Annotated in this window: 97 protein-coding genes, 5 tRNA genes and 1 pseudogene (1 of these 103 running past the window's edge); 42 read left to right on the top strand and 61 right to left on the bottom strand. The window is 39.8% G+C overall.

Annotated features, from left to right (window positions below; translation table 11 throughout):
* Nucleotides 1–1,301 carry the 3' portion of an electron transfer flavoprotein-ubiquinone oxidoreductase gene (locus J580_RS17845; protein ID WP_032005116.1) on the top strand. The gene continues 412 nt to the left of window position 1, outside the view, so only the last 1,301 of its 1,713 coding nucleotides appear in the window; its start codon lies off the left edge, out of view; its stop codon occupies nt 1,299–1,301.
* A gap of 43 nt (nt 1,302–1,344) precedes the next feature.
* Here J580_RS17845 and J580_RS23705 read toward each other — a convergent pair whose 3' ends face one another.
* Both J580_RS23705 and tusA read right to left on the bottom strand, forming a co-directional pair.
* Nucleotides 1,345–1,725, bottom strand: coding sequence for a hypothetical protein (locus J580_RS23705; protein ID WP_032005115.1), 381 nt, complete (start codon nt 1,723–1,725; stop codon nt 1,345–1,347).
* A gap of 132 nt (nt 1,726–1,857) precedes the next feature.
* The gene (tusA, locus tag J580_RS17835) at nt 1,858–2,115 is read right to left on the bottom strand and encodes a sulfurtransferase TusA (protein ID WP_002053527.1); all 258 of its coding nucleotides are present in this window, start codon (nt 2,113–2,115) and stop codon (nt 1,858–1,860) included.
* 184 nt (nt 2,116–2,299) lie between these two features.
* On the opposite strand from tusA, the gene J580_RS17830 reads away from it, so the two are divergent.
* Nucleotides 2,300–3,139 (top strand): HlyC/CorC family transporter, encoded by an 840-nt coding sequence (locus J580_RS17830; RefSeq protein ID WP_002114976.1) that lies wholly within the window; start codon nt 2,300–2,302, stop codon nt 3,137–3,139.
* Nucleotides 3,136–4,695: an apolipoprotein N-acyltransferase gene (gene lnt, locus J580_RS17825; protein WP_014208253.1), complete on the top strand. Its 1,560-nt coding sequence runs from the start codon at nt 3,136–3,138 to the stop codon at nt 4,693–4,695. Before J580_RS17830 ends, lnt begins: the two co-directional genes overlap by 4 nt.
* Before the next feature lies 1 nt (nt 4,696).
* Here the strand turns inward: lnt and J580_RS17820 are convergent, their stop codons facing one another.
* The 4 genes from J580_RS17820 to gspF all read right to left on the bottom strand — a co-directional run bounded on the left by J580_RS17820 (nt 4,697) and on the right by gspF (nt 7,537).
* Entirely contained in the window at nt 4,697–5,035 is a 339-nt protein-coding gene (locus J580_RS17820; protein WP_005079284.1) for a tRNA-binding protein, read from the bottom strand.
* A gap of 145 nt (nt 5,036–5,180) precedes the next feature.
* Nucleotides 5,181–5,525: a hypothetical protein gene (locus tag J580_RS17815; RefSeq protein ID WP_005804170.1), complete on the bottom strand. Its 345-nt coding sequence runs from the start codon at nt 5,523–5,525 to the stop codon at nt 5,181–5,183.
* A 267-nt stretch (nt 5,526–5,792) separates the two neighbouring features.
* On the bottom strand, nt 5,793–6,308 hold the full coding sequence (gspG, locus tag J580_RS17810) for a type II secretion system major pseudopilin GspG (RefSeq protein WP_032005114.1): 516 nt from the start codon (nt 6,306–6,308) through the stop codon (nt 5,793–5,795).
* A gap of 23 nt (nt 6,309–6,331) precedes the next feature.
* On the bottom strand, nt 6,332–7,537 hold the full coding sequence (gspF, locus tag J580_RS17805; RefSeq protein ID WP_005065941.1) for a type II secretion system inner membrane protein GspF: 1,206 nt from the start codon (nt 7,535–7,537) through the stop codon (nt 6,332–6,334).
* A 148-nt stretch (nt 7,538–7,685) separates the two neighbouring features.
* Between gspF and J580_RS17800 the strand changes: the two genes are divergently transcribed.
* From J580_RS17800 to J580_RS17775, 6 genes are all read left to right on the top strand, one after another.
* Entirely contained in the window at nt 7,686–9,914 is a 2,229-nt protein-coding gene (locus J580_RS17800) for a primosomal protein N' (protein ID WP_032005113.1), read from the top strand.
* A gap of 76 nt (nt 9,915–9,990) precedes the next feature.
* Nucleotides 9,991–11,835 carry a monovalent cation:proton antiporter-2 (CPA2) family protein gene (locus J580_RS17795; protein ID WP_032005112.1) on the top strand — a complete coding sequence of 615 codons (1,845 nt, stop codon included), beginning with the start codon at nt 9,991–9,993 and terminating at the stop codon, nt 11,833–11,835.
* 163 nt (nt 11,836–11,998) lie between these two features.
* Nucleotides 11,999–12,874 (top strand): Hsp33 family molecular chaperone HslO, encoded by an 876-nt coding sequence (locus J580_RS17790; RefSeq protein WP_017481969.1) that lies wholly within the window; start codon nt 11,999–12,001, stop codon nt 12,872–12,874.
* Between the two features lie 138 nt (nt 12,875–13,012).
* Complete coding sequence (locus J580_RS17785; RefSeq protein ID WP_002115157.1) at nt 13,013–13,624, top strand: LysE family translocator; 612 nt, start codon at nt 13,013–13,015, stop codon at nt 13,622–13,624.
* 146 nt (nt 13,625–13,770) lie between these two features.
* Complete coding sequence (locus J580_RS17780) at nt 13,771–14,727, top strand: DnaJ C-terminal domain-containing protein (RefSeq protein ID WP_032005111.1); 957 nt, start codon at nt 13,771–13,773, stop codon at nt 14,725–14,727.
* A gap of 11 nt (nt 14,728–14,738) precedes the next feature.
* Nucleotides 14,739–15,068, top strand: a complete 330-nt coding sequence (locus J580_RS17775; protein ID WP_002114963.1) for a chaperone modulator CbpM — start codon at nt 14,739–14,741, stop codon at nt 15,066–15,068.
* A 228-nt stretch (nt 15,069–15,296) separates the two neighbouring features.
* Here J580_RS17775 and J580_RS17770 read toward each other — a convergent pair whose 3' ends face one another.
* The 3 genes from J580_RS17770 to rpsO all read right to left on the bottom strand — a co-directional run bounded on the left by J580_RS17770 (nt 15,297) and on the right by rpsO (nt 19,209).
* A complete protein-coding gene (locus tag J580_RS17770) occupies nt 15,297–16,508 on the bottom strand; it encodes a magnesium transporter CorA family protein (protein WP_032005110.1) in 1,212 nt (403 codons plus the stop codon).
* 86 nt (nt 16,509–16,594) lie between these two features.
* On the bottom strand, nt 16,595–18,682 hold the full coding sequence (gene pnp / locus J580_RS17765; protein ID WP_171071986.1) for a polyribonucleotide nucleotidyltransferase: 2,088 nt from the start codon (nt 18,680–18,682) through the stop codon (nt 16,595–16,597).
* A gap of 257 nt (nt 18,683–18,939) precedes the next feature.
* Nucleotides 18,940–19,209: a 30S ribosomal protein S15 gene (gene rpsO, locus J580_RS17760; RefSeq protein ID WP_002114951.1), complete on the bottom strand. Its 270-nt coding sequence runs from the start codon at nt 19,207–19,209 to the stop codon at nt 18,940–18,942.
* A 210-nt stretch (nt 19,210–19,419) separates the two neighbouring features.
* On the opposite strand from rpsO, the gene J580_RS17755 reads away from it, so the two are divergent.
* Entirely contained in the window at nt 19,420–20,718 is a 1,299-nt protein-coding gene (locus tag J580_RS17755; protein ID WP_032005108.1) for an EstA family serine hydrolase, read from the top strand.
* 701 nt (nt 20,719–21,419) lie between these two features.
* Here J580_RS17755 and recD read toward each other — a convergent pair.
* The 3 genes from recD to J580_RS17740 all read right to left on the bottom strand — a co-directional run bounded on the left by recD (nt 21,420) and on the right by J580_RS17740 (nt 30,626).
* Nucleotides 21,420–23,171 carry an exodeoxyribonuclease V subunit alpha gene (gene recD, locus J580_RS17750; protein ID WP_032005107.1) on the bottom strand — a complete coding sequence of 584 codons (1,752 nt, stop codon included), beginning with the start codon at nt 23,169–23,171 and terminating at the stop codon, nt 21,420–21,422.
* A gap of 108 nt (nt 23,172–23,279) precedes the next feature.
* Nucleotides 23,280–26,987, bottom strand: coding sequence for a UvrD-helicase domain-containing protein (locus J580_RS17745; RefSeq protein ID WP_032005106.1), 3,708 nt, complete (start codon nt 26,985–26,987; stop codon nt 23,280–23,282).
* A gap of 3 nt (nt 26,988–26,990) precedes the next feature.
* On the bottom strand, nt 26,991–30,626 hold the full coding sequence (locus J580_RS17740) for an exodeoxyribonuclease V subunit gamma (RefSeq protein ID WP_032005105.1): 3,636 nt from the start codon (nt 30,624–30,626) through the stop codon (nt 26,991–26,993).
* A 168-nt stretch (nt 30,627–30,794) separates the two neighbouring features.
* Between J580_RS17740 and J580_RS17735 the strand changes: the two genes are divergently transcribed.
* Entirely contained in the window at nt 30,795–31,301 is a 507-nt protein-coding gene (locus J580_RS17735; protein ID WP_032005104.1) for a hypothetical protein, read from the top strand.
* A gap of 22 nt (nt 31,302–31,323) precedes the next feature.
* On the opposite strand, the gene J580_RS17730 is transcribed toward J580_RS17735, so the two are convergent.
* The gene (locus J580_RS17730) at nt 31,324–32,742 is read right to left on the bottom strand and encodes a phosphate--AMP phosphotransferase (protein WP_032005103.1); all 1,419 of its coding nucleotides are present in this window, start codon (nt 32,740–32,742) and stop codon (nt 31,324–31,326) included.
* 209 nt (nt 32,743–32,951) lie between these two features.
* On the opposite strand from J580_RS17730, the gene J580_RS17725 reads away from it, so the two are divergent.
* From J580_RS17725 to J580_RS17660, 15 genes are all read left to right on the top strand, one after another.
* Nucleotides 32,952–33,659: an FFLEELY motif protein gene (locus J580_RS17725; RefSeq protein ID WP_017398741.1), complete on the top strand. Its 708-nt coding sequence runs from the start codon at nt 32,952–32,954 to the stop codon at nt 33,657–33,659.
* 147 nt (nt 33,660–33,806) lie between these two features.
* Entirely contained in the window at nt 33,807–34,754 is a 948-nt protein-coding gene (ubiE, locus tag J580_RS17720; RefSeq protein ID WP_002114829.1) for a bifunctional demethylmenaquinone methyltransferase/2-methoxy-6-polyprenyl-1,4-benzoquinol methylase UbiE, read from the top strand.
* 11 nt (nt 34,755–34,765) lie between these two features.
* The gene (locus J580_RS17715) at nt 34,766–35,434 is read left to right on the top strand and encodes a ubiquinone biosynthesis accessory factor UbiJ (RefSeq protein WP_032005102.1); all 669 of its coding nucleotides are present in this window, start codon (nt 34,766–34,768) and stop codon (nt 35,432–35,434) included.
* Nucleotides 35,435–35,446: 12 nt separating this feature from the next.
* On the top strand, nt 35,447–37,066 hold the full coding sequence (locus J580_RS17710) for an ABC1 kinase family protein (RefSeq protein WP_032005101.1): 1,620 nt from the start codon (nt 35,447–35,449) through the stop codon (nt 37,064–37,066).
* A gap of 126 nt (nt 37,067–37,192) precedes the next feature.
* A complete protein-coding gene (locus J580_RS17705; protein WP_032005100.1) occupies nt 37,193–38,506 on the top strand; it encodes an FAD-dependent oxidoreductase in 1,314 nt (437 codons plus the stop codon).
* A 26-nt stretch (nt 38,507–38,532) separates the two neighbouring features.
* Nucleotides 38,533–38,919 carry a VOC family protein gene (locus J580_RS17700; protein WP_014208236.1) on the top strand — a complete coding sequence of 129 codons (387 nt, stop codon included), beginning with the start codon at nt 38,533–38,535 and terminating at the stop codon, nt 38,917–38,919.
* A 174-nt stretch (nt 38,920–39,093) separates the two neighbouring features.
* Nucleotides 39,094–39,867 carry a bifunctional phosphoribosyl-AMP cyclohydrolase/phosphoribosyl-ATP diphosphatase HisIE gene (hisIE, locus tag J580_RS17695; protein ID WP_014208235.1) on the top strand — a complete coding sequence of 258 codons (774 nt, stop codon included), beginning with the start codon at nt 39,094–39,096 and terminating at the stop codon, nt 39,865–39,867.
* Between the two features lie 9 nt (nt 39,868–39,876).
* Nucleotides 39,877–41,379 (top strand): UvrD-helicase domain-containing protein, encoded by a 1,503-nt coding sequence (locus J580_RS17690; RefSeq protein WP_002114901.1) that lies wholly within the window; start codon nt 39,877–39,879, stop codon nt 41,377–41,379.
* 23 nt (nt 41,380–41,402) lie between these two features.
* The gene (locus J580_RS17685) at nt 41,403–42,788 is read left to right on the top strand and encodes an AAA family ATPase (protein ID WP_032005099.1); all 1,386 of its coding nucleotides are present in this window, start codon (nt 41,403–41,405) and stop codon (nt 42,786–42,788) included.
* A gap of 294 nt (nt 42,789–43,082) precedes the next feature.
* Nucleotides 43,083–45,932, top strand: coding sequence for a monovalent cation/H+ antiporter subunit A (locus J580_RS17680; RefSeq protein ID WP_032005098.1), 2,850 nt, complete (start codon nt 43,083–43,085; stop codon nt 45,930–45,932).
* Nucleotides 45,929–46,297, top strand: a complete 369-nt coding sequence (locus tag J580_RS17675; RefSeq protein WP_002115033.1) for a Na+/H+ antiporter subunit C — start codon at nt 45,929–45,931, stop codon at nt 46,295–46,297. The genes J580_RS17680 and J580_RS17675 overlap by 4 nt, the downstream gene beginning before the upstream one ends.
* Nucleotides 46,297–48,108 carry a monovalent cation/H+ antiporter subunit D gene (locus tag J580_RS17670; RefSeq protein WP_032005097.1) on the top strand — a complete coding sequence of 604 codons (1,812 nt, stop codon included), beginning with the start codon at nt 46,297–46,299 and terminating at the stop codon, nt 48,106–48,108. Before J580_RS17675 ends, J580_RS17670 begins: the two co-directional genes overlap by 1 nt.
* 2 nt (nt 48,109–48,110) lie before the next feature.
* Nucleotides 48,111–48,638: a Na+/H+ antiporter subunit E gene (locus tag J580_RS17665; RefSeq protein ID WP_005079335.1), complete on the top strand. Its 528-nt coding sequence runs from the start codon at nt 48,111–48,113 to the stop codon at nt 48,636–48,638.
* Complete coding sequence (locus J580_RS0104405; protein WP_005065886.1) at nt 48,635–48,910, top strand: monovalent cation/H+ antiporter subunit F; 276 nt, start codon at nt 48,635–48,637, stop codon at nt 48,908–48,910. The genes J580_RS17665 and J580_RS0104405 overlap by 4 nt, the downstream gene beginning before the upstream one ends.
* Before the next feature lie 12 nt (nt 48,911–48,922).
* Nucleotides 48,923–49,327: a Na+/H+ antiporter subunit G gene (locus J580_RS17660; protein WP_005065884.1), complete on the top strand. Its 405-nt coding sequence runs from the start codon at nt 48,923–48,925 to the stop codon at nt 49,325–49,327.
* A 56-nt stretch (nt 49,328–49,383) separates the two neighbouring features.
* On the opposite strand, the gene J580_RS17655 is transcribed toward J580_RS17660, so the two are convergent.
* The 10 genes from J580_RS17655 to tpiA form a co-directional block, all read right to left on the bottom strand.
* Complete coding sequence (locus J580_RS17655; protein WP_002114836.1) at nt 49,384–49,785, bottom strand: ribosome-binding factor A; 402 nt, start codon at nt 49,783–49,785, stop codon at nt 49,384–49,386.
* Entirely contained in the window at nt 49,785–52,484 is a 2,700-nt protein-coding gene (gene infB, locus J580_RS17650; RefSeq protein WP_002114697.1) for a translation initiation factor IF-2, read from the bottom strand. The genes J580_RS17655 and infB overlap by 1 nt, the downstream gene beginning before the upstream one ends.
* A gap of 10 nt (nt 52,485–52,494) precedes the next feature.
* Nucleotides 52,495–53,979, bottom strand: a complete 1,485-nt coding sequence (gene nusA, locus J580_RS17645; RefSeq protein ID WP_002115134.1) for a transcription termination factor NusA — start codon at nt 53,977–53,979, stop codon at nt 52,495–52,497.
* A 37-nt stretch (nt 53,980–54,016) separates the two neighbouring features.
* Nucleotides 54,017–54,541 carry a ribosome maturation factor RimP gene (gene rimP / locus J580_RS17640; protein ID WP_002114922.1) on the bottom strand — a complete coding sequence of 175 codons (525 nt, stop codon included), beginning with the start codon at nt 54,539–54,541 and terminating at the stop codon, nt 54,017–54,019.
* A 215-nt stretch (nt 54,542–54,756) separates the two neighbouring features.
* A tRNA-Met gene (locus J580_RS17635) sits at nt 54,757–54,833 on the bottom strand.
* 89 nt (nt 54,834–54,922) lie between these two features.
* Nucleotides 54,923–54,999, bottom strand: a tRNA-Met gene (locus J580_RS17630).
* 89 nt (nt 55,000–55,088) lie between these two features.
* A tRNA-Met gene (locus J580_RS17625) sits at nt 55,089–55,165 on the bottom strand.
* 38 nt (nt 55,166–55,203) lie between these two features.
* A tRNA-Leu gene (locus tag J580_RS17620) sits at nt 55,204–55,288 on the bottom strand.
* Nucleotides 55,289–55,344: 56 nt separating this feature from the next.
* Complete coding sequence (secG, locus tag J580_RS17615) at nt 55,345–55,674, bottom strand: preprotein translocase subunit SecG (RefSeq protein WP_002115012.1); 330 nt, start codon at nt 55,672–55,674, stop codon at nt 55,345–55,347.
* Between the two features lie 12 nt (nt 55,675–55,686).
* Nucleotides 55,687–56,481 carry a triose-phosphate isomerase gene (tpiA, locus tag J580_RS17610; protein WP_017481951.1) on the bottom strand — a complete coding sequence of 265 codons (795 nt, stop codon included), beginning with the start codon at nt 56,479–56,481 and terminating at the stop codon, nt 55,687–55,689.
* Nucleotides 56,482–56,772: 291 nt separating this feature from the next.
* On the opposite strand from tpiA, the gene pilB reads away from it, so the two are divergent.
* The 4 genes from pilB to coaE are packed head-to-tail and all read left to right on the top strand — an operon-like array spanning nt 56,773 to nt 61,196.
* On the top strand, nt 56,773–58,485 hold the full coding sequence (gene pilB / locus J580_RS17605) for a type IV-A pilus assembly ATPase PilB (RefSeq protein WP_032005096.1): 1,713 nt from the start codon (nt 56,773–56,775) through the stop codon (nt 58,483–58,485).
* Nucleotides 58,486–58,511: 26 nt separating this feature from the next.
* Nucleotides 58,512–59,738, top strand: coding sequence for a type II secretion system F family protein (locus tag J580_RS17600; protein ID WP_032005095.1), 1,227 nt, complete (start codon nt 58,512–58,514; stop codon nt 59,736–59,738).
* A complete protein-coding gene (locus J580_RS17595) occupies nt 59,738–60,598 on the top strand; it encodes a prepilin peptidase (protein ID WP_032005094.1) in 861 nt (286 codons plus the stop codon). Before J580_RS17600 ends, J580_RS17595 begins: the two co-directional genes overlap by 1 nt.
* 1 nt (nt 60,599) lies before the next feature.
* A complete protein-coding gene (gene coaE, locus J580_RS17590; protein WP_005065869.1) occupies nt 60,600–61,196 on the top strand; it encodes a dephospho-CoA kinase in 597 nt (198 codons plus the stop codon).
* On the opposite strand, the gene J580_RS17585 is transcribed toward coaE, so the two are convergent.
* From J580_RS17585 to J580_RS17570, 4 genes are all read right to left on the bottom strand, one after another.
* Nucleotides 61,193–62,107, bottom strand: a complete 915-nt coding sequence (locus J580_RS17585; protein WP_005079347.1) for a DMT family transporter — start codon at nt 62,105–62,107, stop codon at nt 61,193–61,195. The two genes, coaE and J580_RS17585, sit on opposite strands and share 4 nt — an antisense overlap.
* Nucleotides 62,108–62,142: 35 nt before the next feature.
* Nucleotides 62,143–62,892 carry a 23S rRNA (guanosine(2251)-2'-O)-methyltransferase RlmB gene (gene rlmB / locus J580_RS17580; RefSeq protein ID WP_016142380.1) on the bottom strand — a complete coding sequence of 250 codons (750 nt, stop codon included), beginning with the start codon at nt 62,890–62,892 and terminating at the stop codon, nt 62,143–62,145.
* Between the two features lie 102 nt (nt 62,893–62,994).
* Entirely contained in the window at nt 62,995–63,321 is a 327-nt protein-coding gene (locus tag J580_RS17575; protein WP_002115102.1) for a pyrimidine/purine nucleoside phosphorylase, read from the bottom strand.
* Between the two features lie 76 nt (nt 63,322–63,397).
* A complete protein-coding gene (locus J580_RS17570; RefSeq protein ID WP_032005093.1) occupies nt 63,398–64,708 on the bottom strand; it encodes a tetratricopeptide repeat protein in 1,311 nt (436 codons plus the stop codon).
* A 114-nt stretch (nt 64,709–64,822) separates the two neighbouring features.
* On the opposite strand from J580_RS17570, the gene recN reads away from it, so the two are divergent.
* The 3 genes from recN (at nt 64,823) to ruvX (ending at nt 67,608) form a co-directional block, all read left to right on the top strand.
* Nucleotides 64,823–66,490, top strand: a complete 1,668-nt coding sequence (gene recN, locus J580_RS17565; protein ID WP_016142382.1) for a DNA repair protein RecN — start codon at nt 64,823–64,825, stop codon at nt 66,488–66,490.
* A gap of 123 nt (nt 66,491–66,613) precedes the next feature.
* Entirely contained in the window at nt 66,614–67,168 is a 555-nt protein-coding gene (locus J580_RS17560) for a YqgE/AlgH family protein (protein WP_002114753.1), read from the top strand.
* Nucleotides 67,168–67,608 carry a Holliday junction resolvase RuvX gene (ruvX, locus tag J580_RS17555; RefSeq protein ID WP_002115066.1) on the top strand — a complete coding sequence of 147 codons (441 nt, stop codon included), beginning with the start codon at nt 67,168–67,170 and terminating at the stop codon, nt 67,606–67,608. The genes J580_RS17560 and ruvX overlap by 1 nt, the downstream gene beginning before the upstream one ends.
* 45 nt (nt 67,609–67,653) lie before the next feature.
* Here ruvX and J580_RS17550 read toward each other — a convergent pair whose 3' ends face one another.
* From J580_RS17550 to J580_RS23275, 4 genes are read right to left on the bottom strand one after another with little or no spacing between them, the layout of a single operon-like run.
* On the bottom strand, nt 67,654–68,655 hold the full coding sequence (locus tag J580_RS17550) for an HlyD family secretion protein (RefSeq protein ID WP_002114928.1): 1,002 nt from the start codon (nt 68,653–68,655) through the stop codon (nt 67,654–67,656).
* Between the two features lie 39 nt (nt 68,656–68,694).
* Nucleotides 68,695–68,901, bottom strand: coding sequence for a DUF1656 domain-containing protein (locus J580_RS17545; RefSeq protein ID WP_002115096.1), 207 nt, complete (start codon nt 68,899–68,901; stop codon nt 68,695–68,697).
* Nucleotides 68,894–70,993, bottom strand: a complete 2,100-nt coding sequence (locus J580_RS17540) for an FUSC family protein (RefSeq protein ID WP_032005092.1) — start codon at nt 70,991–70,993, stop codon at nt 68,894–68,896. The genes J580_RS17545 and J580_RS17540 overlap by 8 nt, the downstream gene beginning before the upstream one ends.
* Nucleotides 70,984–71,115, bottom strand: coding sequence for a hypothetical protein (locus J580_RS23275; RefSeq protein WP_014208220.1), 132 nt, complete (start codon nt 71,113–71,115; stop codon nt 70,984–70,986). Before J580_RS23275 ends, J580_RS17540 begins: the two co-directional genes overlap by 10 nt.
* Before the next feature lie 367 nt (nt 71,116–71,482).
* On the opposite strand from J580_RS23275, the gene J580_RS17535 reads away from it, so the two are divergent.
* Nucleotides 71,483–72,256 (top strand): IclR family transcriptional regulator, encoded by a 774-nt coding sequence (locus tag J580_RS17535; RefSeq protein ID WP_002114686.1) that lies wholly within the window; start codon nt 71,483–71,485, stop codon nt 72,254–72,256.
* 194 nt (nt 72,257–72,450) lie between these two features.
* On the opposite strand, the gene J580_RS17530 is transcribed toward J580_RS17535, so the two are convergent.
* The 7 genes from J580_RS17530 to J580_RS17500 all read right to left on the bottom strand — a co-directional run bounded on the left by J580_RS17530 (nt 72,451) and on the right by J580_RS17500 (nt 79,165).
* The gene (locus tag J580_RS17530) at nt 72,451–73,062 is read right to left on the bottom strand and encodes an alpha-ketoglutarate-dependent dioxygenase AlkB family protein (protein ID WP_017402599.1); all 612 of its coding nucleotides are present in this window, start codon (nt 73,060–73,062) and stop codon (nt 72,451–72,453) included.
* Complete coding sequence (locus J580_RS17525; protein ID WP_032005091.1) at nt 73,059–73,913, bottom strand: methylated-DNA--[protein]-cysteine S-methyltransferase; 855 nt, start codon at nt 73,911–73,913, stop codon at nt 73,059–73,061. Before J580_RS17525 ends, J580_RS17530 begins: the two co-directional genes overlap by 4 nt.
* 126 nt (nt 73,914–74,039) lie before the next feature.
* Nucleotides 74,040–74,627, bottom strand: coding sequence for a CDP-diacylglycerol--glycerol-3-phosphate 3-phosphatidyltransferase (gene pgsA / locus J580_RS17520; RefSeq protein WP_002114808.1), 588 nt, complete (start codon nt 74,625–74,627; stop codon nt 74,040–74,042).
* A 118-nt stretch (nt 74,628–74,745) separates the two neighbouring features.
* Nucleotides 74,746–75,540 carry a thioesterase family protein gene (locus J580_RS17515; RefSeq protein WP_002115041.1) on the bottom strand — a complete coding sequence of 265 codons (795 nt, stop codon included), beginning with the start codon at nt 75,538–75,540 and terminating at the stop codon, nt 74,746–74,748.
* 121 nt (nt 75,541–75,661) lie between these two features.
* Nucleotides 75,662–77,461 carry an excinuclease ABC subunit UvrC gene (gene uvrC, locus J580_RS17510; protein ID WP_032005090.1) on the bottom strand — a complete coding sequence of 600 codons (1,800 nt, stop codon included), beginning with the start codon at nt 77,459–77,461 and terminating at the stop codon, nt 75,662–75,664.
* Nucleotides 77,462–77,594: 133 nt separating this feature from the next.
* Entirely contained in the window at nt 77,595–78,125 is a 531-nt protein-coding gene (locus tag J580_RS17505) for a peptidoglycan hydrolase (RefSeq protein ID WP_032005089.1), read from the bottom strand.
* A gap of 212 nt (nt 78,126–78,337) precedes the next feature.
* Entirely contained in the window at nt 78,338–79,165 is an 828-nt protein-coding gene (locus J580_RS17500; RefSeq protein WP_032005088.1) for a hypothetical protein, read from the bottom strand.
* A 364-nt stretch (nt 79,166–79,529) separates the two neighbouring features.
* Here J580_RS17500 and J580_RS17495 point away from each other — a divergent pair, with 364 nt between their 5' ends.
* Nucleotides 79,530–79,790 (top strand): hypothetical protein, encoded by a 261-nt coding sequence (locus tag J580_RS17495; protein ID WP_032005087.1) that lies wholly within the window; start codon nt 79,530–79,532, stop codon nt 79,788–79,790.
* A gap of 45 nt (nt 79,791–79,835) precedes the next feature.
* Here the strand turns inward: J580_RS17495 and lpxO are convergent, their stop codons facing one another.
* Complete coding sequence (lpxO, locus tag J580_RS17490; protein WP_000598899.1) at nt 79,836–80,750, bottom strand: lipid A hydroxylase LpxO; 915 nt, start codon at nt 80,748–80,750, stop codon at nt 79,836–79,838.
* A 174-nt stretch (nt 80,751–80,924) separates the two neighbouring features.
* Nucleotides 80,925–81,932: a hypothetical protein gene (locus tag J580_RS17485; protein WP_171071985.1), complete on the bottom strand. Its 1,008-nt coding sequence runs from the start codon at nt 81,930–81,932 to the stop codon at nt 80,925–80,927.
* Between the two features lie 389 nt (nt 81,933–82,321).
* Between J580_RS17485 and fadB the strand changes: the two genes are divergently transcribed.
* The gene (gene fadB, locus J580_RS17480) at nt 82,322–84,475 is read left to right on the top strand and encodes a fatty acid oxidation complex subunit alpha FadB (RefSeq protein ID WP_032005085.1); all 2,154 of its coding nucleotides are present in this window, start codon (nt 82,322–82,324) and stop codon (nt 84,473–84,475) included.
* A 12-nt stretch (nt 84,476–84,487) separates the two neighbouring features.
* Nucleotides 84,488–85,660: an acetyl-CoA C-acyltransferase FadA gene (gene fadA, locus J580_RS17475; RefSeq protein WP_005065826.1), complete on the top strand. Its 1,173-nt coding sequence runs from the start codon at nt 84,488–84,490 to the stop codon at nt 85,658–85,660.
* Between the two features lie 28 nt (nt 85,661–85,688).
* Here fadA and J580_RS0104400 read toward each other — a convergent pair.
* From J580_RS0104400 to J580_RS17465, 3 genes and pseudogenes are all read right to left on the bottom strand, one after another.
* Nucleotides 85,689–88,610, bottom strand: a pseudogene (locus J580_RS0104400) (histidine kinase).
* A 113-nt stretch (nt 88,611–88,723) separates the two neighbouring features.
* Nucleotides 88,724–89,215 carry a hypothetical protein gene (locus J580_RS17470; protein ID WP_032005084.1) on the bottom strand — a complete coding sequence of 164 codons (492 nt, stop codon included), beginning with the start codon at nt 89,213–89,215 and terminating at the stop codon, nt 88,724–88,726.
* 250 nt (nt 89,216–89,465) lie between these two features.
* Complete coding sequence (locus J580_RS17465) at nt 89,466–90,113, bottom strand: RBBP9/YdeN family alpha/beta hydrolase (RefSeq protein ID WP_068791280.1); 648 nt, start codon at nt 90,111–90,113, stop codon at nt 89,466–89,468.
* A gap of 71 nt (nt 90,114–90,184) precedes the next feature.
* Here J580_RS17465 and J580_RS17460 point away from each other — a divergent pair, with 71 nt between their 5' ends.
* The gene (locus J580_RS17460; protein ID WP_032005082.1) at nt 90,185–90,550 is read left to right on the top strand and encodes a MerR family transcriptional regulator; all 366 of its coding nucleotides are present in this window, start codon (nt 90,185–90,187) and stop codon (nt 90,548–90,550) included.
* Between the two features lie 21 nt (nt 90,551–90,571).
* Here the strand turns inward: J580_RS17460 and J580_RS17455 are convergent, their stop codons facing one another.
* Nucleotides 90,572–91,330: a hypothetical protein gene (locus J580_RS17455; protein ID WP_032005081.1), complete on the bottom strand. Its 759-nt coding sequence runs from the start codon at nt 91,328–91,330 to the stop codon at nt 90,572–90,574.
* A gap of 177 nt (nt 91,331–91,507) precedes the next feature.
* Here J580_RS17455 and J580_RS17450 point away from each other — a divergent pair, with 177 nt between their 5' ends.
* The 3 genes from J580_RS17450 to J580_RS17440 all read left to right on the top strand — a co-directional run bounded on the left by J580_RS17450 (nt 91,508) and on the right by J580_RS17440 (nt 94,732).
* Complete coding sequence (locus J580_RS17450) at nt 91,508–92,209, top strand: DsbA family oxidoreductase (RefSeq protein WP_005079385.1); 702 nt, start codon at nt 91,508–91,510, stop codon at nt 92,207–92,209.
* 359 nt (nt 92,210–92,568) lie between these two features.
* On the top strand, nt 92,569–93,711 hold the full coding sequence (locus J580_RS17445; protein WP_032005080.1) for a hypothetical protein: 1,143 nt from the start codon (nt 92,569–92,571) through the stop codon (nt 93,709–93,711).
* 124 nt (nt 93,712–93,835) lie between these two features.
* Nucleotides 93,836–94,732, top strand: coding sequence for a hypothetical protein (locus J580_RS17440; protein WP_032005079.1), 897 nt, complete (start codon nt 93,836–93,838; stop codon nt 94,730–94,732).
* An 84-nt stretch (nt 94,733–94,816) separates the two neighbouring features.
* On the opposite strand, the gene htpG is transcribed toward J580_RS17440, so the two are convergent.
* The 5 genes from htpG to J580_RS17415 form a co-directional block, all read right to left on the bottom strand.
* On the bottom strand, nt 94,817–96,736 hold the full coding sequence (htpG, locus tag J580_RS17435) for a molecular chaperone HtpG (protein ID WP_032005078.1): 1,920 nt from the start codon (nt 96,734–96,736) through the stop codon (nt 94,817–94,819).
* A gap of 101 nt (nt 96,737–96,837) precedes the next feature.
* On the bottom strand, nt 96,838–97,191 hold the full coding sequence (locus tag J580_RS17430; RefSeq protein WP_001060531.1) for a lysozyme inhibitor LprI family protein: 354 nt from the start codon (nt 97,189–97,191) through the stop codon (nt 96,838–96,840).
* A gap of 187 nt (nt 97,192–97,378) precedes the next feature.
* Complete coding sequence (locus J580_RS17425; RefSeq protein ID WP_005065804.1) at nt 97,379–97,969, bottom strand: OmpW/AlkL family protein; 591 nt, start codon at nt 97,967–97,969, stop codon at nt 97,379–97,381.
* A gap of 329 nt (nt 97,970–98,298) precedes the next feature.
* Entirely contained in the window at nt 98,299–99,723 is a 1,425-nt protein-coding gene (locus J580_RS17420; protein WP_002114813.1) for a Na+/H+ antiporter family protein, read from the bottom strand.
* Between the two features lie 101 nt (nt 99,724–99,824).
* Nucleotides 99,825–100,703 (bottom strand): alpha/beta fold hydrolase, encoded by an 879-nt coding sequence (locus J580_RS17415; protein ID WP_080591616.1) that lies wholly within the window; start codon nt 100,701–100,703, stop codon nt 99,825–99,827.
* 117 nt (nt 100,704–100,820) lie between these two features.
* On the opposite strand from J580_RS17415, the gene J580_RS0104395 reads away from it, so the two are divergent.
* Nucleotides 100,821–101,306 carry a DUF4442 domain-containing protein gene (locus tag J580_RS0104395; protein WP_005079397.1) on the top strand — a complete coding sequence of 162 codons (486 nt, stop codon included), beginning with the start codon at nt 100,821–100,823 and terminating at the stop codon, nt 101,304–101,306.
* A 43-nt stretch (nt 101,307–101,349) separates the two neighbouring features.
* On the opposite strand, the gene J580_RS17410 is transcribed toward J580_RS0104395, so the two are convergent.
* The 12 genes from J580_RS17410 to J580_RS17355 all read right to left on the bottom strand — a co-directional run.
* On the bottom strand, nt 101,350–101,706 hold the full coding sequence (locus tag J580_RS17410; protein WP_002115127.1) for a hypothetical protein: 357 nt from the start codon (nt 101,704–101,706) through the stop codon (nt 101,350–101,352).
* A gap of 207 nt (nt 101,707–101,913) precedes the next feature.
* The gene (locus tag J580_RS17405; protein ID WP_005065793.1) at nt 101,914–102,279 is read right to left on the bottom strand and encodes a hypothetical protein; all 366 of its coding nucleotides are present in this window, start codon (nt 102,277–102,279) and stop codon (nt 101,914–101,916) included.
* Nucleotides 102,280–102,449: 170 nt separating this feature from the next.
* Nucleotides 102,450–106,643: a DNA-directed RNA polymerase subunit beta' gene (gene rpoC / locus J580_RS17400; RefSeq protein WP_002114988.1), complete on the bottom strand. Its 4,194-nt coding sequence runs from the start codon at nt 106,641–106,643 to the stop codon at nt 102,450–102,452.
* A gap of 86 nt (nt 106,644–106,729) precedes the next feature.
* Nucleotides 106,730–110,818 (bottom strand): DNA-directed RNA polymerase subunit beta, encoded by a 4,089-nt coding sequence (gene rpoB, locus J580_RS17395; protein ID WP_002114857.1) that lies wholly within the window; start codon nt 110,816–110,818, stop codon nt 106,730–106,732.
* A gap of 304 nt (nt 110,819–111,122) precedes the next feature.
* On the bottom strand, nt 111,123–111,494 hold the full coding sequence (gene rplL / locus J580_RS17390; protein ID WP_001229360.1) for a 50S ribosomal protein L7/L12: 372 nt from the start codon (nt 111,492–111,494) through the stop codon (nt 111,123–111,125).
* Between the two features lie 42 nt (nt 111,495–111,536).
* Entirely contained in the window at nt 111,537–112,043 is a 507-nt protein-coding gene (gene rplJ, locus J580_RS17385) for a 50S ribosomal protein L10 (protein ID WP_002115099.1), read from the bottom strand.
* A 309-nt stretch (nt 112,044–112,352) separates the two neighbouring features.
* Nucleotides 112,353–113,048, bottom strand: coding sequence for a 50S ribosomal protein L1 (gene rplA / locus J580_RS17380; RefSeq protein ID WP_005065788.1), 696 nt, complete (start codon nt 113,046–113,048; stop codon nt 112,353–112,355).
* A 3-nt stretch (nt 113,049–113,051) separates the two neighbouring features.
* Nucleotides 113,052–113,480, bottom strand: coding sequence for a 50S ribosomal protein L11 (gene rplK / locus J580_RS17375; protein ID WP_001074682.1), 429 nt, complete (start codon nt 113,478–113,480; stop codon nt 113,052–113,054).
* 109 nt (nt 113,481–113,589) lie between these two features.
* Nucleotides 113,590–114,123 (bottom strand): transcription termination/antitermination protein NusG, encoded by a 534-nt coding sequence (gene nusG / locus J580_RS17370; RefSeq protein ID WP_002115092.1) that lies wholly within the window; start codon nt 114,121–114,123, stop codon nt 113,590–113,592.
* Between the two features lie 7 nt (nt 114,124–114,130).
* Nucleotides 114,131–114,571 (bottom strand): preprotein translocase subunit SecE, encoded by a 441-nt coding sequence (secE, locus tag J580_RS17365; RefSeq protein WP_032005077.1) that lies wholly within the window; start codon nt 114,569–114,571, stop codon nt 114,131–114,133.
* 75 nt (nt 114,572–114,646) lie between these two features.
* Nucleotides 114,647–114,722 (bottom strand) — tRNA-Trp (locus J580_RS17360).
* Between the two features lie 60 nt (nt 114,723–114,782).
* Nucleotides 114,783–115,343: EF-Tu/IF-2/RF-3 family GTPase (locus tag J580_RS17355; protein ID WP_032005076.1), on the bottom strand; the 561-nt coding region annotated here is incomplete at its 5' end.

Genomic DNA, 115,343 nt, shown 5'->3' with positions numbered 1-115,343 from the left:
CTATCTTCCCTGGCTTTGCTGCATCTGAAGTGCTTTACCATGAAGACGGTACTGTAAAAGGTATTCAAACTGGCGACATGGGTGTTGGTAAAGATGGCGAACCAACGCATAACTTTACTCCAGGCTATGAGCTTCACGCTAAATACACCCTCTTTGCTGAAGGTTGCCGTGGTCACTTAGGTAAACGCCTAATTGCGAAATACAACCTCGATAAAGATGCTGATCCTCAGCACTACGGTATCGGGATCAAAGAGCTCTGGGAAATTGACCCAGCAAAACATAAACCGGGCTTAGTCATGCACGGTGCAGGTTGGCCTTTAGCAGAAACAGCTTCTTCAGGTGGCTGGTGGTTATACCACGCTGAAAACAACCAAGTGACTTTGGGCATGATTGTGGACTTGTCTTATGAAAATCCACACATGTATCCATTTATGGAAATGCAGCGCTGGAAAACTCACCCACTGATTAAACAGTATTTAGAAGGTGGTAAACGTATTTCTTATGGCGCTCGTGCTGTAGTGAAAGGCGGTTTCAACTCCTTGCCTAAATTGACTTTCCCAGGCGGTTGCTTGATTGGTGATGATGCAGGTTTCTTAAACTTTGCAAAAATCAAAGGCTCACACACTGCTATGAAATCAGGCATGTTATGTGGTGAAGCTGTATTTGAAGCCATTGCTGCAGGTGTAGAAAAAGGCGGTGATCTTGCCATTGCACGTGTTACTGAAGGTGAAGATTTATTCGTTAAAGAATTAACTTCATACACTGACAAATTTAACAATAGCTGGTTAAAAGAAGAGCTTTATAACTCTCGTAACTTTGGCCCAGCAATGCATAAATTTGGTCAATGGATGGGTGGTGCATTTAACTTTATCGACCAGAATGTCTTTAAAGTGCCATTCACTTTACATGACTTGAAGCAAGACTTTGCTGCATTGAAAACTGTTGATGCAACAAGCTTTAAGCCAAACTATCCAAAACCGGATGGCAAGCTTACATTTGACCGTTTGTCTTCAGTGTTTATCTCAAACACTGTACATGAAGAAAACCAGCCAGCTCACTTGAAGCTTACAGACCCTTCAATTCCAGTGAATGTGAACTTACCGAAATGGGATGAGCCTGCACAGCGCTATTGCCCTGCTGGTGTTTACGAAATCATGGAAAATGATGATGGTTCTAAACGCTTCCAGATTAACGCAGCGAACTGTGTTCACTGTAAGACTTGTGACATTAAAGACCCATCTCAAAACATTACATGGGTAACGCCTGAAGGCGGCGGTGGTCCAAACTACCCTAATATGTAATAAAAAAGCCCCGATTATTCGGGGCTTTTTTATTAGTATCCACTTATTGAAAAGGCGGTATTTTTGCTACGTTTAAATTAAAATTCTTTTTATAGAAAATAAATGTGCCTAATAAAAATAAGCCAAGAAAACCAAAGTTTCGCGCTAAATCGTAGTACCAAACCGATTTACCAAATAATAAATCAAGAATTAACATCAACCCGATAAACCTTGTATGCAAGATCAAACTCATCTTTATCTTTGGTTCAGGAGCAAAAGATGTATTTCTATAACCGAGTAGAATTGAACCTAAAATAATAAGAATAGGTATAATAATGATAGCAACAGTTTCAGATAGCCAAGAGATCTCTAAATGTAATAAACCAGCAATAGTGAAAAACCAAAGACAGATTAATAAGCTTCGTTTCACAAAATAATCATTCATTTTTATACGTCATTTATATGCTTAATTTTATAAATTATATAACGATTCTTATTTGTAAAAAATTATCATTTCAAATTAAAGTTGAATTATTCATGGCTTCTAATCGTCTTTATTAGAAGCCTTATTATCCTATTACCCTTTCTTCACTAAATAATGAAATTCTTTATGACCATTTTCATCTAAGCGTTCTTCTTGCAACAACAACTCATGGCCTAAATGCATACAAAACTTAGGGATATCCCACGAGGTCGAATTATCAGTTGCGAAGACTTCAACCACATCCCCAGACTTAGATTTGCGGATGGCTTGATGCAACATCATGACAGGTTCCGGACAACGTAAACCACGCGTATTGAGTTGTACAGTAGGTGAAATGGGTTGCTCTGACATAACAAACTCGAACAAATAGAATTTTCACATTTTAGCATAAACAAATTACTGAGCTGTTAACTGTAACTGGCTTTTACATAACAATATACGTTTTGTCTTTTAGCTTGTTTTATAGATGCATAAGCATCTTTTCTTCGGTATGATCTGTGTATTCATTTGATACATTGAGTCTTTAGGAAAGATCATGCAAGAGGAACCAAGTCCGTCGTGGGGAATGCGAGGCTTACGAAAATGGTTAGGTACAGCGCCAGAAACCCGTGATGAATTATTAAAATTAGTCCAAAATTCACGCCGCTTTTTAGAACCAGATACTGTTGCTATGCTTGAAGGCGTTCTTGACCTTCCAGCTACAAAAATTCGTGAAGTCATGACGCCACGAACAGCAATGATCAGTTTACAAGAAGATGATCAATTACTTGATATTCTTGATGTACTGGTTGAGTCTGCTCACTCACGCTTTCCAGTCTTCTCTGCCGATCAGCCAGACAATGTTGTCGGGATTTTGCTCGCAAAAGATTTGTTGCCGTTTCTAACTGAACCGAATACCAAAGTCGATATTCGAGTTCTTATGCGCCAACCGTTATTTGTTCCTGAAAGTGCACGTTCCGATCAAGTACTACGCATGTTAAAACATACTCAGACTCACATTGCGATTGTGATTGATGAATATGGTTCAACAGCCGGTCTTGTTACGCTTGAAGATATTCTTGAAGAGATCGTTGGCGAAATTGAAGATGAGCATGACACGGTCGATGAAGATGCTCAGTACATTGTTCCTGACAATGACCATACGGTAGCAAATGCATGGATGGTGCAGGCACTTACACCAATCGAACATTTCAATACTGTTTTAGATGCTGATTTTTCTGACGATGAGGTAGAAACTGTCGGCGGTTTATTGCTTCAAGAGATTGGTTTGGTAAGTGATTTACAAGGTCAAACTGTTGAGCTTGGAAATTGGTTATTTACAATCGTTGAAGCAGATGCCCGCACTATTCATCTGATTCGAGCTGTACGTCAATGAGAGCATACTTTGAAAAGCTGTTAGATTCTTCGCAACAACAAAAACAGCTTCCTTTAATTTTTCCTTTACTCATTGCTTTATTTTCAGGTGCCGTGTTCAGTTTTTCACTGGCACCTTATTATTGGTGGTGGTTGGCAATTTTATCTCCAGCCCTACTCTATGCAACATTACATAAGCGCTCAGCTAAACAAGCCTTTGCTATTGGTTGGAGCTATGGCTTCGGCTTATGGTTTGTAGGCGCTTTCTGGCTCTATACTTCCATCCATGTATATGGCGATACCAATGCATTTCTAAGCGTGTGTATGATTGCTGTTATGGCCCTTGTCATGGGTTTATTTACAGCATTTCAGACATGGGTTTACCGACGATTCTTCCCTGAAACACCACTTACTTTTGCCCCGCTCTGGATTGTTTTCGAATGGGCAAAAACTTGGGTATTTACAGGTTTCCCATGGTTGTTTGTAGGTTACGCTTTTACTGAACGTTTACTCGATGGTTATGCACCGCTATTTGGTATTTATGCAATTTCCTTCGTCGTCATTGTATTAGCATGTGCTTTAGTCGAAGTTCTGCGTAAACGTATTTTCTGGGTTATCCCTTCTGCCCTATTGGTTTTGGGTGCATGGGGAGCATCGTATATTCAGTTTGTAAAACCTAAAGCTGCTAAACCACTTAGCGTTTCGCTCATTCAAGGTAACATTCCACAAGATTTAAAATGGCTAACCGAATATCAAGTTAGAACATTAGAAATTTATGCTGGTTTGACACAATCTGAATGGGGCCGTGATCTGATTGTATGGCCTGAGTCTTCAATTCCGCTTTTCCAAACCGATATTGAACCGTTTTTGGATGCAATGGATGCACAAGCTAAAAAGAACCATACTGCATGGGTAACTGGAATTCCCTACTGGGATGTTGCAAAATCACATCAAGTTGGTAGCCCGCTGTATTACAACAGTATTATGGCTTCTGGCAGTGATTCAAGTGGACTCTATAAAAAGCAGCGTCTTGTTCCATTTGGTGAATACATCCCTCTTTCAGGTTTACTCTCTTGGGTGTTACCAGCCATGCAAAATGATATCAGCATGAGCGGTTTTACACGTGGTGAGAGTGACCAGAAGCCCCTCTTAATTAAAGGGCATGCACTTGCTGCTGCAATTTGTTATGAAGTGGCTTACCCGAACCTGACAAGACGTAATGCAGAAGACAGCGACTTCTTGGTGACTGTATCGAATGATGCTTGGTTTACGGGCACTGCTGGGCCTTGGCAACATTTACAAATGGTGCAGATGCGGGCGAAAGAAAATGGCCGCTGGTTTATTCGTGCAACCAACACAGGTGTAACAGCATTTATTGATCAAAATGGTCATATCACTGAACAAGCACCAATCGATAAAGAGTTTGTCTTGAGAGGCGATTTACCTGCTATGCAAGGCCAAACTCTTTATAACCGTTTAGGTGATTATCCAATTTTAGGATTCGCGGTCTTACTGCTGATTTTAGGTTGGGTTTATCGTCCACGTAAAGTTGACGTTTCTTTTAAATCTCGTCGCTAATTTACAACAACTTTGTACCCAGAGGCACTTCAAACTCTGGGATACAAAGTGCGACATCACCATCTGCATTATGAAACCCTGTCACCAAACATTCTGACTGAATAGGCCCTATTTGTTTTTTAGGGAAATTCACTACAGCAACGACTAATTTACCCACCAAATCTTGTGGTTGATAGAGCTTGGTAATTTGTGCACTTGATTTACGCACTCCCAACTCTTCACCAAAATCTACATGCAAAATATAAGCAGGTTTACGTGCCTTTTCAAAAACCTCAGCTTGAATAATTTTACCAACGCGAAGCTCTACTTTTAAAAAATCATTCCAATCGATTTGTTCCATTTCATATTTCTCATTTTCTTAAATTGCTGATTTGAAGCATATAATATGTACAAATGAAGAAACACCCTGTTTTTAAGTCCAGTTAAAAAATAAAACGTAGATGTTTAATCTACGTTTTATCTAAAAATTTAGTTTTAAAATATTATTAAAAAGCAATCGATAGTTGCAGAGATAAATATGCAACTAAACTCGATAAAAAGACCATGGGTACATAACGGTAAGCTTTAAAAAGGAATTGCTCATATTGAGTAGAGATTTGTTTAGCTTGCCAGACACTCGCTTTTAATGCTGTAAAGAAGCTCACCATTAACCATGCACTCACAATACTTAATGCGAAGAAACCAATCATGATTTGGCTACTTCCCTCTGTACTCAGCCATAACTTTAATGACACTTCAGCAATCGGTAATAAACCCAAAATCAATAGGACAGACTTGAGCATTACCCAATGAAACTGAGTCAGTTCATCTAATATGAGAAATGCTTTCATTTAATCTCTCCTTTTAATTGAATAAAGTGCTTTTTAGTTATTATGCAAAGCTTTCGTTTAAATATATAGCTTATTTTTCTCTACATTTTAACTTTCTTGTAACTATTAAATATGGGAATAATTCTTATTATAAATCTCAAATATTTATATTAACTTTAATTTATATTTTTCAGTTAGTTATTATATTTTTCTGACTGAGAGAGATTATCAATTCGTATTTATCATTTTAACTGTTTAACTGAATTGATAATCTCCATTACATTTTAATTAAGGTTGATAATAAATATCTGCATCATTACCTTCACCGCCTTCTTTGCCATCTGCTCCAAATGAGTACAAATCAAAAGCTCGCCCATCTGCCCCAGGAATGACATATTGAATATCATTTTTCCAGCTGTCTTTAGGATAACCACCTTTTACATAACCACCTGGCATCCAGTTTTTCGCTGTAGCAGGCTGGTTAACCAAAGCATCTAACCCACCTTCTTGCATGGTTGGGAAATGGCCATTATCTAGCTTGTACTGATCTAAAGCACCCGCCACCCCCTTTAATGCAATTTGAGTCGTATCAATTTTAGCTTTTTCACTACGCCCCATGACATTTGGTACGATTAAAGCTGCTAACACGCCTAAAATTACAATCACAACCATCACTTCAATGAGCGTAAAGCCTGAGGCACGTTTCATTCGAGCACCGTTCGAACGTGCCGCAAGTCCGAAAGCTACGCTTGAGGTTTTTTGAGCATCCTTAACGTGCTCTTTTTGTTTCATGACCATCTTCATCATTATCTCTAATATCAAAGTTATTAAATCATATTGTTCATATTTACGATTGGCAGCATAACCGCGATTACAATAACCAGTACAATGCTTGCCATTAAAACCAGCATAAGCGGTTCAAGTAATGCCAGTAAGGTTGAAATAAATGTCGTCACCTCACGGTCTTGCATGGTCGATGCTCGTTCTAACATCCTGTCAAGCTCGCCTGATGCCTCTCCACTTCGAATCATTTGTACCATCATTGGTGGGAAATAACCACTGCGCTCCAGTTGCGTACCTAGGTTACCACCCTCGGTCACACGCTCAGCCGCGTGGGCAATTGAATCTCGGATGACCCAGTTGTTAGTCACTGCTGCACCAATTTTTAAGGCATCAACCAAAGGGACACCTGAACGGGTCAAAATAGATAAGGTACTGGCAAATCGTGCAGCATTAATACCACGTGATAGTTTACCGAATAATGGCAATTTGAGTGTTAATCGATCAAAAGCATAATGTCCAGCAGTGGTTTTTAAAAACCGAACGAATGCGATAACACCTACCACCGCAAAAAGAATAATGAACACCCACGCGTGGCGAATAAAATCACTAGCTTTCATTAAAGCGACTGTAATCCAAGGTAGAGCATCTTTATTTTGATCAAAAGTTTTTACAATCTCTGGCACAACATAAGTCATTAAACCCATCACAATACCAAAAGACATCAGCATTAAAATGATGGGATAAATCATGGCGCCCTGAACTTTCTTTTGCATGGCAAAGCGGTTTTCGGTGTAATCCGAAAGCTGATCTAAAATGAGATCTAAATGCCCAGAACGCTCGCCAGCAGCCACCGTTGCAATATAAAGGTCAGGGAAACGTCCAGACTGCTGCATACCTTGTGCGAGTGAATGCCCTTCTAAGACTCGAGAACGCACAGATAATAAAAGATTTTGCACATGTGTTTTTTCACTTTGCCTGCTCACGGCGCGCAAAGCTTCTTCAAGTGGAATAGCAGCGGCAACCAAGACCGAAAGTTGTCTGGTCATGAGTGCCAAATCGTAAGCACTAAACTTTTTTTGGAATAATCCCTGACTCTGATGTTTATCTTTTTGTTCAACAGGATCGACACTAATGGGAGTCCATGCTTTATCGCGTAATTGTTGGCGAATCTGGCGCGCTGAGTCTCCCTCAAGCACCCCTTTTTGCTGCTTCCCTGAAGCATCAATGGCAGTAAATTGATATGCAGGCATGGTAATGTTCTAATTTTCCAAAAATAATAGTCGCTGCTGTTGCATCTATGCTACGCAATCATTCATATTCGTTCTATAGCCTGTGTAGAATACCCAAGTCCTCTTCACGACGCTATGCCGTTTTTTAAAATTGACGAAATGAGCCTCTATGACCATAACGCCAAAGCCTGATTCAGTTGTTTATCGTGTGCGTGTAGCCGTACCTGTACATCTGTACGACACTTTTGACTATACACTCACCCAAGCACAATATGAACGGGCTCATGTAGGCTCACGCGTCGCTATTTCATTTGGGCGCCAAAACCTGATTGGCATCATTACTGAAAAAGTTGATCCAAGTGAATCATTTACAGGCACCTTTCAGCTTAAAGCCATTTCTGACCTTTTAGATGAAGAACCAATTTTAGATGAACAAGTTTTAAGTTTATTGACATGGTCAGCTCAGTATTACCAATTTCCAATTGGCGAGGTCATGCAAACCGCCCTACCTGCGTTATTGCGTCAGGGCAAACCGATGGATGTTTTGTTCCATCTTTGGAAAATCACACCATGTGATAATGTTGAAGCACTTCTTAAACGCTCTGTTAAGCAACAAGACGCATATCAAATTTTAAAGTTACACCCTGCCGGAACTACAGAGAATATTCTTAATTTAAGTGGTGTAGAAACGGCTACGCTTAAAGCACTTCAAAAGAAAGGACTGGTTGACTGTACGCTTGAACCACACGATTTTAGCCCATCGCCTGTTCAATTGGCACAAATGCCGCTTACACTCAATGAAGACCAAAAGAAAGCAACCCAGCATGTCGTAAACGCACAGCATCAATACCAAGCATTTTTATTAGATGGTTTAACAGGAAGTGGTAAAACTGAAGTTTATCTGCACATCATGCACGAAGTGCTAAAGCAAGGTAAGCAAGTACTGGTGCTAGTCCCTGAAATTGGTCTAACCCCTCAAACGATTTCTCGTTTTAAATCACGTTTTAACTGTGATATTGCTCTATTACACTCGGGCTTAAATGACTCCAAACGCTTGCAGGCATGGCAACAGGCCCAGACTGGCAAAGCATCTATTATTTTAGGAACGCGCTCTGCCATCTATACGCCACTGCCACGTTTGGGTCTCATCATCTTAGATGAAGAACATGACCTGTCTTATAAACAGCAAGAAGGCTTCCGCTACCATGCACGTGATGTCGCACTTTATCGAGGTCACTTGCAAAACTGCCCTGTTATTTTAGGTTCAGCAACACCGAGCATCGATAGTTATTATTTGGTCGAAACTGGCAAATTAACTTCACTGCAACTTAATCAACGTGCAGGCCATGCGCTTTTACCTAAAATGCATTTGATTGACCTTAAAATTGTCAAAAAACAGCATGGAATTAGCCAGCCTTTAATAGAACAGATTAAAAATACCCTAGCCAGAAAAGAACAGGTTTTAATCTTTTTAAACCGTCGTGGCTATGCACCTGTACTAGTGTGTGAAAGTTGTGGGTGGCAAGCAAATTGTCCGCATTGTGATGCCCATTTTACGTTGCATACCCAACCTTATTCTTATTTACATTGCCACCACTGCGGCACTGTTCATCGCTTGCCAGACCATTGCCCTGAATGCCAGCAAAAAAGCTTAAAAACCCTAGGAGCAGGGACAGCCAAGGTTGAAGAGCACTTACAAGAACTATTTCCAGACTATGATGTGATTCGGGTTGACCGTGACAGTACCAGTCGTGTCGGTAGCTGGCAAAAAATCTATGATCGGATTCATCAAAACAAACCAACAATTTTGCTTGGTACTCAAATGTTGGCAAAAGGTCACCATTTCCCACACGTGACTTTGGTTGCTATTTTAGATATTGATGCTGGGTTACTGAGTGTCGACATTCGTGCGCCAGAACGTACTGCACAGTTAATTGTACAAGTCGCGGGTCGTGCAGGCCGTGGTGAACATAAAGGCCATGTTTATTTACAGACCTTAAGACCAGATCACCCTTTACTAACCACGCTCATCGAAAAAGATTATCGGGCGGTTGCTAAACAGACTCTTGCGGAACGTAAAGTCGCATTGCTGCCGCCTTACCGTTATGCAGTACTGATACGTGCAGAGTCCAAAGATCGTGACTATACCTTACATTTCTTAAATGAAGCGGCGGAACAATTACGCCAAATTGCAGGTGACATTGTTGATATTTGGGGACCAATTCCAGCCCCTATGGAGCGTAAAGCAGGACGCTACCGCGCCCACATGGTAATTTTATCTGCTGACCGTGCTCGCCTACATTTTTACTTAAGACAATGGTGGTCACAATTAGTTCATGCACCGCGTCAGCATCAACTCAGGCTGTCAATTGATGTTGATCCGCAAGAATTTAATTAGATGGCTTGAATATCATGGTGTGAAGAAGCCTTTTTGGCTTTACACTTAAAAGAGACTAATACATTCGAGGCAATGAATGTCATTCTTACTGCAAGCAACAATTTTTCTTGGAGCTTCTCTGATTTTAGTCCCTCTTGGCAAACGCCTAGGGATAGCAACAGTTTTAGGTTATTTATTTACAGGAATACTTCTAGGTCCTAGTGTTTTAAATATTGCACATGACCCTGAAGCAATTATGGAACTTGCCGAATTTGGCGTTATCTTATTAATGTTCCTGATTGGTTTAGAATTACGCCCACAACGTTTGTGGGAAATGCGTGACTCTATTTTTGTAATGGGAAGTCTGCAAGTCCTCATTAGTGGGGCTGTGCTTATGCTGATCGTACTATTACTGTTTCAACAGCAGCTTTCTGTCAGTTTTGTCATTGGTTTTGCCCTTGCGCTGTCTTCTACAGCTTTTGTATTACAGCTTCTGACCGAAAAGCAGCAACTCAACACGACTTATGGTCAGCAGTCTTTTTCCATTTTACTTTTCCAAGATATAGCGGCTATTCCTTTACTTGCCATTATTCCATTATTGGCAGGAACAGAATCGACCCATCATGGGGTCGCTTATTTTGCGGCTATCATTGCAACGTTTACTGGTCTATTTCTGTTTAGTCGCTATGTGATGCGTCCATTCTTCCGCTTTGTTGCCAAAAGTGGAGCGACTGAACTTATTACAGCAGTAGGATTATTTATTATTCTTGCTGTTGTCTTGCTTATGGATACTTTAGGAATTAGCACCACATTAGGTGCATTCCTCACAGGTGTATTATTAGCAGATTCAGAATTTCGCCACGAAGTTGAAGCGAGTATTGCACCGTTTAAAGGTTTATTGCTTGGCTTATTCTTTATGACCGTCGGCATGACCACACAGCTATCACTACTGATTGAAATGCCTTTGCTTATTATTGGTGGTGCAGTCGGTTTATTACTCATCAAAACGCTGATATTGACCGCTATTGCCCGCTATAAAAAATACAGTTGGAATAACAGTTTGCTTTTAGGTACTTGCTTGGCACAAGGCGGAGAATTTGCTTTTGTAATTTTGAGCCTTGCAAAAAGTGAGAAGGTTTTAACTCAAGCTATATTAGAACCAGTGACCCTGATCGTAACGTTGTCGATGGTACTTACTCCAGTAATTTACTGGATTATGGCAACTCAGGTTATTCCTTTGTTTAATAAAGAACGTCCACCTGAGTATGATGAAATTCCTCAGCAGGATAATCCGATTATCATTGCCGGTTTTGGTCGATTTGGACAAATCATCGCGCGTATTGCCCGCCTACAACATTTAGGCTTTACCGCCATCGACAACAACCTTCACCAAGTGGACTTTGTTCGTCGCTACGGCGGTAAGCTTTATTATGGCGATGTGACGCAGCCCGATTTACTGCGTTCTGCCGGTATTGAAAAAGCTAAAGTATTTATTTTAGCAATCGATGATGTTGAAGACTCTATGAATGTCGCACGTCATCTTAGATTAAATTATCCAAACTTAAAGCTGTTGGCTCGTGCTCGTGACCGCCACCATGTCCATCTTTTAAGAGATTTAGGTGTTGAATACATTTGGCGTGAGACGTATTTATCTTCATTAGGAATGGCTTATCGCGCTTTGCGAGAACTTGGGATCTCTGATGAACAAGCCTATAACAATATCGAAATCTTTCGGGATTATGATGAGAAATTACTCATACAGCAGCAAAGTATTTATACTGATGAACAAAAGATTTTTGAAACACATCGTAATGCCTTAGCCGAGCTTGAACATTTGTTTGAAAGTGATGCGCAGCAACAGGCTACATCAAAACATGATGTTAATTTAAAGCGTCATTTACAACCAAATCGCATCGACATTACAAGAGATCATCTAGAATAACTTGAGATTTCAAAAAATGGCTATATTAAGGACTTATTCACATTGCCTAAATAATTGGACAATGGGCACAAAGCTGCCCCTGTCCGGCTTGCGGCTTAGCTGCATTTCCTGAGCTTGATTAAAACGAAATAGTTATACTCTGCTTAGGGCCCTGGAGAATATTATGTCTGATTTACGCCAACGCTTTTATATAGAGAACTTTCCAGTACGTGGAGAAGTAGTTCATCTAGAAGAAGCCCTACAAACTATCTTAGCTCAACGTGACTATATGCCTGCGGTTAAAATTCTGCTAGGTGAAATGTTGAGTGCGACTGCATTACTTGCAAGTACACTAAAAATCAAAGGCCGTATCAGCTTGCAAATCCAGGCTAGCGGCACCTTCAAATGGGCGATGGCTGAATGTAACCATTTAGGAGAGGTTCGTGCTTTAGCGGACTATGAAACCGACCCTCGCTTTGTTGAAGCAACAGACAGTAGTACAGTTCTTGGCGCTTTAGTTAATCCAGTTTTATTTATTAACATTGAACCGGAATTTGGCGAACGTTATCAAGGGATCGTGCCGCTTGATCAAGTGACTTTAGCGGGTTGCTTGATGCAATACTATGATTTATCTGCACAAATTCCAACTCGTATTGTGTTAGCAAGTACAGATAAGCGTTCTGGCGGTTTACTGATTCAACTCTTACCACGTCATGATGAAGAAGAGCAAAACTTGGTCGATGAAGATTTATGGCCACGTTTGACGATGTTGACCGAAACATTAAAAGCTGAAGAGCTTACCAATTTAGATGCAAATGAAATCTTATATCGTTTATATAACGAAGAAGAAGTTCGTTTACCAGAAATTGAAGCATTAAAATTTGGCTGTACATGTTCAAAAGAACGCTGTGCAAATGCCCTGATTCAAATTGGTGTAGACGCTGTTCATGAAACCCTAGAACATCAGAACCCGATTCGTATGGACTGTCAGTTCTGTAATACGCAATATACCTTTACCGCTGAAGAGGCTTTAGCGTTATTTGGTGAACATTTAAGTTAATCTTTTAACTTTATAAAAAGGCGGTTATACCGCCTTTTTTATTTAGCTGTATTTTTTGATGATAATTTTCAACATGTTAATTTAAATAGGATAATATAAGGCTACTTTATAGCCTAATAAATAAGATGCCTAAATACCATGAATTATTTTGATTATTTTCTCTTTATTTTTAGTGTAGTTATCATGATTGCGACCCCTGGCCCTGTCATGATTTTAGTTGCAAGCGCTGGACTTAAAGGAGGCTATAAAAAAGCACTAGAAACCATTTTTGGTACAAACCTAGCATCCCTTGTTTTAATTTTTATTTCAGTACTGGTTTTAAAAGGAGTACTGAGTGTTAATGATAGTTACCTCAATATCATTCGTATTTTAGGCTGCCTATATATTGGTTATTTGGGTTTTAGTATTCTCAAAGAAGTGATTCAGGCACCTCACCCAGAAGCGATACAAACAGTTTCAGCACAAAATGGTGGCTTTAAAAAAGGTTTTCTTGTCGGTATTTCAAACCCAAAAGATATTATCTTTTTCTCGGCTTTCTTTCCGCAATTTGTCTCTATTACCCCTCAATTAAATTTAAGTTTAACCCTACTTACGCTGACATGGATTGTTTTAGACTTCCTCACCCTATCTTTGGTTTATATCTTTTTCCGCCGCCTTTCTAACAGTCATTTATATCCAAAAATATTAGGCCTCTGCGGTTTATTACTTCTACTTATTGCTCTTTACGGCTTATATCAGAGTTTCATCTAATTCATTAGAGGTATAGTCTAATTTTTCTATACCTCTTTATGGTGTTCTGTATTTCGTAATAGAACAACTCTTATACAATCTAGCTTATTGAAAACTCTAAAAATCGTTTCATAATGAAATAAACAACACCATCGTGATAAAACATTATGGCAAAAAATTATTATGAAGAATTAGGGGTTACACGCAAAGCCTCTGCTGATGAAATTAAAAAAGCTTATCGAAAATTAGCCCGTAAATATCATCCCGACATCAGCAAAGAAAAAGATGCAGAAGAAAAAATGCAGGCCATTAATGTTGCCTATGACACATTAAGCAACGCAGATAAAAAAGCCGAATATGACCAAATGTTAGATCATCCTCAAGGTTTTAATAACTTTGGTCAAGGTGCTGCACAAGGGGGCTTTGATGGAGCACAGTTTTATCGTCAAGGTTTTACAGGCGGTGAACAAGCAGACTTTAGCGGTTTTGAAGATTTATTTGGTCGCTTTGGTGCAGGCTTTGGCGGTGGACAACAACAATATCAAAGACAACAACGTAGTTATCGCGGTGAAGATCAACATGCCAGCATAGAAGTTGATCTTGATATTGCCTATCACGGATCAACCCAGCAGATTACCCTGCAAATCCCAACCATGAATGCTTATGGCGAGCCTGAAGTTCAACGCAAAACCTTACAGGTAAAAATACCAAAAGGCATGAAAGAAGGTCAGCAAATCCGCTTAAGTGGACAAGGCCAAAGTGGGATTAATGGTGGTGCTAACGGCGATCTTTATATTGAAATCCAGTATAAAGATACAGACCGTGTTCATGTCGAAGGCAGTGATGTGTATTTGACTGTAGATGTAGCTCCATGGGAAGCGGTATTAGGCCAAGGTATTGAAGTGAAAACACCTGCAGGATCTTTACATGTCAATTTACCTAAAAATGCAAAACAAGGACAACAGCTACGTTTAAAAGACAAAGGGATACCAAATAAAACGCCAGGGCATCTGTATTTAATTTTAAATATTGTATTCCCCCCTGCAAATTCTGAAAAAGAAAAAGAAGCGTATCAGCAATTGGCTGAAGCCTTTGCTTCATTCGAACCTCGTTCATCTCATTAGGGAGCAAGATCATGACAACCATTCACTATCGAGAAATTGTATATGACGGCCATACCTTTAGTGCAGAGGTCGTTGATGAACAATCGACATTTGATTTACAACAATTTGCCCAAGCTTGCGGCCAAAGTCCTGACTGGATTCTTCAGTTAATTGAATATGATATTTTATCAGTCGAGAACACACCTGAAGCACACCAGTTTATGGGCGAAGATGTCGCACGCGCACGTAAAGCGTATCGTTTACAACGTGACTTTGACGCAAGTTTGGCGGCAGTTGCTGTGATGTTAGATTTGATTGATGAAGTGCAACAACTTAGAAAACAGTTGAAGCATTTTCATTAAGTTTTTTTCTTCTAAATAACCATTCAAGCAGGCATGAACTAAGGTGATGGGCGGCAGGGATGCCGCCTTTTGGACTGCGGTAACATGGATGTACCGTCAGTCCAATAAAGGGTTTTGTTACTTTTGCCCAGTCAAAAGTAAGGACAAGCCTATATAAAAAATATCTAATTAAACCCTATAGTCGAGGCAATGCTAACCAAACAACTTTGTCATTTTTAGAAGTGTTTATTACTTTAATCGAGTAATCTTCTCCACTTCCTTCAAAGTCTGCTTAATCGGTTCATACTCCAAAAACCAAAACAAATTCATCCGATCTTGGCGATGCTGTTGAGCCAGTAAATCAATCACACTTTTTTCACCGCGCCCCACCAAATGTTGTCGATAGAAGTAATAAAGCAAGAAAATCGTACTTAGCAGCATGACACCCAGCATAATCCAGAAACCTACTGGTGACTTAAGCCCTGGAATAAACTCAAAGTTCATTCCATAAATACCCGTTAAAAGAGTAAGGGGTGCAAATACGGCAGTAATAATGGCAAGAATACGCATATTTTCATTGGTCTGGTTTGCAATTGCCGAGAAATGCAAATCAATCGCCGACTGAATAGCGCTACGTAAACGTAAAGTATGTTTTTGAATACGTTCGACATGACTCATCAAATCATTCAAACGAACTAACAGAAGATCTTGAGAACTATGCGTCTTCTCACCAATAACATGATGATAGTTTTCTACAATTTCATCTCGAAACTCTTGTAAGGTTTCAATTTGCTCTTCGCATAAATTTTCAACCTGCTGAAAAGCCATGTTTTCATGAAACAGCTGATGCCATTGTTTAAAACGACGATTACCTTGCAACAATTGCTGTTGCCAATGCTCAACCCTTCTAGTCAAAGGTGAACGAATATCAAGGTAGCCATCCACCATACTATTGAGCAGTCGTAAACATAAATCTACGGGTGAATTAGGCAGCTTACGGGTTTTGTTTTGTTCTTCCAAAGTTTTACATAAAATATTTTCGAGACGTTGAATATAGTTTTCAATCGACTTATTGCCTTGCTCACGAACACTAATGAGTATTTTAGGAGTAAAAATAAAGCTAATCGGCGTGGTTGCTAGACCAAATACGCTCTCATGGGATTCCCCATTTTTAATTTCATCATCAGGCGTAACGAGCTTTCTAAAAATAAGCAGGTCATATTCTTCAAGCGTATCAAATGCACAAGGATGCTCAATATTCGCAATATCCCGCATATGAAATTCATTAATAACCACGCCTGAAAGCTGTTGAATCTTTTGTTGCCATTCTTCGTTATGGTTCACCACATCAGCTCTGACACTATCAATCCAGAAAAACTCCAGAATGTGTTCATGATGCTGTTCACGGCTTAAAAAGACATAGCCATCAGCTTGATGGCGATAAAAGTAATAAACCTGCATACCACAATGATCTGTTTTTGTATTACTTGCATCATGCCATAAAAAAAGTCCGCATCAAGCGGACTTTTTTTATGTCACTAGAACAATTATGCTTGTTCAATGTCTTTCATAGTCAATTTAATACGACCACGATTATCAACATCAGCAACTTGTACTTTCACTTCCTGACCTTCTTTAAGAACATCAGTTACGTTCGCGATACGTTCATTTGAAATTTGCGAAATATGAAGAAGACCATCAGTACCCGGCATGATATTTACAAAAGCACCGAATTCTACAATACGGATTACTTTACCGTCATAGATCTTACCTGGTTCAACTTCAGCAGTAATTGCTTGAATCTTAGCAATTGCAGCTTTAGCAGCAGCTTTAGTTTCACCAAATACGCGAACAGTACCGTTGTCTTCGATATCAATTGCAGCTTTAGTTTCTTCAGTAATTTGACGGATAGTTGCGCCGCCTTTACCAATAACATCACGGATCTTGTCTGGGTTAATGTTAATCACTTCAAACGTCGGTGCATGAGCACTGATTTCAGCACGCGCACGTGAAATGACTTTATTCATTTCGTTTAGGATGTGCATACGACCAGCAAATGCTTGGTTTAATGCAACTTCCATAATTTCTTCAGTAATACCTTCAATCTTGATATCCATTTGAAGCGCAGTAATACCGTTTGCAGAACCTGCTACTTTAAAGTCCATATCACCTAAGTGATCTTCATCACCCAAGATGTCAGAAAGTACTGCGAAACGCTCGCCTTCTTTCACTAAGCCCATTGCGATACCCGCAACTGGAGCTTTAAGCGGAACACCTGCATCCATAAGTGATAATGAAGCACCACATACAGAAGCCATTGAAGATGAACCGTTTGATTCAGTAATGTCAGATACAATACGAATTACATACGGGAAGCGGTCAGCAGCAGGAAGAACTGCTTGAACACCACGACGTGCTAAACGACCGTGACCAATTTCACGACGCTTAGGACCAGATTCACGGCCTGTTTCACCTACAGAGTATGCAGGGAAGTTGTAGTGCAACATGAAGTTGTCAGTCTTAGTACCAGCAAGGGTATCAACCATTAACGCATCACGAGTATTACCCAAAGTTGTTGTTACCAACGCTTGAGTTTCACCACGTGTAAATAATGCAGAACCGTGTGCACGATCTAATACGCCAACTTGAACGTCGATAGCACGAACAGTTTTAGTATCACGACCATCAATACGTGGCTTACCTGACAAGATGTTGTCACGTACTGTACGGTATTTAAGGTCTTCGAATAATTCGTTTACTTCATCAGCAATACCAGTTTCGTCATTTTCTGGAACAAACTGAGCTAAAGCTTCTGCATAAAGTGCATCAAGTGCTGCATAACGGTCTTGTTTAACTGCAATTGTATATGCTTCTGAGATTTTCGCTTCGAAAGCTGCTTTTAATTGCTCAAGAAGAGTTTCGTTTTTAGCTGGAGCAACCCAAGTTGATTCAACAGCGCCAGCAGCAGCCGCAAATTCTTTAATTGCTTGAATTGCAATTTGCATTTCGTCATGACCGAAAAGCACAGCACCAAGCATTTGGTCTTCTGAAAGTTCTTTCGCTTCAGATTCAACCATCAGTACAGCAGATTCTGTACCTGCAACCACAAGGTCAAGGTCACTTTCTTTCAACTGTTCAAAGTTCGGGTTAAGAACATATTCACCGTTGATTAAACCAACACGTGCTGCACCGATTGGGCCACGGAAAGGAGTACCAGCAATAGACAATGCTGCTGATGTACCAAGCATTGCTGCAATGTCAGCATCCATAGTTTTGTCAGAAGAAACAACAGTTGCTGTTACTTGAATTTCGTTGAAGTAACCTTCTGGGAACAACGGACGAATTGGACGGTCAATAAGACGTGAAATTAAAGTTTCAGCTTCAGAAGCACGACCTTCACGCTTACCGTAACCACCAGGGATACGACCAGCTGCATATTGTTTTTCTTGATAGTTAACTGTTAACGGGAAGAAGTCTTGGCCCGCTTTTGCTTTAGGTTGAGCAACAACTGCAACTAAAACAGTTACGCCACCCATAGTGATTAAAACTGTGTTTGCTTGACGTGCAACGCGACCCGTTTCTAAAACGACTTGATGTTGACCGAATTGGAATTCTTTACGAACGATATTAAACATTGACATGTATTGTATTTTCCTAATTTTATTCTAGTGAGACCCCTAAGGTTTGGCATTCAGACTACACCGATTGGTAGATAAATGACAAAGCTTAGAAGCCATCACACTAGATCAATTATTTAAAATAAGTTAAACGCAAAGAAGGAGCGCACAAGCGCCCCTTCTAAAAATCACTTAACCTAACATTAAGTGAAACTCTCTTTTCAGCGATAAAGCATTGCGACATGCGAAATAGCGAAAACAAAGTGAAAATCGAATTAACGACGTAAACCTAAAGCACCGATCAAAGCAGTGTAACGACCGTGGTCTTTACCATTTAAGTAGTCGAGCAATTTACGACGTTGGTTAACCATACGGATCAAACCACGACGGCTGTGGTGGTCGTGTTTGTGAGCTTTGAAGTGACCTTGTAAATCATTGATTTGAGCAGTCAATAAAGCTACTTGTACTTCTGGTGAACCAGTGTCATTTTCAGCGCGAGCAAATTTAGCAATGATCTCTGCGCGGTCTGCATTAGTTAAAGCCATTCGATTTCTCCGAGATGCTTAAAAAAGTAAACGATATGAATCAGTTGAGGCAACTGACTGCCGTGCATCACTACAGCAAGTCGCCTATTTTAAGGTATCTATAGGTGGATTGCAAAATAGTTTTCAGTAACTTGTCATTTTAGACACTGACATGAAGACCTTAACCCTGCACACTAGCCTCGAATAAAAAGAAAGAAGCGCGAGGGACGTGTGAAAATTTTTTCAACCAACACTTGTCCAGTACGGGACAATATTGAGCAAGTCATTCGACAAAAAGATGAAGTTGCTGCTGAACAGGGTGGAATGAGTGATCACCAGATTCAAAAAATCTGGAAAAGTATAGAAGGACTATATAAAACCGGAAACTATCCACTCATTACCTTTTGTTTACGCAGACAAGGTAAAATTTTACTCAATCGAAGCATTGGATATGCCCAAGGAAACTCTCCGGCAGGACTTCAAGAAAATGCCCTGATTGCAACACCTGATACACCTGTTTGCCTATTTTCAGCATCAAAGATGATCACAGCCATGTTGATTCATCTATTAGATGAAAAAGGCGAAATCAATTTGCTTGATCCTGTGAGCTATTATGTTCCTGAATATGGAGTCAACGGTAAGCGTCGTGCAACGATCTTTCATTTATTAGCACATCGTGGTGGCATTCCTTATATTGATGGCGATGTCACACCAGATTTATTATTTGATAAAGACGAAATTTTAAAACGTTTATATGCTGCCCGACCTGTGTCTCCTGCTGGCAATCACCTTGCCTATCATGCTGTTACGGCAGGTTATATTTTAGGAGAAGTCATTGAACGGGGGACTGGGCAGGATTTACGTGAATTTGTACATCAAACTATCGAAAAACCAATGGGGATGCCTTATTTCAATTATGGCTTAAAACCAGAATACCGTTCAGAAGTCGCCTTAAACTGTGCAACAGGTCTGCACCCACGCCTTGGTACCGATCACTACCTGAATCATGTGTTAGGTGGCGGTTTACAACTTGCAGTTGATGTGACTAACGATAGTCGTTTTATGGACACCATTTGCCCAGCTGGAAACATCTATACCAGTGCAGAACAAGCCGGCCGCTTCTTTGAAATGCTTTTAAGTGGAGGAAGCTACGGCGGTCAGCAAATCTTTAGTGAGAAAACAATTTTCAGAGCAACACTGCCAACCACAGGCGTTAATATTGACCGTACTTTGCTGATTCCAATGCGCTATGCTCTGGGGCCAATGTTAGGTAGCAATCCTGTAGGTCTTTTTGGCCCAATGACAGGACAAGCATTTGGTCATTTAGGATTCTCTAACATTTTATGTTGGGCCGACCCTGAAAGAGATATCAGTGTTTCCTTATTAACAACTGGTAAATCTGTAGTGGGTACTCACCTACCTGCTTTAGCTAAAGTGCTCTATCAAATCTCAACCCAATGTCCACGTATACCGAGAGATCAACGCCGTTCGTTATTCGGTAGTGATTCTCATGAAACTGACTTAGTGTAGAAACAAATAAAAAACCCAAGCATTTCTGCTTGGGTTTTTTGCGCTGTAGTTTTTGTTTATCGTGTTATTACTGTTTTTATTGTCGTTGGTGAGATGCTAGTCACATCCTTCTTGTTGTTTTAACTCACTTCCGATGTTTTTGTTTCTATTTCCTTATGTGATGTATTGTGACATATCCAATTATGAAGAAAAGTAGTATTTTTCTTATCATCATGTAAGTGAAAACGTACAGGTCTGTATAATATTTGGTAAATAGCCATTTTTAACCTTTAACGTACAGTTCTGTATAACATATAACTTAACAATTCACAGGAAAAATGCCTGTTTTGAAATCATATTATAGATAAATATATTGATATTATTGATTTAAATCTTTAGACAAAAACAGATTGAAGATAGTGCTAAAAACGAAATGTTGTAATGCTTTTCTAAACATAGTGAAAAGTAAAATATAAAAAAGCCCTGTAGTCTCTCCCAAAACTACAAGGCTTAGCGGCTGTAAGTTTCCTCTTTATACACCTACTTCATTGTAAGTTCGCAGTCTCTCGACTTAAGTTATTATTATTGTGCGATTTTGCCCGACATTCCGTGCCAAGCTCGTTGTGCGTTTATAATCTCAAAAACACGGGGTGTACTCTAGCAGCAAATATCTCGAATCTATGTAAGCTTTTTCTTACAAGGGTAAAAATATTAAGTTTGTCTTAACGAACTAACCGATTAACTTTTTGAACTAAACCGCTTTTTCGTGTAGTACGAACTGTAAAGGACTGTAGTAAAGCTTCGGGATGAACCAAAAGACTGACTACTTTTTTAGCACGTGTAATCGCAGTGTAAATAAGCTCTTGGCTTAATAAATTCTTTGCGGCTTGATCTAAAACGACAGCAGTATGTGTAAATTCAGACCCTTGCGATTTATGAATCGTTAAGGCAAATGCACTCTGAATACTTTTAGGCAATCGATTTGCAGCGACCCATTTATTCAAACTTGGAAAATATACTTCAAACTGCTGTGGCTGAGTTCTATGTTCAAAACACAAACCAATGTCACCATTTGAAATACCGAGCTGATAGTCGTTATAAGTCATCATGACCGGACGACCGACATACCATCCCCCTGCTGTCACTATTGAAAGTTGCTGTTGCAACCAACGCTGCGCATATTGGTTTAACTGCTGCAATCCAAACGGACCATGACGAACCGCGGTTAAAATTCGGTAGTCATCAAATGCTTTTACTACATTTTGGACCTGTTCAATCGAGCGCTCTTCTTTTAAATAATTTTTTAGACTCTGTACATACCCTTGAAAACCGAGCATTAGCTTTTGATAATAGGTATCTAGGTCTAATAGATTCCCTTCTGGTAAATACTCAAGCTGAACCACATCTGGCATGTCACTTTGTAAAACTATAGGCTTTAATTCTGAAACCTCAACAATATCAATTTCAAACTGCTGCAAAACAGCTGCATGATCCTGTTGATAGGTTTGTGCCTGAATAAATTTAGCCACTTGTCCAATCAATGCACCTTCAGCAAAACGACGACTGGTTTGTAATTGTACTCGGTTATCAGCCAACGCCTGTATTTGCTGCAAATCTGCAAGAACCGCGCCAACATCGACAGAAGCAAGCTGATTTGCATCTCCTAATAAAATAATTCGACAAGACTCAGGCACTGCTTCGAATAGAAGAGTAGCCAGATTTAGATCCAGCATGGAAGCTTCATCGACGACAATCACGTCATAAGGCAAAGGCTGTTTTTGATTAAACCGTGGTGTCTGGCTATGTCCCATCCCCAACAAACGGTGAATCGTTTGTGTTCCCTGATTTCTGAGCTCTTCACTAACTAATCCGGACTCAAGCAATTTAGGATCATTAAACGAGTTCTGTAAAGCTTCTTGCATTCGCTGTGCTGCTTTACCTGTTGGAGCAGCCATCGCTACACGAATATGTGGAATTGCTTGGCTAAGTACAGCAATAATACGTGCCAGCGTATACGTCTTCCCTGTACCCGGCCCACCGGTAATAATACTCAGGCTCTGCCGAGCAACCATTTGTAAAGCTGCCTGTTGATGAGGATCGGTAAGCAGGTCTAAATAGTCATCACAAGAGACTGGTTGAATTAATTGTTGCTTTAATCGACAAATTTGTTCTGCGAGTCGTTGCTCTAGGTGCCAATATCGGTATAATGCCAACCCCTGCTCATCGTAGACGCACGGCGCAACTTTCAAGGTTGCTTGATCGACAGATATAGCAAGCTGACCAAGTGCTGCAATTTGCTCTGAACTGATATCAATACAGCTATCGCCTTGTAAGCTCGCTTCAATAAGCTGCTGCAAGTAAGAAGTGGCTTCTGGTACTTGCGATTGTTCAGTAAATGGAGCCTGATTTAAGAAGTTACTCCACGTTGTTAACCAACTTAAATCGGCTTGTTCAGGGCTGTTTAGATTGTCCACACACTTATCCACCTAGTTTTCCACACGCTTGTCCACATGGTTATAGACAGGCTTATCCACATGTCAAGTATTTGTTAATCTTCAATTTACGCTTTTTATCAGCATTTTTCATGCTATTTTATCCTCAGCAAAATACCCCAAAATGGCATCAAGACGAAGGATAAACTCGACGCTAGGTTGCCAGTAATAATACCCCTGCTCCGCTTCACCATTCATACCACGTAAATAAAGATAAGTTGCCCCACCTAAGTGTTGCTCAATCTGGTAATCCTGCATTTTGACTTGCAAATAGCGATGTAACGCAACGAGATATAAACCTGCTTGTAGCCAGTAACTTGCCAAAGACATGCTTTGAGCAATGTTATCACTACGATAATCTGCAAGATCATCACCTAAGTAATTACTTTTATAATCGGCAATGTGGTAACGCTGCCCATCAAAATAAACCAAATCGATAGAACCATTGAGGTAACGTGCTGAGCGAGCCTCAAGTAATTCCGGCATATTCAACCCATACTCAGCGAAGAGTTGCTGAATACGTGTCATTGCTAAAACTCGATCTGACAGTGCCAAATAAAAAGGAAACTCTGACAAATACTGTTCTTGTTGAAGTTGATTGAGTCTGAAACCTTGATAAAGCGGTGTTCGCAAAATATCTTTTAGCCAGTCTGCAACTGACTGGTAAAGCAGGTTCTCGGCGTCCTCTTGCTCTGGGAAACTCTCGTTATACTTATTAAGTAAATCTTGCCAAAGGCTACTATAGTCATTTTTAAAACGACGACGTATTTCTATAACCCATTCATCTGAACATTGAAAGTCGATATGTTCAAATATTTCATGCAAGAAATTACCGGCAAGCGTTCCTCGAGGGAAGTTACTCTTTATCCAGTCAATCGGCTGAGCACTGCTTGCTTCAGCAGTGTTGACCAAGTCCAACTCATCTTCTGCTAATACAGCGTCATTGCTCTGACTCGCCAATAAATCTGTGCCAGCTTTATGTTTTAAATGCTGTGCCAAGTAACTGAAACTAGTTTTACCTCTCGAATAAAAACGTTGTTCCGGAAACCGTTGTGCTTGTATTTCAATAATACTTGTTTGTTTGGCTAAGTGAATTGCCTGTGGAATCTGCTCCAAAACCATTTCATCCTTACAGCAACGGTGCTGAAAAGGCTCAGTCCTATTTTTCCAAAATGCGAGACCTGATACTGACTTGCCATCAAGATCTTGTAGAACAGCATAGACGCGGTGGCTTGCTCGCGTTAAAGCAACATACCAAAGACGATTCTGTTCAGCAAGCGCTCGTTCTTCGTGCTGCTTAAGTTCAACTTCATTCAAATAAGTCTTGTCAGCAATCGCAACGACACGTTGAGTCAAAGTCTGGTTTGAGTCCGGTTTGACAATGTCTTGGGTCGAAAAATTCAGGGTTTTGTTACTTACCCGAAATACATTATCAGTCCCAAGTAAAAAAACAATTTTAAATTCCAATCCTTTTGACTGGTGAATTGTCATGAGCTGAATACCAGCTTCACTCGACAATTTACGCTCTAACTCCCAATCACGGTCAAGAGGAGAACGCAACTGTTTGAGATACCAATGATAAAGATTTTGCGCGCCTGAGTATTTCTCACTGTGCTGACTCAGAATTTCAGTTAAATGACGCAAGTTCACCACAACCCGTTCATTATCTTTACTTTGGGCAGCAACCAAATTTTGCCATATATCAAACTGGATTAAGCATTGTTGCCATGCAACTAAAAAGCCTTGAGCGGACCACAACTCTCTAATCGTGTCAAAACCAGTCATAAACTGGCTTAACCCTTCGGCTGTCTGCTCAAGTTGCAAGAGTTGCTTTAAATCCATGGCAAACAAACGACTAAGTAAAGCTCGCTTTACTTTTGCTTCATCGTAAGGATGAAGTATGGCTGTCAACAAAGCACCAACATCTCGGGCAATTGTGCAATCAAAAACGCTTCGTTTTGATTTCCGGTTAACCCGAATTCCTAAACGTTCTAATTCAAACTGAACTTTATCAAGACTAAGGTGATTGCTTGACAAGACTGCAATATCATCTTCGTTTAAGGTTTGAGTCTGAGCATCTTTTTGAAAATATAGCTCTCCAACATGTGACTGGTTAAGTAAATCTCGAATCTTCCAAGCAACTTGCTGAGCCTCTGTTTCTTTATCTTTGAGCATCAACCACCGCAAAGGATGTGGGTTAGGCTGGTTTTGATCAACTAAAACCGGATGAGGTCGAGTTCCTGCTCGAATTGGGTCATATTGAACCTCTTCGCCAAAATCCATTTGTCGTTGAAATAAGGCATCGACCACTTCAACCAAATCAGCAACGGAACGATGGTTATGAATTAACTTATATTCGCGGCCATGTTTGGCTTGAATATCTTTATAGGCATTTAAGAAGGTGAGCATATCCCCACCACGGAAACCGTAAATCGCCTGTTTACGATCACCTACCATAATCATGCAACTTTTTTGGTAGCGCTCTGGATGACGCCAAATGCTCGCCAGCATGTCGTCTTGATCTTGGTTGGTATCCTGAAATTCATCGACCAGAATTAAGGGATAACGCGCCTGCACAAACACAGCGAAACGCTGTCCCTGTTCACCTTTTAAAGCTTCAGAAAGTGTTCGAATTTGCTGAGAAAAAGTAGTTTCACCTTTATTTTGTAAAACTTGTGGTAAACGTTTTTTAACCTCTACACACAAATGAAACTGTAAAAAAGTATTCAACTGATTCAAATCAGATTGAATTTTTTGCCTCATCTCAAAAATATTTTTTAATATTTGAATTATAGGATTTTGGTAGAAATTATCTTGGATAGCTTGATCACATTTATTAAAAACTGAATTACGTATTTGCCCTTTTGAATCCAAAAATAGTACTTCGATATCCTTTAATGCATCTCTATGGAAAAATATTTTAGTTCCATCTTTCTTGATCTGCTGAATAACTCGGGATAGCCCTGTTTCAAAAATCAAGTAGAAACGATCTTTAGCAAAAACTTTTTTATTAATAAACTTATAATATTGACCATCAAGTAAATAATAATCTTTTAATCCCTCCCAATATATGAGAGGAACTTTTACTAATTTATTCAAAGCAATCTCAAATTCAGCGGTACTAAAAACAGGTAAATCCACTGGCTTTAAATAAGCTGAACTAAAACTTAAACTTTCTTCGACTAACTTAATATAACTTTCAGTAGACTTAAGCTCCCCACTCATATACAAGAAATCAATCACGGTCTGAGGTTGAGACTGTATCCATTCACGTAAAACATCATGAATCAATTGTCGACTATAGGTTTTGGCATCATCGGTAATTTGAGCACGTTCAATTTTGCCACTCTCAAAGGCAAACTCTCGTAATAGTTTTTGACTAAAGCTATCGAGTGTCCCGACAAATAACTCGTCTAACTGATCGATGACTAATTTTAAACGTTCACACGCATAGGCAATACGCGTCGCAAAGCTTTTTAAAATATGTTGGAGTAATAAGTCAGATTCTTGCTCGGCCTGCGTAAGTAGCTCTTGTTCTGTAAAGCTACGCTTGGCATCTAAATAACGATAAGTTTCGACCAAACGTGCACGAATACGGCTTTTTAACTCGGCAGCGGCAGCCCGGGTAAACGTGGTCGCAATGACTTGTCTAGGCAGGTATTTTTCAAGAAAGATACGGACCATCAAACTTGATAAAGTATAAGTTTTTCCTGTACCTGCCGAAGCTTCAATTAAGTGTAAGCCACTAAATTCAATATCAATAATAGGTTGATAAGACACCTGTACTCTTGAGTTCATGCCTTACTCCGAATGTTGAAATTGAAAAACTGGATGATACAAATCATATGCAAACTCATCACAAGCATGTTGAAGCAAAGCTTGCGCATCTTGTTCTTGTAAAATAAAGCTCCAGTCTCGATGCAACTTGCAAGCTTCATTTTGAGTCATATCCATTGTGGTAAATGACCCTGTTTCATTCCAGTATTTTAACAGCTCAGTGTAGCTCTTCTCATCCAGTTTTGCTTTTTCTGTCTGATTTGTTGTTTCCCACTGATATGCTTTAGCTTTTTCTAATGGCTTTAATAATAAGGCTGCTGGTAAAACCAATGGTTGTTGCTGTGCATGGCGCCAGATTTTAAACCATGGTTGTAAATATTGCCGAGCTTGCTCAGAACTAATCCCACTACAAATCACAGTTTGATCGCTAAAAACCACAATACGGCGCTTTTCAGCTCCTGCACTACCCTCATTCAAATAAGCTAACCAGAGCAGATATTCTAACCAGACTTTAGCGCGTCTTTTTGCGCGAGCGCTTGAAGGCTCCATACTCGCCCAGTCCCGAGTTTCAGACTTCGGAACCGTAATATTCATATGCAGCTGTTTAGCAATTCGCCAAATACGCTGAGTTGTTTGCGTCACTGCTGGTGCATAATGATGAAGGCGTTCAATCAAACATTCTTGCTCAAACACACCTTGTTGCCATGCACTATATTTGACTTTACCTACAGGCAACTGATCAATTAATACTTCAGGTTGTGCTTGCTGTTCAGATTGTTGTAAAAAATGTCGAATCGCATAGCGACCTAAACCATCTAATAATAAAGGTTCATTTTGGTCGAGTACTCCGACACTTCCTAAGTTTTCTACACCTAAAGTTTTCAAATATAACCGTGCAGGGAACGTCACATCCTGTATCCACTGCTGACTTTCTAAAACCAGTATGTCAGATATTTGTAGCGGATAGGTCGTGTTCGCCCAAGGCTGACGGTTTCCTGAGACTTGCTGAATTTGTGTAGCGACCTTAAACCAGTGATCTTGATAACGAATAACACTTTTTTCTACAGTGAAACCTTTCGGGTCAAAGGGCTGTAAATCATGTAAGTGATAGAGTTGTTTTAACTGTGATGGAATCTCAATTCCTTCAATAACGACACTTTCAGATACACCATCTTCAGCTTTCACAATCAGGGCAAGATGTTCACGGAACTCTTGAAGAATACTGGAAGGTTCGCGCACCTCGCCATCGTTCACATCAAAGCCGTTATAAAACAGCCATAAATTTTCTTGGGCTAATAATAAAGCATCTAAAAAAGCACCTTGATCATCTTCAAGTCGAGAGCGATCACCTAACTGTTGGCGCAGTGCATCCATCAAATCAAATGGAACGTGTGTATCACGGTTTGGAAATTGTCCGGCATCAAGATTTAGCATAACCATTAAACGATAAGGTAACGGTCGAATGTGTCCAATTTGGGCAAAGGTAATTTGCCCTGTCGGCTCAGCTTGTGCACTTTGGCTTTCTAATGTCCGTTGAATTTCTTCAATAATATAAGGCAGAGGCAAAGTAATTTTGCGCAAAGTTCCTGTTTCTGTCTCGGCGTAATAGCTTGCGAGCGTCAACATTCGCTCTTGTTTTTTAACAATCTCCCGCACAGCTTTTAAAGCAGCAACACCAACCTGCTCAAATTCAACAATATCTTTGCCTAGTACCTGAAGCCAATATTCAACGGTATAGACTTTTCCTTGTTCATGCAGAGTCAGCCAATCACGGCGCTCGTTCAAATCCTGATAAATCTGAATGAGTGTACCCACCAACTCGAAATCGCTCGGTTGAACTTTGGCATAACTCAACACCTGATTAAAGGTCGCATGTACAGGCACAGCAATACCAAGAGCCAATCGCTCTAAGGCAAATTTAAAGCTATATCGATAATCATCATCACCGTCACACAAACTGCGCTTGAGATGCTCTGCATCAAGCCCTCGTTTAAAACCCGCATCGGCAAGCAAATTTAAAATCCGCTCGACCTGAACATACTCAAGTTCGTAACGTTGCTGGGTAGCATGCAAGCTTAACCAATCAGCAAAATCATCAAAGCTAAAACGGCCCTGCATGAGTTGAATACGTCCAATCACGGCACGCCAAGCATTAAGTGCATCAAGTGATGCAACACCTGCGATTTTCACAGGCAAATGCACACCCTGCTCAGTAGCAGTAGCGGGAAATACACTTCGAATTAAAGGTTCTATGTCGGCCAAATTAGGAACTAAAACTAAAATATCGTTTGGTCGGCGCGGCTGCTCATGTGGTTTAGCCAACCAACAGATTAATTGCTCTTTTAGAACTTCAAGCTGACGTAAAGTCGAATGACAAACATGAATCTGAATTGAGTCATCGTCTGGAACAAGCTCATATTGCTTAGCTTGAGGTTCAACTAAATGCAAAATATCTGACTGAACTTTACCGAGTAAACTTTCAGGAAAATCATCCACAAAAGCATCAACCCACTTACCTTCCTCACCTGTAGATAAATTCGATAATAAAGAAAAGTGGTCGCGGGCTTGTTTACCCAATCTGGTTAAAAGCGGATGTCTAGACTCACGCGCTTCAGCATTAAAATTGAGTGTGAATTTATTAAAGAAATCGCTAATTTCAGCATCAGTAGCCTTTGGATTTTTCGCAATAAAACGCTCTTTTACCCCTAAGTCATAACGCTGTTTCCAGAGTGGATCGACACTATCGGCCCAATATTCTTGTGAAGGGTTATAGTGCAAAATCAAGACATCAATATATTGGCCTAAACGGCGCAAAAACTGTAACTGGCTTGGCGGCAAATCTAATAATGTAAAGATCACCACTTGATTAGGTAATCTTAAAATAGCACGCTTACCACGGTCTGGATGATCTAACTCTTGCCAAAACAACGCGTCAATTTGCTGCATTTGCACAAAATCATCATGAAAATGTTGCTGCCACAACCAACGCTGCCAACGCTCTAGCTCCTCAGTTTGATGTAATGCAAAAGCAGTCACTTCTTCATCTTTCTGCACAATATATTTTTCAATATCGAGTGCTCGGCCCTGTCCCCAAGCAGACAACCAGTTTTCCGGACAGGTACAACTATTTTCACAACCACGCTGGCACTGTCCACGATAAATCATATAGTTGCTAAATAGATCGGCAACCTGCTCAGCGACCCAATACAGCATTTTTTGTTTTTTTAATTGTTTATCTATGCCTTGTTCGAGTCGATCTGCACTGTCATAAATACGCTGAACAATAGAATGTAAAGGATGCGACGTATCGATGCTCATCGTGTCAGGTTGAATAAATTCGTGTAGAGCCTGATGCCCCCGCCATTTAAAAATCAAACGCGGGATGTTCGCTTTACGGACCTGTTCTTTATGCGCAGTTAAAACTTGCTGATAGGCAAACCATTGGAAACCTCGTACCCGTTGGTGAAACTGGTAATTGGCACTCATGCCTTGCTGTTCTGCAAGTTTTTGTATCAGCCACTGCTCGACCGCAGGACTTGGAACAATAAAATGTTGGGTTTTCAAAACCTGTAATGGATGCGTTGAAGCTTGAGATGTAGACGCCAATACACCTTGCAACAACACATCAATACGTTGACTTTGAATAACATGGATCCCCATTTATTTCATTTCCTGCTTGCATAATTTATGCACAAAATCATAAACATTCATTACTATACAACTGAATCTGACTATGTCACGTTGGTTTAAACACAGCATAATTTAACTTAAGGTGTCACTTACACTTGGTTTGAATGACGCCATCAAGAACTTATACAGGTAGACATTATGAAAATTGACAAGATTCCTGACTATATTGATCCTAGCCTAAATCTGGAACAAATTCGCGATGAGTGCCATGATCTCATCAAAAAAAGAGCTTACGTCTCAGCCGGAGCGGCAATTGTACCGATTCCTTTTTTTGACGTGGCGGTAGATTTGGGAATTTTGTCGCACCTGATTCCAGATATCAATTCCCGTTTTGGTTTAGCACCTGAGCACGTGAGCGTTTACGACCCAAAAACTAAAACTATTCATTGGGATGAGTTACGCAAACGCGGTTTTGAATTTTCAGGTTTTGTAGTCGCACGTACTACTGTTAAAAAAACATTTAATGGCTTTTTTGGCAAAATCGTAACGAAACAGGTGACTAAATTTATACCGCTAGGCGGACAAATTGTAGCAGCAAGTTTAGGCTATTTCATGATGAAAAAAATAGCAGAAACACATCTGAATGATAGTTATAACCTTGCAAAACGTATTCAGCAAAAAAGCCGTAGCACCATTGTAAATTAATGTTTGCCTTGTAGCTGAGAGCTTAGTCTGCTCTCAGCTGTTTTAGAATGGCCTTCAACACTTCCAGACGTGCCGTATATTTATCATCAGTTGCAACGATATACCAAGGTGCATATTCAGTACTGGTTCGCTCAAACATATCTGCTGCTGCCTTTAAATAATCATCCCACTTATCACGATTACGCCAATCTTCTGCTGTGATTTTAAAACGTTTATGCGGTGTTTCTTCTCTGGCCTTAAAACGCTGCTCTTGCTCATCTTTACTAATCGCTAGCCAAATTTTTACTACAATCGTTTGACTATCAAATAAATCTTTTTCAAAGCGGTTTATTTCATCGTAAGCACGCTGCCATTCTAAAGGTGAAGCAAACCCTTCAACTCGCTCTACCAGCACTCGGCCATACCAAGTACGGTCAAAAATCGTGATTTTTTCAGCTTCATTAATGCGGTTCCAAAAGCGCCATAAGTAAGGATGTCGAGCTTCAAAGCGTTCAGGTGCACCAATACAATGAATATCATATTCACGCGGGTCTAAGTTTTTAACGATTCTCTTAATGGCCCCACCTTTACCAGCAGCATCCATGCCTTCAAAAGCAATCACGACATTGCGTTTATCAAAACGCATGGCATCGGCAATTTTTTTACTCAGTTTATCAAGCTCTTTTTTATATTCAGCTTTTTCAAGTGGTTCATTAGAAGGTTTTAATAAACTCTCTGGAATTTTAGCCTGCTGCCATTTTCCTTTAACTTCAGTTTCATGCTCTGGAAGTTGACGCATGTGTTGTAAAAGATATTGAGCGAAAAACTGATCACGCTGCTTTTCATCTTCGCCATCAATAATGTACCAATCATCGGTAAAACGACGGCGTAACTTTTGCAAAGTGTCATATTGTTTTTTATTACGCCAGTCTAGGCCGTGGAGCTTATGCCAGTGTTGCTCTGACGGGTCAATTTTGTCTAAACGTTTTTGTAGTGATTTCCATGAAAGATCAAACCAGACTTTAACCACGTCGACATAGTTATTTTTTAAATCTTGCTCAAATGCCCGCATATTTTCAACGTATTCATCAAAACGGGAATCATCTAAAGGCTCGGAAACATGTGTTGCGGTGACGAGCAAATCGCTATACCAGTTGCCGAACATCACCACGATTTGACCTTCAGTCGGAATAAACTCCGAGTAAGATTGCCAAAATGCTTCTGTATCTGTCAGCACATGTGGCGCGTCTGCTTTGACTCGTAAATATCGTGGATCTAGCCATTCACGGAGTTGCTTAACAGCCTCACCTTTTCCAGCCAATTCAATACCGCTCATTAATATCAGTGTGCTTTTAGCGTTGGGTTTGCCCCGACTTTCTTTTAACGCATATTGTGCTTCAATCAAATCGACTGAAAGCTGTTCTTCGTCACGAATCTCAAATTTTGGTTGTTGTTCACTCATAGTCCACGGCTCTAATCTTTTATTGTTTAATTTCGATGATCTTTAACTTATGCGGTTAAATGATGAATTGCTATACAAATTATGTCATTGCGAAAAAATTCTGTTTAAAAATTGACGCATGAATCATTTTTTTTACATCTACTCGCCATAGTACAAGGTTACAATGCCTTTTATGATTTTTTGCAAATAGCCCAATATTAGAGCCTTAAATGTCTAAACTCGCTGCTTTTGATGATCTTTTACAACAATATAAAACATTTAATTATCACGATAATCCTGTGCTTGCCCAACGTTTGCAAGATGTACAAACATGGCTAAAAGAGCGGATGAAAGATACGCATCATGACTTTTTTAATCTGCCAACGCACAAGCTCATGTCAGAGTACTTTTTAAATCGTTTATATGGTGGCCCAGAGTTTGATGCTCTTGCAGCTCAAATTGAACGCCTATTGAAATATGCTCATAAAGCAGAAAAAGTCTTACCTGAAAATGCAATTAAAACGGGCACTAAATCGGTAAGTTTGGCTGTACTTGCAACTCAACTTGATGAGCAAGTAGCAATGCAACTTCTTGAGGACTATCCGGCAGATACAGTACTCACTGATGAGATTATGCGTTTAACCTTAATCAAGCTTGATCAGGCCGAGGCTCGTTACCAGCAGCTTGCCCTTCTTGATGATTTAGGAGCAGCGCTCGATAAATACATGCGCTCATTTATGATGTTTACTGCTTTTAAAATGTGTAAAGGTATTGCCCAAAAATATCACTTCGAATTGATGTATGATTTCATTCAAGATGGTTTTAGTGCGATGAAACCGTTAAAATCAGCCGAGACCTTTATTAAGACTTTTACTGAAAAAGAACGCCAGATTATTGAAAATGTACATTCAGGGCATCCGAATCCGTTTAGAGTGTGATAAGGTCGGCACATAGAAAAACTCAACCTCGCGAAGTTGAGATTTTATTCATTATATTTGCATGATGATGCCTGTAAAAATAGACAAAATCTGTCATCATGCAGAACTTATTCCGTTTCACTTGAGTTTGAGTCTAGGAGAGACAATATGTCTAACGAAAACCAAAAGCCAACATCTCCAACTGAGCAGGCACAAAGTTCAGACAAAGTTAGCCCATTCCTAAGCTCACCTTTACCTCAAGGTACTCCTCAAGGGCAACAACAAACTTTACAGCAAACCTTAACAGACACACCTGTGAATGGCTCTGTACCTAAATACAATTTACCTCGTGGTGCTGGTAATACTGGCAACGTTGGTGAAACAACACACTTCGGTTACTCAACAGTTAGAACTGAAGATAAAGCACAAAAAGTTGCAGAAGTTTTCCACTCAGTTGCAAGCAAATATGACTTGATGAATGACTTGATGTCATTTGGTATTCACCGTTTGTGGAAACGTTTTGCAATTAACATGTCTGGTGTTCGCCGTGGTCAACACGTGTTAGACATTGCGGGTGGTACAGGCGACTTAGCAAAAGTATTTAGCCGTGAAGTTGGTCCGCAAGGTCATGTTGTACTTTCAGACATTAACGAATCTATGCTCAATGTGGGTCGTGACCGTCTAATTGATGCAGGCTGTACCAATGTTGACTTCGTTCTTGCCAATGCAGAAACATTAGAACCTTTTGCAGACAACAGCTTTGACCTTGTAACAATCAGCTTTGGTTTACGTAACGTGACAGATAAAGACGCAGCACTTGCATCTATGTTCCGTGTGTTAAAACCAGGTGGCCGTTTACTGATTCTTGAATTTTCTAAACCTGTATTTGAGCCATTCTCAAAACTTTATGACCTCTATTCATTCACTGCTTTACCGATTATGGGTAAATTGGTTGCAAATGACTCAGAAAGCTATAAGTATTTGGCTGAATCAATCCGTATGCACCCAGACCAACGTACTTTAAAAGGTATGATGGAAAATGCTGGCTTCCAGAACTGTGACTATCACAACCTTACTGCTGGTATCGTTGCCGTTCACCGTGGCTTCAAACTGTAAGGGATAACGATATGTGGTCGATTCTGGCACTCGGTGCAGTCGAACGTATCATTCATCATCTGATCGATCTGGATGCGGTTACTCGTATTCAGCTTAATCAGTTACAGGGCAAAATGTTGCGTGTTGTGATTGATAGCCCGCAGCTTTCTGTCGATGTATTCTTTGACCAAGAAAAAGTACGTCTTGAACCTACTGCAACAGGGCACAGTGAAAAACCTTCTATTTTTGAACAACGCCCTTTTGATGCGCAATTCAGAATTTCTGAAGCAACTGCAACTTTGCATGTTAAAGATGTCATTGAACTGATTAAATTATTGGTCAGCGATCCAGACCAGATTGGCAATATCCCATTGCAAGGTGATTACCACCTCCTACAGGATATTCAAAAGATTATGCAGCAAGCTGAACCAGATTTAGCTGCGCATTTATCAAGATGGGTGGGTCCTCAACTCGCTCATGAAATTGGCAAGATTCAACTTGCACCAAAACATTTAAAACGCTCCGTGCAAAGCCATCTGTTTTTTGCTGAAGACGCATTAAAAGAAGATAGCGGCCTATTTGCCCCTCGCTGGGAAATGGACGACTTAACTCAAGCAACGCGCAAGCTTAATCAAGACATTGACCGTCTTGAAGCAAGATTGCAGCAACTCAATGCACAACTACAACCCTCTCAAGACTAGGTAAGACTGTATATGATTCCGCACGTTTCACGTTTACTCGAACTTTGGCGTATTGCAGCGCACTATAGACTCGATACGTTGTTCCCTGCGGATGAATTACCAGTTAAAGCTCAGCATGCATTAAATATTATTAAAATGCACCCTGCTGCATGGTCGAGTCGTGAACGTAAAAATCCTTTAAAGCTCAAAGAAGCTTTAGAAGATATGGGACCACTTGCAATCAAGCTCGGTCAATTACTGTCTACTCGTCGTGACTTGATTCCACCTGAGGTGCTCGCTCAGCTGGTTTTACTTCAAGATCAAGTAAAACCTTTTGATGGAGATGTTGCTAAACAACGTATTCAAGATTCGTTAAAAGCTGACGTTAATACATTATTTGCTCGCTTTGATGACCAGCCATTAGCTGCCGCATCAATTGCCCAAGTGCATACTGCTGCATTGCATGATGGTCGCGAAGTCGTTGTTAAAGTCACTCGCCCTGACATTCGCAATCAAATCTTACAAGATTTTGAAATTTTGGCATGGTTAGGCAATACGCTAGAAAGCCGCCTTGAAGCTGCCCGTGCGTTGCATCTCACCGAAATTATTCAAGACTATCGCCAGATCATTTTAAATGAACTGGACTTGAGTATTGAGGCAGATAACCCCCGCCGTATGCGCCATTACTTTACTGGCTCAACCATGATGTATGTGCCAGAAGTCTACATGGACACCAAAGATGTCATGGTGGCTGAGCGCATTACTGGTGTGCCTATTTCAGACACGGCAACCTTTGACCGTCTAGGTATGGACCGCGCACAACTTGCAGAAAAAGGTTTAACCATTTTCTTTACGCAAGTCTTCCGCGATAACTTTTTCCATGCAGACATGCATCCCGGTAATGTCTTTGTAGAAACCATTAATCCAAGCAATCCACGCTTTATTGCACTGGACTGTGCGATTATGGGTGAGCTATCTAAACACGACCAGATGACGGTTGCCCGCATGTTGCTTGCTGTCATGAACAGCAACTTTATGCAGCTTATTCAAATTGTGCATCAAGCTGGCTGGATTCCACCGGGTACTGACCAAGATGCTTTAGCACGTGAAATGCGCCGCACTGTTGGGCCAATGGTGTCTAAACCAATGGATCAACTTGATTTTGCGGGTATCTTAATTCAAGTCATGGATATCGCTCGACGCTTCCATCTTGAGATACCACCACAGCTCATGCTGCTACTCAAAACTTTAGTGCATGTAGAAGGCTTAGGTACTGATCTTTATCCGCAGCTCGACATCTGGAAATTGGCAAAACCAATTCTGACAGAATGGGTCAAATCCAATATGAACCCAGTCAAAAATGTAAAAGAGCTCGGCCAGCAGTTACCTGATCTGCTTTTAGGTGCTCAAGATTTCCCAAGTTTAATTATTGACAGCCTAAATGGTTTAAAAAATCAGTCTGCTTGGCAAGACCGTCAGTTACGTGAAATTCAGCAACTTCGTTTGCAAATGGAACACCAACAACGCCGCAGTTGGATGTTCGGTAGTAGCATGCTGATTTTACTGACTATTGCGATTATTAGTCCTTGGTTTGTCTCGATTATTCTGATTGTGTTGAGTAGTTTATTAGCGCTGTGGCGCATATTGAAATAAGTTCAAAATCCCTTGCCAGTGCAAGGGATTTTTTTATGGGCAAAACTCTAATATTTTAAAAAATTTATAGATCAGCTATTCGTTCATTGCTAAATTGAAGCTATAAATGCTTCAAAAGAACAAACAATGAAAACACCTCATTTTGCTATTATCGGTGCCGGCACTGCGGGTTTAGCCACAGCGATTTTACTTGCTCGTAAAGGCAATAACGTTACTATTTTTGAACAAGTTGATGAGTTATCTCCGGTAGGTGCTGGTTTATTACTACAACCTGCGGGCTTAGCTGTATTTGAACATTTAGGTGTGCTCGATAAAGCGCTGTCATTAGGTGCAAGAGTCACAGGTCTAGAAGGACAACTTCCAGACAAGCGTCTTTTAGTTAACAGTCACTATCACGAAGCATCAGCACATCTCTATGGTTTAGGTATACACCGAGCCACTTTATGTCATGTGCTCACTCAAAAGCTTAGTGAATATTCGAGCCAAATTACTTGGTATATGAACCATTCTGTTGAGAGCTTTGAAGAACATAACAATGAAGTTCAGCTATTCGGAAGTCATCAAAATCAAAAGTTTGATGCTCGATTTGATGCCGTACTTATTGCCAATGGTGCACGTAGCCAGATACGCCCTAAAGCATGGGTAAAGGTTGACCAAGCCTACCCTTGGGGTGCGGCGTGGAGTATCGTGCCTGAGTGCCAAGTGCTCGATTCTGAAATTCTGCATCAATTTTATGATCGCTCGAAAATTATGATGGGAATTCTCCCTACAGGAGCAGTTCCAACAGAATCTCAACAGCGCCTTTCGAGTATATTTTGGAGCTTACCTACTCCACAATTACAAAGCTTTTTACAAGATGAGCAGGCTAAACAAGCTTGGGTAAAGCAAGTCTCAGAACGTTGGCCCAAAGTTGCAGAATGGCTAAAAGAGATTTTGTATAACAGTCAAACTCAGCCCAAATGGTTATCTGCAAACTACCGTGATGTCGTTATGACTCAATTTGGTCAAGGTCGAATTGGGGTAATTGGCGATGCCGCTCATGCGATGAGTCCGCAGTTAGGTCAAGGTGCAAATATGGCATTATTGGATGCTTGGGCTTTCTCTCAATCATTGCAACATGCTCAAAAAAACCAGAATATTGATTGGTCCCTGCTCTGGCAGCACTACCACCAGCTTCGCCGTTCATCCACCCAGTTTTATCAATTTCTTAGTCGCTTATTAACACCACTTTATCAGTCTGATCATTGGTGGGCTGGAGGTTTAAGAGATTTAGTTTTTCCGTGGATGTATCAAATCCCTTATTTTCGAAAAGAAATGGCAATTACAATTTCAGGCTTAAAGACTGGTCCATTCCAACAACTTGACTATGATCAGGTTGCTCAATTTCCTAAAGAAAACAGTGTTTTTAATTTAAAAAGCGAATCTCTGTCTGACTATTAACCCCACCAAATAATAGTGATTAACACATGAAAATTAGCCATCTTGATCATCTTGTTTTAACTGTCTCAAATATTGAATCTACCTGTCATTTCTATCAAACCGTATTGGGGTTTGAAGTCATCACGTTTAAAGGTAATAGAAAGGCTCTAAAGTTTGGAAATCAAAAAATAAATTTACACCAGCAAGGCAACGAGTTTGAACCGAAGGCATTACAGCCGACTCCTGGATCTGCCGACTTGTGTTTTATTTCAGACACTCCCATTTCAGAAGTGGTTGCACACCTTAATCAATTAAATATTCAAATTGAAGAAGGTCCGATTGAGCGTACTGGTGCAATGCATCCTATTCTTTCAGTTTATATTCGCGATCCAGATCAAAATTTGATTGAGATTTCAAATATCCTCACGCCCTAGTCATTTGAATAAGATACAGATTGGTAAGTGTTACAAGCTATTCATTACGCTAGCAGAGACAAAAAGGACAAAGAATTTTTCCGCAAAGCGACGTTGATGCCGTACACTATACAAGCTATTTTTTAGCATCAGATTGAAATCAATTTATAGTTCATATTTCTTTGGTGATTCCTCATGAATAACACGCAATGGCTCGATGAAGTAAAATTTAACGAACAAGGTCTTATCCCTGCCATTGCTCAACATCATCAAACCGGACGTATTTTGATGGTGGCGTGGATGAACCGTGAATCACTTGCGCTCACAGCAGAAAAAAATCAGGCTGTTTATTTCTCTCGCTCTCGCCAAAAACTTTGGCATAAGGGTGAAGAATCAGGCCATTTCCAAACGGTTTATGAAATTCGTCTGGACTGCGATGGTGATGTAATTATATTACAAGTTGAGCAACACGGCGGTATTGCATGCCATACAGGTCGTGAGTCTTGTTTCTACCGTAAACTTACCCCACAGGGCTGGGAAATTGTCGATGCACAATTAAAAGACCCTACTGCAATTTATGGCGATAAAGCCAAAACTGAAAGCCACGATCATGCTCACACCACTGAACAAGTTGATGTACTTGCTCACTTAGGGCAATTGATGCAAGAGCGTAAGCAAGCTGAAGCGGATACGTCATATGTTGCAAGCCTTTATAAAAAAGGTATCAATAAAATCTTAGAAAAAGTCGGCGAAGAAAGCGTAGAAACTATTATTGCTGCGAAAGACTACGCTGCTCAAAATACAGAAAGCAATTTAAATGACTTGATTTATGAAACTGCCGATTTGTGGTTCCATAGCATTGTCATGTTGGGTTATTTCGATCTTAATCCACAACTTATTATTGACGAATTAGCTCGTCGTCAGGGTTTATCTGGTTTAGTTGAAAAAGCTAACCGCAACAAGGTTTAAAATCACTCAGTGTCGAATATCGAAAAACCTAAAGCCACCTATGAGCAAGCTATTGCCATAGATAACGGACGTCTTGGGCAATCATTTAAAGTGATTGCCTATGCGGGTACAGGTAAAACTACTACGTTACAAATGATTAGTGATGCCATGCCTGAACGGCGCGGTATGTATTTGGCTTTTAACAAAGCCATTGCTGGTGAAGCACAAAACAAATTTCATCGTAATGTAGACTGCCGGACTTTTCACTCACTCGCGTTTCGCAGTGTGCCACGAGGTGTGACTGATAAATTACGCTTACCTCGCTTAAGTCCAAGCTTTATTGCCAAAGAATATCGACTAGAACCTATTACTTTACGACGCATGATGGGTGGACGTTATGAAAAATACGTCTTAATGCCAAGCCGCCTTGCAAGCCTTGTCGCCAATGCTGTCAGCTATTTCTGTTCAACCAGTTCTCAATATCCAGCTCCTCGACATATTCAGGCGCCCAACTGGTTACATCCGGATGATATTACCGAGCTACAAACTCATCTTTACCCTGCTGTAGAGCGCCGTTGGTTAGAGTCCATCGACCCAAATCATCAGGCAGGAATTGGTCACGATATTTATCTCAAACTTTGGGCTTTGTCTGAACCTAACATCCCAGCCGATTATGTCTTATTTGATGAAGCACAAGATGCCGACCCTTTAATGCTGGGTATTTTACTTCGCCAAAAAAGTACGCAGGTCATCTATGTAGGTGATGCACATCAGCAAATCTATGCGTGGCGTGGTGCAATTAATGCAATGCAGCAATTGCCCTTACCAGAGTCTCGCCTCACCACTTCTTTTCGTTTTGGTGAAACGATTGCGGATGTTGCCAATGCATTGCTAGGTGGTTTAAATGAAACTGTTCCTCTGCTTGGTAATCCAAACCAGAAATCAAGTGTCGTAAATAAACCGCATACCAAAATGCGTGATGCGATTTTGTGCCGTACCAATGCTCGGGCTATGGAACTTCTATTAGCAGGTTTAGTTCACGGCGATAAAGTGAGTTTGCAAGCTGATCATCAAAAGCTAAACCGCTTTGTAGATGCTGCAAGCCTCTTAAAGCAAGGAAAACGGGTTACTGATGTACCTGAATTAGCATGGTTTAATTCATGGCATGATGTCCATGAATACTGTGAAACTAATGAAGGTAGTGATATTAAGCCATTAGTAAAACTGGTCGATGATCACGGCACAGACCCACTAAAAAAAGCACTTGCAAAGATTACACCACTTGAGCAAGCTGACTATGTCATCTCTACAGCCCATAAAGCGAAAGGACTAGAATGGAACCGTGTTCATATTGAAGATGACTATCAATTTAAAATTAATGGGTTAGAACACAAGATTACCGATGAAGAATTAAGACTACTGTACGTTGCCTGTACTCGTGCTAAAGTAAGTCTAAATATCCATCATCTTTATGATCTGATACAACAATTAAAACTAAGGGCGCCTTTAAGTCTTCGTCAGTCGGTTGGTTGAAGCGCTCATATTTAGGTGATCCTATGAAACTTGAATCTGTCCAATTTAAACATATTGCTCTGTTTCACGACCTTAAAATACACTTTCACTATGAAAAACAGCCAATCACCTTAATTTTAGGTGAACAGGCAACTGGTAAAAGTATGTTGCTCAAACATATTTACCATGCTTTAACTTGGCTGCCTGCTCGCCTTAAAGATTTGCGTAGTCCCGGTATTGTCATGCCTGATCAAGACATTACTCAGTCGCGTCTACAATCAAAAATTGAAGTGACCATTCAAGTTCCTTCAGAAATAGGTCATCTGCCAGAAAGTACCTCTGCTCAGCAGGTAGACTCTTCACTATGTAGCTGGAAACTTTTTAAAACCTTAAATGCAAGTGGGATTGGAGTGAGCCAAGTTGAAACTCAGCAACTTGACCAAACCATGGCTCTATATCAACAAGTCATAAAAAAAGATCCATTACAGGGGCTTCCCTTAATCGCTTACTACCCAGCCGAGCGATTTGTGAATGATATTAATCTGCTTAATAAAAATTTACCTGGCATTACTCAAGCCATTTCAGCCTATGACATTAGCCCACTACCGTTTACAACTTTTACACGCTTTTTTGAATGGCTACGAGAAATTAGTGACATCGAAAATGCTCAAGCGGCATATCTTGTACAACGGATTAGATCGAAACAATCAGATCAACAAGATCAAACAGAATTATTAAATGAGCTCCAAAAAGAGTTATCAGGGCAACCTAAACAGCTCACTTCACCCAATCTCTATGCCCTCAAGAATGCATTGAATGTAGTTTTGCCTGAGCTTAAAGATCTATATCTACAATATCAGCCTCGGTTGCAACTTATGGTCGACTATGAAGATCAAACCTTACCTTTTCAGCAGCTTTCAAATACAACCAAAACTTGGATTGCTTTAGTAGGCGATATAGCCCGCAGACTCTGTTTACTCAATCCATTAAGTTTAAACCCTTGCCTTGAAGGAGACGGCGTTTTACTCATTGACCAGATTGATGCACAGCTCGACTCAACACATTGCTCTGAGATATTAAATCGACTTCATCAAGCATTCCCACGCCTACAAATTATTGCAACAGGAAGTCGTGAAGAGCTACTCGAACATGCTTCGACCTATCAATGTTTAAAATTAGAGCACGGTAAAATTAGCCATCTTGACCTAAATACGACCAAGCAACAGCTTGAACATATCTATACCTTACTTCAAAGAAGCGAACCTTTAACACCATCTATAGAAGCACAGCCTCTGAGTTTAATAGACCCAACACTAGCACAGATTGAGGTTTTATTTCAGCAGATTCAGGGTTTAAATGAACAACAAAAAAATGAATTATTAAGGATGATTCATGCGGGAGACGCACCGGAAGAAAGCCCTTCGGTTTGAGTTTTATAATCAAAAAACCACACTCACAAAATATATGGTGGAGTACGGTTTTTTAGGCATTAAAATAACTAGATGTTGTTACTACATGTAATAACATCAGATTTTCAATGCTTTTTTAGTGTACAATAAATTTCATTTTGCGTTTTTATTCTTCAAGTTGCGCAATACAACTTGTTTCTCGCTTTATTTTCTAATTTGGTTGGGTTTTCGGAATAATAAGCTTTGGAACTCTCTTTGAATTCCTATCTATTCTGAAATTAAAATTTCACCTTTAGGTTTCGACCTAAATCACATATGGATACGAGTGTGCTACCGATAATTATCTTATTACCGTTAATATTAGGCACCACCCTTGTTTCATTGCTTCAACGGTTCTCGCGTGGAGTAACGGCTTTAGGGGCAATTGGAGTCAGTTTAACCAGTTTTGGTTTATTACTGACTCAAGCTAAAACTGTGCTTGGTGGTGCAAGCATTCAACAAAGCTGGGATTGGCTCCCTCAATTAGGGATCAATCTAAGCTTTAGACTTGATGCTCTTGGTTTATTATTTTCTCTTCTTATTACCGGTATCGGTACACTCATTTATATATACGCCTATTATTATTTAGGCCCTAAAAATTCTTTAAGTAAACTCTATACGTTACTCATGCTGTTTATGGCAGCAATGCTGGGTATTTCGCTCTCTAATAATCTTATTATTTTATTAGTCTTTTGGGAGCTCACCAGTATTTCATCTTTCTTGTTAGTGGGTTATTGGAGTCATTATGAAGCTGCTCAACGTGGCTCTCGGATGGCACTCACCATTACAGGAATGGGCGGTTTAGCAATGCTAGGTGGATTTGTTCTATTAGGACAAATCACTGGGACCTATGAAATTAGCGAAATCATGGGCATGAAAGATGCGATCCAAGCTCATACTCTTTTTATTCCGATGTTATTGCTTATTTTACTTGGCGCATTTACGAAGAGTGCTCAGTTTCCATTTCATTTTTGGTTACCTAACGCAATGGCGGCACCAACACCAGTGTCCGCTTACCTGCACTCTGCGACCATGGTAAAAGCCGGGATTTTTCTACTTGCCCGCTTACTTCCAATCTTTATAGGCGCTGCGATTTATCATAATATCGTTACGTTTGTCGGCCTATTTACGCTCTGTATGGCAGCGTGTTTTGCCATTTTCAAAGAAGATTTAAAAGGACTGTTAGCCTATTCAACCATTAGTCATTTAGGGCTTATTGTTTGTTTACTTGGGATCGGTTCTCCTTTAGCGGTTGCCGCTGCTATTTTCCATATTATTAACCATGCAACATTTAAAGCAGCGCTGTTTATGCTTGCAGGGATTATTGATCATGAAACTGGCACACGTGATCTTCGAAAACTCAGTGGTATTTGGCAATTACTTCCTTTCACTGCGACACTCACCATGATCACCGCTGCTTCTATGGCAGGTGTACCACTTACCAATGGCTTTATTTCAAAAGAGATGTTCTTTACCGAGCTATTGGCAAATCTTTCAGGCTCAACGGTTATCTTTGCCAGCATCATTGCAACTCTGGCTGGTATCTTCGCAGTAAGTTATTCAATTCGCTTAGTGCATGGTGTTTTCTTTGACGGTCCAATTGGTAAACAAGTTCCAAATAAAGATGCACATGAACCACCAATCGGGATGCGTGCTCCAGCCATTCTTCTTGCTGTGCTCTGTATCTTGGTCGGCGTTCTGCCTTCGTTATTGGTAGAACCACTGGTCAATAGCGTAACTAGAGCAAGCTTAATGCAACCAGAATTTGCAGGCACACACCTTGCAATTTGGCATGGATTCAACGCTCCTCTTGTGATGAGTATTATTGCTTTGGTTGGCGGTACGCTGTTCTACTTTGCTTTAGCAAAAGACGGCATGATTCGTAAAATTGACCTTGACCCACGTCTAGGCAAATTACAAGGCCGCATCTTATTTGATTTATTTTTAAAACATCTGCTGCTTACAAGCCGAAAAATCAAACAAAAAACTGAAAATGGTTCATTGCAAAGTTATTTGTTCTGGATCATTGCTTTTAGCATCATCATGGTCACCATGCCTTTACTCAATCAAGGGCTGAGCACAGGTACACGTGAACTCACCCATGCTCCATGGATTGCTGTGGTTCTTTGGCTGACGTTGTTCTCAGGCTGTTGGATGATGCTCTGGTTCCACCATGAGCGTATTAAAGCAGTACTTATTAGTGGTGCAATTGGTCTAGTGGTAACGATGGTCTTCGTCACCATGTCAGCACCAGATTTAGCGCTGACTCAAATTACAGTAGACGTTGTAACGACTGTTCTTTTATTAATGAGCTTATCTTTACTTCCACAGCTCACGCCGTATGAATCTCGTCGTTCTAGACGTTTGAGAGATGCTGCCTTAGCAATTATTGGAGGTTTAGGAATTGGCTGGATTACTTGGCTCATTTTAACCCGTGATCATAATTCAATTTCTTGGTTCTTTGCCCAACAGTCTTTACCACTTGGTGGTGGCTCAAATATTGTAAATGTCATTTTAGTTGACTTCCGTGGCTTCGATACCTTCGGTGAAATTACGGTATTAGGCATCGCTGCGATTGGTGCCCTATGTTTAATGGATGGTATGCGTGTACACGGCACAACCATGACGCAAGGTCTCACCTACCGTTTTAATCCATCTCCACTTATGTTCCGTATTACGGCTTCTTGGGTATTACCGCTAGCGCTTGTCGTCAGTGTTTATATCTTTTTGCGAGGACATAACTATCCAGGCGGTGGCTTCATTGCAGGTCTAATCACCTCAATGGCGCTAATCATTCAATATATTGCATTAGGTCAAGATCAAGCAGAACAGCTATTAAAAGCGAAGTCTGGCCGCCTTTACGAAGTCTGGATTGGCACAGGATTAACGATTGCAGGTCTGACTGGTATAGCAGCATGGTTCTGGTTACGTCCGTTCCTCACGAGTGCTCATGTCTATGTTGAATTACCAATTCTAGGAAAACTACATCTAGCTTCAGCTGCAAGTTTTGACTTGGGTGTTTATATCACCGTTGTAGGCGCGACAATGTTGCTCATCTCTGTATTAGGCGACTCTCGTCATTCGAGTATGTCCGGTCCTGTACCACATCGGGAGGAATCATCATGATCAGTTTAGAATTCTTACTGGCTTCTGCTATTGGTTTACTTGTTGCCACAGGTATTTATCTGATTTTACGTGCTCGTACTTTCCCTGTTGTGCTCGGATTGGCTGTAATCGGTTATGCAGTAAACCTATTTTTATTTGCTATGGGTCGATTACAAATCAGCTCACCAGCAATTTTAACTGAAACAACAAAAATAACCGATCCACTTCCTCAAGCGTTGGTGTTAACCGCCATCGTGATCGGTTTTGCAACTACAGCGTTTATTGTACAACTTGCGCTACGTAGCCGTTATGAATCAGGTAGTGATCATGTTGATGCTAAAGAAGATGCTTCCCCAACATACGACCCACGTGAGGATGAGCCGTGATGTTTGATTTTTTATCTTTTTGGCAACAACACACGCCTATTTTTAGCATTCTCATCCCAGCATTTACTGCTTTTATCTTATTACTGTTAGGTAACCCTGGGGCAGGTGCTTTAAAAGATGACTGGCGTCAGCCTTGGCGTCGTGGCATTAGCCTCGTCTCAGCAATTGCCGGATTAATTACCGCTATTGTTTATCTTAGTTACGCCAGCACGGGGCAAATTACTGTTTACCAATTAAGTGAATGGTCAGCGCCATTTGGTATTGTGCTTGTACTCGATCGTCTTTCAGCTTTTATGCTGGCACTGACTTATGCATTAGCAGTACCAGTTTTATGGTATGCAAGTGATAATTGGGACACGCGTGGCCGCTATTTCCATGCCATGGTACATTTCTTATTAATGGGAATCTGTGGAGCATTTCTAACAGGCGACTTATTTAACCTTTTCGTCTTTTTTGAAATCCTGTTGATGGCTTCGTATGTATTGCTCTTACATGGACAAGGCAAACCTCGTTTTCAGCTTGGCGTTCACTATGTCATTATCAATCTTTTAGCCTCTGCCCTCTTCTTAATTGGGCTTGGTATGATTTATGGCAGCGTGGGTAGCCTCAACATGGCGGATGTCTCACGTCTTATACCGACACTTGAAGCAGATCAACATAAATTAGCAGTCGCTGGTTCCTTACTTCTCTTTGTTGTTTTCGGTATTAAAGCAGCAATGCTTCCTGTCGGTTTTTGGCTACCAAAAACTTATGCTGTTGCAAGTACACCTGTGGCTGCAATTTTCACTATTATGACTAAAGTCGGGATCTATTCTATTTTACGTGTAAATGGAACAGTATTTGACGATGCGCTTAGTCAAGAAATCTTAAAAAGCTGGTTATTGCCTATTGGCTTAATTACTTCTCTTTATGGGGTGATTGCAGCAATTGGAGCAGATCGTTTACGTCGATTTGTCGGCTTTATGGTCCTTTCTTCAATTGGTACCTTGCTTACAGCAATTGCCATGTCTAATACGCAGGCATGGTCTGGTGCTTTATATTACTTAGTGCACAGTACATTGATTGGTGCAGCTTTTTATCTATTTTGTGGATGGATCACTTCACAACGTGGAGATTTTAAAGATCATTTAAAAGTTGCCCCAAGAATCAAACAAGAAAAAGCGGCTATGCTGACTTACTTCTTGATTGCCATGATGCTTGCAGGTTTGCCACCTTTTAGTGGTTTTCTTGGAAAAGTATTCATTTTACAAGCGACAGTTGAAGCTAGCTATCAAGGCTGGATTATTGGTGTTGTGCTTGTTGTGAGCCTATTAAGTATTATTGCACTCACACGTGTTGGTTTTATCTTATTCTGGCGCGCCTCTCCTCCAGAAGAAGATCCAATCCATCCAGCTTATATTCTTTATCGTGCTTTGCCGGAACGCGCACCACCACGTAACGATCAAGTTATCTATCTATTACTGGCTGGTTTAATCGCTTATGTTGTCTTTGCTGCACCAATTCAGCATTACACATTAAGCACCGCACAACAGATTCAGGACCATGCACTTTACCAACACTCTATTCTTAAAGTAGATCAAAACGGTGAAGTCATCAGTGTGCAACCATATGATCCAGCTTACTTACCGGAAACCAAGTACGGCGGTGAAGTTGAAGATCATAATGCTTATCTTGTTCCAGATATTATTTCGAAAGATACGTTCAATGGCGAACATATTTCTGAATATAAACAACGACAAATTCAGCAACAGGACAAACTCCAAACGCCTACCATTGTTGATGAAAGTCAATTGAAACCTATGGAGCCATAACAATGCAGTTAACTCATTTGCTTGAACGCTGGTTTCCACATCCATTTGTTTCGGTTCTCATCGTTTTATTTTGGTTGATGCTGGCGCATAGTCTTGATGCGAGTGATCTTTTGACTGCGATGCTTTTGGGCTTAATCATCCCTCGTTTAGTCAAACCGTTTATTACCCGCACACCGCATATTCATTGGAAACCTGCGGTTAAGCTATGTTTTGTAGTTCTTTGGGATATTATTATTTCTAACTTTAAGGTCGCAAAACTTGTTTTGGGACCTACTAAAAAATTACATCCTAAATGGTATCGCGTACCTTTAGAGACAGAACATGAGCAGGTCAACACCTTACTTGCAATGATCATTACCACAACACCAGGTACGGTTTCTGCGGGTATCGATCAGGAACGCGGGGATATTCTGGTTCATGCTTTGAGCACAGATAATACCGAATCTGATATTCAAGACATCAAAGAACGTTATGAAATTCCTCTTATGGAAATTTTTGATGTGAAAAGTAAAACGGAGGCAAGTGCATGACAATCCTACCCTATGCTCTAGGTATTAGCTTGATTGCCGTTACAATCTCGATGCTACTTTGCCTTTTTAGATTGGTTATGGGCCCATCAATTGTAGACCGCCTTTTAGCGCTCGATACACTTTTCCTCAATGCAACTTGCCTCATTGTTGTGTTAGGCATTTATTGGATGACGACTTCTCTATTTGAAGGAGCACTATTGGTTGCGATGTTAGGTTTCGTATCTACAGCCGCCTTAGCACGCTACTTCACAACCGGTCATGTTATCGATTAAGGAGAGGTCAAAATGCAATTTACAATGGAAATTATTGTTTCGGTCTTTCTGGTTTTTGGCGCCTTCTTCATGTTAGTTGGCTCAATCGGTATGGTCCGTTTACCCGACTTATTCATGCGCTTACATGCGCCAACTAAGTCGAGTACGCTCGGCTTAGGAAGCTTTCTGATCGCTTCCATGATCTTTTTTGCTTTCCAAGGTCGCTTTGGTTTTGCTGAGCTACTCATTACCCTTTTAGCTTTCATTACCGCACCAGTTTCGGCTAATTTGATTGCTCAAGCTGCGCTACATTTACGTTTACGCTCATTGAGTGGTGAAGTACCTGAAGCCATTGAACGCCCTCTACCTTGGGACCGTTACAAAATTGGTCAACGCTTTTCACAAAACAAACCGCCAATGGAACCTCCTAAAGAATAAAAAATTAAATCAATAAAAAAGCCACCCGAAGGTGGCTTTTTTATTTTGAGTTTTAATTACTCTTGGTCATCTGACTTACGTTCTGGTAAATCTTGTACCGCTTTTTCGATTAGACCAAACATATAGTTACCATATGCATTCGTCTTATCGTAATGGAAACGTAAGCGAGGCGTAATACGAGTCTTAATGCGACGGCTCAATTCATGACGCAAGAAACCGGAAGCTTTATTTAATACATCTAAAGTTTCTTTATTTGCTGCTTCACTTTGCTCATCGCCGAGTTCACGTCCCATAACGGTGACATAGACTTCAGCATAACCCATATCCGCACTGACTTTCACCGCAGAGATGGTCACTAGACCACCTAAGCGAGGATCTTTAAGCTCTTGACGGATCAGCTCAGACAACTCACGTTGTACTGAATCCGCCATGCGCTTTAAGCGTTGGCTACCCGCCATTAAAGACTCCGTTTAATCAATTGAACATCATACACTTCGATCTTATCTTGTGGTTTGATGTCTTTATAACCTTTCACCGCAAGGCCACATTCCATACCAGCACGAACTTCATCAACAACGTCTTTATAACGACGAAGAGATTCAAGCTCACCTTGGAAAATTACAACATCATCACGTAATACGCGAATCGGTTTATTACGATGTAATGTGCCTTCAAGTACCATACAGCCTGCTGCTGCACCAAACTTACTTGAGTGGAATACTTCACGTACTTCCGCAACACCCAAGATTGTTTCACGATGTTCAGGAGCAAGTTTACCGCTCATGGCATCTTTCACATCATCAATTAATTCATAGATGATGCTGTAGTAACGAATATCAATACCGTCTTGGTCACTTCGTTGACGAGCAGTCGTATCGGCACGGACGTTAAAGCCTAATAATACAGCTTCTGAAGATTCAGCAAGAATTACATCAGACTCAGTAATCGCACCAACACCTGAGCTAATTACACGAACTTTTACTTCGTCAGTAGATAATTCATGTAGAGCAGCATTCAATGCTTCTAAAGTACCACGTACGTCTGTTTTCAAAACAACGTTCACTGTAGGAACATCTTTTTTGCCCATTGACGACATGATATTTTCAAGGCGCATAGCACTTTGACGATCAATACGTTTTTGACGCTCACGGTCAGCACGAGCATCGGCAACTTCACGCGCTTTCTTCTCGTCATTTACAACAAGAACTTCATCCCCCGCCATTGGAGCATCTGGAAGACCCAGAATTTCTACTGGAATAGAAGGTCCTGCTGATTTAATCGGCTTACCGTTTTCATCAGACATTGCACGGACACGACCATAAGATGAACCGGCAAGAACAAGGTCACCAATGTTTAATGTACCGTTTTGAACAAGAATCGAAGTTACTGCACCACGGCCTTTATCTACACGTGCTTCAATAACAACACCTTGCGCAGCACCTTCAGCAGATGCTTTTAATTCCATCAATTCTGATTGAATAAGAATTAAATCAAGGAGTTCATCAATACCTTGTCCGCTGTGTGCAGAAACTTTAGCAATCGGAACATCACCACCCCATTCTTCTGGAACGATTTGTTTCGTTGTTAATTCATTTAACACACGGTCTGGATCAGCAGATTCTTTATCCATTTTGTTGATTGCAACAATAATTGGAGTACCTGCTGCACGAGCATGGTCAATTGCTTCTGCAGTTTGTGGCATTACACCATCATCTGCAGCAACAACTAATACAACGATATCTGTTGCTTTAGCACCACGTGCACGCATTGAAGTAAATGCCGCATGTCCTGGTGTATCAAGGAATGTAATAATTCCTTTGTCTGTTTCAACGTGGTATGCACCAATATGCTGGGTAATACCCCCTGCTTCTCCAGCCGCTACTTTCGAACGACGGATACGGTCAAGCAATGATGTTTTACCATGGTCAACGTGACCCATAATGGTAACAACTGGCGGACGAGTTGTTTGCTCACCACGAGCTTCTTCAGCTGCTTCAAGCAAGTTATCTTCCGCTTGTGTATCAGAAACTAAAACAGGGTTGTGGCCCATTTCTTCTACAACAAGTGCCGCTGTGTCTTGATCAATAGCTTGATCTTGATTAACCAATTCACCCATTTTCATAAGTGTTTTGATAACTTCACGTACTTTAATCGCCATTTTTTGAGCAAGATCGGCAACAACAATGCTTGAGCCGATTTCTACATCATAAACTTGCTTTTTAACTGGCTTTTCAAATCCATGCTTATTCGCTTGGCTTGATTTTAAACCACGTTTGTTATGGTTAACAAAGCTTTGCTCTTCTTGACCACGACGACCACCTTTCTTCCCAGCACGTGGGTTAGTGGTTGCGCCACCGCGTTTAATTTCACGGTCTTCTTGCTTAAATGAATCTTCATAAGCTTGGCCAACTAGACCTGAAGCAAGTGGAGAATCATCAATAACACGAATTGTCGTAGTAGCATCGTCATTTGAATACTTAGACGCCATTTTGCGCATTTGTTCAAGTGTACGTTGCTGAGCTTCTTCAGCTGCTTTACGACGGGCAGCTTCTTCAGTTGCTTTTAACTGAGCTGACTGCTCTTCACGAGCTCTTTTCTGTTCTGGAGTTTCAGCTGGTTTTGGTGCAGGTTTAACTGTACCACCACCACGCTTTTTCACTACAACAGCAGCTTTTGGAGCTGTCTGTGCAGCACTATCTTGTTGATGAGCAGCACGCATCGCATCTAAAGTTGCTTTAGCTTTTTGCTCTGTTTGAAGACGCGCTTTTTGCTCGGCAGTTTCACGCGTTTGCTGTTCTACACGTGCTTTAGCTTCAGCTTCTGCACGTGCTTTAGCTTCAGCTGCAATTTGTTCAGGGTTTGGTTTAGCAAAAACCTGTTTTTTACGTACTTCTACGTTAATCGTTTTTGCTTTACCTGAAGTACTTGCAACTTTAGCGGTACTGGTTGTTTTACGTTTCAACGCAATTTTTCCTGTGTTACCACTTTCCTGACCATGAACTTTTTTCAAATGATTGACCAAAGTATCCTGTTGTTCAGTGGTAATAATGTCGTCTGCTGTACGTTGAGGCAAACCTGCTTCACGAGCCTGTTCTAGGAGCTTCTCAACAGGACGTCCTACACTGAGAGCTAACTCTTTAATCGACTTGTCCGTCATATTTCATCTCCTAGTTAAACCATGATTCGCGAGCTTTCATGATCAATTGACCTGCTTTTTCATGACCAAGTCCTTCAATATCAGAGATATCGTCAGTAGCCTGATCTGCCAAATCGTCGACAGTAATAATACCGCGAGCGGCAAGCGAGTAAGCGATCTCAGAAGTCATGCCTTCCATAGTGAGAAGGTCTGCGCTCGGTTCTTGAATATTTTCTTGCTGTTTCAAAGCATCAGTAAGGGCTGCTTCTTTTGCACGACTTTGCAATAACTCAACCAATTCAGCATCAAGCTCAATTTCGTCAAAAGTCTCAGCAGGAACATAAGCAATCTCTTCTAAAGAAGTGAAGCCCATTTCCACCAATGCCATTGCTAAATCTTCTTCAATATCGAGACGTGATACAAACATATCAAGATATTGCTGAGCTTCATTTTGCTGACGAGCACGATACTCTTCTTCAAGCATCATGTCGAGTTTGTAGCCAGTTAAATCAGAAGCTAAACGAACGTTTTGACCTTGAGAGCCAATCGCACGAGCTAATTGATCGCTGGTTGCAAAAATAATGTCGGCACTTCTTGCATCTTCATCAAGCACGATGCCTGAAACATCAGCTGGTTCTAATGCACTAGCAATGTATTGAGCCGGATCATCAGACCAGACCACTACATCAATACGTTCACCATTTAACTCTTGTTGTACAGCTTGAATACGCGTACCACGCATACCAATACATGCACCTACAGGGTCAATACGGTGATCATTTGTTTTCACTGCAATTTTAGCACGAACGCCCGGTTGACGTGCCGCTGCTTTAATTTCAATAATTTCTTCAGAAATTTCAGGAATTTCTTTTTTCATTAAAGCAATTAACATTTCAGGCTTAGCGCGTGATAACAACAACTGAGCGCCACGACCTTCACGGTTAACATTATATAAAATAGCGTTTACACGTTGTTTTGGACGAAGAATTTCTTTTGGAATCATCTCTTCGCGTGCAAGATAAGCTTCTGCGTTGTCGCCTAAGTCGATAATGAAGCCATCTTTGGTTTGTTTTTTCACTTCACCGTAAATTAACTCACCAACTTTAGACTCGTATGCATCAGCAACTAAAGCACGCTCAGCTTCACGAATTTTTTGTACAATAACTTGTTTTGCAATTTGTGCAGCAATACGACCAAACTCAATAGATTCTACTTCGAGTTCACGCACGTCACCAATTGACCATTTAGCCGGATCAACGTCAGAAATTGCATCTTGGCAAGCCGGCATTTCATGATCTTCATCTGCCACAACAGTCCATTGACGGAACGTACGGTAATCACCAGTTTTACGATCAATTTCTACACGAAGCTGAGCTTCTTCAGCATGCGTACCTTCGTAAAATCTTTTCTTCGTTGCAGCAACTAGAGCTTGTTCCAAAGCTTCGAAGATCGCTTCACGACTAACACCTTTTTCATTACTAACCGTTTCAACAACGGTAAGAATTTCGCGGCCCATAAGTCACCTACCGATTTCTTATAAAATTTAAATAAATTTAATCTTGATAGATCAAGTTTGCTTTATCGATATTGTTGCTGTCGATCACAAGCACATGCTTCCCATCAACTTCAACCTGAATTTCTTCATTTTCAAGGTCTACTGCGATAAGTTTTGCTTGAAATTTACGACGGTTTTCTACTGCTGCAATTAAACGCAAAGCAATTTGTTGTCCGATGTAGCCTTGTAACTGTTCTAGTTGAAAAAATGGACGGTCCCAACCTGGTGAAGAAACTTCTAATGAATACTCACCTGAGATTGGATCATGAACATCCAACATTGCGCCAACTTGTTGTGTTACACGCACACAATCTTGTACACCAATACCACGGCCTAGTTCTACTTCACCATCTTCATTAATTACAGGCTCAGCATCTTCACTTACCGCTTTATCGATATAAATACGCAATAATGAACGTTTACCTTGTGGGAGAAACTCGATCCCCCAAAGGTCGACACCACATGCTTCCACTGCAGGAACAATTAAGTCATGCAATGCTTGGGATTTATTTGATAATTTCATTTACTCTCGTCATTCTCGTGCGATTCAATCGGTTGTTTTAACCGACACAGACCTACTATAGTGAAGCATGACTATTTGACCAATTGATGTCGACACTACACGATAGCGATACGATAACCAATAAAAAAGGGCGTTAATCGCCCCTATTTAGCACAGAAAACAATAGTCCACTGTGCAAAAAGGCCCACCTGTCTGTGAGCCTCTTTTAAGAAACTTGGTAGCGGGAGCTGGATTTGAACCAACGACCTTCGGGTTATGAGCCCGACGAGCTACCAGACTGCTCCATCCCGCATCAACGTGCAAAAATTATATACAAATATCGAAAAAAGTCAATGTAAACTTATCTAATATTCGCTTGATTAAGTTGCACCTTAATCAAATTGGTAGCGGGAGCTGGATTTGAACCAACGACCTTCGGGTTATGAGCCCGACGAGCTACCAGACTGCTCCATCCCGCATCAACGTGCAAAAATTATATACAAATATCGAAAAAAGTCAATGTAAACTTATCTAATATTCGCTTGATTAAGTTGCACCTTAATCAAATTGGTAGCGGGAGCTGGATTTGAACCAACGACCTTCGGGTTATGAGCCCGACGAGCTACCAGACTGCTCCATCCCGCATCAAAAAACTGCTTGCACTCAACTTTCTGGTTCAAAGTTGGTGCGGAAGGGGGGACTTGAACCCCCACGCCCGAAGGCACTACCACCTCAAGGTAGCGTGTCTACCAATTCCACCACCACCGCAGCTTGTGGGACGCATTCTAGTCCTTCCCACTGCAAAAGGAAAGCCCTATTTCGAATTATTGACTCGATTTTGGTGCATTTGGTGAAGTTTCAGGCGATGTCGTTTGAACTGGCGCTGTAGTTTGTACAGTTTTCAAACTATATGCATCAGTAGTCTGTTTTTTCGCAAAAACAGCGAGAGTTAAACTCGTCACAAAAAACAACGCTGTTAAGATAGCAGTAAGTCGAGTAAGGAAGTTACCTGAACCTGATGCACCGAATACAGTTGCTGCTCCGCCACCGCCGAAAGAAGCACCGGCATCAGCACCTTTACCGTGTTGCACTAGAATTAAGGCAATCATCAGTACCGCTAAAATAATATGTACGATCAGTACAAAAGAGTGCATACCCTATCCTCGTTATTTACTTTGTGCAAAGGCTTGTACGATTTGATAAAAAGATGCTGCATTTAATGAAGCACCGCCTACCAACGCACCATTAATATCTGGACATGCCGCCAATTCAACTGCATTTTCAGCTTTTACACTACCGCCATATAAAATCGCAATGTCTGAACCCGCTGAGGTAATCTGACTTAAACCTTCACGAATCTTAGCATGCATTGCCTGTGCATCTTGTGGAGAAGCAGTTTTACCTGTCCCAATTGCCCAGATTGGCTCATAGGCAATTACAATTTGCTTTTGCCACTGCTCAACAGTTACTACAGGAGCAATATCACAAATTTGTTGCAATACAACTTGCTCTGCCAAACCTTGTTCACGTTGTTCGAGGCTTTCACCAACACAATAAATGACAGTCAAGCCCGCATTTAATGCATTTTGGAGTTTAGCTTTCAAAATTTCAACGTTGTCGCCAAAAATATCACGGCGCTCAGAATGCCCAACCAGTACAAAATTAATTTGGCTATCTTTTAATAGTTCTGCGCTGACTTCGCCAGTATAAGCACCAGTACCCGCTACACGTGATACATCTTGTGCAACTGTATATACTGTTCTTGCAGCATCTTGCAATTGTGTTTGTACCATTGCAAGCGCAATAGAAACTGGAGCAACCCCTACATGACAGCTTTCATCTGCAATTTGGTTTTGTTGCAATAGTTGTTTAAATTCTTCTATAAGTTGTTTGGCATTGGCACGCATTGGGTTCATTTTCCAGTTGCCAACTACCCAAGGCGTAATCGTCGAACCCGACATACGGCTCACCTTTCATCAAAAATGCAGCACATTCTACACGCATTTATACAAATTTCAGATACTTTTCTTTAACGGCGTTACTCATATCTTTTCTACTAATTGAAAACAGTTATAAAACTTTATTGAGTCTAAAGAATCGTCTTTTAAAAATTAATGAATAAAAACTTCGACTAGTTCAAGCTTTAGCGAGTGGATCAAGACCAGAGCATCATTTTCTCAGGTAGTAATTTTAGATAACAAAAGTATAATTTTTTATATACCAATTATAAACATATGAGCACAGGTAGGCAGATGTCAGTCATACATACATCTCCAAAATTTTCGGGGTTTTTTCGACGATTAGTCGAAGAAAAACATGTGTCGGCAGCGACCATGCAAACAGCATTAGATGCAGCAAAAAGAGCTAAACGGGATACGGTTGCGTACCTTATTGAAGAGGTTCATATCTCCCCTTCTTTATTAGCTGAAACTATTTCTATTGAATTTGCTGAACCATATTTTGATCTGGATGTTTACGATACCAACCAAATTCCTAAAGATTTGGTCGATCAGAAACTGATTTTAAAACATCGGATCTTACCTCTTATACAAAGAGGGCAGATTTTATATGTCGCGACCAGCAATCCAAGTAATATTGAAGCGATCGATGCGATTCGCTTTAATAGCAAGCTCATGGTTGAACCAGTTATTGTCGAGCACCATAAGCTTGAGAAAATTCTGACGCAGCAATTTACCGAAGAAAGCAGTTTCGAGTTTAATGATGAAGAGTTTGATCTTGATGTAGACCTTGAAGCTCCACCCTCACAAGAGGATGAGGAAGAAACGCCTCAAGGCGATGAAGCACCTATTGTTAAATATATTAATAAATTACTCATCGATGCAATTCGTATGGGGGCTTCAGACTTACATTTTGAACCCTATGAGAAATCATATCGGGTTCGTTATCGAGTCGACGGCGTGTTGCGTCAGATTGCAAATCCACCTTTGCAATTGGCTAACCGTTTGGCTTCACGTTTAAAAGTCATGTCTCAAATGGATATTTCCGAAAAACGAGTACCTCAAGATGGTCGTATCAAGCTTAAGTTATCAAAGACTAAAGCAATCGATTTTCGTGTGAACTCACTTCCAACTTTGTTTGGTGAAAAACTGGTTCTGCGTATTCTCGATCCTTCTAGCGCAATGCTCGGAATTGATGCTTTAGGATATGAAGAAGATCAGAAAGCTCTTTTTTTAGAAGCACTCGATAAACCACAAGGTATGCTTTTAATTACAGGTCCTACCGGTTCTGGTAAAACGGTATCTTTATATACTGGCTTAAATATTTTAAATACTGAAAGCTCTAATATTTCCACTGCCGAAGATCCAGTCGAAATCAACCTTGAAGGCATTAATCAGGTTAACGTTAACCCAAAAGTAGGTCTTACTTTTTCGGCCGCACTGAAATCATTTTTACGTCAAGACCCTGACATTATTATGGTCGGTGAGATTCGTGACTTAGAAACGGCTGAAATTGCGATTAAAGCTGCACAAACCGGTCACATGGTAATGTCAACACTACATACCAATAGTGCTCCAGAGACACTTACTCGCCTACGTAATATGGGTGTTCCATCCTTTAATATCGCAACGTCTGTCAATTTGGTGATTGCTCAACGTTTGGCGCGTCGGTTATGCCCACAGTGTAAAATACCTGCCGACATTCCTAAACAAAGCCTATTAGAAATGGGCTTTACCGAACAAGATTTAACCCATCCCGATTTTCAAGTTTTTCAACCTGTGGGTTGTACTGAATGTCGTGAAGGCTACAAAGGCCGTGTCGGTATTTATGAGGTAATGAAAGTTACACCTGAAATTTCCAAGATTATTATGGAAGATGGCAATGCTTTAGAAATCGCTGCTGCTTCTGAAAAACTGGGGTTTAATAATCTGCGTCGTTCAGGGTTAAAGAAAGTCATGCAAGGTGTAACTTCTTTACAAGAAGTTAACCGTGTGACCAGTGAATAAAAGACAATTTAAAATAAGGATAATTCATGACTGTCAAAAAGGCACAAATGATGCCGACTTTTGCTTATGAAGGGGTTGACCGTAAGGGCGTAAAAATTAAGGGCGAACTTCCAGCTAAGAATATGGCCTTAGCTAAAGTCACCCTACGCAAACAAGGTGTAACTGTCCGTAATATTCGGGAAAAGCGTAAAAATATTCTTGAAGGTTTGTTCAAGAAGAAAGTATCAACGCTCGATATCACGATTTTCACGCGACAACTTGCAACCATGATGAAAGCTGGTGTCCCACTGGTACAAGGCTTTGAAATTGTAGCGGAGGGTCTAGAAAATCCAGCCATGCGCGAGGTGGTACTCGGGATTAAAGGTGAAGTTGAAGGCGGTAGTACCTTTGCTTCAGCTTTAAGGAAGTATCCTCAACACTTCGATAACTTGTTTTGTTCTCTTGTAGAGTCTGGCGAACAATCTGGTGCGCTTGAAACCATGTTGGACCGTGTGGCAATTTACAAAGAAAAAAGTGAATTACTTAAGCAGAAAATTAAGAAGGCTATGAAATATCCAGCAACGGTTATTGTAGTTGCTGTGGTTGTTACCATTATTTTGATGGTTAAAGTAGTTCCTGTTTTCCAAGACCTGTTTTCTTCTTTTGGTGCAGATTTACCTGCATTCACCCAAATGGTCGTGAATATGTCGAAATGGATGCAGGAATACTGGTTCATTATGATTATTGCGATTGGGGCAATTATTGCCGCATTTCTGGAAGCCAAGAAGCGTAGTAAGAAATTTCGTGATGGTTTAGACAAACTCACCCTGAAACTACCTATTTTTGGTGATCTGGTTTATAAGGCGATTATTGCCCGTTATAGCCGTACTTTAGCCACTACGTTTGCCGCAGGTGTTCCGCTCATTGATGCGCTTGAGTCAACGGCTGGTGCAACCAACAATGTCATTTATGAAGAAGCCGTCATGAAAATTCGTGAAGATGTTGCTACAGGCCAACAACTCCAATTTGCAATGCGTGTTTCAAATCGTTTTCCATCTATGGCTATACAAATGGTCGCAATTGGTGAAGAATCTGGTGCACTAGACAGCATGCTCGATAAAGTTGCCACTTATTATGAAAATGAAGTTGATAATGCCGTTGATGGATTAACTTCAATGATGGAACCTTTAATCATGGCAATTTTAGGGGTGCTCGTAGGTGGTCTAGTGATTGCTATGTATCTTCCAATTTTCCAAATGGGCTCAGTCATATAATGCAAGAAATTATTGCTTATTTTATTCAAAACTTAACTGCACTTTATATTGCAGTCGCACTATTGAGCCTATGTATTGGTAGCTTTTTGAATGTGGTAATTTATCGCACCCCCAAAATGATGGAACAAGATTGGCAACAGGAATGTCAAATGTTGCTTAATCCCGAACTACCCATCATTGAGTATGAAAAGCTGACATTAAGTAAACCTGCTTCATCATGTCCTGCATGTCAGCAACCGATCCGTTGGTATCAAAATATTCCAGTTATAAGCTGGTTAATGTTAAGAGGAAAATGTGGCCATTGCCAACATCCTATTAGCATTCGTTATCCAGCGATTGAATTACTCACGATGCTATGTTCATTAGTAGTCGTCATGGTTTTTGGTCCAACCCTACAAATGCTTTGGGGGCTAGTGCTCACTTGGATTTTGATTGCTTTAACATTTATAGACTTTGATACTCAGCTACTACCTGACCGTTTCACCCTACCTTTGGCTGCGCTCGGCTTAGGTATTAATACCTTTAATATTTACACCTCGCCTAACTCAGCCATTTGGGGATATTTAATCGGCTTTTTATGTCTTTGGATTGTGTATTACTTATTTAAAGTGATTACAGGCAAAGAAGGTATGGGTTACGGCGACTTTAAATTGCTTGCCGCATTAGGCGCGTGGATGGGGCCATTGATGCTGCCCTTAATTGTGCTATTGTCATCTTTACTAGGTGCAATTATTGGCATCATTTTACTAAAATTACGTAATGATAATCAGCCCTTTGCGTTTGGGCCATATATTGCCATTGCGGGTTGGGTTGCCTTTTTATGGGGTGACCAAATTATGAAAATTTATTTGGGAGGTTAAGATGGCTTTTATTCTGGGAGTCACAGGTGGTATTGGCAGTGGGAAATCTGCTGCAACACAATGGTTTGAATCCCAAGGAATCCAAGTCGTCGATGCCGATATTGTTGCTCGCGAAGTGGTTGAAAAAGGCCAACCTGCCCTCCAAAAAATCCAACAAACTTTTGGAGATTGGGTACTTCAACCCGATGGCAATCTAGACCGCCGTGCACTACGTGAATATATTTTTCAAAACCCTGAAGCAAGACAAACACTTGAGAAAATCACGCATCCAGCCATTCGCCAATCTATTATTCAACAGCTACAAAACCCAAAAAGTCCTTATGTGATTTTAGTTTCACCCCTACTTTTTGAAACCAACCAGCATGAATTGGTTAATCACACTTTATTAGTTGATGCGAGTGAACAAACTCAAATTCAGCGTGCAAGCCAACGTGATGGGCAAAATCAAGAACAAATCCAGAAAATTATTGCTGCACAAATGCCACGCGAGCGTAAACGTGAACTTGCCAATGACATTGTGTTTAATGACGGATTACTCGAACATTTATATCAGCAATTAGAACCTTTACATCAAAGCTATTTGAAGCGCGCCAACTAGTCTTGCTTATTTTGCTGCTGAATCTTTTGTGCCAAGCTATCTTGTCGAAACCAGCGCCAAGGTTGTAAGGCACCGATTCCCATTCCAACCAAGCCCACAACAATCGATGGACTTAATGACTCATCAAGTAAAGGTACAGCCAAAATGGCAGCAATAAACGGTGCCAAAGTAACAATACTTCCCGTTTTAAAAGCACCAAGTCGCTGAATCGCTGCTACATAAGTCAAAGTTGCGATAATAACAACAAACACACCGTGGAAAATGCCCTGTATCGCTAGATGAACAGGACTGACTTCCATGAAATGTTTAGGCAAAAATAAAGCATAGATGGGTAAGTAAATAATTGCAGACCAAATCGCAACACTCGCCATAGAGTGCCATGCGGAAAGTTTCCACTGTTTAAGTAATACAGTGAAAATGCCCCACCAAATCGCACTAATAAAAAGAAGTAAATCCCCCATGCCAAAAGCAGAAGCATTACCTTGCAACATCAACACACTCATGAGAGCCAAGGCAGTGATCATAATTGCAAGACTCACCCATGTATGCTTATCAAATGGTTGTCTAAATAAAATGTATGCTGCAATTGCAGTACAGATAGGAATACAACCATTTAAAAAAATGGCAGCATGTGCAGCGGGAGCATAGAGAAACGCGGTATAGACGGTAAGACAATAAATAACTCCGCCAATGAGCGCCAAAATAACAGCGTGCTTACTCCATAAAAAAGCGAGATCTTTCTTATAGATCAAAATCGGCATCAAAATCAGGAAGGCGATAGCAAAGCGCAGTGCAGCAATGTCCCAAGCACTGATGTGCCACTGTGCATTTAAACGGGCAAAAAGTGTAAACCCGCCCCAAATGCACATGGTCACCAATACAAAAAAATAACCTTGCTTACGGGGAGACATATCAAGACTGCTTACAAACTAGAAAGGCAGCTAGATTATACCTCAGAACGCTGACGGCAAGCCTCATAAAGTGCCATACCCGTTGCCACGCTCACATTTAGACTCTGTAAATTTCCAGACATCGGAATATAAACTTTATGATCACACTGTGCCTGTGTAATTGGGCGTAAACCTGTATCTTCGGCTCCCATCACGATCACGACTGGACCCGCGAAATCACATTTTTGAATTGGCATTGCACTTTCATCAAGCATAGTGCCAATCACACGTGTATGAGTCGTCTCTTTGAGATGGGCTAATGTACGAGCCAAGTTTGTGACTTGAATAAATTTAACTTTTTCAGCTCCACCCGCTGCAACTTTACGAGCTGTTGGGGTTAAACTTGCTGAACGATCACGAGGTACAATCACTGCTTGCACGCCCATTGCAGCAGCGGTACGGATGCAAGCCCCTAAGTTATGCGGATCTGTCACCTGATCTAATGCCAGCAATAAAGCATCTGGGGTTTCAGCTAAGATCTGATCTAGATCTTTTTCATTTAAAGTCGGATGCGGACGTACTGCTGCAACCACACCTTGATGAAACGGTAGACCTGCAAGCTTTTCGAGACTATCACGGCTTGCTTTTTGTACACTAATTCCAAAAGGCTCTGCCAATTGCAAAATCTTTTGCAAACGCTGGTCATCCCGTCCTTTTAAAGTAAACAGGGTTAGCACACGTTCCGGTTCAAGTTCTAACAATGACTCCACTGAATGAACGCCATAATAATATTCCGGTTTTGCCATGCATGACCTCTAACAACGTTTGAGCAAAAAAATAAAAATCCTGCAAAGCCAACTTCACAGGATTTCTTTGGGCATAGTGTACCCGATTTGAATAGGAATTTCTTAGCCTTCTAAATGGCACACATAATCGAGTACTTCATCAGTTTCGATTTTAAAAAGACTATTACCAGGCACATAAAATGATTGGCCTGCACGGAACAACTCACTTTCATTACTGTCCGCGATTGTTACGCGGCATTCACCTGAAATAATTTCCATACGCTCAGGAACATGGGTTTCAAAAGTTAAAGCTTGCTCAGTCGGCAAAATAACACCTAGTGTTTTTTTTGTTCCATCTTCAAATTGCACGGTATGGCTGATACATGCTCCACCAAAATAAACGTTTGATTTTTTGATGACCGTTACATGATCAAATTGGGTTGAACTCATGCACACTCTCCAGATAATGCCGTATTTATATAAATTATGATGAATGTAGTTTAATTGTGCCTAAATAACTAATCAATCAGTTTTCATACGGATAGACTTGTAATTTCCACTGCTGTGCCTGAATTTTTTTGGCAAAAGCATAAGGTAAGTTAATCTCAATATTTCGACTATTCGACACAATTGCATCGTATCTGCAAACTTCGACCTGATTTTCATCTAGAAGTACCCAACACACTCTCTGTGCAGTTGGATGGGCAACTGCTGTAGCAACTACCGGTGAACCGTCATTCATTCCTACATGAAAATTTTCGCTGTCGTTTTGCATTAACGCCAGATCATAAGCTGGAAAATCGATAGCATCTGAATCGAATTGCTGGCTATCGTGTATAAGCACACTTTGTTTTAAAGTCGGCCAAATACAGTAACGCAAATAATGCTGATCCATCACCCGATTATCCAGATAACGTCCGGTGGCAACATAATCCCTGATATGTGCTTCAATATTATGAAAAATCCCCGTACATCCACCCCACATTCCCGCCAAAATTAACTCGGTATGAGAATAATTATCTCGCATTAAGTGAAACCATTTATCACTCTTGAGCCAAGCATCTACAGCTGCTTTTTCGCGGTGCGAGACAATGGAGTCGGCATCACGTATCAGAAAACGCTTAATTGTCGGATCATCCATCACCAAAAAGCGCCAAAACAAACCAGATAGCTGTTTTTGAGAATCTGTAACCTGAATAACTTGCGCGCCCTTCTCTTTTAAACGCTGTTGCACCAGTACTGGCACAGTATCATCGACATAAAAGCGACACGTCCATTCAGGATAAATTTGTTTGGCTAACTGAATATTTAAAATAGAGGTTTCACAATAGCGAGGATTTCCCCCAAACAAAGAAAAAGCAATAATATTTTCTTGAGGGTTTGCACTAAAGGTTAGTGGTGCATGATTGGGAATTGCCAAAACAGGTTCGCTCTTCGCTAGTTCTTTTTTAGTTGCAATTGCCAAGCGTCCAAATTTGATTGTTTCTTCTTTTTTCTTTAAATGATGACAAACTTCTGTGAGTCCATCATATAAGTTTGTATTTACATTAGCTCCACTTGCTTGAATCGCTTGTAAATAATGTTGATAGGCATCGTTATAACGGCCTAAGCGTAATTCGGTATAAGCTAAATCTGATAAGGCACCAGCATGCTTGGGAACCAAATTAACAGCTTGTTTAACATGTTGATAAGCTTTGGCATAATCCCCTTGTGCTGCTGCCTGTTTAAATGCATTAAAATGCTGATTTAGAATTTTATTCATTTCCGCAGGATTGTTTTTTTTATGGCGGTTGATCATCCCTATTGGTGGTTTCGGTAAGCTTAATGTTTTTTTCATTGTAAATATCCGCAATCTTGCTGTTCTATAATTTCAGTTAGAATAATAGATCACTTGTAGCAAATTCAAAACTTCTCTATCTTTAACCCATAATTTGGCGCGTTGGATGCGTTTATGCTCACACATTTAACTTTAATTAATTTTGCATTAGCTGATCATTTGGCTATTGATATAGAACAAGGATTTAATGTTCTAACAGGCGAAACAGGTGCCGGAAAATCATTATTACTGGATGCACTCTCTGCCTGCCTAGGGGAACGTACAGATACAAATTATGTCCGTTATGGTTCGGACAAAGCGGATATTACCGCTGTTTTTACCTATCAAAATAATAGTCCTGAAGCAAAATGGCTCCAAGACCACGAGCTAGATGATGATTCTGGGGAAATTCATTTACGTCGTGTTATTTTTGCAACTGGCCGTAGTAAAGCATGGGTCAATGGACGCCCAAGTAGTCTATCTGAACTCAAAGAATTAGGCCGTTTGCTCGTTCAGCTCTATAGTCAGCACAGCCAGCAGCAGCTGCTTGAACCACCTTATCCAAAGCATTGGCTAGATCGTTATAACAATTTTTATGCTGAAGCAAATGATGTACGTGAAGCCTATAGCACATGGCAACGTACCATTCGTTTGCATCAAGCAGCCTTAGATGCACAAGCAACCCGCCTACAACGTATTGGTACTTTAGAGCATCAAATTGAAGAGCTCGAAGAGGTCATTCAAACTGACTATAAAGAAATTGAGCAAGAGTTCGATCGCCTCAGTCATCATGAACATATCATGCAAGATTGTAGCTATAGCCTAAATGTGCTTGATGAAGCTGAGCAAAACATTACTCAAGAAATGTCTTCGATTATTCGCCGTCTAGAGTCTCACGCGGGGCGTAGCGAACAACTTTCTGAGATCTATAATTCTTTACTGAATGCTCAAAGTGAAATAGATGATGCAACAGCAAACTTGCGTCAATTTATTGATCGTCAAAGTTTTGATCCAGAGCGAATGGAAGAACTAAATTCCAAGTTGGAAGTTTTCCACCGTCTGGCACGTAAATACCGCACTCAACCAGAAACACTTAAAGAAGAATATGAAGCTTGGCAAAGTGAGCTTGAGCAATTACATCAACTTGAAGACCCAGAAACATTGGCAGAACAAGTTGAAAAGTCGCATGAGGAGTTCTTAGAAAAAGCTCAGCATTTAGACCATATTCGTCGTGAAGCTGCCGCTCCTCTTGCGAAGCAATTAACTGAACAAGTGAAGCCTTTAGCGTTACCAGAGGCACACTTTGAGTTTAAGTTTGAACCATTAGAGCAACCTACCGCTGAAGGTTTGAGTTTTATTCAACTATTATTTACTGCCAATAAGGGTATTCCTCCTCAACCATTAGCACGAGTAGCCTCAGGTGGTGAACTTTCACGTATTGCGTTAGTTATGCAAGTCATGAACGCTGAAAAAACCGAAGCAGAAGTGTTAGTGTTTGATGAAATTGATGTCGGGATTAGTGGTGGAACCGCAGAAGTTGTGGGACGTTTACTTGCCGACTTAGCCCAACATGTTCAACTTTTATGTATTACCCATCAGGCACAAGTTGCTGCACAATCAGATCAGCATTTATTAGTTAAAAAGCAACAAACTGATCCGGCAAGCAGTACAATTGTGGAACTAGACGAAAATCAAATCATTTTTGAGTTAGCTCGCATGTCAGGCGGTGTTGAAATTAATGAAACAACCTTGCAACACGCAAAACAATTACGTCAACTTAAATTTCAGGCTTCTTCAAATTAATAAAAAATGAGAGAAAAAGATTGGCGAAATCCGATTAACTCTTGTATGTTGATAAAAAGAACCTATATAGATAAAAGGGTCGAGAGACCCTCTAGTGACATTTTTTGAGGGAGAACCGCTTAGGTGACCAAACAATATCTGACTCACCGTTGTCTGATTGCCCCGCCAGAAATGGCAGATGACTTTTTCGCAAACACTGTAATTTATCTTGCCCGTCATGATGAAGAAGGTGCTCAAGGCATTATTATTAACCGCCCTTCCGGCATTCAAATTAAAGAATTACTCAATGATCTCGACATTGAAGCAGACAATGTAAATCCACATGTGGTTTTACAAGGTGGGCCATTACGTCCCGAGGCTGGATTCGTTCTTCATACTGGACAACCGACATGGCATTCATCTATTGCTGTAGGTGAAAATGTTTGTATTACTACCAGTAAAGATATTCTTGATGCGATTGCCCACAATGAAGGTGTCGGCCGATATCAAATTGCTTTAGGTTATGCGAGCTGGGGTAAAAACCAGTTAGAAGATGAAATTACGCGCGGTGACTGGCTCATTTGTGATGCCGATATGGACCTAATTTTTAACCTGCCTTATGACGATCGTTGGGATGCAGCTTATAAAAAGATCGGTGTAGATCGTGCATGGTTAGCATCTGAAATCGGACATGCTTAATGACCGAAACACAATCAAAATCGATTATGGCTTTTGACTTTGGTACTCAAAAAATGGGAATGGCAATTGGCCAGTCCTCAATTGAAAGTGCCAATCCCCTCCCTCTATTTGTGATGAAAGATGGTATTCCAAACTGGGATCAGCTCTTAAAAATCGTGAAAGAATGGCAACCTGATCTATTTTTGGTTGGTTTGCCTTTGAATATGGATGATAGCGAGTCAGAACTTTCTACACGTGCCCGCAAATTTGCGAGACGTTTACGCCATCAAACCAATATTGAAACATTAATGGTAGATGAGCGTTTAACTACACGTGAAGCACGAGAAGAACTCGGTTTCTACCAAGAGCAAGGTCGAGCAAAAAAGCTTTCGGCAGATAGTTTTGCAGCCGCCTTACTCATTCAGAGTTGGTATCGAAATCCAGTCGGTTTAACACCGTAAGAACTAAAAAAGGAAGGCTAAAGCCTTCCTTTTTTAGTTCTCGTTTTATTTCTCGATAATATGCACAGTTGCCGTACGTCCAGAGACAAAAGCAAGCTGGTTCTTTGGTGTTTCATCCAATACAATTTTCACAGGCACACGCTGCGCTAAACGAACCCAACTGAACGTTGGATTTACATTGGCAAGAAGTTTAGAGCTGCTTGAGCGTTCACGATCTTCGATACCCGATGCAATACCTTGTACATGGCCTTTAATTTTCTGGCTATCACCCATTAACTGTACACTGGCCTGATCGCCGACATGAATACGGTTTAACTTCGTCTCTTCAAAATAACCCACAACATAGAGTTGTTTACGGTCAAGTAATGCCGCAACAGCCTGCCCAACTTGAACATAGTTACCTGGGCGCATATCAAAGTTAGATAAAGTACCATCAGCTGGAGCAATTACCGCAGCACGATGCATATTAAGCTCGGCCAAATGCAAATTGCTCGTTGCCGCCTCAATCAGAGCCTGTTGTTGTTTAACAGTTGCTTCCGCTTGTTGAATAGCAGCTTGGAGTTGCTCATGTTCAGCGTGAGATTGATCACGTGTTGCGAAAACTTGATCTTGTTCTTGTTTAGAGATAGCGCCATCCATAAGGTTTGAATAGCGGCTTGCATTTTTCTCGGCTAGTTTAATATTCGTATCTGATTTAATCAGGTTCGCTTTTGCTTGTGCTAAACCAGCTTGCGCTTGGGCAAAAGCTGCATTTGCTTTTGCTAAATCAGATTTTGCCTGCTCTACATCTAAAGCTCGGCGAGAAACATCAATTTTAAAGAGCACCTGACCTTTTTTTACAGTCTGGTTATCTTGAACCAATACTTCTGTCACAAGCCCCGCAACATCCGAAGATACTTGAATAACGTCACCACGAACTCGACCGTCGCGTGTCCACGGCGCCGCATTATAGTAATTCCATAAATGCACAATGGTATAGACTGCCACCATTAATGCGACAATCAAAATTACTGGACGGATGACTTTTTTCAAATCCACCTGATTCATTTCACTCACCTAACTCAATCTTTAATTTCGCAAACATCTCTACGCACCGACCCCAACAAAAATTTGATGTATTACCAAAAGTAATAAGAGGTAAAAACACAAATTAAAAATACTAGGTAATGCAATCCAGCCTTGTGCAATCAACTTATTTGTTAAAGGACTTAACCCACGGAAACAGATATATGCCAAGAGTGCTTGAACGAGCAAAGAAGGCACATAAATACCATAAACATTAAACTCACCCATTTGCTGTGGCTCCTCTCAAGGTGCTGTTTTCATTCATTTGCTCTGATGAAACATGGCACATGCTATAAGCAATATTGTTCAGTGAAATGAGTAGTCTTTGTCGCATAGTCATATCTTCAACATTTGAAGCAAGCTGTTTTAATTCAAATAACGCTCGGTAGATGCGCTCTACTAAAGCAGTCGTATCATTTTCATCGTTTTCTTTAGCTCTAAACAACTCATCCAGATTTTGTTGCAAATCGCCAATATGCTGAGTGAGTTCAGATGCTTGAGGAAACTGATTGGCTAACTCTTGCAATCGGCTTAAATCAACAATACTACTCGACTCAATCAGAGCCTGATGAATTGAAGTTTTAATCTCGTCTGATTGCACCATTTTGCTGTTTAGAATCCCAATCCGATCTAGCATACTGCGTAGATGAACTTTAAAATCAAGACCATATGGCAGATAGATCGCTTGTCGCATGGCGCGATAATGCAAGGCTAAAATACGGCTTGCACTTGTATCTGGCGACATGGCGCGAACAACATCAATGACAATCAAGGACACTAAAACACCTAAGATCATGGCAAATGAACTATCAAGATAAGACACCGCATCCATGCTATAAGCATTGTGCAGGTTTAGTCCCATCATGGTATTAATACCCAACACCATACCTACCGGCATCAGCATCTGGTTAGCCATCATAGACACTGCGAATAAGAACATCGGTAACAAAACCAGACCAAGTTCCCAAAAAGTTGTGACATGCGGGAAAATACCAAATGCATAAACAAAGACTAAAACTGCTGAAGCTATACTGCCCCAGATAAAAATACGCAGAACTGGAACTGGGTTATCTAAGGCCGTTAAAATACAGGCGGTTACTGCGCCCATCTGTGCCATCATAAATCCAGCTTTCCACCCCGAAACAATCCAGACTCCAGTCACAATAAATGTAATAAGGACTGCACTGATACCGCCTCGTATTGCCACGCCATGGTCACGGTGCAAACTTGGATATTTGGTCGTCATTGGGGTAATGTTGTCAGGAATTTCTTTATTACCTTGCTGAATTCGCTGCCACAAAACTTTAACCGCTAAAACATTGCTAATGAAATGACGCACATCCATTTTCATAGCTGCAACTAAAACTTGTTGGTGTGTAGAAGCCGATTCCATCAAACTTGCAAAATCGCTTTCAAACTCATCAGGCAACTGCAAAATATTTTCATCAATAATCAGATCTTTTTGCTCTAAAAACTGTACAACATGAGCTGAAAGCTGTTGCAGTTTTTCTGCATGAGTCTCGATAAACCGAAGTTCTTTAAGCTGCTTAATACGCTCAGATAAAGCGACTAGATTAGCCACCACCATTGAGATTTGATGAAGCATTTCCTGCAAGGGTTTGGTCATACCATGCAGTTCGCCCTTTTCATAGCTCAAATGTACTGCCAAAGCATGAATATCTGTGGTGTCGCGAGTAATGGCAGCCAAGAGCTGAGTATTGTTCTGCTGCGAATCTGTATTTAATAAATTAGCAAACAGATTTTCTGTATCTTTTAGGGTTTTTATCACCCGCTGTTTAATTGCCGAGCCAATATGCATTGGAAGAATCGTGGCAGAAACCACTGCACTTGAAATCACGCCAATTGAGATTTCTATGACTCGAGCTAAAGCAATATCAAATATATTGTATTGATCAATATAGGTAATCGCATTGAAGACGATCATGGCTGTCGAGTAACCCGCCAGCATAAAAGCGTAACTACGTGGAGTACGATCTAGTAACGACACATAAAGCGCAAAACCCACCCACAACGACAACACCACGGTAAATATCCAAGGTGTATTAATTAGATGTGGCGTTAGAGTTAAGGCAATCACAGCTCCGCCAATTGTCCCTACCACTCGATAGACACATTTAGAGGACACCATTCCTGAATATGGATTGGCAATAATCAGGACCGTACCAATCGACCACATCGGGTTAATCAGATCTAATTCAAACGAAACAAATAGTGCCAACATTCCAGCAATAAATGTTTTTAAGGCAAAGATCAGATCAAGCCTACTCGGGCGGAACGCCAGTATTTGCTTTAATAACATGAACTCATCTCAAATACAGATTTGAACTGATGAGCATGCCCTTCAATATTTGATCGTCTTTCTAAAGACAACACAACTTTGCCATTTGCCTCAAAGCAAATGATATGAGGAGCATCCTTCAATACAATGATTTTTCCACATCTCGCCTGATTGGCAGAGATGATTTCAGTTTGGGCGCCATTTAAACGGCCAAGCTTTGGAAAGAAGAGGTATCAAGAAATCAATCTAGAACCGACCAATTTCTCGATTAGATATTTTGTTTGGCAATTTTTTCAAAATAAAGCGATTTAGTCAACTAAAATATCTCTATTTGATAATTTGATATATTTTTTAATTATCGTATATGATGTATAAGCCGAGAGAAGTTTTCTCTTTGTCAGAGTAAAATACTCAAATCAGGCATTTATTTTAGAATTGAGACAAATCTTCTTTTTTTCTGTTATAAAAACTCAAAGATGACTCGTTGTTAAAGGATACGAACAAGACATTATGGCAATTTCAAGTTTTGGCAAAATTTTAACCGTACTGGACCTATTTTCAGTTTCGCGTCCAATCATTAATGTCGATATTATTTGCGAAGAACTTGGCTTGTCCAAACCAACGAGTTACCGTTACCTCAAAGAGCTAGTATCAGCTGATCTATTAAAACGCATTAATGGAACCTCTGGCGATTATACCTTAGGCTCAAAAATTGCAGTTCTTGACTATATATCTAGAACAACCGACCCACTGGTTCAAATCAGCACGCCATTTATGCGAAATATTGTAGAGCGTACTGAACTGTGCTGTTTGCTTACCTATTTAAATGATGACTATTGCATTGACATACATCATGAAATATTTAAAGACACTGAGCTACTTTCATATGGCCGAGGCTGCCCAAGACCGATTTACGTTGGATCATCTCCAAAAACAATGGTTTCGCATTTAAGTAAACAACGCATGCAAGACTACTACCACCGTTACCAGCAAGAATTAAAACAATCAGGTTTTGCTGAAGATGAACCGAGCTTTATTCAGCGTATGCGTAAAATTAAAAAACAAGGCTTCTATTTCTCACAAGGTGAGATTGACCCAAATGTTTCAGGTCTAGCGGTTCCTGTTCGTTTTTCAAACAAAGAAGTACCTTTAGCTTTGACTTTAGTTGCCTCTAAAAATCGTTTTGATTTTTTAAATGTTGAAAAGCTCATCGAAATTTTGCAAGAAAATGCAGCACTTATTGAACAACGTTTTATGGAATTATCTGAAAAAGGTGAAATCTAAAACCCCACCTTGTGATAATTTAAACTTTTCTTACACTTTAAAACATTGAATATCTCATAATATTCTCATATTATGATTTTAGCTCCTATTGATGATTCTTTTCATCAGCAGCTCATCAGTAGAAGCATCCCCCTCAGAGGAATAAGCTCATGCTGCCATCATGGGCTTTTTTCTTGCCCGCTTTTTAATGAAGGTTATAAAAACTTAAATTGCCGAAAAGTAAGATTAATACGTGGTTGTAAAATCTTTGTTGAGCGATTTAAACGGTGTTGCCAATATTGTTGAGTCTCACCACGCATCACAATGAGTTGGCCTGGCTGTAGCCACAATTCAACTTTCTCTTTACTTTGAATATGTCTAAAAGAAAATTTACGGGTAGCACCAAAGCTTAAAGAGGCGATTGTTGTCGTTCTTGCCAAAGATACATCCGAGTCACTATGCCAAGCCATTCCTTGGGTTCCATCTTCATAAAGATTTGCCAAACAAGAATTAAATTTTTCTGAAAGTATTTGTTCTACCTGCTGTTTTAGTTTGGCAAGTGCTTTGTCCCAAGGTAAAGAATCACGTGCGACACCCGAATATTTATATTGATAGTAGTCATCTCCATACCATGCAACTTTTCGAGCTGTAATAAAGTGCTTGCCATACAACTTAGCCTCGTCATGTTTCCATGCGAGGTGTTGATAAAGATAATGAAAATATTGTTCAGCTTCTTCAGGGCTTAAAATACAACCATAGTCCTGAACTTCACCATCGTAGGGTAATAAATTCTCACAAGGCTCTGGAGAAAATAAATCCAAGGTCATACGGTCTCTCCATATTGCTTTGACATCTCCCAAGCTAACAATGCCAATTTACGCCCCTTTTGCCAATGATATTCTCCGACCATCCCTGTGGCACGGATCACTCGATGGCAAGGAATCAGATATGCAATCGGATTTTGTCCAATTGCAGTAGCAACGGCTCTGACTGCTTTAGGCTTCCCAATTTGCTCTGCAATGTCTTGATAAGTACGCAATTGGCCTTCTGGAATGGTGAGCAATGCTTCCCATACTTGTAGCTGAAATGGGGTTCCAGCCAAATTAAGAGGAAGTTTCTGCTGTAAGTGTTCTGAAAAATCCTGTTCAAACCACGTTGCAATTTGTTGATGCCAAATCGGTGACTGATTTTTCAATTGAGCTTTCGGAAAAGACTGTTGAATGAGATGTTCAATATTGTCGTGAGTTTCGATAAACCGTATAGAACATATTCCTTTTTCACTACTGACCACCAACAACTCACCGAAGGGACTTGTCTCAACCGAATAATTAAGAATAACGCCTTCGCCTTGTTGTTTATATTCCCCAGGCGTCATCCCTTCAAGTTGAATAAACAGATCGTGTAAACGTCCTGTGCCAGATAAACCCGTATTTAAAGCGGTTTCCAATAAACTCCGTTGTTGCAACAAATGATATTTGGCCTGTTGCAAACTCATATATTGCACAAATTTTTTCGGGCTAATCCCTACCCATTCTTGAAACTGGCGTTGAATATAACCTGAACTTAAATTCATATGGCTCGCAACATCGTCCAGACTGGGTTGCTGGTCTAGATGTTCATATAAATATTCAATCACAGTGGCAATTACAGCAAATTGCCGAGAAGAAAGCATTTGCATGTGTCACCTCCTTAGCACTTATATCTTACATTAAAGTAGCCAAAGCCCTATGACGACCCGATTCTTGCACTCTTCAAAAATAAAAAAGCCTTTCATTGTAGAAAGGCTTAATCTTTCAATATGCACTTAAGGCTGCTTTAAATAAGGCCAAGCTGCTTTGAGGTAAATAAACATTGACCATAGAGTTAAAATGACCGCTGTATATAACAAAGCATAGGCAAGCATTTCTAAAGGCTGCCAATTAAGTAAGAACACACTAATGGCAATCATCTGAAAGGCTGTTTTATATTTACCTACAGTCGATACTGCCACACTGGTTCGTGCGCCAAGTTCTGCCATCCATTCACGTAAAGCAGAAACTGTAATTTCACGTGAAATAATAACAATTGCTGCAAAAGCCATTGAGATCGTCGGATTCCACTGCACTAAAACAATCAGTGCAGCCGCCACCATGAGCTTATCTGCAACCGGATCTAAAAAACGGCCAAATGCTGAAGTCTGGTTTAAAGTTCGTGCTAAATAGCCATCAAACCAATCGGTAATAGCAGCAAACACAAAAATAGCCGTCAAGATAATATGACGACTCATACTTCCTTCATGCTCACCAATACCCATTGCAGGCGGCCAATACGCGATCACCAAAAATACAGGAATAAGCGCGATACGCGCTAATGTTAGGATATTTGGGATATTCAGGATTCGCCCTGTGGTCATAAACACCGCCAATTAAGTCTTCATGCATCTTGTAACAGACAAAAATACTTTCTTCAATATTGTATCTATCTGTAACAGCCACTTTATACGAAATATATGAATCGAGGAAGTGGACTGCTTAGGTAAATACCGTAACAGTTTGCCGTAAAATTGCAATTAAATGATCATTTTGGTCCCAAAGATGGGCATATTCTGTGGAATAACCTTCACCTGCATATTCAGTTACCACTTTATATTTAAACCAGTCACACAATTGATGTTGGAACGGATGGACATAGGTAATGTGCCAAGTTAAAGAACTTGCAGGAGCAACTTGCTTAAACATCGGCAATACACCAGGTGGCCAAATATCCATCAAGACAATTAAATCTGGCAAAGTCATTTGACGATTTTCATGCTTATCGGGATTAAACCTTGACCATCCTCCAAAGTCAGCATACTGACTTCCTGTAACAGGATAATGACCTTCCGCCCAGCATACATCAAAATGTTGATAGCATTCTGGCATTTGTCTAGCAAAAGGAATAGGTTGTAACTCTTCAGGTTGCCTATAAACTGGAACGATAGGCTCATGTCGTACTTCAATATTCGACGCACGCGGCACACCAAAGCTTGCGACCAAAATCGTTTGTACCGCACCATCTTGCCATAAACGGGTTTCAAGCGTAGTGACCGATTTCCCTTCTCTTAAAATTTCAATAGTCAATTGAGCAGGTCCCTGCTGTACAGGCCCCACAAAAGTAATACTACAGCTTAATAATCTTTTATTTGGATCTTGAATATTGCAGCAGGCCTTTTGCATGAGTAATCCAGCGACAAGACCGCCAAAAACAGTTCGCCCCTGCAACCATCCTTCAGGTATTTCAATCCATTCCTTTTGTTTTATTTCTTCAAATAATTGCAATAATGACATTCACTTCCCTAAAGCACTCTGACTTTTGATGAGACATCTTTCATCATTTTAAAAGGAATGTGAATGATCATTCTTGTACTTATATCCCAACTATTTGGTCACTCGGCATAGAAACCTATCTTTATTCATGCAGAATTTTATAAATTGTTCTTGCCATCATTTCACCAAAACCGGGCACAAGAGTAAGCTCTTTTTCAGATGCTTTTAAAACGCCTTGGATTCCACCAAAATGAGTTAATAAATCTCGACGGCGCTTTGGCCCCAACCCAGGAATTGCCTCTAAAACTGAGGTACTTCGGCGTTTGTCGCGTTTAGCACGATGCTTGGTAATCGCAAAACGATGGGCTTCATCACGCACCTGCTGAATCAAATGCAATGCCTTATGGTCTTCCGGTAACTGGATTTTTGTGCCGTCGGTAAAATGCAGGGTTTCAAGTCCGGGTTTACGCCCTTCACCTTTAGATACACCCACCATAAAAGCGTCTAACCCAAGCTCTTGCATGACTTCCATTGCCATATGGAGCTGGCCTTTACCACCATCAATCAACAGTAAATCAGGCAATATGGCCTTTTTATAACGTCGTGTTAAGGCTTGACGCATAGCTGCATAGTCATCGCCTGCTGTGATGTCTTGAATGGCAAATTGGCGGTAGTCACGCTTACGAGCGCCCCCTTGATCAAACACGACACATGAAGCAATTGGAGCTTCACCCATGGTATGACTAATATCAAAACACTCAATACGATCGACAGGTCTTCCCACCACTTGCTCTAACTGATGGAAACGTTCATTAAGTTCTAAATGATTACTCAACTGCCCCTTAATGGCATGTTGAACGTTCATTTCGGCTAGCTCCAGCCACTCGGCACGAGTTTCTCGAACATTACTCTTAATATGAACCTTTTTGCCAAACTGCTGTGCCAACGCTTCTTCTAGTTCTTTACAATCAGGCAAAGCAATATTTACGATAAGCTCATTGGGAACTTCATCTGCAACTTGAAAGTAAAAGTTCGCCATAAAGTCACTCAGCATTTGCCCAAGATCATCACCGAGCATGTCTGGGAAATAACTTTTTCCACCCAGCATTCGCCCATTGCGTACATACATAATTTGCACGCATGTCACACCTGCCTGATATGCAATTGCCAGAATATCCGCTTCGCCTTTGACTTTAAATACGGCTTGTTGGGCTTGAACTTCACGCAGTAAAGATAATCGATCACGGTAAAAAACAGCTTTTTCAAATTCAAGCTCAGCCGCTGCTTGTTCCATTTTGGCAATGAGTTCTTGATTAAGCTCTTTGGTATCACCTTGCAAAAAGCGAATACTATTATTAACGTCTTCTTTATAATCTTCGGGTGAAATCAGACCTACACAAGGGGCTGAACAACGCTTGATTTGATATTGCAAACATGGACGCTTGCGCTGTGAAAAATAACTATTTTCACACTGACGTACATTAAAAAGTTTTTGCAAAACTAGTAACGTATCACGTGCACTATAAGCACTTGGATAAGGTCCAAAAAACTTACCAATTTGGTGTTTTCCTTTGCCACGCCCGCTCGCAAGCCGAGGATAAGGCTTATCAGCCGAAACAAAAATATAGACATAAGACTTATCGTCCCGCAGCATAATGTTATAAGGCGGACGATGTTGTTTAATTAAATTTTGTTCTAAGAGTAAAGCTTCAGTTTCTGAACGAGTAACCAAAGTTTCAATATCATAAATTCGTGCAACTAAAGCTTGTGTTTTAGGATGCTCAATCGTTTTAACAAAATAACTCGATACCCGATTTTTTAGATTTTTTGCTTTGCCGACATATAACAATTCACCCTCCTTCCCTAGCATTTTATAAACACCTGGAAGTTGGGTCATGTTGGCTAAAATTTTTTCAATATGAGGACGAGCGTTTTGATTCACTATTGGCATGCATGGCTTAATACTGAATACCTAATGTGATGTTTTCATCCTTACTTTTCAAGTGCTTTACTGTGCCAGAACATAAATTTGGAAAGGGATTTAGATATGACCCGACAGACTGTGTCGTACTTGCTTAAGAATCTAGACGATAGTAACTATATTTAACGTCTTTTTCTTTATACACCGCATAGGTTTTTTGACGAAAATCCGAGAACCAACCATTGCCCGTATAGCCTGCAATATGACCATAGGTGTGACCACTTGTTCGCTCAATAATGTAAATGTCACCTTCTTGTGGACGGTTAAAAGCAGGTTTAATTTTCTTATAACCATTCTTTTCTAACGTTTGCCCCCAATCAGAAGCAGCTACAGGATGCTTTGACACATCTGCTCCAGCCGCTTGTAGAGCAATACGGATATTTTTGGCGCATTTCTCTTTACTATGGTTGGCAGAGATACTTTCGAGCTTACTTGAAAACTTATGCAGGTTAATATTTTGATCTTCAGTTTTATGATTTTTAGTTCTAGATCGTTTAGATTTTTCAGTCGTCGAAGCTGCTTGTCTTAACATCACTTTTGTTTTTAAATCGTCTTGAGAACTGTCTTCTTTTCTCTCTTCGATATGATGAACATGTGCATGAGCTGCGTGATGAGCATGAGCCATTTTAAAACCTACTTCCGCTGACCAGTCTTCGAAAAAACCGCGCCATTGTAGAATCAAAATTACCTATTGGCTTTTAATAGTTGTAACAAATTACCAGCACTGTGAAATAGATCACAAAAGTTATTAGATACTCTATGTCATAAAAAAACGCCCTTTCGGGCGCTTTAATATTTATATAAATATACATTACAAATGAAATTCAATTAATGAGCTTAAGGTTCCCCTTTCCAAGTTTTAATCATAGTATCCGCAGCAATTTCACTAACAAAGTGACAATATTTACCAGTATAAGGTGGGATATATTCATCAGTACCAGATTGATGATGATACTGTCCTGAATATTCGGTATCTTTTATTGTAAATTTCATTGCTAATGAAGCTTCATCACGTGACCACGTAATACCTTGCCACGTCCCCGTTACTGGAGCGGTACGATTTGAATCAATATATAAAGGTGCAGTGCCATCACTAGAAAATTCTATATAGTCTTTATTGCTGTAGACCTTATTAATCATCCAACAGGTTGAGCCTTTAGGAAAATTCACTACATTTTGCTGCAATAATGCATTGTAATAATCTTCAAAAAACACCTGTTGACTAAGAGGTAATGATTCAAAAATCCATTGCCCTAAATATTTAGTTACAGGCTGACCTGAAATATCAATTTTAATTAAATCTTGATTTAAAAATAAATTATCGTCTTTCACTAAATTGGCAGGTTGATAGTTTAAGACTTTATCTGAAAATTGAACTTGTGTACCCAGCAAATACCATGTCCCATCTGTTGTTTTAATGGGTTGTAAGGTCACGCCCCGATCAGTGAAATAATGTCGACTAAGCTCATAACCTAATGGACGCCCATCAGGATAGCTAATATAGATTTTATTATCTAAAATCTTATAATTATTCTTCTCAAGCATTGGAATTCCAGCGACTTGACTCGCAGAAAAACCAACAAGTTGCTCACTTTGTTCCTCTGTCTCATCATCACATGCTGAAAGGCTTAATATACATAAACATGAAAGTAATATTTTTTTCATTTTATTCCTCGATTCAAATTATTAATATAATGTAATCTGAATTATCAATAATTTTCTCTTTTTATCAATCTAAAATTAAATACTCAGATAAAAAGCACTATGTTTTTATTAAGAACTATTTTATAAAATTTTAATCTTAGACTAAAAAAACCATATAATTAAATAACATGACCCACTGCTATTATCTTTTTTCTAAATTATTTTATAGTCTTTTTTATTTTTTCTTTTAGAAAAGAGAACTAAAATTTTCATGCTAAATTGATCTAAAAAACTTCAATATTAAAACTTAATCATTAACATCACAAATCTTTATAAAAGTTTTGTGGTAATTAGACTAGCAGGTTAAATTCCATTGAAATATCCCATGCCCTTACAAGAAATGATATCAAATATTGAACATATTTCTGATGAACACACCATCTATGCTGAACAACCTTGGGATATTACATCCAAAGCAATTGCTCTATCAAACGATGAAAAGATGGAGGTTTTTATCAAGGATACGTGCTACAACTATTTTCTTGAAGTATTTATTATCAAAGAATTAATAGAAGACTTAGATGACTCTTTAAATAATCAAGACCTTGTATTTAAGATCATTCAATACGCAATAAATGATGCATGATGAATATCATTATTTAAAATAAAAACGCCCTTTCGGGCGCTTTAATTAAAATACATATGGTCGAACAAAAATCAGGAAAAAAATCCCAAGCATCAAGAACCATTTTAAGAAGTAATACAACTTACGGTTCTTAGCTTTTAAAGCCTTAGCTTTAATACGAATTTGATAGACATAACCAAAAGCTTTATTTAGGCCACCTGTTTGGTCGCCTGTTTCATTCGGTGAACTTGCCGCAGTCATCACATTACGACCAAACCAATGGTTGAAACGCTCCATCCATTTTACTTTCATTGGACGTTCAACGTCTGCAAAGAAAATAATACGGTTTTGATCAGTCTTATTTTCAGCATAGTGAATATAAGTTTCATCAAACACGACACTTTGACCATCACGCCAAGAATATCTTTCGCCATCGACATCAATAAAACAACGGTCATCATTTGGTGTAATTAGACCTAAGTGATAACGCAAAGAACCTGCATACGGATCACGGTGTCTTACCAAACGGCTGTCAGGTGCAAGCTCGGTAAACATTGCTGCTTTAATTGTCGGCAATGTTTTAAGAAGTGCTGTAGTTTTTGGGCAAAGCTCAGCAGCAGATGGATGACTCGATTCATACCATTTGAGGTAAAAACGCTTCCAACCTGTTTTAAAGAATGAGTTAAAACCTAAATCGTTATAGGTACTTGAAGCTTTGATCCCACCTTGGTCATATAAAGCTTTCGCTTCATCTCGAATCATTTCCCAATTTTCATCCAGCACTTTTAAATCTTTAAAATGCTGTGTATCGATATAAGGTTGATTCGGCACCTTTGAAAAGATGTACATTAAAAAGTTAATCGGTGCGAGCAAGGTTGAATGGTCAAAAAATTGACGATAAAACGAGTGACGCACTTTGCCGCGATGTTGGATATACAATGCTGATATCACAAAAATCGCTAATATGATCCACTTAATCATATAGTTACTCGCATTTAAGCATCTTTAAAGATACTTCGAAGGAATTTGAAATTGAGGGAATAATAACAAAGTCTCGAAGAAAATTCAGACCTAGATCAGCAAGTATTATTTTTTGGCTAAATAGAAATCTCAAAAATAACCATTTTTGAGATTTCTCAAACTCAACTTCCAAAGTTAGTCTTGATATGGTTTCCAATCTAATCCAGTCAGAGAAACAAGTGCTTTTGCAGCGGTTTCATTGTAGGCATAACAACCAGATTTCAATTGAGCAATTGTTAATTGGGCAAAACGGAGCTCTTCAGGATCATCTGTATTTTTTAAATATATTTCCCAATGCTTAATCTCTTGATCAGCAGTCCAAGCAATGTTACTCGTATAATTTGCTTTATAGAGCTTACCTTGATATTGCACCGCTACACCATCACCAATAGCAAAACCTAAAGTAGTATCATAAATCGTTGTCCATAGAACATTTTGCCATGATCCCTTAACTGCTTTATAAGTAAAACCAAATGGATTTGTTTGATTCAAATAATTAAGATAAGGACCATTTTCAGCATCAAACTGATCAAAACTTTGATTAATTTCATAGTTTTGATCAATATTAAATGCAAATGTTTCTTGATTAGATTTTTTTGAAACTAAACGATAACAGCTACTCCCTTGAGGGAATTTATTCTGTCCATAGGTAGTAAGAAATAGACGCCCATTAGTCGTACTTTCATCACTCACTGAAAAGCCTAATGCTCGATATCCTGGCAAGACAGTATCAAACATATTCTTATCAGATAAATCAACTCTTTGAAATTTCCAATCCTCTTTAACATCTCCAATGATGTCTAATCTCCAATCTGTCATTGAATTAAAATTCATGACATTGAGTGCTTTATCAGTAGGGAAATAGAGTTTTTTCTCTGTTAACAAATACTCATTTAAAGCTTGATTAGAGGAGCCATCTATTGATTTTTTATTAAAAATTTCAAAATAAGCATTATTTAGCTCATCTGTTTTTTCATTAGCATTGTAATCCATAAAATAATAACGCGTACCATCCGCAATAGAATCTTGTGATGTACCACTTTGGTTGTTATTTGCAGAATTATTATCACTAGAACCACCGCCTCCACATGCACTCAACATAAAAGGAAGGATAGCCAAAATCATAAATTTATTTTTTAACATAATAGATACTTTATTGAACATTTTTATAACACAAAGTTTATCCAAAGATAAAAAAATAGACAATACTGTCTGTCTAATAATTCACACAAAATATTAATTTTTATTACTAGACCAAAAATAATTTATTAATTGTCTACTACATTTTCTAACTTTATCTTGTCCCTTCTTAACAAGAAGCTTTTACAATTAAAAATATATTTTTCATAAATATAGATTAAAAAAATTATTTAAAAATAATTGATGACCCTTGCGTCACGGCTTGATACAACTTGTCAGGTTTTTTTTAGATATAGTTATCGTAAGATTAGCGAAGCATAAATGTGTACCTAAGATGTGCACACGCTTCATAACATCAACTTAGAAGTCCTCCAAAACTAAGGAGATCAGGCATGATCCACGCTGGCAATGCCATTACCGTCCAAATGCTTTCGGACGGAATTGCAGAATTCCGCTTTGACTTACAAGGTGAGTCGGTCAATAAATTTAACCGTGCAACAATTGAAGATTTCCAAGCTGCTATTGCTGCGGTAAAAGCAAATAATGATATTAAAGGCTTAGTTGTTACCTCAGGCAAATCGACATTTATTGTTGGGGCAGACATTACCGAATTTGGTGAAAACTTCGCACAAGGCGAAAAAGCGATTGTTGACTGGCTTATGCCTGTTCACGAAATCTTCAATAGCTTTGAAGATTTAGAGATTCCAAAAGTTGTTGCTATTAACGGTATGGCGTTAGGTGGCGGTTTTGAAATGTGTTTAGTTTGTGACTATCGTGTGATGTCAGAAGCTGCACAAGTGGGCTTACCGGAAATTAAACTTGGTATTTACCCAGGTTTTGGCGGTAGCGTACGTTTAAGCCGTCTGATCGGTATCGACAACGCGGTTGAATGGATGGCGATGGCTGCTCCTAAAAAACCGGCTGCTGCTCTAAAAGATGGTGCTGTAGATGCGGTTGTAGCTGCTGATAAATTACTTGAAGCTGCAACTGACTTAGTTAAGCAAGCAATTTCTGGTCGTTTAAACTGGAAAGCAAAACGTCAAGAAAAACTTGAAGCTGTAAAATTGAACCCGCTTGAACAAATGATGGCGTTCAATACTGCAAAAGGTGCAGTACTAGCGAAAGCAAATCCTGCTCAATACCCTGCTCCGAAATTATTACTTGATTCATTACAAGCGGGTGCAAGCCTTGCGCGTGACGAAGCATTAAAAGCTGAAGCGGAAGGTTTTGCAAAAGCTGCGATTACGCCACAAGCTGGTGCATTGATTGGTTTATTCCTCAATGATCAAGTTGTTAAGAAAACTGCTAAAAAATATGAAAAAGGTGCGCACCCAGTAAACCAAGCAGCTGTACTTGGCGCTGGTATCATGGGTGGTGGTATTGCTTACCAAGCGGCAAGCAAAGGTACACCAATTATCATGAAAGATATTGGTAATCCACAACTTGCTTTAGGTATGAAAGAAGCAAACAGCTTGTTAACTAAACAAGTTGAACGCAAGAAAATGAAACCTGCGCAAATGGGTGAAACGCTTGCACGTATCCGTCCTACTTTAAGCTACGATGAGTTTAAAGAAGTTGACATCGTGATCGAAGCAGTTACAGAAAATCCAAAAGTAAAAGAAATCGTTCTTGCGGATACTGAGAAGAATGTTCGTGAAAATACGATTATTGCTTCTAATACTTCTACGATTTCAATCACGCGTTTAGCAAAAGCATTACAACGTCCTGAAAACTTCGTTGGTATGCACTTCTTCAACCCAGTTCACATGATGCCGCTTGTAGAAGTTATTCGTGGTGAAAAGACTTCTGAAGAAGCGATTGCAACTACTGTTGTTCTTGCTCAAAAAATGGGTAAAACACCAATCGTTGTAAACGACTGCCCAGGGTTCTTGGTTAATCGTGTATTGTTCCCTTACTTTGGTGCGTTTGACCTTCTTGTAAAAGACGGCGCAGACTTCCAGCAAGTTGACAGTGTAATGTCTAAGTTTGGCTGGCCAATGGGTCCTGCTTACCTTATCGACGTTGTAGGTATCGACACAGGTGTACATGGTGCAGAAGTCATGGCTGAAGGTTTCCCAGACCGTATGAAGCCAGACTACAAAGGTTCAATCCAAGCAATGTACGAAGCTAAACGTCTTGGTCAAAAGAATGACGTTGGTTTCTACAAATACGAACTCGATAAGAAAGGCAAGAAAGCAAAAACTGTTGATCCAACAGCGTATGAAATTATTGCTCCTTTCGTCACTGGTGAAAAACGCGAGTTTGATAACCAAGAAATCATTGACCGCATGATGCTTGCTTTCTGTAACGAAACAGTTCGTTGCTTAGAAGACAACATCGTTGCAACTGCTGCTGAAGCAGACATGGCAATGATTATGGGTGTAGGTTTCCCTCCATTCCGTGGTGGTCCATGTCGTTATATCGACCAGACTGGTGTTGCTGAATACGTTGCACTTTGCGACAAATATGCACACTTAGGTAAGGCTTATGAAGCGCCACAAATGTTGCGCGACATGGCTGCTAACAACAAAAAATTCTACGGTTAAGGAGCAACGTGAATGGCTACTTTAAATCCACGTGACGTTGTCATCGTTGATGGCGTACGTTCTGCAATGGGTAAAACCAAAAACGGTATGTTCCGTAATGTACGTGCTGACAGCTTATCTGCTGAATTGGTTCGTGCACTCGTTGCCCGTAACCAGTTTGATGTAAACGAAGTTGAAGACCTGATCTGGGGCTGTGTAAACCAGACTCTAGAACAAGGTATGAACATTGGCCGTAACATCGGCTTATTGGCTGACTTACCAAAAACTGTTGCTGGTCAAACAGTAAACCGTCTTTGTGGTTCTTCTATGCAAGCGCTTCATACTGCTGCTGCACAGATTGCAACTAACCAAGGTGATATCTTCATTATTGGTGGTGTTGAGCACATGGGCCACGTAGGTATGATGCATGGCATCGACCTAAACCCAGAAGCATCTAAACACTATGCAAAAGCATCTAACATGATGGGCTTAACTGCTGAAATGTTAGGTCGTATGAATGGCATTAGCCGTGAAGAGCAAGACGCTTTTGGTGTTGAATCTCACCGCCGTGCTTGGGCTGCAACTCAAGAAGGTCGTTTCAAAAACGAAATCGTTGGTGTTGAAGGCCACGATGCTAATGGCTTTAAAATCCTTTGCGACATCGACGAAGTAATTCGTCCAGATGCAAACCTTGAAGCGTTCAAAGCATTACGTCCTGTATTTGACCCGAAAGGTGGTACGGTAACGGCTGCTACATCTTCAGCTTTATCTGATGGTGCTTCTGCAATGTTACTTATGTCTGCTGAACGCGCACAAGCGTTAGGTTTAAAACCACGCGCTGTAATTCGCTCTATGGCAGTTGCAGGTTGTGATGCAGCAATCATGGGTTACGGTCCAGTTCCAGCAACTCAAAAAGCGCTTAAACGTGCTGGTTTAACGATGGCTGATATTCAAACTATCGAGTTAAACGAAGCATTTGCTGCTCAAGGCTTATCAGTAATGAAAGGCTTAGGTATTTATGACAAGCAAGACATCATTAACTTAAATGGTGGTGCGATTGCTTTGGGTCACCCACTAGGCTGTTCTGGTGCACGTATCACCACTACGTTGTTGAACGTAATGGAACAACAAGATACTCAAATCGGTCTTGCGACCATGTGTATCGGCCTTGGTCAAGGTATTGCAACAGTGATCGAACGTGTTTAAGTTTTAACTACGTAAAAAAGAACCCCGCTTATTGCGGGGTTTCTTTAAATTTATCAATCTCTATTATTAAATTTTCATATAATCTTTTATATTCGTTTACATTCATTAAATCATTTTTTCTATTCGCGAGATAAGCGCTTAATTTATCCAAGTCCAAAATTTGTATTTCATTATTAACAACCTGATAAGGAGATAAAATTGCTAAATCATCCCAATACTCTTTATACTTAAAAAAAAGTTTATCGAATTTTTTTAATAAACCCAACTTGTCATTATTTTGACTCAGATACTCTCTATATACATCGGTAACTTCAAGGTTATAAGTAGGTTGTTTTCTCAAACTCAACCATAGACTTTCAAATATATTCTCCTCCTCATTAGGATAATATGGAGTTTCCTTTTCCCAAACTAAATCACTGTACTTATCATCAGGTTCAATTGATTTACTATAAAACTTCAAACCAACAGTTTCAGGATAATAATTTTCACTTTTAGTAAATTTCAAGGTATAAATATTATATCTTTGCATAACGCAAAAATTATCTAAAGCATACAACATCAATTCTTCAATATATTGTTTTTTCTCCAAAATAATATAATTATTAAATAGTTTCACTATATTATCTCTTTTAGTTTGATAATCTTCAGAATCACTACTTATTTCCAATATATAAAATCCATCTTTATTTAATATATCTAATATTTCGTATCCATTTACTCTTTGATTCTCCCATTCTTTAGAGAGTTCAAAATCAATATTATAATCAGCTCCATAGGTTAATTTCAGAAGATCTGTTTCAAAGTTTTTAGTTTGAGAAATATGTTTTTCAAATAATTCCTTTAGATAATCTGAATGTTGACATTCAAAATCCAAATTCCAATAATCTCTACTTATATTTAAAACCTCTTTAGCATTAACACCATATATATCAACCATATAGTCAAAATAGCTATAACTGTACAAACCATAACCTCTGTGGTCATTTATTTCTACTTTTTGCCCTTTGAATAGAAATGCATATCGGCCTTCATCATTATTAGTTTTAGATTTTAGATAAAATGCGACTTGTTTTTCCTTATCCCAAATTACATCTGGTATCAATTCCTTTATGAATCCCACAGTATAAATTGGTGCATTTTCTAAAATTTCCTTATATATTTTTTCCTTCTGATATTCTGCCCATTTTTTTTCAAATACTTCAATATCCATTAAATTAAGATCCTTCCCTCCCTCTATTTCCTCTAAATCAAAATTACATCTAATATAAAATCTTGTATTTGTACCCACTTTTTTGGTTTGACCTATATTTCTTGTTATAAAGCAAAAACCTTGCTTACCTCCTAAAGGTGAATACATTTCAACATCCAAACTATCATGTGTAAAATAGCTATATGTATTAAACCTAATACTTTGCATTTCAGCAGGTAAATCTTTTGTAAGTAGAAATGCACTATGTAAACCTATACCAAACTCCCCCGAAGGTCTCATCCATTTTGGCATCTCATTTATAATTTTCTTCTTATGTATATTTTTGCTTGATCCTGCCATAGTTTGCATATAGCCAAGATCAACCATACTCATCCCAATTCCTTGATCTATAATTTGAAATTCCCAGATACTATCCAACGATCCTTCAATATTTTTAACTTTATTAATTTCTAATTGAAGTGGATATTTTTCTAGAATTTTTAGAAAATCCTTATGGTAGGGATATAATTCTTTAAGGATTCCTTGATCCTCTTAAAGCCATATTCTTAACATTGTCGCATCAATAGAGTTTTGAATAAGTTCACGATAAATACTGAATTCATCACTATACAAGTTTGCACCTTGTAATAACTCCATGGCATTTTTTTCATCCAACTTAAACTTCATCGGCTTATTATTTAGGAGTAGTTTTTCCCTTTTAAAACCATTTTCATATTTCAACTCCATTCTTACATCTAATTGTTCGATAGTTGGAAGTGAACCAAATTTTAAATTAGGTACGATCAGATTCCATTGTGACATTTGATTTTGGAATTCTTCACGTATCCAACCAAACCAATTTTGTGTCTCTACATAAGACATTTCATCTGGACATTCAGCAACAAGCTTTACTGTTCGTTTATCCAGTTGAAATTCTCTCAAAGATAGATGCTTATCATGATGATGTTTACTCACTGAAGGCATATTACTGACGTGCTTTGCCATAACAGGGCAAAAACGATTGTCATCTAGATCAAATAAGTCACCTAAACGAAGCAAACAACCTATAAATCGCGGATGACAATTTTCTGTACCTAAACCAGTCTGTTTATAAGGTAATGTTTCTATCAAAGTATCAAAACTCATACCATGAGAGACACAAATCTGTCCTAAATAACGATAAATGCGGTTAGGTAAAAGTTCGGTTCTAGGGGAAGTTATGCCTAAATCTTTAAAAGGATCTTCAACAATTTTGCCAACTCGTTTGTCATGCCCACGTCTAAACCACTCAGCAACTAATTGACGATATTGCTCAATGCCATCAAAAGGATGATCTACAGTACCAATTGCCGACAACCAATTTTGTTCAATATAGGCTTGACAAAATTTTTGAAGATCATGTCCCTTTTCATTGGCAATTGTTTGAATCATAAAATTAAAATCAGGATTAGAATGTACTGCTTTCGCATTTTGAGCATCGATTAACATCCCAACATCATGCCAATATGCCGCTTCAAGAATTAACCAAGTATCAGTTGCACTTAATAAATCAATATCATTTCCTAAAATACGTTCAATATTGACTAAAATCTGCTGTGAATGTGAGGCATTATGATTACTAAAGTGTGGATAAAATCCCCCAATATTTTCTAAAGCTTTTCCTACAAGTTTTTGATCAAACTCCCACTGAGAAAGTAAAATTTTTACATTGTCATCAGCTTCACATTTCTTTTTTAAATGTGCGATTAATTGAGTGCTCATATCTTTATTTTTAAAAGTATAGTTACCCTGATAATACCGCATCTTTTATTTTTCGATCAAAATAACAGATTCTTTTTAAATAAAAATCCCCGCTCAATGCGGGGATTTTTATTTTAACGGCCTTTTAAACCGTCTTGAATTTGCTGTTGTAATTTTATGAGGTCATTAAGGTTTACTTTCATCGTACCCTCACGATAAGCATCGACATTACTGCGATTAATATTCAAAGGTCTTAACATTTCAAAGATACCATTGGTTGGATCAGAAGACTGTATTCCACCCGCTACCGCTAAAATGTATTGTTGTAAGAATGGAGAAAGTTGAGACAAATCAGGTTGTGCCATAACTGGCTGATAATCTACCGTAGTCATGCCTTCAGGGACTAAAGCATTCTGTATATCATTATGAATTTTATACTCACGGTGTTGCAAAGCCTGACGCACTTTTTTATCTTCTTGGAAGGGTACAAATCCCACCTCTTCACGTAGCTCAGATTCAGCCATAACGCGAATTGTTGGTAAAGTAGCCACTTCTTCTGCTTGAACAGTCGGTAAACCCATAAAAGCAAATGCAGCAATGAAGGCTGATTGTTTTAGAAAGTTCATAACTTGCTCCAAAAATCAGTCACCCTATTTCAATTAAAAGATGATGATTAAATTAAAAGTATCTATAAATAGGCTACAACAAAGTCGAATTTGATTCAGTAAGGCTCAGATAAACGGTAAATATAATTAAAATTTTTAATGTAATAGTAAGAGACTTTATTTATTCAAGAATGAAATTTATATAAAACACTCTATAACTTGGACAAAAGAAAAGTGTTCAGATTATAGAGTGCAATTTAACTTATTGGTTTTATTTGCTGTCTAACATCTCTTTTAAAGAATCAACTAATTGCGGAAATTTCGTATAACCTTCTCTCCCCAAAAAATGCCCGCCATTAGGAACAGTAATGTACGGCGCATCAATTTCTTTCGCCAATTCAATCGTCAGTTTTGGGGGAACCAAATCATCATTATCCGATAAATACACCAGCTTTTTCTTTATGTCCTTAAAGTAATTTGTATCGACTTTACTCTTCGTTATATAACTATTAAGAACAGAAGAATCTGAAATTAGACCAGAGAATCCAGATACTAAAATCATCCCTCCAATATTTTGATAATCATGTCTTTGCAAAAAGTGCAGTAACGTAATCACCCCTAAACTGTGCGCAACAAAATAGGTATTCTCATCCACCTTAGGGATCTGTTGGTCTAAAACCTTTTGCCATGCCTCTACGTCCGGATTCTCAGAATCTGGAAATGGAATTAGGGTAACAGAAGTGTGTTCATCTTCTATTTGATGCTTTAAATCTTGAAACCAGTGATCATTTATAGAAGCAGAATAACCGTGAAGCACAAATATTTGACGCATGTTCTTCTCCTGAAGTTCAAGTGTTTTGGCATTTGCAACAAATGACATTAATCCGAATAACACCAATAAAATGAGTTTTCTCATCATGGAACAAGTACCATTTTGAAAGATAAAAACATGCTAAACTATGACACCACTGTTAAGGTCAACCCCATTTTATGAACTTAGCTAAAGTTGCCGAGCTCACAAAAGTAAGCCCTCGTATGCTACGTTATTACGAGAGTTTAGGGCTTATACAACCTCATCGGGCAAGCAATAACTATCGAAGTTACACGCAAAAAGATATTGAAAATATTAAGAAAATTAAAGTATTAAATGATGCAGGCATGCACCTAAAAGATATTCAGGTTTTGTTACCTTGTTTTGATTTAGATGAACGCGTATTTACGTTGTGCTCAGTGGTTCAAGAAAAACTGCAAACTGAACTCATGCATGTGTCTGAGCAGTTAAACAAACTACAAACTTCTCAAAGTTTATTACAATCTTTTTTAACTAAAGGAAAAGCCGAAAGCACCAAATCATAATATTTGATGCTCATACTTCGCTTATTCTTTTAAATCTCCTTCGAGTGCAGCCACATTTTTTTTCTTAATTTTTTCAATTTTTGCATTTAGCTTTAGAACATCTTGATAAAGCCCATTAAACTTTTTGACCTGAGCATTTTCATGAAAAAGAATCATCTGATCTTTCTTTTGCCATTCATAATTTTTTAGAAGCTTAAACATTTGTTCAGCTTTATCTAAAATTTGTAGCTCAATCATAAAAATTGCATGGTCTTGATCTGCTTTTTGCTGAGTTCCCAATTTCATTTCAAGAAGTTGCCTCATCTCTGCATCAACCGATAGTTCTTGAACCTTTGCTAAGAAAGTTTTATGAATCTTTTCATATTCAGTCTGGTACTGATCTGACGCTTTACGGACATCAGCTAGCATCTTTTCGGTTTCTACAAATTTTTGTTTTTTATCAAGATCTAAACGGTCCACATTTAAAAAAGTATCCCATTTGGCTGCTTTAAGTTCTCTTAAGTATGCATTACGGGCATTAATATTTTGAATCCAATAACTTAAAAGGAATTCTGAAATTTGCTTATAGTGTCCTGCCAAACGCTTATCGTGAATATCGAGCTGGACGGGTTTAGACCAGTCTTGTGCTTGGTCATAAAGCTGATTCATTTTTTCAGTCATGACGACATCAAACATTTGACTACTGTCTTTGGCTTGCTGTTGTTTGATATGCTGATAGGTGAAAAAAACAATGCTTGTGATAACAATCAGACTTGCAATCGCAATCAAAACTCGGCGCATACACACCTCCTATTTCCCTTCTTATAGTTTTGCTCTTTATAGTTATAAAATAGAGCTTATTCTTCTTTATATGCCATTTATTTCACAATACGCAACACTGTATTCGCTACTCAAAGCTTTAAATCCTGGTCCATCATCCCTATTATGATGGGTAATTAAAATTTATGAGATTCTCCCATGCGTGTAGATGTCTGGTCTGATGTAGTTTGCCCTTTTTGTTATATCGGCAAAAAACGCCTTGAGCATGTAGCTGCTGAAGCAGGTATTGATCTTGAAATTCACTGGCATAGTTTTGAATTAGATCCTGATGCGCCAGCTAAACATGACACTTCAAATACTGAACGTCTAGCTAAAAAATATGGCCGTACCTATGAAGAGATGGAAGAAATGGAGCGCAATATTGCGGCCATGGCTGCTTCTGAAGGTATTGATTTCCAATGGCAAAAGGCGAACTCAGGCAATAGTTTCAATGCACACCGTATTATTCACCTTGCGCAAAGCAAAGGTTTAGGTAATGAAGCTAAAGAAGCTTTTTTCCATGCTTATATGACCGAAGGTCTCGCAATTGGCGAACGTGAAGTTGTAGAAGAAATTGCATCTCGTATTGGTTTAGACAATGCTGAAGTTGAGTATGTACTTGATACCAACGAACTATCTGACTTTGTCCGCCATGATGAAAAAATTGCACGTGAGCAGCTTAATGTAACTGGCGTGCCATTTTTTGTATTCGACCAAAGAATCGCTCTTGCTGGCGCTCAACCACGTGAAGTCTTTTTACAAGTTTTGGAAAAAGCACAAATCAAAGCAAATACTGAAGAAGTCGAGCAAGATGATGCGGCTGTTTGTACCGATGAAACTTGTGATGTTCCAAAGAAATAAATGAACACAATTAAAATGTGATCAAATCGTATGTTTTATCATCATTTTAGCAATAGAGCGTTCTAAAAAAAGAACTATCTAATTGCTAAAAATCAGTTTATTATTGCCGCTTAGAATATTCGCGCTGTAATGTTCTGTTTTTTATGTGTTTAATGATCGGAATTTGAAGTTTCCTTGATCTATCATCCCCCTTCACTGGGGGATTTTTTTTGGCTAAAAATAATCGCTAATAGCTTAAACTTTTTCATTTATTTCAAATATGTAAAAAAAGTTAAATTTACTTAACTTTTGTGTCTCCCTCTTGATTTTATTAGAAAAATCAACAAAAGTGGAAACAACAACAAAACATAAAGATAGATATGAAAACATTTCATGTAATGCCGTACCGGCAGCTTTTTGCACTTTTAACGATTGGATTTGGTTCAGTATGTATCGCTCATGCAGAGACCGCCTCTTCTTCTGCACACCAACAAGTAGGAAGTACATCATCTGGAGTACAAACCGAAGTCACCACAGACGAGAACCTCTTAGATCAAATTCCGCGTTGGGTAGACGCAACCCCAACCATTTTTCCAGAGCAGTCTAATGAGCCTATTGTTCCGCCTACCGAACAAACCGAAGATCAAACCTGGGTTGATCGTAAGCAAAAGAAAATTCGTAATTGGGCCGATCGTACTTCTGAAAAAATTGATAATTGGTTTGGTGAAGTTGATCCACAAAAACCAGCTACTGCAACCATTCGGGTAATGGTCGACAACTATTGGAATGAATACGACAACTTTGAAATTAAGCCCAGAATTCGCGGTAAGATTAAGCTCCCTACGCTAGAAAAACGTTTAAGCGTGGTATTTGGTGATGACTCTTTAGATAATGAATTTAATAACAGCCCAGCCAATATTAACCAAAACCCAAATCAAGACTCTAATAAGAAGTTAGATGGTAAGCAAACTCGAGATGACAACAGCTCAATTGCTTTACGTTGGTCAAATTTCTCGAAAAAATTGCCTTTTGAAACCGATGCCGACTTAGGTATTCGTTCTGGAGACGATATTTATGTTCGTTTAAAAGCATCGAGAGATTGGCAACTTCGTAATGATTTTAAGTTTTATGCTGAACAAATTTATCGTTACGGCATAGACAGCGAAAACTACTTACGTACTAATCTTGAGCTTACACATGCTAGACCAAATCAACCGATTTTATCCAATCAGTTCAGCCTGACCTATGCAGATGATCAAGACGATGATTTAGCTTGGGAAAACCGAACATTCCGCGAACACAGTTTCTTTGCAAACAACCGTTTTAACTATGGTATTTATACTAGCGGTTATTACAACGACAATGACTTACGTTTAAACAGTTGGGGACCCTTTGTTTCATGGCGCCAACCCGTTTTACGTGAATGGTTCTTTGTACAAGGCGATGTAAATTACTTTAATGACCACCGCGAAGACCGTAATCATTTTGTCAGCACCTTCTTGCGTTTAGAAGCACTTTTCTAAACTAGCAAACATCACCTTGGACCTCATCCAAGGTGACGAATAACAAAATACTTTTAAATAAAATTTTAAGATTAGCCTTTTAAAGTATTGTTCTAATTTTATTTTTGATTCCTTATCTTTAAAAATGAATCAATTTTCTTCTTCTCCATTTCAAAATAAATCGGCAGTCTTCATTTGTATTTATAGTTTAGGTCTATTAGCTTTACTTCCCCATTCTCAATTTTTTTATCACTCTCTAAAATATAAAAGGTCACGGCGTTATCCCTACTCTTCTACGAGTTTCGCTCAAGTAAAAGGACAATCGCTTTCACTCTCTCCTTGTGAAGTAGAGACAAACAATACTTTATCTGATGCAGCTTTAATTCAAGAACTTATGGCTGTGTTCGGAAATGATACTTTATGGAAACGTGCGACTCAGCCTGAACATCCTTATAAAGCTTTTGGCAAAAGAAAGAAGAAGAACTCTTCAGCTCAGATTTCATCCACAAATCCACTGAGTGCAAGCTGGGCCACCATTTCAACTTGGATGCCTTTTGAAAATGACCTTGATTTAGGCTCTAACTCTGAGAGTGATGTGTATGTCCAGTTTCTGGCTAAAAAGAAATGGAATTTGAGACATAACATTAGCTTTGATACAGAGCAGATATTTCGCTACGGATCTACTAGCCGAAATTACACTGAAACCACGCTAAACCTAACGCAAAAAATGCAAGATAACACATTATTTTCTAATAAATTTAATGTAAACAAGAGCGAAAATGAAGATTACAACTGGGGCAATTGGACTTTTCAACAATTTGAGTTTGTAAAAGATAATAGTCTGACTTACGGTATTTATAGCGGTGGCGTATATACCAAAAATGATATTCGACTAAATAGCTGGGGTCCTTATATTTCATGGCGTCAACCGATATGGAGAGATTGGATTTTTATGCAAAATGATCTTAATTTTTTTAACCATATTGATGATGATCCGAAACACCAACTCAGCGTTCAAATAAATCTAGAAGCTAATTTTTAATCAAAAATCATCAAGTTGTGGATAACTCTTTCTTTATCCACAAAAAAAAGCCCCTGATAGTTCAGGGGCTTTTTTAAAGCTAAATTACTTGAGTAATAAACTATTAATACGTTTCACATAAGCTGCTGGGTCTTCAGGTAAACCTCCTTCAGCAATCACAGCCTGATCGAAAATCACGTTTGCCAAATCATCAAACTGTTCTGAACCTTCAAGTTTTTTCACTAAAGGATGCTCAGGGTTAATTTCTAAAATCGGTTTGATTTCTGGCACTGCTTGTCCAGCTTGTTTTAGCATGCGAATAAGTTGAGGAGACAACTCACCTTCACTTGTCACTAAACACGCTGGAGAATCAACTAGACGTGTAGTTACACGTACTTCTTTAGTTTTAGCCTTTAATGAGTCACTTAGTTTCTCAACAACAGGCTTAAACTGTTCAGCTGCTTGCTCAAGTGCTTTCTTCTCTTCAGCATCTTGCAAATCGCCTAAATCAACAGCCCCTTTCGACACATTCTTTAATGGCGTACCGTCAAACTCTTGAACAAAATTCATTGCCCATTCGTCAACACGCTCTGCCATTAATAACACTTCAATGCCTTTTTTCTTAAACAACTCAAGCTGCGGCGAGTTTTTCGCTGCTGCTAGACTGTCAGCAGTCACATAATAGATGGCTTTTTGGCCCTCTTTCATACGTGCCTTATAGTCAGCAAAAGAAGTCGTTACTTCATCATTTGTTGAAGTCGCATAACGTAATAATTTTAAAATACGTTCACGGTTACCAAAGTCTTCGCCCAAGCCTTCTTTAAGTACTGAACCAAACTCACTGTAGAAGGTTTTGAATTTTTCTTGGTCTTTTTCATCTTCCGATTTAGCCAAACCATCAAGTACAGTTAATACACGGCGTGCATTACCTTCACGAATCGTTTTGACATCACGGCTTTCTTGCAACAACTCACGGCTAACATTAAGCGGTAAATCAGCACTATCCACTACACCTTGGACAAAGCGCAAATAGTTTGGAATTAAGTTATCTGCATCGTCCATAATAAAGACGCGTTTTACATATAGCTTAATTCCCGCTTTTGCTTCACGAGTAAAAATGTCATGTGGTGCTTTACTTGGAATATAGAGTAATTGGGTATATTCCGTACTACCTTCAACACGGTTATGTGCCCAAGCCAATGGTGCTTCAAAGTCATGAGTTAAGTTTTTATAGAACTCAATATATTGCTCTTCAGTCACTTCGCTTTTATTACGTGTCCATAAAGCACTTGCCGAGTTAATCGCTTCCCACTCGTCAGTTTTGACCATTTGGCCGCCTTTAGGCTCTTCACCTTCAGCAACCTCTTCTTCTTGCCAAACTTCTTTTTGCATTTCAATTGGCAAGCTAATGTGGTCAGAGTATTTATTAACAATTTGCTTAACTTTATAAGATTCTAAATAATCAAGCGCATCATCACGTAAGTGAAGAATAATGTCGGTACCACGTGAAGTTTTATCAATTTGCTGAACTTCAAACTCGCCTGTGCCACCACTAATCCAGCGCACCCCTTCAGATGCCTCTAGACCCGCACGGCGTGATTCAACCGTAATCTTGTCTGCAACAATAAAACCTGAATAAAAACCAACACCAAATTGACCAATCAACTGAGCATCTGCTTTTTGATCGCCAGTCAATTTTGACATGAAATCTTTAGTGCCTGACTTAGCAATTGTACCTAAGTTATCAATTGCTTCTTGTTGGCTTAAACCAATACCGTTATCAGAAATCGTTAAGGTTTTATCTTCTTTATTTAAGCTGATTCGTACATGTAAGTCTGGATCATTTTCATAATATTCAGGATGATTAATTCCTTCAAAACGTAACTTATCACATGCATCTGATGCATTAGAGATAAGCTCACGTAAGAAAATCTCAGGGTTAGAATAGAGAGAATGCGTCACTAAATGTAAAAGCTGGGCAACTTCTGCTTGGAAACTATAATTTTGTGATGCTTGTTCACTCATAAATCACTCCTTAAATTTTGAAGCTGTTTGTTCTCGAATGCTTTATGAATGGAGTACTTCTAGAATTTTTCAATCCTGAATATTAAAAATTTTTACTCTAATTAAAATGGGCCGTGGCTTAACACCCTATCTTGCAATATCGTATCTAACTGCTTTTGACGTTGTTGGTAAGCTTTGCTAATACAACTGACATTGGCAGCACAAGCATTTCTTTTTTTCAGCCATTGCTGCTGGGTATCTTTCTGGTTATCTCGCCCACCCATAGGTAAAGCATGCAGAACGATTTGATATGTCGTTGCCATTTTTACATCTGCATCATTTAAAGAACGGTTCTTACAAATACTTTTTTCCGTTTTCGTTTTTGCAGCATCGCAAGAAAAACTTGCAGCTTGTAAATTTTGAGTAAAAGCAATACCGCTCAAAAGTGCTAAACAAATCGCTAATTTGTTATTCATGTTTTTATTCCCATGCTTGTAATGAATAGAAATTAGTTTAGAAAAAAACTTGCAGAAAATATGTGTAAAACTGTCTGTTTTATGCTTTTTTTAGTGCAAATAAAATCCATAAAAAAACCTCACATAAAATATATGTGAGGTGCCTGAGTCTAGGTTTATTATTATATTTTTCTATTTATTATTATGCTTAAAATTTATAGCTATAACCCAAAGTATAAACAAAAGGATTAATATCTAGATCAAACTTGTAGTTAGCAATTGATGGATCAATTGTTACTTCCGGACTAATATCAGCATAACGTACATCTACAAATACACCCCAGTTTTTAGCATCAGCAGGTTGGAAATTAAAACCAACTTGACCTGCCAAACCAAAATCTTCTTTAACCTTTACCGCTGCACCTTCTTCATCCCAAGGAATAAATGCTGTAGCACCAATACCAATATACGGTGTGAAACGTGTAGAGTTTTTAAAATGATATTTTGCAGTAATTGTTGGTGGTAATTGTTTTATACGTGCTGCATTTTTACCATCTAGCAATACATCATGATTAATAGGTGTTGCTAATAATAATTCTGCCGAAAATGGAGACTGACCAAAAAAGTATTCTACCGATGGTGTAAATGCATATTCATGATCTGCTTTTACCACGCCTAAAGGTGTTGTTGTATCTTCAGATGGAGCAATAACACTACCACCAAATTTCACTTGCCAGTTACCAGCAAAAGTAAAAGAAGACATCCCCATTAATGCAATAACCAAAGCTTTTTTGAACACTTTAATATCTCCAACCTTATTTATATTTATAATAAACATTTATTTTAAAACCATGCAATACTCATTATAAAATTATTTTATAGTTTATTTTTAAACTACTGTTTTAAATAAAATTATATATTATCCAACTATTTTAATAGGTTTTTATCCCAACCTCATTAATCAAGATTATTTTATATTACCAACTATTTTAATATACTTTCAAATTCCGAGTATTTTAATATAATTTATTTTAAATACATGTTTTATTTAGACAATAAAAAACCTTCTTAATTTAAATCTAAAGATCATGATTAAGAAGGTTTATACTTTAATATTTTATAAAAACTTTATAAAACCATTGCAGCAATCCAGCCAAAAATTAATAGCGGAATATTAAAGTGAATAAAGGTAGGTACGACTGTATCCCAAATATGATCGTGTTGCCCATCTACTCCTAAACCAGCTGTTGGCCCTAAGGTTGAATCAGAGGCTGGCGATCCAGCATCACCTAATGCTGCTGCTGTACCAATAAGTGCAATCGTTGCTAATGGTGAGAAACCAAACTGCACGCATAAAGGCACGTAAATAACAGCTAATACAGGAACACTTGAGAAAGATGAACCAATACCAATTGTCACAAATAAGCCAATACAAAGCATTAAGAATGCTGCAAGTGCACGGTTATCTCCAATAATCTCGACTACACCATTTACTAACTGATTAATATCACCAGTATGAGTCATTACTGAGGCGAAACCGGCAGCAGAAATCATGATAAAGCCCACTAAAGCCATCATTCGCATGCCTTGTACAAAAACATCATCTGCATCTTGCCATTTAAAAATTCCGGCAGTAGATAGAACAGCAAAACCGACTAAACCACCCAAAATCATCGAACCTGAATACAGCTGCGCAGCAAGTGTCAAGCCAATCGCGAGTAGTGCCATCAAGATCGTTTTCTTTGCAATAACTGGTGCTTGCTCTGCTTCATGCTTTAACTCTTCAGCATCTGCTTTTAAGTCGGCTGTTTCAACTTGAGTAGTTGCACGAATAGGTTTATCTAAATCAATCGTGGTCACAGGTGTAATCGCACGATCAGCATAAATTCTTGGTTTACGGTAGCTAATAAATACAGCAACCAAGGTGCCTAATACCATACCTAAAACAGGAATGGCCATGCCAATTGGCATCATTGCCCGATCAACATGTAAGCCGTACGCTGCCCCAATTTTGTTGATATTTCCCATTAGAATCTGTTCAAGGAAAATTGCACCAAATCCAACTGGAAGAAAAATATAAGTACCAACCAAACCTAGCGTAAGTACACAGGCTGCGGCGCGGCGGTCTAATTTTAAATGGTTCATTACCCGTAACAGTGGCGGAACCAGTACAGGAATAAAGGCAATATGAACTGGAATAAGGTTTTGAGAGAAAATAGCAGAAATTAATAAAATACCTAAGAGGAGATATTTCACTTTAGTCTGACGGCTTTTTCCAGCTTCCATTCCCAATAGACCAATCAGCTTATGGGCAAGTAAATCAGGCAATCCAGATTTTGAAAGTGCCAGAGCAAATGCCCCTAACACTGCATAGGCAAGTGCAACTTCAGCACCATCGCCAAGACCAGCGTTAAAAGCTTCAACGGTTTGGGAAAGGCTTAAACCTGCTACGAGGCCGCCCACAATGGCAGAAACCACTAAAGTCAGTACGACAGAAACGCGCGCCAGTGATAATAAGAACATCACTGCAATCGCAATAACGACAGCATTCATGAATAAGTTCAGAGCAAAACAAAAGGCGATATTCTAGCAGATTCATATCTATGAAGCCGAAAATATCGCCGAATTAACAGTTTTATGCAGTTATTTCACTGTTACGCTTGAGCTTTAATAAACTCACGAATATGAGTTGCTATTTTCTCTGGCTCACTCAGAATGGCCCAGTGATTTGCATTAAGCTCTACATATTCAAATTTTTCAACCCACTTTGGCATAGCCTCAGTGATGTATTCAGGACTCACAAAAGTATCATATTTTAAAATAACAGCCTTAACTGGACACTGTGCATAACGTTGACGTGGGCCAGTTAAGCGAGGAATAAAATTGGCACGATATAAATTAATGCCATATTTACCATCAGCATTAATATTATTATTTAAAGGTAAATTACTTTTCCTTTCCAACTGAGTAAGAACTTTACCCCATTTTTCAGGACTAAATAGAGACCATACAGTTGGTGCTAATAACGGAAGATGAAATGCCCCGATATACCAAGATTTGGTTAATATTTTTAGGATTTGAGCTGGTGAAGATTTAAATTTATCACGTAAAAATAAAGCAGCATGATCAAGACATGGTCCAGAAATGGTGGTATATGATAATAAACGACCTTTGAACTTAGGCTCGGTGACAGACTCCCAAGACTGAATTGATCCCCAATCATGTGCAGCCATATGGAATTGACGATTTGGTAATAACTCATCAACAACTTCTTGGAGATCTAGAGATAAACGCTCTAAACGATAATCACGTATACGTTTTGGTATAGATGACAAACCAGCTCCACGCACATCGTAAGTAACAATATAGAAGTCATTGATCAAATGCTCAATGATTGATTCCCATACTTCTTGATTGTCAGGATAACCATGTACTAAAACCAACGGTGTATTTTTTTCGTCACCCCATGTTTTAGCACAAAGCGTTTGTTGATCACTTGTTGTTACTGTATGAACTTTTGGCTGCATAATCATTTCCTATCTTGTTTTTCAATCGATCATGTCGTTAGTCGGATAGAGCATTGCCATCAATATAAAAAAGATGATACTTATCTAGTATGAATACTGTTGCAATAAAAAAAATTGACTATTATGGCTATTTTAAGAAGACTTCAGAACAATCCTACGATTTCAAAATTTCTATTTAATCACTATCCCCCTTATCGTGGCGCAGGGATTTATATTGAAATCATGAATTTAGAACTTTGCCATGTGCGTGTAAAGATGCCGCTGACTTGGAAAAACCAAAATTTAGTCGGTACACATTTTGGTGGAAGCCTTTATTCAATGGTTGACCCATTTTATATGATGATTCTTATGCATCATCTCGGATCAAAATATATTGTTTGGGACAAAGCTGCCGAAATCAATTTTCTTTCTCCAGGACGCAGTACTGTACATGCAGATATTCGAGTTGATTTAGCTGAAATAGAACAAATTCGTGAACTTGCCGAGAACTATGAACCTGTTTTAAGAACATATCATCTAAACATTTTTGATGAATCTGGGGTAAGAATTGCAGAGGTTCAAAAAACGCTTTATATCAGACGTAAAAAAGCGAAACCTTTTCCTCAATAAAAAATAAGCGCTAAAAGCGCTTATTTTTTTATTTGTTAATTTTTTATCTTTTCTCTTCAATCGCAGCACCAGCACCACCACCGATCGCACCGCCAATTGCAGCACCAGAGTCACCACCAATCAGTGCTTTACCTACGACTGAACCGATACCAGCACCAATCGCACTCTTAGTCGTTGTCTGTTTACTGCCGCCTTGGGTATTAGAGCCTACGCCTGCACCTACCGCTGCGCCTAAGCCTGCACCAATACCTCCACCTACATGGTTACCTAAACCACCACCAAGTGCTCCACCTGCTGCTGCTGCACCAATACGTTGGTCAGATGGGCTCATATTTTGGCAGCCTGTGAACATAAGTGTAGACAACATTAAAGCAGAAACTAATCCAATTGTTTTTTTCATGACCGTTCTCACAATGATCTGTTCTAGAGAAAAGAATAATCCCCTTTTATGAGGAATTTGATCAGATTGTGTTATCCGTCTGTCCTAATCGATTGATATTTTGTAAAGCTCTGCCTTTTATATTTATTAAGCCAAATTTTAATTATAAAAAAGAAGTCTTTAATCACATAAAGACTTCTTTAGTTTAACAATTATTTAAGGATATTTTTAGTACTTCCCTTTCTTCTCTTCATAGGCTGCACCGGCACTACCACCCAATGCTCCACCTGTAGCAGCACCAGCGTCACCACCAATAATTGCTCCACCTAATACAGCGCCGACACCAGCACCAATTGCACTATTACGTACGGTTTTACTGCTAGACCCTTTTGCATTAGCCGCAACACCTGCACCGAGTGCCGCTCCTAGACCTGCACCTATATTACCGCCCACGTGTTTTCCTACTGCACCACCTGCACCACCACCAATAGCAGCTGAACCAATACGTTGACTTTCTGGGCTTGCATTCTGACAACCAACAAACAAAGTTGTAGACATCAGGCCAACACTAACAATCATCATCATTTTTTTCATTAGATTTACTCCAGTCTTCATAAGCAGGTAGCCTAATGTGTTTTTGTGGAGTCTTTATCCCGCTTAGGTAATAAAATAATAACTCTTTAATATATTTATGTAATTACAATTTAAAATTGTTATAAATAAAAAAGGCACCCTAAGGTGCCTTTTTTAGTGCCAGTCTAAACTTAGAATTGTTCAGAGTTTAATGCTTGGCTAAATGCTTGGTCTACTTCGCTGAAGTCATTATGAAGCTCATGCTCTGCAGCTTCTGCTTCTTGGCGACGACGCTCTAAGTGGTACGCAAGACCAGTACCTGCTGGAATCAAGCGACCTACTACAACGTTTTCTTTCAAGCCACGTAAATCATCTTCTTTACCTGTTACAGCCGCTTCAGTTAACACACGAGTTGTTTCCTGGAACGATGCAGCAGAGATGAACGAGTCAGTAGAAAGCGATGCTTTCGTAATACCCATCAATTGACGTTCAAACTTCGCAGGGAACTTGTTCTGAGCCAAGACAGCTTGGTTCTCTTGAACAACGCGGATGTAATCCACTTGCTCGCCTTTAATGAAGCTTGTATCACCGCCATCAGTGATATCAACTTTACGCAACATTTGACGTACGATAACTTCAATGTGCTTATCGTTGATTTTTACACCTTGGAGACGGTAAACGTCTTGAACTTCGTTCACGATGTAGTTAGTTAATGCAACTTCACCTTTCAAACGCAAGATGTCATGTGGGTTTTGTGGACCATCAGAAATAGTCTCACCACGGTTCACATGCTCGCCTTCGAATACGTTGATTTGACGCCATTTTGGAATCAATTCTTCGTAAATCTCAGAACCATCATCAGGAGTAATTACCAAACGGTTTTTACCCTTAGTCTCTTTACCGAAGCTTACAACACCTGATACTTCAGCAAGAATTGCATGCTCTTTTGGCTTACGCGCTTCGAACAAGTCAGCTACACGCGGAAGACCACCGGTAATATCACGAGTACGTGATGTTTCTTGTGGTACACGACCAATAACGTCACCCACACCAATCGTTTCGCCATCACGGACAGTTACGATTGTATTTTGTGGCAAGAAGTAGAACTGTTCGCCGCCATCTGTTGTATCCAACACGATTGCAGGACGTAAATCTTTACCAGAAGCAGGACGAGCTGTTACAGGCAAGATTTCAACAGTAGTCATACCAGTTGCATCATCAGTTTTCGATGTTGCAGTTACGCCATCAGCGATTTGGCTGAAGCGCGCTTTACCAGCAACTTCTGTTACTAATGGATGTGTATGCGGATCCCAAGTCGCTACGATACCGCCAGCTTCTACAGCTTCACCATCTTTCAACAAGATGCTTGCACCGTAAGGAAGTTTATAACGCTCGCGCTCACGACCTAAATCATCGGCAATACCAATTTCACCTGAACGTGAAACTGAAACCAAATGGCCTTTTGCATGTTGTACAGTTTTCACGTTATGGAAACGTACAGTACCTTTGTTACGTACTTGAACACTGTTCGCAGCAGAAGTTCGGCTCGCAGCACCACCAACGTGGAACGTACGCATCGTTAACTGTGTACCCGGCTCACCGATTGACTGTGCAGCCATTACACCGACTGATTCACCTGGGTTCACCAAGTGACCACGTGCAAGGTCACGACCATAACAACGAGCACATACACCGAATGTTGATTCACATGCGATTACAGAGCGTACTTTAACTTCATCGACACCAGCTTCTTCAAGCTGAGCTGCGATTTTCTCGTCAATTAACGTACCACGAGGTAATACAACTTCATCATCAGATGCACGACGTACGTCTTCAGCAGTTACACGACCTAATACGCGGTCACGTAATGGCTCGATGACATCACCACCCTGAATGAATGGAGTCATTACTAAACCACCCGCTGTACCACAGTCAGGTTCAGTAATTACCAAGTCTTGCGCTACGTCTACAAGACGACGAGTCAAGTAACCAGAGTTCGCAGTTTTCAATGCTGTATCGGCCAAACCTTTACGCGCACCGTGTGTTGAAATAAAGTACTGAAGTACTGTTAAACCTTCACGGAAGTTCGCTTTAATCGGAGTCTCAATAATCGAGCCATCCGGTTTTGCCATCAAACCACGCATACCAGCAAGCTGACGAATCTGCGCCGCACTACCACGGGCACCCGAGTCAGACATCATATAGATGCTGTTGAATGATTTTTGTTTCTCGTCTTCACCTTGTTTGTTTTTAACAAGTGTATAAGACAAGTTATCCATCATTGCTTTAGCAACTTGGTCGTTTGTACGCGCCCAGATATCGACAACTTTGTTATAACGCTCACCAGCAGTTACGAAACCTTGTTCGAACTGTTGTTCGATTTCACGAACTTCTGTTTCTGCTTTATCAATAATTGTGTGCTTAGTAGGTGGAATGAGCATGTCTTCCATACCTACAGATACACCTGAACGAGTCGCTTGACGGAAGCCCAAGTACATTAATTGGTCAGCAAAGATAACTGTATCTTTCAAACCAAGTTTACGGTAGCAAGAGTTGATCAATTTAGAGATGTTCTTTTTAGTCATCTCAAGGTTGATCATGTCAAAGCTCAAGCCTTGTGGAACAATTTCCCAAAGCAAACAACGACCAGGTGTTGTATCAACAATAATAGTTTGGTGTTCACGTTCACCATTTTCATTGATAACAGTTTGGTGTACACGTACTTTAACACGCGCATGGATCGCAACCTGACCAGTAGCAAGTGCACGGTTTACTTCATGAGTATCCGCGAACACCATGCCTTCACCTTTGGCATTTACAGCATCACGTGTGATGTAGTAAAGACCCAAGACAACGTCCTGAGAAGGAACAATGATTGGCTCACCGTTTGCTGGTGACAAGATGTTGTTTGTTGACATCATCAATGCACGAGCTTCTAACTGTGCTTCAAGTGTCAATGGAACGTGTACCGCCATTTGGTCACCATCGAAGTCGGCGTTAAACGCAGCACAAACGAGTGGGTGAAGACGGATTGCCTTACCTTCAATAAGAATAGGTTCAAATGCTTGAAGACCTAAACGGTGAAGTGTTGGCGCACGGTTCAACATTACTGGGTGTTGACGAATTACAGAAGCAAGAACGTCCCAAACTTCCGGAGTCTCACGCTCAACCATTTTCTTCGCAGCTTTAATGGTAGTTGCCTGACCTGAAGCTTGTAGTTTCGCGAAAATGAATGGCTTGAATAATTCAAGTGCCATTTTCTTCGGAAGACCACATTGGTGAAGACGTAAAGTAGGACCTACAGTAATTACCGAACGACCAGAATAGTCAACACGCTTACCTAATAAGTTCTGACGGAAACGACCTTGTTTACCTTTGATCATATCTGCCAAAGATTTTAATGGACGCTTGTTAGAACCAGTAATTGCACGACCACGACGACCGTTATCAAGCAATGCATCTACAGACTCTTGTAACATACGTTTTTCGTTACGTACGATGATATCTGGAGCAGCAAGGTCAAGAAGACGCTTCAAACGGTTGTTACGGTTAATGACACGACGGTATAAATCGTTCAAGTCAGAAGTCGCGAAACGACCACCTTCAAGTGGAACTAATGGACGTAAATCAGGTGGAAGTACCGGAAGTACATTCATCACCATCCATTCTGGCTTGTTGTTTGAATCTTTGAATGCTTCCATCAATTTCAAGCGTTTAGACGCTTTTTTCAACTTCGTTTCAGAAGTTGTTTGAGGAATTTCTTCACGTAAACGTGCGATTTCAGCTTCAAGATCGATATCTTTCAACAAGTCCTGAACCGCTTCTGCACCCATTTTCGCAGTGAATTCATCACCGTGTTCTTCAAGTGCATTGAAGTATTCTTCGTCTGTTAAAAGTTGATACTTTTCAAACGGAGTCATACCTGGGTCAGTTACAACGTATGATTCGAAATACAATACACGTTCGATATCACGAAGTGTCATATCTAATAATAAACCGATACGGCTCGGTAACGATTTTAAGAACCAGATATGTGCAACTGGAGAAGCAAGTTCAATGTGACCCATACGTTCACGACGAACTTTCGCTGTAGTTACTTCAACGCCACATTTTTCACAAATGACGCCTTTGTACTTCATACGCTTGTATTTACCACACAAGCATTCGTAATCTTTTACTGGACCAAAAATTTTGGCACAGAACAAACCGTCACGTTCTGGTTTAAAAGTACGGTAGTTAATTGTCTCAGGTTTTTTAACTTCACCATGAGACCATGACTTAATCATTTCTGGTGACGCAAGACCAATACGGATACGGTCAAACTCAATTGGTGCATGACCATCTGAGTCCGTTTTCTTACGCATGATATCGAGCAAGTCTTTCAATTTTTTTCTCCGTGTGTCGGGAAGCAATGCTTACCCGACTGGGTCACAAATATTGTTTTTACCTAAAAAATCGTGAGTCTTACGACTTAGTCACCATTTTTCAGTTCAATGTTGATACCTAAAGAACGGATCTCTTTGGTCAATACGTTGAACGATTCAGGCATACCCGGGTCCATATAATGGTTACCATCTACAATATTCTTATAGATGCGTGTACGACCTTCAACGTCATCCGACTTAACAGTTAACATCTCTTGGAGAGTATATGCTGCGCCGTAAGCTTCGAGTGCCCAGACCTCCATCTCACCGAAACGCTGACCACCGAATTGTGCTTTACCACCAAGCGGTTGCTGTGTAACAAGAGAGTAAGAACCAGTTGAACGCGCATGCATCTTGTCATCAACCAAGTGGTTCAATTTGAGCATGTACATGTAACCTACAGTTACAGGACGATCAAACTGTTCACCAGTACGGCCATCAAACAATACTGTTTGACCTGTACGAGAGATACCAGCTAACTCAAGCAAGTCTTTAATTTGACTTTCTTCAGCACCATCGAATACAGGAGTAGCCAAAGGTACACCAGCACGTAAGTTGCCTGAAAGTGCCAAGACTTCAGCATCAGTTAAGCTATCAAGATCTTCTTGCTCACCACCGACTTTGTTATAAATCTTGTCTAAGAATTCACGCAGTTCTAAAACTGTACGCTGTTCTTTCAACATTTTCTCGATTTTATCACCAAGCCCTTTAGCCGCCATACCTAAGTGAGTCTCAAGAATCTGACCCACGTTCATACGAGATGGTACGCCCAACGGGTTCAATACGATATCTACTGGTACACCGTTAGCATCGTGTGGCATGTCTTCAACAGGTAAGATGTTAGATACAACACCCTTGTTACCGTGACGACCAGCCATCTTATCACCAGGCTGAATACGACGTTTAACAGCTAAGTAAACTTTAACAACTTTCAATACGCCAGTTGTTAATTCATCACCTGTTGCAAGCTTACGTTTCTTCTCAGCGAATTTCTCGTCAATTTCTGCGCTCTTTTCTTTTAAGAACACTTGAATTTGAGTTAAACGCTCAGCGATTGCTTCATCTGCCGGTTGAATTTCAAGTAAATCAACAAGCTCTAAACCAGATAACACTTCTTCAACGAGTTTGTCACCACGTTTAGTTGAACCACCGCCATTAGACTCTTGGCCTTTAAGCAAACGAATTACACGCTCACGAGCTGCTTCTTCAAAGATCTTGTATTCTTCTTTCAAGTCTTTACGGTAAGCATCAAGTTGTGCTTTTTCGATCGCCAATGCACGGTCATCTTTCTCTAAGCCATCACGAGTGAAGACTTGAACATCGATAACTGTACCTTTTGTACCAGATGGAACACGTAAAGATGAATCTTTAACATCAGCTGCTTTCTCACCAAAGATTGCACGAAGCAATTTTTCTTCAGGAGTTAACTGTGTTTCACCTTTAGGCGTTACTTTACCAACGAGGATGTCACCTGCTGTAACTTCAGCACCGATATAAACAATACCTGATTCATCAAGTTTAGAAAGTGCAGCTTCACCAACGTTAGGAATATCGGCAGTAATTTCTTCTGCACCTAACTTAGTATCACGCGCTACACAAGATAATTCTTGAATATGAATAGAAGTTAAACGGTCTTCTTGAAGTACGCGCTCAGATAATAAGATCGAGTCTTCATAGTTGTAACCATTCCAAGTCATGAACGCAACGCGCATGTTTTGACCAAGCGCAAGCTCCCCCATATCTGTAGACGGACCGTCTGCCAAGATATCACCGCGAGCAACTTTGTCGCCCAAATTCACGATAATATTTTGGTTGATACAAGTGTTCTGGTTAGAACGCGTATATTTAATGAGGTTGTAGATATCTACCCCAGCCTCACCAGCGATCATTTCATCTTCGTTTACACGAATAACGATACGAGAAGCATCTACGTATTCAATTGCACCACCACGGTTTGCGATCACACACACACCTGAGTCACGTGCAACGTTCGCTTCCATACCTGTACCTACAAGCGGTTTATCCGCACGTAGAGTAGGAACTGCCTGACGTTGCATGTTTGAACCCATAAGTGCACGGTTCGCGTCATCGTGTTCAAGGAATGGAATAAGTGATGCAGCAACAGATACGACCTGCTGAGCAGAAACGTCCATATGCGTCACTTTTTCTGGTGGCATACGTACGAATTCACCTTGATGACGAACAGAAACAAACTCTTCTGTTAAGTTGCCATCTTTATCTACTGCAGAATCGGCCTGTGCAATAACAGTACCTACTTCTTCAATCGCAGAAAGGTATTCAACTGCATCGGTTACTCGACCATCTACCACTTTACGGTAAGGTGTTTCCAAGAAACCAAAGTCATTTGCTTTTGCATATACTGAAAGCGAGTTGATCAAACCAATGTTTGGACCTTCCGGCGTTTCAATTGGACATACACGACCATAGTGAGTTTGATGTACGTCACGTACTTCAAAGCCCGCACGTTCACGTGTTAAACCACCAGGCCCAAGCGCTGATACACGACGTTTATGAGTAATCTCAGATAATGGGTTGTTTTGGTCCATGAACTGAGATAATTGGCTTGAACCAAAGAATTCTTTGATTGCAGCAGCAACTGGTTTAGCGTTAATTAGATCTTGTGGAGACAAGTTATCTGTTTCTGCTTGGCTTAAACGTTCTTTAACTGCACGTTCAACACGAACCAAACCAACACGGAATTGGTTTTCAGTCATTTCACCAACAGAACGTACACGACGGTTACCCAAGTGATCGATATCGTCGACTTCACCTTTACCGTTACGGATTTCAACTAATGTACGTAATACATCAATGATATCTTCGTGCGATAAAATACCTTCTACTTCACGTGACTTCTGGTCAGTACCAACTTCGTATGGACGACCCAAACGACGGTTGAACTTCATACGACCTACTGGAGATAAGTCATAACGCTCAGAAGAGAAGAATAAGTTATTGAATAAGTTTTCAGCAGCTTCTTTTGTTGGCGGCTCGCCTGGACGCATTACTTTATAAATTTCAACTAATGCTTCTTCACGACCAGCCGTTGTATCTGCACGTAAAGTGTCAGCAACAAACGAACCACGGTCAATATCGTTCGTAAACAAGATATTGAACTGTTTAACACCACCTTCTGCCAACTTCACCATAACTTCATGGCTTAACAAAGTATTCGCAGCAATTACTTCACCATCACGCAAAGTAATATTTTCAGCAGTGATACGCTCATATAAGTATTCATCAGGAACTGAAAGTTTTGTTAAACCAGCAGCTTCCATTTGACGTACGTGACGAGCATTAATACGCTTACCTTGCTCAACAATAACTTTACCGTCATTGTCAGCAATATCAAATTGAGCCATTTCCCCACGTAAACGTTCAGGTACTAGGTCAATCTGGTAACTGCCCATGTCAAGATACACAGGTACTTTTTCATAGAACAAATTCAAGATTTGTTCGTTGTTATAACCTAGTGCACGTAACACAACAGTAGCAAGTAATTTACGACGACGGTCAATACGTACGTAAACTAAGTCTTTCGCATCAAATTCGAAGTCTAACCATGAACCACGGTAAGGAATGATACGTGCTGAATACAACACTTTACCACTTGAGTGGGTTTTACCTTTATCGTGATCAAAGAAAACGCCTGGTGAACGATGTAATTGAGATACGATTACACGCTCAGTACCATTAATGACGAATGTACCGTTTTCAGTCATGAGTGGAATTTCACCCATATAGACTTCTTGTTCTCGTACGTCTTTAATTGATTTAGTTTCGCGATCTTTAATAATCAAACGAATTTTAACGCGCATTGGTGCCGCATAAGTCGAACCACGAAGAATACATTCGCGTACATCGAACTCAGGTTTACCAAGGCTATACTCAACAAATTCTAAAGCAGCATTGCCAGAATAACTTTCGATAGGAAAAACTGAACGAAATGCGGCTTGGAGACCGATATCTTCGCGGTTTTTTGGAGTTTTGCCATCTTGCAAGAATGTTCTGTACGAATCGACCTGGATCGAAAGTAAGTACGGTGCATCCATTACTTGGGGCAATTTACCAAAATTCTTACGGATCCGTTTCTTTTCGGTATATGAGTATGCCATCTGGAGTCCTCGGAAAGTAAACCAAGCCCGCCTGCAGAACGGGCTCAGAAGGAATTACGCAGGCCGATATGGCCACCACTGTTTACAAATGCTGCAATTTTTAGTGGTATAAAAACGCTTAACAATATTTTTAAAAAAGAAAAATATTGGTAAACATTTGAAATTACTTGTTTTATTTGAATTTTTCTAAAAAACAAACAAAACTAACAAAAATCGAGCCGATTATTGTAACGCAAAAAGGCTGATGACCCAAGAGCCATCAGCCATTTTATGGAGCCGATTTAAAAACCGACTCCTTTTACAATTACTTAAGTGTAACTGTAGCACCAGCTTCTTCAAGTTTCTTCTTAAGTTCTTCGCCTTCTTCTTTAGAAACGCCTTCTTTAAGAACTTGAGGAGCACCTTCAACTAGGTCTTTAGCTTCTTTAAGACCAAGGCCAGTTGCTTCACGAACTGCTTTAATTACAGCTACTTTGTTAGCACCGAAAGAAGTCAACTCAACGTTGAATTCAGATTGTTCTTCAGCAGCAGCAGCAGCGCCACCAGCTGGAGCAGCAACAGCAACAGCTGCAGCTGAAACGTTGAATTTCTCTTCGAAAGCAGAAATTAATTCAACAAGTTCAAGAACAGTTTTTTCAGCAACTGCGTTTAAGATTTCTTCGTTAGTTAAAGCCATGAGAATAACTCCAAATGGATATTGAATGGTGTGTAAAATTGATTAAGCAGCTTCTGACTCGTTTTTCTCTTTGAGCGCTGTAATAAGGCGACCCAATTTCGAAATAGGAGCTTGAAGGACAGAGGCAAGCATAGTAAGAGCTTTCTCTTGGTTCGGAAGGTTTGCAATTACGCTAACGTCAGCACCTTGATAAACTTTGCCGTCAAATGCAGCAGCTTTTAACTCAAATGCTTTGTTAGTTTTAGCAAAATCTTCGAACAAACGTGCAGCTGCACCCATGTCATCTTCAGAAGTTGAAAAACCTAGAATTGTTGGACCAACAAGGTTGTCGTTCAAGATATTGAATTGAGTATCTTGAAGTGCGCGTTTAGCCAAAGTGTTACGTACAATACGTGTAGAAACACCTAACTTACGAGCTTCAACACGAAGTGTTGTTAATTGCTCTACGCTTAAGCCTTGGTAGTCAGCAACAACGGCTGCAAACGCCTTAGAAGCAACTTCACTTACTTCCGCAACGATCTGTTTTTTGTCTTCAATAAGAAGAGCCATTGTAAAACCTCCTAAGGTGATTTATGTACCCAATGGGCACACTCCCAATTCGTAAGCCTTTCGACTTACACGCGGAGGAGGAACAAATCACACCACCGCGTCTACGCAGGCTGGTTTATTAAGAAAAGTGCTATTCGAAAACGGCATCTTTTCGCCTGAGGTCTTTGACGCTGATAAATTCTCATTTATCAATTCAAAGTCCGCCTGACGGGTAAGGATAAAGGTTTGCTCCACCCAACCAAATAGAAAACATTTCTATTTAAGTTCTGTCCCCAATCAGGACTTTAAAATTCTTTACTAAGTCTAAACTTAGTTAGAAACGTTGTTTACATCAACTGTAAGACCAGGACCCATAGTTGAGCTCAAAGTGATCTTTTTGATGTATACACCTTTAGAAGTTGCAGGTTTTAACTTTTTCAAGTCAGCAACTAAGGTTTCAACGTTTTGACGGATAGCAGCAGCATCAAAGCCTAATTGACCGATCGCAGCATGGATAATACCCGCTTTGTCTACACGGTAACGAGCCTGACCAGATTTAGCGTTTTTAACAGCATTCGCTACGTCAGGAGTTACAGTACCAACTTTAGGGTTTGGCATTAAACCACGTGGACCAAGAATTGTACCGAGCTTACCAACAACACGCATAGCGTCAGGAGCAGCGATTACAACATCAAAGTCAAGGTTTCCACCTTGGATGCTTTCAGCAAGGTCATCAAAACCTACAACATCAGCACCAGCTTCTTTAGCAGCTTCTGCTTGCGCGCCTTGAGCAAATACAGCTACACGTACAGTTTTACCAGTACCTGCAGGTAATGTAGTTGCGCCACGAACAACCTGGTCAGATTTACGTGGGTCTACACCAAGATTTACAGCTACATCCAAAGATTCTTTGAACTTTGCAGCAGGTAGGCTGTTAAGAACTTGTACTGCTTCTTCCAAAGTGTAAACTTTGTTTGCTTCAACAGCAGCAGCAATGGCTTTTTGACGTTTAGTTAACTTTGCCATGTCTTATAGCTCCACTTCCAAGCCCATAGAACGTGCAGAACCAGCGATGGTACGAACACGTGCGTCTAAATCAGCACCAGTTAAATCCGGTTCTTTAGTAGTCGCAATTTCTTCTAACTGAGCACGAGTCAACTTACCAACTTTAGTTTTGTTTGGTACAGATGAACCCTTTTGAATACCAGCAGCTTTCTTAAGAAGAATAGAAGCTGGAGGAGTTTTCATGATGAATGTGAACGACTTGTCGTTGTACACAGTAATCACTACAGGAATTGGAAGACCTGGTTCAACTTTTTGTGTAGCAGCATTGAATTCTTTACAGAATGCCATGATGTTTACACCACGTTGACCTAATGCAGGACCAATTGGTGGAGATGGATTTGCTTTACCAGCTGGAACTTGCAGCTTGATATAGCCGTCAATCTTCTTAGCCATTTTAAAATACCTCTGGGTACAAACGCCGCTAGGCTCCCCAATCTTTACGCAACACTACTGTTACAACAACAATGCCCGATAAAATCGGGCGCTTTTCAACCAATTGAGATTAAATCGTTTTTTCGACTTGGCGAAACTCGAGTTCAACCTGAGTTGGTCGATTAAATACATTAATCGTCAACGTTAAACGTGACTTATCGTATTGAACTTCTTCCACCACACCTTTAAAGTCTGTGAATGGACCGTCAATAACAAGTAATTCTTCACCTGGTTCAAACATCGTTTTAGGACGTGGCGCTTCACCAGTATTACGTACACGCGCAAGAATCGCATCTGCTTCACGTTGAGTGATTGGTGCTGGTTTTTCAGGTGTACCACCGATAAAACCTAGAACCTTTGGACATTCTTTAACGATATGCCAAGTATCATCATTCATTTCCATTTCGACTAACACATAGCCAGGAAAGAATTTACGCTCAGATTTACGTTTCTTACCATCCTTCATTTCTACCACTTCTTCGGTAGGAACAAGGACATCACCAAAGCTATCGGCAACAGCGCTACGCTGGATTCGTTCTGTAAGTGAACGCATCACTTGTTTTTCATAGCCAGAGTAGGCATGAATAATGTACCAACGTTTCATAGCTCTTTTACCCGATAATCAACTTAATTAACCAACCCAAACCATAGTCAAAGCACCATAAAACCAATGATGCGACAACTACAACCAATAGAACCTGCCACGATGTAGTGACTGTTTCTTGTTTTGTTGGCCAAGTTACTCGACGCAATTCGACTCGTGCATCTTTTAGCAAGCGAACGAAGCCTTTACCTTGATGGGTGGCGTATAATAAACCTAAAGCCACAACGATACAAGCAAAAATTGCCCCAACGCGCACCCAAACATTATTTGCAGGTTCCCAATACGCTGGCAAATGCTGATTCACCATAGTAGCTAAAAGCAACAATGCTATTGCTATCACCCATAGAACAATATCTAAAGGCGAACCAGAACGAACAACTTCAGCAGAATTATTTCTTTGAGGAATTGGCGCGTCGCTCAATGCGTCACGCGATTTATCATTCGACATTTTTGTACTCGTCGTAGAACTCGCGACTTATTATATGAACAACTAAGCCAGCATCAAGCTTTTTATTTCAAAATATGGCAGGGCAGGAGGGACTCGAACCCCCAACATTCGGTTTTGGAGACCGACGCTCTACCAATTGAACTACTGACCTATAATGCAAGTTGAGAGCCAAAGCCCTCAACCTGAGACGTAATCCGTCACTATAATATGCTTATGCAGTTACTTTCGCAACAACACCAGCACCTACAGTACGACCACCTTCACGGATCGCAAAACGTAGACCTGGGTCCATTGCGATTGGGTGGATTAATTCTACTGACATTTCAACGTTGTCGCCTGGCATAACCATTTCAACGCCGTCTTGTAATTGGATTGCACCAGTTACGTCAGTTGTACGGAAGTAGAACTGTGGACGGTAACCATTTAAGAATGGAGTGTGACGACCACCTTCTTCTTTAGAAAGTACGTATACTTCTGCGTCGAATTTAGTGTGCGGCTTGATTGTACCTGGTTTAGCAAGTACTTGACCACGTTGTACGTCTTCACGCTTAGTACCACGAAGTAAGATACCACAGTTCTCACCTGCACGGCCTTCGTCAAGAAGTTTACGGAACATTTCTACGCCAGTTACAGTTGTTTTAACTGTATCTTTAATACCAACGATCTCTACTTCTTCACCAACTTTAACGATACCAGCTTCTACACGGCCTGTTACTACAGTACCACGACCAGAAATTGAGAATACGTCTTCGATTGGCATTAAGAATGCTTT

Origin of the sequence: Acinetobacter sp. 1542444 (genome assembly GCF_000581835.1) — a bacterium.
Lineage (GTDB): Bacteria > Pseudomonadota > Gammaproteobacteria > Pseudomonadales > Moraxellaceae > Acinetobacter > Acinetobacter pittii.
This window is presented reverse-complemented; position numbering and strand designations above follow the sequence as displayed.

What these genes read in the sequence shown, in the direction of transcription:
- J580_RS23705 (WP_032005115.1), bottom strand. Translation starts at nt 1,725, where the DNA reads ATGAATGATTATTTTGTGAAACGAAGCTTATTAATCTGTCTTTGGTTT.
- tusA (WP_002053527.1), bottom strand. Translation starts at nt 2,115, where the DNA reads ATGTCAGAGCAACCCATTTCACCTACTGTACAACTCAATACGCGTGGT.
- J580_RS17830 (WP_002114976.1), top strand. Translation starts at nt 2,300, where the DNA reads ATGCAAGAGGAACCAAGTCCGTCGTGGGGAATGCGAGGCTTACGAAAA.
- lnt (WP_014208253.1), top strand. Translation starts at nt 3,136, where the DNA reads ATGAGAGCATACTTTGAAAAGCTGTTAGATTCTTCGCAACAACAAAAA.
- J580_RS17820 (WP_005079284.1), bottom strand. Translation starts at nt 5,035, where the DNA reads ATGGAACAAATCGATTGGAATGATTTTTTAAAAGTAGAGCTTCGCGTT.
- J580_RS17815 (WP_005804170.1), bottom strand. Translation starts at nt 5,525, where the DNA reads ATGAAAGCATTTCTCATATTAGATGAACTGACTCAGTTTCATTGGGTA.
- gspG (WP_032005114.1), bottom strand. Translation starts at nt 6,308, where the DNA reads ATGAAGATGGTCATGAAACAAAAAGAGCACGTTAAGGATGCTCAAAAA.
- gspF (WP_005065941.1), bottom strand. Translation starts at nt 7,537, where the DNA reads ATGCCTGCATATCAATTTACTGCCATTGATGCTTCAGGGAAGCAGCAA.
- J580_RS17800 (WP_032005113.1), top strand. Translation starts at nt 7,686, where the DNA reads ATGACCATAACGCCAAAGCCTGATTCAGTTGTTTATCGTGTGCGTGTA.
- J580_RS17795 (WP_032005112.1), top strand. Translation starts at nt 9,991, where the DNA reads ATGTCATTCTTACTGCAAGCAACAATTTTTCTTGGAGCTTCTCTGATT.
- J580_RS17790 (WP_017481969.1), top strand. Translation starts at nt 11,999, where the DNA reads ATGTCTGATTTACGCCAACGCTTTTATATAGAGAACTTTCCAGTACGT.
- J580_RS17785 (WP_002115157.1), top strand. Translation starts at nt 13,013, where the DNA reads ATGAATTATTTTGATTATTTTCTCTTTATTTTTAGTGTAGTTATCATG.
- J580_RS17780 (WP_032005111.1), top strand. Translation starts at nt 13,771, where the DNA reads ATGGCAAAAAATTATTATGAAGAATTAGGGGTTACACGCAAAGCCTCT.
- J580_RS17775 (WP_002114963.1), top strand. Translation starts at nt 14,739, where the DNA reads ATGACAACCATTCACTATCGAGAAATTGTATATGACGGCCATACCTTT.
- J580_RS17770 (WP_032005110.1), bottom strand. Translation starts at nt 16,508, where the DNA reads ATGCAGGTTTATTACTTTTATCGCCATCAAGCTGATGGCTATGTCTTT.
- pnp (WP_171071986.1), bottom strand. Translation starts at nt 18,682, where the DNA reads ATGTTTAATATCGTTCGTAAAGAATTCCAATTCGGTCAACATCAAGTC.
- rpsO (WP_002114951.1), bottom strand. Translation starts at nt 19,209, where the DNA reads ATGGCTTTAACTAATGCAGACCGCGCAGAGATCATTGCTAAATTTGCT.
- J580_RS17745 (WP_032005106.1), bottom strand. Translation starts at nt 26,987, where the DNA reads ATGAACTCAAGAGTACAGGTGTCTTATCAACCTATTATTGATATTGAA.
- J580_RS17740 (WP_032005105.1), bottom strand. Translation starts at nt 30,626, where the DNA reads ATGGGGATCCATGTTATTCAAAGTCAACGTATTGATGTGTTGTTGCAA.
- J580_RS17735 (WP_032005104.1), top strand. Translation starts at nt 30,795, where the DNA reads ATGAAAATTGACAAGATTCCTGACTATATTGATCCTAGCCTAAATCTG.
- J580_RS17730 (WP_032005103.1), bottom strand. Translation starts at nt 32,742, where the DNA reads ATGAGTGAACAACAACCAAAATTTGAGATTCGTGACGAAGAACAGCTT.
- J580_RS17725 (WP_017398741.1), top strand. Translation starts at nt 32,952, where the DNA reads ATGTCTAAACTCGCTGCTTTTGATGATCTTTTACAACAATATAAAACA.
- ubiE (WP_002114829.1), top strand. Translation starts at nt 33,807, where the DNA reads ATGTCTAACGAAAACCAAAAGCCAACATCTCCAACTGAGCAGGCACAA.
- J580_RS17715 (WP_032005102.1), top strand. Translation starts at nt 34,766, where the DNA reads ATGTGGTCGATTCTGGCACTCGGTGCAGTCGAACGTATCATTCATCAT.
- J580_RS17710 (WP_032005101.1), top strand. Translation starts at nt 35,447, where the DNA reads ATGATTCCGCACGTTTCACGTTTACTCGAACTTTGGCGTATTGCAGCG.
- J580_RS17705 (WP_032005100.1), top strand. Translation starts at nt 37,193, where the DNA reads ATGAAAACACCTCATTTTGCTATTATCGGTGCCGGCACTGCGGGTTTA.
- J580_RS17700 (WP_014208236.1), top strand. Translation starts at nt 38,533, where the DNA reads ATGAAAATTAGCCATCTTGATCATCTTGTTTTAACTGTCTCAAATATT.
- hisIE (WP_014208235.1), top strand. Translation starts at nt 39,094, where the DNA reads ATGAATAACACGCAATGGCTCGATGAAGTAAAATTTAACGAACAAGGT.
- J580_RS17685 (WP_032005099.1), top strand. Translation starts at nt 41,403, where the DNA reads ATGAAACTTGAATCTGTCCAATTTAAACATATTGCTCTGTTTCACGAC.
- J580_RS17680 (WP_032005098.1), top strand. Translation starts at nt 43,083, where the DNA reads ATGGATACGAGTGTGCTACCGATAATTATCTTATTACCGTTAATATTA.
- J580_RS17675 (WP_002115033.1), top strand. Translation starts at nt 45,929, where the DNA reads ATGATCAGTTTAGAATTCTTACTGGCTTCTGCTATTGGTTTACTTGTT.
- J580_RS17670 (WP_032005097.1), top strand. Translation starts at nt 46,297, where the DNA reads ATGTTTGATTTTTTATCTTTTTGGCAACAACACACGCCTATTTTTAGC.
- J580_RS17665 (WP_005079335.1), top strand. Translation starts at nt 48,111, where the DNA reads ATGCAGTTAACTCATTTGCTTGAACGCTGGTTTCCACATCCATTTGTT.
- J580_RS0104405 (WP_005065886.1), top strand. Translation starts at nt 48,635, where the DNA reads ATGACAATCCTACCCTATGCTCTAGGTATTAGCTTGATTGCCGTTACA.
- J580_RS17660 (WP_005065884.1), top strand. Translation starts at nt 48,923, where the DNA reads ATGCAATTTACAATGGAAATTATTGTTTCGGTCTTTCTGGTTTTTGGC.
- J580_RS17655 (WP_002114836.1), bottom strand. Translation starts at nt 49,785, where the DNA reads ATGGCGGGTAGCCAACGCTTAAAGCGCATGGCGGATTCAGTACAACGT.
- infB (WP_002114697.1), bottom strand. Translation starts at nt 52,484, where the DNA reads ATGACGGACAAGTCGATTAAAGAGTTAGCTCTCAGTGTAGGACGTCCT.
- nusA (WP_002115134.1), bottom strand. Translation starts at nt 53,979, where the DNA reads ATGGGCCGCGAAATTCTTACCGTTGTTGAAACGGTTAGTAATGAAAAA.
- rimP (WP_002114922.1), bottom strand. Translation starts at nt 54,541, where the DNA reads ATGAAATTATCAAATAAATCCCAAGCATTGCATGACTTAATTGTTCCT.
- secG (WP_002115012.1), bottom strand. Translation starts at nt 55,674, where the DNA reads ATGCACTCTTTTGTACTGATCGTACATATTATTTTAGCGGTACTGATG.
- tpiA (WP_017481951.1), bottom strand. Translation starts at nt 56,481, where the DNA reads ATGTCGGGTTCGACGATTACGCCTTGGGTAGTTGGCAACTGGAAAATG.
- pilB (WP_032005096.1), top strand. Translation starts at nt 56,773, where the DNA reads ATGTCAGTCATACATACATCTCCAAAATTTTCGGGGTTTTTTCGACGA.
- J580_RS17600 (WP_032005095.1), top strand. Translation starts at nt 58,512, where the DNA reads ATGACTGTCAAAAAGGCACAAATGATGCCGACTTTTGCTTATGAAGGG.
- J580_RS17595 (WP_032005094.1), top strand. Translation starts at nt 59,738, where the DNA reads ATGCAAGAAATTATTGCTTATTTTATTCAAAACTTAACTGCACTTTAT.
- coaE (WP_005065869.1), top strand. Translation starts at nt 60,600, where the DNA reads ATGGCTTTTATTCTGGGAGTCACAGGTGGTATTGGCAGTGGGAAATCT.
- J580_RS17585 (WP_005079347.1), bottom strand. Translation starts at nt 62,107, where the DNA reads ATGTCTCCCCGTAAGCAAGGTTATTTTTTTGTATTGGTGACCATGTGC.
- rlmB (WP_016142380.1), bottom strand. Translation starts at nt 62,892, where the DNA reads ATGGCAAAACCGGAATATTATTATGGCGTTCATTCAGTGGAGTCATTG.
- J580_RS17575 (WP_002115102.1), bottom strand. Translation starts at nt 63,321, where the DNA reads ATGAGTTCAACCCAATTTGATCATGTAACGGTCATCAAAAAATCAAAC.
- J580_RS17570 (WP_032005093.1), bottom strand. Translation starts at nt 64,708, where the DNA reads ATGAAAAAAACATTAAGCTTACCGAAACCACCAATAGGGATGATCAAC.
- recN (WP_016142382.1), top strand. Translation starts at nt 64,823, where the DNA reads ATGCTCACACATTTAACTTTAATTAATTTTGCATTAGCTGATCATTTG.
- ruvX (WP_002115066.1), top strand. Translation starts at nt 67,168, where the DNA reads ATGACCGAAACACAATCAAAATCGATTATGGCTTTTGACTTTGGTACT.
- J580_RS17550 (WP_002114928.1), bottom strand. Translation starts at nt 68,655, where the DNA reads ATGAATCAGGTGGATTTGAAAAAAGTCATCCGTCCAGTAATTTTGATT.
- J580_RS17545 (WP_002115096.1), bottom strand. Translation starts at nt 68,901, where the DNA reads ATGGGTGAGTTTAATGTTTATGGTATTTATGTGCCTTCTTTGCTCGTT.
- J580_RS17540 (WP_032005092.1), bottom strand. Translation starts at nt 70,993, where the DNA reads ATGTTATTAAAGCAAATACTGGCGTTCCGCCCGAGTAGGCTTGATCTG.
- J580_RS17535 (WP_002114686.1), top strand. Translation starts at nt 71,483, where the DNA reads ATGGCAATTTCAAGTTTTGGCAAAATTTTAACCGTACTGGACCTATTT.
- J580_RS17530 (WP_017402599.1), bottom strand. Translation starts at nt 73,062, where the DNA reads ATGACCTTGGATTTATTTTCTCCAGAGCCTTGTGAGAATTTATTACCC.
- J580_RS17525 (WP_032005091.1), bottom strand. Translation starts at nt 73,913, where the DNA reads ATGCAAATGCTTTCTTCTCGGCAATTTGCTGTAATTGCCACTGTGATT.
- pgsA (WP_002114808.1), bottom strand. Translation starts at nt 74,627, where the DNA reads ATGACCACAGGGCGAATCCTGAATATCCCAAATATCCTAACATTAGCG.
- J580_RS17515 (WP_002115041.1), bottom strand. Translation starts at nt 75,540, where the DNA reads ATGTCATTATTGCAATTATTTGAAGAAATAAAACAAAAGGAATGGATT.
- J580_RS17505 (WP_032005089.1), bottom strand. Translation starts at nt 78,125, where the DNA reads ATGGCTCATGCTCATCACGCAGCTCATGCACATGTTCATCATATCGAA.
- J580_RS17500 (WP_032005088.1), bottom strand. Translation starts at nt 79,165, where the DNA reads ATGAAAAAAATATTACTTTCATGTTTATGTATATTAAGCCTTTCAGCA.
- J580_RS17495 (WP_032005087.1), top strand. Translation starts at nt 79,530, where the DNA reads ATGCCCTTACAAGAAATGATATCAAATATTGAACATATTTCTGATGAA.
- lpxO (WP_000598899.1), bottom strand. Translation starts at nt 80,750, where the DNA reads ATGATTAAGTGGATCATATTAGCGATTTTTGTGATATCAGCATTGTAT.
- J580_RS17485 (WP_171071985.1), bottom strand. Translation starts at nt 81,932, where the DNA reads ATGTTAAAAAATAAATTTATGATTTTGGCTATCCTTCCTTTTATGTTG.
- fadB (WP_032005085.1), top strand. Translation starts at nt 82,322, where the DNA reads ATGATCCACGCTGGCAATGCCATTACCGTCCAAATGCTTTCGGACGGA.
- fadA (WP_005065826.1), top strand. Translation starts at nt 84,488, where the DNA reads ATGGCTACTTTAAATCCACGTGACGTTGTCATCGTTGATGGCGTACGT.
- J580_RS17470 (WP_032005084.1), bottom strand. Translation starts at nt 89,215, where the DNA reads ATGAACTTTCTAAAACAATCAGCCTTCATTGCTGCATTTGCTTTTATG.
- J580_RS17465 (WP_068791280.1), bottom strand. Translation starts at nt 90,113, where the DNA reads ATGATGAGAAAACTCATTTTATTGGTGTTATTCGGATTAATGTCATTT.
- J580_RS17460 (WP_032005082.1), top strand. Translation starts at nt 90,185, where the DNA reads ATGAACTTAGCTAAAGTTGCCGAGCTCACAAAAGTAAGCCCTCGTATG.
- J580_RS17455 (WP_032005081.1), bottom strand. Translation starts at nt 91,330, where the DNA reads ATGCGCCGAGTTTTGATTGCGATTGCAAGTCTGATTGTTATCACAAGC.
- J580_RS17450 (WP_005079385.1), top strand. Translation starts at nt 91,508, where the DNA reads ATGCGTGTAGATGTCTGGTCTGATGTAGTTTGCCCTTTTTGTTATATC.
- J580_RS17445 (WP_032005080.1), top strand. Translation starts at nt 92,569, where the DNA reads ATGAAAACATTTCATGTAATGCCGTACCGGCAGCTTTTTGCACTTTTA.
- J580_RS17440 (WP_032005079.1), top strand. Translation starts at nt 93,836, where the DNA reads ATGAATCAATTTTCTTCTTCTCCATTTCAAAATAAATCGGCAGTCTTC.
- htpG (WP_032005078.1), bottom strand. Translation starts at nt 96,736, where the DNA reads ATGAGTGAACAAGCATCACAAAATTATAGTTTCCAAGCAGAAGTTGCC.
- J580_RS17430 (WP_001060531.1), bottom strand. Translation starts at nt 97,191, where the DNA reads ATGAATAACAAATTAGCGATTTGTTTAGCACTTTTGAGCGGTATTGCT.
- J580_RS17420 (WP_002114813.1), bottom strand. Translation starts at nt 99,723, where the DNA reads ATGAATGCTGTCGTTATTGCGATTGCAGTGATGTTCTTATTATCACTG.
- J580_RS17415 (WP_080591616.1), bottom strand. Translation starts at nt 100,703, where the DNA reads ATGATTATGCAGCCAAAAGTTCATACAGTAACAACAAGTGATCAACAA.
- J580_RS0104395 (WP_005079397.1), top strand. Translation starts at nt 100,821, where the DNA reads ATGGCTATTTTAAGAAGACTTCAGAACAATCCTACGATTTCAAAATTT.
- J580_RS17410 (WP_002115127.1), bottom strand. Translation starts at nt 101,706, where the DNA reads ATGAAAAAAACAATTGGATTAGTTTCTGCTTTAATGTTGTCTACACTT.
- J580_RS17405 (WP_005065793.1), bottom strand. Translation starts at nt 102,279, where the DNA reads ATGAAAAAAATGATGATGATTGTTAGTGTTGGCCTGATGTCTACAACT.
- rpoB (WP_002114857.1), bottom strand. Translation starts at nt 110,818, where the DNA reads ATGGCATACTCATATACCGAAAAGAAACGGATCCGTAAGAATTTTGGT.
- rplL (WP_001229360.1), bottom strand. Translation starts at nt 111,494, where the DNA reads ATGGCTTTAACTAACGAAGAAATCTTAAACGCAGTTGCTGAAAAAACT.
- rplJ (WP_002115099.1), bottom strand. Translation starts at nt 112,043, where the DNA reads ATGGCTCTTCTTATTGAAGACAAAAAACAGATCGTTGCGGAAGTAAGT.
- rplA (WP_005065788.1), bottom strand. Translation starts at nt 113,048, where the DNA reads ATGGCAAAGTTAACTAAACGTCAAAAAGCCATTGCTGCTGCTGTTGAA.
- rplK (WP_001074682.1), bottom strand. Translation starts at nt 113,480, where the DNA reads ATGGCTAAGAAGATTGACGGCTATATCAAGCTGCAAGTTCCAGCTGGT.
- nusG (WP_002115092.1), bottom strand. Translation starts at nt 114,123, where the DNA reads ATGAAACGTTGGTACATTATTCATGCCTACTCTGGCTATGAAAAACAA.
- secE (WP_032005077.1), bottom strand. Translation starts at nt 114,571, where the DNA reads ATGTCGAATGATAAATCGCGTGACGCATTGAGCGACGCGCCAATTCCT.